Origin of the sequence: Runella zeae DSM 19591 (assembly GCF_000423565.1) — a bacterium.
Classification (GTDB): Bacteria; Bacteroidota; Bacteroidia; order Cytophagales; family Spirosomataceae; genus Runella; species Runella zeae.
In genome coordinates this window covers 57,672-173,014 of record NZ_AUIF01000011.1, presented here as the reverse complement: position 1 = coordinate 173,014, position 115,343 = coordinate 57,672, and the positions used below count along the sequence as shown (strand labels likewise).

The 115,343-nt window shown below is 42.5% G+C and carries 81 protein-coding genes (2 of these 81 cut by a window edge); 27 read left to right on the top strand and 54 right to left on the bottom strand.

The window, feature by feature from the left end:
- The 4 genes from G563_RS33690 to G563_RS0104255 form a co-directional block, all read left to right on the top strand.
- Positions 1-1,033: the 3' end of a carbohydrate-binding domain-containing protein gene (locus G563_RS33690; RefSeq protein ID WP_084650756.1), read on the top strand. Its footprint begins 1,583 nt before the window's first position; only the last 1,033 of its 2,616 coding nucleotides appear in the window; its start codon lies beyond the left edge, outside the window; it ends in the stop codon at positions 1,031-1,033.
- 112 nt (positions 1,034-1,145) lie between these two features.
- A complete protein-coding gene (locus tag G563_RS0104265) occupies positions 1,146-1,391 on the top strand; it encodes a DUF433 domain-containing protein (RefSeq protein ID WP_028664217.1) in 246 nt (81 codons plus the stop codon).
- Positions 1,388-1,732, top strand: a complete 345-nt coding sequence (locus tag G563_RS0104260) for a DUF5615 family PIN-like protein (protein ID WP_063828379.1) — start codon at positions 1,388-1,390, stop codon at positions 1,730-1,732. Before G563_RS0104265 ends, G563_RS0104260 begins: the two co-directional genes overlap by 4 nt.
- A 109-nt stretch (positions 1,733-1,841) precedes the next feature.
- Positions 1,842-2,075 (top strand): DUF433 domain-containing protein, encoded by a 234-nt coding sequence (locus G563_RS0104255; protein WP_028664215.1) that lies wholly within the window; start codon positions 1,842-1,844, stop codon positions 2,073-2,075.
- Here G563_RS0104255 and G563_RS0104250 read toward each other — a convergent pair.
- Positions 2,062-3,060: a helix-turn-helix transcriptional regulator gene (locus G563_RS0104250; RefSeq protein WP_028664214.1), complete on the bottom strand. Its 999-nt coding sequence runs from the start codon at positions 3,058-3,060 to the stop codon at positions 2,062-2,064. The genes G563_RS0104255 and G563_RS0104250 overlap by 14 nt on opposite strands.
- Before the next feature lie 105 nt (positions 3,061-3,165).
- Between G563_RS0104250 and G563_RS0104245 the strand changes: the two genes are divergently transcribed.
- From G563_RS0104245 to G563_RS0104210, 8 genes are all read left to right on the top strand, one after another.
- Entirely contained in the window at positions 3,166-4,521 is a 1,356-nt protein-coding gene (locus G563_RS0104245; protein ID WP_028664213.1) for an ATP-dependent DNA helicase, read from the top strand.
- Between the two features lie 171 nt (positions 4,522-4,692).
- Entirely contained in the window at positions 4,693-5,757 is a 1,065-nt protein-coding gene (locus G563_RS0104240) for a reverse transcriptase domain-containing protein (protein ID WP_051210753.1), read from the top strand.
- Positions 5,754-6,386, top strand: coding sequence for a hypothetical protein (locus G563_RS0104235; protein WP_028664211.1), 633 nt, complete (start codon positions 5,754-5,756; stop codon positions 6,384-6,386). The genes G563_RS0104240 and G563_RS0104235 overlap by 4 nt, the downstream gene beginning before the upstream one ends.
- A 34-nt stretch (positions 6,387-6,420) precedes the next feature.
- Positions 6,421-6,726: a nucleotidyltransferase family protein gene (locus G563_RS0104230; RefSeq protein WP_028664210.1), complete on the top strand. Its 306-nt coding sequence runs from the start codon at positions 6,421-6,423 to the stop codon at positions 6,724-6,726.
- On the top strand, positions 6,719-6,880 hold the full coding sequence (locus tag G563_RS37895) for a hypothetical protein (RefSeq protein WP_157585062.1): 162 nt from the start codon (positions 6,719-6,721) through the stop codon (positions 6,878-6,880). The genes G563_RS0104230 and G563_RS37895 overlap by 8 nt, the downstream gene beginning before the upstream one ends.
- A gap of 89 nt (positions 6,881-6,969) precedes the next feature.
- Entirely contained in the window at positions 6,970-7,191 is a 222-nt protein-coding gene (locus G563_RS0104220; protein ID WP_028664209.1) for a hypothetical protein, read from the top strand.
- Entirely contained in the window at positions 7,181-7,519 is a 339-nt protein-coding gene (locus G563_RS0104215; RefSeq protein WP_028664208.1) for a type II toxin-antitoxin system RelE/ParE family toxin, read from the top strand. Before G563_RS0104220 ends, G563_RS0104215 begins: the two co-directional genes overlap by 11 nt.
- A 14-nt stretch (positions 7,520-7,533) precedes the next feature.
- The gene (locus G563_RS0104210) at positions 7,534-7,887 is read left to right on the top strand and encodes a calcium-binding protein (RefSeq protein WP_028664207.1); all 354 of its coding nucleotides are present in this window, start codon (positions 7,534-7,536) and stop codon (positions 7,885-7,887) included.
- Here the strand turns inward: G563_RS0104210 and G563_RS36715 are convergent.
- Positions 7,884-8,420 (bottom strand): DUF6155 family protein, encoded by a 537-nt coding sequence (locus G563_RS36715; RefSeq protein ID WP_051210752.1) that lies wholly within the window; start codon positions 8,418-8,420, stop codon positions 7,884-7,886. The two genes, G563_RS0104210 and G563_RS36715, sit on opposite strands and share 4 nt — an antisense overlap.
- A gap of 300 nt (positions 8,421-8,720) precedes the next feature.
- Here G563_RS36715 and G563_RS33680 point away from each other — a divergent pair, with 300 nt between their 5' ends.
- A complete protein-coding gene (locus G563_RS33680; protein WP_169579711.1) occupies positions 8,721-10,697 on the top strand; it encodes a family 10 glycosylhydrolase in 1,977 nt (658 codons plus the stop codon).
- Between the two features lie 76 nt (positions 10,698-10,773).
- Positions 10,774-11,496, top strand: coding sequence for an SIMPL domain-containing protein (locus tag G563_RS0104195; RefSeq protein ID WP_028664206.1), 723 nt, complete (start codon positions 10,774-10,776; stop codon positions 11,494-11,496).
- A gap of 48 nt (positions 11,497-11,544) precedes the next feature.
- Here G563_RS0104195 and G563_RS0104190 read toward each other — a convergent pair whose 3' ends face one another.
- The gene (locus G563_RS0104190) at positions 11,545-12,762 is read right to left on the bottom strand and encodes an acyl-CoA dehydrogenase family protein (RefSeq protein ID WP_028664205.1); all 1,218 of its coding nucleotides are present in this window, start codon (positions 12,760-12,762) and stop codon (positions 11,545-11,547) included.
- A 216-nt stretch (positions 12,763-12,978) separates the two neighbouring features.
- Between G563_RS0104190 and G563_RS0104185 the strand changes: the two genes are divergently transcribed.
- On the top strand, positions 12,979-14,475 hold the full coding sequence (locus G563_RS0104185) for an ATP-binding cassette domain-containing protein (protein WP_037325860.1): 1,497 nt from the start codon (positions 12,979-12,981) through the stop codon (positions 14,473-14,475).
- Here the strand turns inward: G563_RS0104185 and G563_RS0104180 are convergent.
- From G563_RS0104180 to G563_RS0104165, 4 genes are all read right to left on the bottom strand, one after another.
- Entirely contained in the window at positions 14,472-15,392 is a 921-nt protein-coding gene (locus tag G563_RS0104180) for a DUF4249 domain-containing protein (RefSeq protein ID WP_028664203.1), read from the bottom strand. The genes G563_RS0104185 and G563_RS0104180 overlap by 4 nt on opposite strands.
- Positions 15,393-15,418: 26 nt before the next feature.
- Positions 15,419-17,773 carry a TonB-dependent receptor gene (locus tag G563_RS0104175; protein WP_028664202.1) on the bottom strand — a complete coding sequence of 785 codons (2,355 nt, stop codon included), beginning with the start codon at positions 17,771-17,773 and terminating at the stop codon, positions 15,419-15,421.
- Between the two features lie 316 nt (positions 17,774-18,089).
- Complete coding sequence (locus G563_RS33675) at positions 18,090-18,914, bottom strand: lipoprotein signal peptidase (protein ID WP_051210750.1); 825 nt, start codon at positions 18,912-18,914, stop codon at positions 18,090-18,092.
- Positions 18,915-18,923: 9 nt separating this feature from the next.
- Complete coding sequence (locus G563_RS0104165) at positions 18,924-20,132, bottom strand: proline dehydrogenase family protein (RefSeq protein ID WP_028664201.1); 1,209 nt, start codon at positions 20,130-20,132, stop codon at positions 18,924-18,926.
- Between the two features lie 125 nt (positions 20,133-20,257).
- Between G563_RS0104165 and G563_RS0104160 the strand changes: the two genes are divergently transcribed.
- On the top strand, positions 20,258-21,355 hold the full coding sequence (locus G563_RS0104160; protein WP_028664200.1) for a chorismate mutase: 1,098 nt from the start codon (positions 20,258-20,260) through the stop codon (positions 21,353-21,355).
- An 81-nt stretch (positions 21,356-21,436) separates the two neighbouring features.
- Here the strand turns inward: G563_RS0104160 and G563_RS0104155 are convergent, their stop codons facing one another.
- The 13 genes from G563_RS0104155 to G563_RS0104100 all read right to left on the bottom strand — a co-directional run bounded on the left by G563_RS0104155 (position 21,437) and on the right by G563_RS0104100 (position 36,390).
- A complete protein-coding gene (locus G563_RS0104155) occupies positions 21,437-22,642 on the bottom strand; it encodes a hypothetical protein (protein ID WP_028664199.1) in 1,206 nt (401 codons plus the stop codon).
- A gap of 149 nt (positions 22,643-22,791) precedes the next feature.
- Positions 22,792-23,670, bottom strand: a complete 879-nt coding sequence (locus G563_RS0104150) for a winged helix-turn-helix domain-containing protein (protein WP_051210749.1) — start codon at positions 23,668-23,670, stop codon at positions 22,792-22,794.
- Between the two features lie 138 nt (positions 23,671-23,808).
- On the bottom strand, positions 23,809-24,273 hold the full coding sequence (locus tag G563_RS0104145; protein ID WP_028664197.1) for a hypothetical protein: 465 nt from the start codon (positions 24,271-24,273) through the stop codon (positions 23,809-23,811).
- Positions 24,274-24,292: 19 nt separating this feature from the next.
- The gene (locus G563_RS0104140) at positions 24,293-24,706 is read right to left on the bottom strand and encodes a hypothetical protein (RefSeq protein WP_028664196.1); all 414 of its coding nucleotides are present in this window, start codon (positions 24,704-24,706) and stop codon (positions 24,293-24,295) included.
- Between the two features lie 97 nt (positions 24,707-24,803).
- Positions 24,804-27,215, bottom strand: coding sequence for an ABC transporter permease (locus G563_RS0104135; protein ID WP_028664195.1), 2,412 nt, complete (start codon positions 27,213-27,215; stop codon positions 24,804-24,806).
- 90 nt (positions 27,216-27,305) lie between these two features.
- Positions 27,306-27,527 carry a Kazal-type serine protease inhibitor family protein gene (locus G563_RS0104130; RefSeq protein ID WP_028664194.1) on the bottom strand — a complete coding sequence of 74 codons (222 nt, stop codon included), beginning with the start codon at positions 27,525-27,527 and terminating at the stop codon, positions 27,306-27,308.
- Positions 27,528-27,549: 22 nt separating this feature from the next.
- Positions 27,550-27,765 (bottom strand): Kazal-type serine protease inhibitor family protein, encoded by a 216-nt coding sequence (locus G563_RS37590; protein WP_084650754.1) that lies wholly within the window; start codon positions 27,763-27,765, stop codon positions 27,550-27,552.
- A 4-nt stretch (positions 27,766-27,769) separates the two neighbouring features.
- Positions 27,770-28,135, bottom strand: coding sequence for a hypothetical protein (locus G563_RS0104125; protein WP_028664193.1), 366 nt, complete (start codon positions 28,133-28,135; stop codon positions 27,770-27,772).
- 130 nt (positions 28,136-28,265) lie between these two features.
- Positions 28,266-30,674, bottom strand: coding sequence for an ABC transporter permease (locus G563_RS0104120; protein WP_028664192.1), 2,409 nt, complete (start codon positions 30,672-30,674; stop codon positions 28,266-28,268).
- A 77-nt stretch (positions 30,675-30,751) separates the two neighbouring features.
- Positions 30,752-31,051 carry a hypothetical protein gene (locus G563_RS0104115; RefSeq protein WP_028664191.1) on the bottom strand — a complete coding sequence of 100 codons (300 nt, stop codon included), beginning with the start codon at positions 31,049-31,051 and terminating at the stop codon, positions 30,752-30,754.
- A 4-nt stretch (positions 31,052-31,055) separates the two neighbouring features.
- Entirely contained in the window at positions 31,056-31,358 is a 303-nt protein-coding gene (locus tag G563_RS0104110) for a hypothetical protein (protein WP_028664190.1), read from the bottom strand.
- A gap of 152 nt (positions 31,359-31,510) precedes the next feature.
- On the bottom strand, positions 31,511-33,856 hold the full coding sequence (locus tag G563_RS0104105) for an ABC transporter permease (RefSeq protein WP_028664189.1): 2,346 nt from the start codon (positions 33,854-33,856) through the stop codon (positions 31,511-31,513).
- Between the two features lie 86 nt (positions 33,857-33,942).
- Entirely contained in the window at positions 33,943-36,390 is a 2,448-nt protein-coding gene (locus G563_RS0104100) for an ABC transporter permease (RefSeq protein ID WP_028664188.1), read from the bottom strand.
- A 602-nt stretch (positions 36,391-36,992) separates the two neighbouring features.
- Here G563_RS0104100 and G563_RS0104080 point away from each other — a divergent pair.
- Positions 36,993-40,463, top strand: coding sequence for a T9SS type A sorting domain-containing protein (locus tag G563_RS0104080; protein ID WP_028664186.1), 3,471 nt, complete (start codon positions 36,993-36,995; stop codon positions 40,461-40,463).
- Between the two features lie 101 nt (positions 40,464-40,564).
- Here G563_RS0104080 and G563_RS0104075 read toward each other — a convergent pair whose 3' ends face one another.
- Entirely contained in the window at positions 40,565-41,443 is an 879-nt protein-coding gene (locus G563_RS0104075; protein ID WP_028664185.1) for a metallophosphoesterase family protein, read from the bottom strand.
- Between the two features lie 167 nt (positions 41,444-41,610).
- Entirely contained in the window at positions 41,611-42,180 is a 570-nt protein-coding gene (locus G563_RS0104070) for a helix-turn-helix domain-containing protein (protein ID WP_028664184.1), read from the bottom strand.
- A 229-nt stretch (positions 42,181-42,409) separates the two neighbouring features.
- Between G563_RS0104070 and G563_RS0104060 the strand changes: the two genes are divergently transcribed.
- From G563_RS0104060 to G563_RS0104050, 3 genes are all read left to right on the top strand, one after another.
- Complete coding sequence (locus G563_RS0104060) at positions 42,410-44,527, top strand: M3 family metallopeptidase (protein WP_028664182.1); 2,118 nt, start codon at positions 42,410-42,412, stop codon at positions 44,525-44,527.
- Between the two features lie 609 nt (positions 44,528-45,136).
- The gene (locus G563_RS0104055; RefSeq protein ID WP_028664181.1) at positions 45,137-47,692 is read left to right on the top strand and encodes a TonB-dependent receptor; all 2,556 of its coding nucleotides are present in this window, start codon (positions 45,137-45,139) and stop codon (positions 47,690-47,692) included.
- Positions 47,693-47,742: 50 nt separating this feature from the next.
- The gene (locus G563_RS0104050; protein ID WP_229598443.1) at positions 47,743-48,459 is read left to right on the top strand and encodes an outer membrane lipoprotein-sorting protein; all 717 of its coding nucleotides are present in this window, start codon (positions 47,743-47,745) and stop codon (positions 48,457-48,459) included.
- A gap of 140 nt (positions 48,460-48,599) precedes the next feature.
- On the opposite strand, the gene G563_RS0104045 is transcribed toward G563_RS0104050, so the two are convergent.
- The 13 genes from G563_RS0104045 to G563_RS0103995 all read right to left on the bottom strand — a co-directional run bounded on the left by G563_RS0104045 (position 48,600) and on the right by G563_RS0103995 (position 66,629).
- Positions 48,600-48,980, bottom strand: coding sequence for a hypothetical protein (locus G563_RS0104045; RefSeq protein ID WP_028664179.1), 381 nt, complete (start codon positions 48,978-48,980; stop codon positions 48,600-48,602).
- 169 nt (positions 48,981-49,149) lie between these two features.
- A complete protein-coding gene (locus G563_RS0104040) occupies positions 49,150-50,772 on the bottom strand; it encodes a glycoside hydrolase family 140 protein (protein WP_229598442.1) in 1,623 nt (540 codons plus the stop codon).
- Positions 50,773-51,233: 461 nt separating this feature from the next.
- The gene (locus G563_RS37890; protein ID WP_157585060.1) at positions 51,234-51,428 is read right to left on the bottom strand and encodes a hypothetical protein; all 195 of its coding nucleotides are present in this window, start codon (positions 51,426-51,428) and stop codon (positions 51,234-51,236) included.
- Positions 51,429-51,478: 50 nt separating this feature from the next.
- Entirely contained in the window at positions 51,479-52,285 is an 807-nt protein-coding gene (locus G563_RS0104035) for a gasdermin (RefSeq protein ID WP_157585058.1), read from the bottom strand.
- A gap of 4 nt (positions 52,286-52,289) precedes the next feature.
- A complete protein-coding gene (locus G563_RS0104030) occupies positions 52,290-55,073 on the bottom strand; it encodes a Roc-COR-CHAT protease (protein ID WP_028664176.1) in 2,784 nt (927 codons plus the stop codon).
- Between the two features lie 87 nt (positions 55,074-55,160).
- Positions 55,161-55,895, bottom strand: a complete 735-nt coding sequence (locus tag G563_RS33670) for a formylglycine-generating enzyme family protein (RefSeq protein ID WP_051210748.1) — start codon at positions 55,893-55,895, stop codon at positions 55,161-55,163.
- 358 nt (positions 55,896-56,253) lie between these two features.
- Positions 56,254-56,988, bottom strand: a complete 735-nt coding sequence (locus G563_RS33665; protein ID WP_084650753.1) for a formylglycine-generating enzyme family protein — start codon at positions 56,986-56,988, stop codon at positions 56,254-56,256.
- Positions 56,989-57,142: 154 nt separating this feature from the next.
- The gene (locus G563_RS33660) at positions 57,143-57,790 is read right to left on the bottom strand and encodes a formylglycine-generating enzyme family protein (protein ID WP_229598441.1); all 648 of its coding nucleotides are present in this window, start codon (positions 57,788-57,790) and stop codon (positions 57,143-57,145) included.
- A gap of 550 nt (positions 57,791-58,340) precedes the next feature.
- Positions 58,341-60,431: an ABC transporter permease gene (locus G563_RS33655; protein ID WP_374754482.1), complete on the bottom strand. Its 2,091-nt coding sequence runs from the start codon at positions 60,429-60,431 to the stop codon at positions 58,341-58,343.
- On the bottom strand, positions 60,418-61,014 hold the full coding sequence (locus G563_RS38800) for a permease prefix domain 2-containing transporter (RefSeq protein WP_229598439.1): 597 nt from the start codon (positions 61,012-61,014) through the stop codon (positions 60,418-60,420). Before G563_RS38800 ends, G563_RS33655 begins: the two co-directional genes overlap by 14 nt.
- A 45-nt stretch (positions 61,015-61,059) precedes the next feature.
- The gene (locus G563_RS0104005; RefSeq protein WP_229598438.1) at positions 61,060-63,681 is read right to left on the bottom strand and encodes an ABC transporter permease; all 2,622 of its coding nucleotides are present in this window, start codon (positions 63,679-63,681) and stop codon (positions 61,060-61,062) included.
- A gap of 16 nt (positions 63,682-63,697) precedes the next feature.
- Entirely contained in the window at positions 63,698-66,289 is a 2,592-nt protein-coding gene (locus G563_RS0104000) for a permease prefix domain 2-containing transporter (protein WP_028664174.1), read from the bottom strand.
- Between the two features lies 1 nt (position 66,290).
- A complete protein-coding gene (locus G563_RS0103995; protein WP_028664173.1) occupies positions 66,291-66,629 on the bottom strand; it encodes a PadR family transcriptional regulator in 339 nt (112 codons plus the stop codon).
- Between the two features lie 277 nt (positions 66,630-66,906).
- Between G563_RS0103995 and G563_RS0103985 the strand changes: the two genes are divergently transcribed.
- Positions 66,907-67,752 (top strand): sugar phosphate isomerase/epimerase family protein, encoded by an 846-nt coding sequence (locus G563_RS0103985; protein ID WP_028664172.1) that lies wholly within the window; start codon positions 66,907-66,909, stop codon positions 67,750-67,752.
- A 54-nt stretch (positions 67,753-67,806) separates the two neighbouring features.
- On the opposite strand, the gene G563_RS0103980 is transcribed toward G563_RS0103985, so the two are convergent.
- The 4 genes from G563_RS0103980 to G563_RS0103965 all read right to left on the bottom strand — a co-directional run bounded on the left by G563_RS0103980 (position 67,807) and on the right by G563_RS0103965 (position 76,112).
- Entirely contained in the window at positions 67,807-70,485 is a 2,679-nt protein-coding gene (locus tag G563_RS0103980; RefSeq protein ID WP_028664171.1) for an ABC transporter permease, read from the bottom strand.
- Between the two features lie 100 nt (positions 70,486-70,585).
- Positions 70,586-73,198 carry a permease prefix domain 2-containing transporter gene (locus G563_RS0103975; RefSeq protein WP_051210745.1) on the bottom strand — a complete coding sequence of 871 codons (2,613 nt, stop codon included), beginning with the start codon at positions 73,196-73,198 and terminating at the stop codon, positions 70,586-70,588.
- Positions 73,199-73,200: 2 nt separating this feature from the next.
- Positions 73,201-73,533, bottom strand: a complete 333-nt coding sequence (locus G563_RS0103970) for a PadR family transcriptional regulator (protein ID WP_028664169.1) — start codon at positions 73,531-73,533, stop codon at positions 73,201-73,203.
- A 164-nt stretch (positions 73,534-73,697) separates the two neighbouring features.
- Entirely contained in the window at positions 73,698-76,112 is a 2,415-nt protein-coding gene (locus tag G563_RS0103965; RefSeq protein WP_229598437.1) for an ABC transporter permease, read from the bottom strand.
- A gap of 212 nt (positions 76,113-76,324) precedes the next feature.
- Here G563_RS0103965 and G563_RS0103960 point away from each other — a divergent pair, with 212 nt between their 5' ends.
- From G563_RS0103960 to G563_RS0103935, 6 genes are all read left to right on the top strand, one after another.
- Positions 76,325-76,993: a response regulator gene (locus G563_RS0103960; RefSeq protein WP_028664167.1), complete on the top strand. Its 669-nt coding sequence runs from the start codon at positions 76,325-76,327 to the stop codon at positions 76,991-76,993.
- Between the two features lie 15 nt (positions 76,994-77,008).
- Positions 77,009-78,364 carry a HAMP domain-containing sensor histidine kinase gene (locus tag G563_RS0103955; RefSeq protein ID WP_028664166.1) on the top strand — a complete coding sequence of 452 codons (1,356 nt, stop codon included), beginning with the start codon at positions 77,009-77,011 and terminating at the stop codon, positions 78,362-78,364.
- Between the two features lie 289 nt (positions 78,365-78,653).
- Positions 78,654-78,923, top strand: a complete 270-nt coding sequence (locus tag G563_RS0103950; protein WP_028664165.1) for a hypothetical protein — start codon at positions 78,654-78,656, stop codon at positions 78,921-78,923.
- Positions 78,924-79,112: 189 nt separating this feature from the next.
- Positions 79,113-80,195: an efflux RND transporter periplasmic adaptor subunit gene (locus tag G563_RS0103945; protein WP_028664164.1), complete on the top strand. Its 1,083-nt coding sequence runs from the start codon at positions 79,113-79,115 to the stop codon at positions 80,193-80,195.
- A 30-nt stretch (positions 80,196-80,225) separates the two neighbouring features.
- On the top strand, positions 80,226-83,390 hold the full coding sequence (locus G563_RS0103940; protein ID WP_028664163.1) for an efflux RND transporter permease subunit: 3,165 nt from the start codon (positions 80,226-80,228) through the stop codon (positions 83,388-83,390).
- Positions 83,390-84,823: a TolC family protein gene (locus G563_RS0103935; RefSeq protein WP_028664162.1), complete on the top strand. Its 1,434-nt coding sequence runs from the start codon at positions 83,390-83,392 to the stop codon at positions 84,821-84,823. Before G563_RS0103940 ends, G563_RS0103935 begins: the two co-directional genes overlap by 1 nt.
- Positions 84,824-84,901: 78 nt before the next feature.
- Here the strand turns inward: G563_RS0103935 and G563_RS0103930 are convergent, their stop codons facing one another.
- From G563_RS0103930 to G563_RS0103860, 15 genes are all read right to left on the bottom strand, one after another.
- On the bottom strand, positions 84,902-87,550 hold the full coding sequence (locus G563_RS0103930) for an ABC transporter permease (RefSeq protein ID WP_084650752.1): 2,649 nt from the start codon (positions 87,548-87,550) through the stop codon (positions 84,902-84,904).
- Positions 87,551-87,558: 8 nt separating this feature from the next.
- Entirely contained in the window at positions 87,559-90,189 is a 2,631-nt protein-coding gene (locus G563_RS0103925) for an ABC transporter permease (RefSeq protein WP_028664160.1), read from the bottom strand.
- Positions 90,190-90,196: 7 nt separating this feature from the next.
- Positions 90,197-92,863, bottom strand: coding sequence for an FtsX-like permease family protein (locus tag G563_RS0103920; RefSeq protein ID WP_028664159.1), 2,667 nt, complete (start codon positions 92,861-92,863; stop codon positions 90,197-90,199).
- A 3-nt stretch (positions 92,864-92,866) separates the two neighbouring features.
- Positions 92,867-93,196, bottom strand: coding sequence for a helix-turn-helix transcriptional regulator (locus tag G563_RS0103915; RefSeq protein WP_028523458.1), 330 nt, complete (start codon positions 93,194-93,196; stop codon positions 92,867-92,869).
- 467 nt (positions 93,197-93,663) lie between these two features.
- A complete protein-coding gene (locus tag G563_RS0103910; protein WP_084650751.1) occupies positions 93,664-96,348 on the bottom strand; it encodes an ABC transporter permease in 2,685 nt (894 codons plus the stop codon).
- 5 nt (positions 96,349-96,353) lie between these two features.
- A complete protein-coding gene (locus G563_RS0103905) occupies positions 96,354-96,707 on the bottom strand; it encodes a PadR family transcriptional regulator (RefSeq protein ID WP_028664157.1) in 354 nt (117 codons plus the stop codon).
- A 202-nt stretch (positions 96,708-96,909) separates the two neighbouring features.
- Positions 96,910-97,917: an alpha/beta hydrolase gene (locus G563_RS0103900; RefSeq protein WP_028664156.1), complete on the bottom strand. Its 1,008-nt coding sequence runs from the start codon at positions 97,915-97,917 to the stop codon at positions 96,910-96,912.
- A 72-nt stretch (positions 97,918-97,989) separates the two neighbouring features.
- Positions 97,990-100,596, bottom strand: a complete 2,607-nt coding sequence (locus G563_RS0103895; RefSeq protein ID WP_028664155.1) for an ABC transporter permease — start codon at positions 100,594-100,596, stop codon at positions 97,990-97,992.
- Positions 100,597-100,793: 197 nt separating this feature from the next.
- Complete coding sequence (locus G563_RS0103890) at positions 100,794-103,478, bottom strand: ABC transporter permease (RefSeq protein WP_051210744.1); 2,685 nt, start codon at positions 103,476-103,478, stop codon at positions 100,794-100,796.
- Positions 103,479-103,490: 12 nt separating this feature from the next.
- Positions 103,491-103,826, bottom strand: coding sequence for a PadR family transcriptional regulator (locus G563_RS0103885; protein ID WP_028664153.1), 336 nt, complete (start codon positions 103,824-103,826; stop codon positions 103,491-103,493).
- A gap of 539 nt (positions 103,827-104,365) precedes the next feature.
- Positions 104,366-106,744, bottom strand: a complete 2,379-nt coding sequence (locus G563_RS0103880) for an ABC transporter permease (protein ID WP_028664152.1) — start codon at positions 106,742-106,744, stop codon at positions 104,366-104,368.
- A gap of 431 nt (positions 106,745-107,175) precedes the next feature.
- Positions 107,176-109,830, bottom strand: coding sequence for an ABC transporter permease (locus G563_RS0103875; protein ID WP_028664151.1), 2,655 nt, complete (start codon positions 109,828-109,830; stop codon positions 107,176-107,178).
- A complete protein-coding gene (locus tag G563_RS0103870; RefSeq protein WP_028664150.1) occupies positions 109,827-110,165 on the bottom strand; it encodes a PadR family transcriptional regulator in 339 nt (112 codons plus the stop codon). Before G563_RS0103870 ends, G563_RS0103875 begins: the two co-directional genes overlap by 4 nt.
- Positions 110,166-110,522: 357 nt before the next feature.
- Positions 110,523-113,159: an ABC transporter permease gene (locus G563_RS0103865; protein WP_028664149.1), complete on the bottom strand. Its 2,637-nt coding sequence runs from the start codon at positions 113,157-113,159 to the stop codon at positions 110,523-110,525.
- Positions 113,160-113,279: 120 nt separating this feature from the next.
- Positions 113,280-115,343, bottom strand: the 3' portion of a protein-coding gene (locus G563_RS0103860; RefSeq protein ID WP_084650750.1) for an ABC transporter permease. 603 nt of this gene lie beyond the right edge of the window; only the last 2,064 of its 2,667 coding nucleotides appear in the window; the start codon falls outside the window, past its right edge; it ends in the stop codon at positions 113,280-113,282.

The following is a 115,343-nucleotide window of genomic DNA, read 5'->3' as shown; positions in this document are numbered from 1 at the left end:
CACAACTTCTGGTGCCGCTTTTTATGATACTTCCGATTCGGATATTGCAGCACCAGCAGGGATTAATTGTGACAAAAACTTAGCAATCAAAGGCGGCACGCTGACGGTTACTAGCACAGGTTCGGGAGCTAAGGGGATTTCGGTAGATGGCACTGCTACTATTAGTGGTGGCACAACAAATATTTCTGCTACAGGTACAAAATTCACCTACAATACAGCAAATACTAGCGAGGCAAAAGGATTTAAAAGTGATGGTGCTTTCTCAATCACCAATGGAGAGCTGACCATCGCCGCTACTGATGATGGTATCAAGTCAGAAACGTCAATTACAATAAATGAAGGCAGTACCGTCACCATCACAAAATCGACCGAAGGGATAGAAGCACCGACGATTACCTTTGCGGGAGGAATAACTAATGTTACCTCTTCTAATGATGGAGTTAATGCTAGTATGGGAACCACCACTGGCGGTACAGAATCAAACGACGGCAGTAACATCTACATAAAAGGTGGAATCTTGATTGTGGCAGGAAGCGACGGAATCGACAGTAACGGAAACATTACCATTACAGGTGGAACTACAATCGTAGGTGGACCAACTAGCCAACCCGAAGAGGGAATAGATGTAAATGGAAACTTTCTGGTGAATGGTGGAATCTTGATTTCGGGTGGTTCGAATGCCCGAATGACCAAAGCCATGAGTACAAACTCCACCCAAGTAAGTATGTATATCACCGCAAGTGCGCAAGTGGCGGCAAGTTCGGTATTGCATATTGAAGATGCTTCTGGCAAAGAAATGGTAACTTTTAAGCCCAAAAATGGCAATTACTACTTCCATTTCTCTAATCCGAGCTTACAGAAAAACGTCCAATACAAAATCTATTATGGTGGTACCTACACAGGAGGAAGTTTTGTAGGTGGTTCGTCAGGATGGGGATTGTACACGGGAGGAACTTACTCTACTTCGGGAGCTACGCTCAAGTCAACCACCACGACGTCGAGTTCGGCTACGGTAAATACCATTTCGTTTTAATTACTATTCCCCTTTTACTTCATACCAAGCCGAGGCTCTGAAAAGGGTCTCGGCTTGGTATGGTTACTAGATTTAATAAAAATGCTTAAATTTGAAAAAACAAAAAATATCCATGACAACTTACATTACTGAGCGCATCGCTCTTAATCCTGATATATGTAATGGACGACCTATCATTCGCGGAATGCGCATTACGGTGCAGACTGTCTTAGAGTTTTTGTTTGCAGGAACTACTCCCGAGGAACTTCTCCATCAATATCCTATGCTTGAGCTTGAAGACATTAATGCCTGTCAACAATTTGCATTGCAACTCATGGAAAAACACTATGTCATTCACGAAATCAAAAACGTAGCATGATGCCTAAATACTTGATTGATGTGAATTTACCATATTTCTTTGCGCTATGGAATACCCAAGATTACATTCACCAAAATGATATTTTAAATACAGCACCAGATACGGAAATTTGGAACTACGCAAAAGAGAAAGAAATGACTATTGTGTCTAAAGATACGGACTTTTCAAACCGAATGCTTCTAGCTCAACCTCCACCACGAGTTATTCATGTTAAAATCGGCAATGCTTCATTAAAAGAATTTCATACTATTATTACCAGTATTTGGCCAACTGTACTTGAAATGAGTGAGAAATATAAACTTGTCACAATACTTAGGGATAAAATAGAGGCAATAGAATAGTATATTTCAAATTACTTCATACCACGCCGAGGCTCTGAGAAGGGTCTCGGCTTATTTTTAATGTGTACAACGAGAAAAGCGTATATTTGAAAAGAAAAATGGAAAGGCTATGATAAATATTCAAGAACGGATCAGTTTCAATCCCGAAATTCGGTTTGGCAAGCCCTGCATCAAAGGTACTCGCATTGCTGTTTGGGACATTTTGGGCTGGTTAGCTAGTGGAATGACTCACGAAGAAATCATTGAAGATTTCCCACAACTTACCCAAGATGACATTTTAGCTTCATTAGCTTTTGCTGCTAATCGCGAAGAAAACACAAAGATTCTGATTAGTGTCGCATGAAACTTTTTAAATTACTCTCATACAAAGCCAAAGCGAGGCGCAGTGTTTTGGCTATTTTTTTTCGCAAAGTTGGAGGTTCTAATACTTCGATTCCAAATCCGTATTGTAGAATTATGTGTTCAAGTTCAGTATTAGGTACGACTTGAAGTATCAATTCTGTTCCATCTTCTTTTGTTTCTTTTTGAGAGTGATGAATCGGTTTACTTCTCAGGTATTCAACACTTTCTATGGCAACTTTCAAGCGTATGGTTTCTACTTTTTCTTGATTTACAGTAACACCCAACACATTTTCAAAATAGGTTTTGGGGTCAAATGATTCTGTTTGAATAAAAGGCAAACCACTAATCTGAACGTCTTCGATAGTTTCTAAGGCAATATTCACAATTTTTGTACCAAATAAGCCAATAAGCCACCAACGATTATTGTATTCTTTCAACAAATAAGGGCTAATATCTCCAATTATCTTTTTCTTAGTACGAAGTGAAAAATAAGACACCTGTATAGTCTGTTGCTTATCAATTGCTTCATAGAGAGGTTTGAGCCATAAATTTCCATTTTTTGAAACAGGCTTTTGAAAATCAATTAGCATTCTGTTGGTTTGGTTTTCAAAACTAAAACGAGTCTCAAACTGGTTGAGCATTACCTCAATTTCTTCCCAAAACGGTAAATCACCCCACTCTTTGAAAGTACCAATCATTTTTGCGAGGTCTTTAACTTCATTGAGTAACAATGATTTTTTGAAATGTGAATAGTTCAAGCCTTTGTAACCCCACAACCATTCACGGCCAATCTTACGTGATTCTAGTTCTCCATGACTTTCGGTAATCAAATAAGCCAAATCATATTTTAACGTTCGCTCACTTATGTGAATATCAGCTTCATTTGAGAGTTTTTGTAATAGTTCGTTTACTTTCCACTTTTGACCTTTTTGGAAAAATTTATCTAATTCCATCAGCCGTCTTAGTTGTTCTTTGGTAGCGGGCATTTTTACTTTTTTTCAAAAATACATAAAAAACTTCAAGTATGCAAAACAATTGCATATATTGAAACATACCTTTGCAATGGCTTCTAACCAAAAGCCGCTCAAATTATGCTAAATACTCCTTCGCTTTCTCTCAACGATCAACAGGCTAACATCTTCGCTCGAATCACGGAAACTATTACAAATCATAATTCAAATGTGAATCTGCACATTTTAAAAGGTTCGGCGGGAACTGGTAAGACATTTCTTACTCGGCAGTTTATGAAGTTTATAAGGGAGCAAGGTGTAAATATTGTTCAGATTGCCCCAACTGGTAAAGCCGCTAAAAATTTGGCATTGGGTTCAATGCTTCCAGCTAAAACGATTCACTCGGCAATTTACAAACTCGAACAGTTGAAAAATGGACTGGGCGTGAAGTTTTTACCGAAGCTCAATCAGGAATCAGCTTTTACGGTTTATCTTATTGACGAATCTTCTATGATAAGTGACAAAGTAACTGCAAGTGAGCGTTTTCAGCAATCAGGAGCTTTACTCTGTGATTTAGTGGACTTTGTGAAACGAGGAAATCCGAAGAATAAGTTTTTATTTGTAGGCGACCCTTGCCAATTACCTCCTGTCAACGGAAACAAATCCGAGAGTTTTTCTCCAGCGTTAACACTTGATTATATGGTTGAGAAGTTCAGTTTTACAGGTAATGAGTACTTTTTGAGTGAACCCATGCGTGCCAAAGGCGATTCATACATCATGGACAATGCGACTTATATGCGTGATTGTATTTTGTCTAAAAATCAGCCAGATAACCGAAAGTTGAAGGTGAATTTCACTGGTAAAGCATGGGATACAGCTTGTTTTTTTGAAAGATTATACGACCCCCAAAATGCAGAGAAAGTTATTTTGATAGCGAACTCAAATGACGACGTAAATTACTGGAATCGTGCTATTCGGAAACAATTTGGTTATGAACAAGACCGCTTGCAAGTAGGTGACCAAGTGATTGTCAATGTAACTTGGCAAGGTAATGGGCGGACTATTTATAACGGTGAAATGGGCTATGTAAGAGCTATTGGCAAAACCGAAAAATATGCAGATTTACATTTTGCCGACGTGCAATTAGAATTTCAAGGTGCTGATAATAAACCGTTTGTCATCGAAACCAAGACCTTGCTTTCGACATTGAATACCGAAAGGGGATTTAAAGGTTTTCTTGAAAATGAAGCAGTAACTCACTTTCATGCTGAAATGCATAAACATACGTATGGAAAAATAGAAAGCAGTGCCTATTACAATTCTATCCAGCTGCGTTTTGGGTACGCCCTCACATGCCACAAAGCACAAGGTAGTGAATGGGACAATGTGATTATCCACCGAGCCCCGCTTTTCGGCGAATACCAAGTTACAGACCTTCGTTGGCGATATACTGCTCTCACTCGTGCCAGGCAGGAGTTATACACATGGGCGGCTTGATACTGTTTTTTGTGTAGTTTTGTAACTATGCACCTGCGGCAAAATCTTGATGGGTATGGCGTTACGCCATGCTTTATTGCGTTATAGCTCACTATTTGAGACTAAAACGCTGCTGATGATTGTTTTTTTATTTTTTTGATGATACCCGCAGGTGCTTTTTATCTTTCATAAATGGAATTTACTAGCGATGAAATACAGACTATTAAAACCGCCTTGCAAAGCGGCAAAAACCTCGCTGATTTAACCGATTTGCTTAATTTGGTGAGTGATTGGATTGCTCAAAAATTAGTTTTAGAATACAAACCGTTTTCCATTAAACAGGTCTATCATTATTATTACAACTTAGAAAGCAAGTATAAAGAACACCGAATTTCAAAAAAATCAGGAGGAGAACGGGTTATTCATGCTCCCGAAGAAACATTAAAGCGCATCCAAAGACGTCTGAATGTAATATTAAGTCATTTGTATAAGCCTACCGAAGCAGCACATGGTTTTGTGATGAACCGAAGCATTGTATCGAACGCACAACCGCACTTGGGCAAGAAAAATGTTTTTAATTTAGACCTGCAAGACTTTTTTCCTACTATTCATTTTGGACGAATCAAAGCGGTTTTGCAATTGCCTGAATACGGTCTTACATCCGAATTTGCGCATATTGTAGCCAATTTTTGCTGTTTTCAGGGTAAATTACCCCAAGGATCGCCAGTATCACCTATTTTAACTAATATTGTTTGTCGAAGAATGGACTACCGAATTAGTGGTTTAGCGGCCAAACATGGTTTTACTTATACCCGCTATGCCGATGACATCACGCTCAGTTTTGACGAACTAAGCAAGGAGGCAAAACAAAAAATGGGTTTGGGACTTGGCAAAATTTTAAAAGAAGAAGGCTTTAAAGTAAACAGCAAGAAAACTCGTTTGCTAAAACCCAACCAACGCCAAGAGGTAACAGGCGTAGTAGTGAATGAAAAACTAAATGTAAATCGCGAGTACGTCCGTACTATTAGAGCAATTTTACATAACTGGCAAAAACATGGATTAGAAGTTACCCAAGCCAAGTTTTTAAATCATTATCCCGAAGAAAAAGGATTTAAACGAAATAAAACGATTCCTGATTTGAGGAAGGTATTGTTGGGTAAAATTCAATTTTTGAGAATGGTACGGGGGGGAAGTGATGAGGCTTTTAAAGAGTATCTGATAATTTTCGATAAACTGGCAAAAAATAATCTAAAATGAACTCAAGCGATTTACTTTCATATTTGACTTCCCAAGATGAATATCATTCTTTTCTTGAAAAAATACTTTCAAGAGCAGGAAACCTTTACCAAGGGGTAGCTGGCATTTCAAGTCCTTTGATTGAAAATTATATTGAAATGGAGAAATCTTGTTGGAAAGAAGACTATACAGTTGCATCATTCTATTATATCAAGCAATTAGAAGAAATAGTTATTTATGGTCTGAATCAGGTAACGCTACCTGTCATAAATTCCCAACTGAAACAACAATCCAATGGTCAATGGCAGCTAACACCTTTGGGAAATCAAATTTTTAACTACCTCAATAATCGTAATGATAAATTGAAAGAAAAGCTCTGTAATGGCGCAGACATTACTCTTTCGGATATTATTTGGTCAGATAAATTAAATCTTTTCAAACATTATTTCAATTCAGATAATACTGATTTTGAGACAGATAGGGTTTTATATTACAAAAGAAATCATCACGGCCATGCAAATCCGTATATTGATGCAAGTAAAGAAAGTCTATTCAAGCAAAAATTTCCTACTTGCTTCCATTTCATGATTATAACACAGATTAATCTTAAAAAATATTCATCTGCATTAAATATGCCGCAGAATAGATAAATATCTAATCATATCTTCGCTAAAATTCAAGTCTATGCACCCCCTCCTCACCAACCACCTCCCCGCTATCAGGCAAGTTTTTCAAGAAAACAGCGTCAAAAAGGCGTATGCTTTTGGCACGGTATGTACGGATGCGTTTGGGGAAGATAGCGATGTGGATATTTTGATAGATTTTGACGAGAATCTTGACCCAATTACTTATGGCGAGAATTACTTCAAGATTGTGACAGCTATTGAGACCATTTTGGGTAGAACGGTAGATTTGGTAACGGCCCGTACGCTCCGAAACCCCTATTTCATAAAAGTAATGAACAAAACCCAAACACTGATTTATGAGTGAGGAGATAGACAAATACCTCTCCCACACCAATCGCCAAGGCGATATCGTTTATATCAAAGCAACACCTACCGCCAAGGGTGGTACGCGGTACTACATTACCAAAGACCCAAAAACGAAGAATTTGTCAGCACATAGGCAATCCTACGTATTTTGATTTAGCTCCCAAAGGTTGGGAGGAGTAAAACACTCAGGAGAAATTTAGAAGAAATCCCATTATCTTTGTTTAGCCAAAACAGACAAACCATGAGCACTGCACAAATTATTTATGAACAATACAAAGTTCTTCCCAAACGTGTTAGAGAAGAGCTCAAAGCACTGATTATCAACGAAGACAACCAAGAGCAGCCCCTTACGCTTATGCAGGAGATTGAGGAAGGGTTGAAAGAAGTGAAGCTTATGAAGGAAGGCAAAATTCCTACTCGCACTTTTGCAGACTTAAAAAAAGAAATACACGATGCCCAATGAAGTTAAAATCACCTCCTATTTTGCATCTCGGTACAAACGGCTTATCAAAAAGTTTTCATCACTGGAAAATGATGTTGATATTTTGATTGAAGAACTACTCGAAAACCCAACCCTTGGCACATCGTTAGGTAATGGATTATACAAAATTAGATTAAAAAGTAAAAGCAAAGGAAAAGGTAAGAGCGGTGGTTTTCGGGTCATTACTTATTTGCTTAGTAAAGTCGAAAACGGAACGGATATTCACTTAATCACAATGTTCGACAAATCGGAAGAAAGCAGTATCAAAAAAGAGACGCTAACTAAAATCATCAAACAATTGTTTGAATAAGAAACTATCTACTCATGCTTACCCCCGAAGAAATCCGACAAAAAATTGATTACGAAATCATCGTAGATGCCTACAACGAGTACGAAATGAGCTCGGGATGGTACTGCACTTTTGACGAAACACTCATTTTTCCATTTTATGCTACTGCCCAACTCAAAAAGAAAAGCGGCGATGTAGAAGTAAAACGGGTAAAAATCGTCGGTTTGCACAGCGATGCAGAAGGTTTTACCGACACTGATTTCCAACTCAAAATAGAGCAAGGAAATTATCTTGTCCCGATTGAATACTCCAAACTCAGCAACATAGAAGCCGACGACGAAACCCTCGAAATGTTCCAGATTTGGGACTTTTGGGTCAATGAGTACTAATTTTCCCCCTTCAATTCCTCATACACACTCTCCAAATCCATAATATACCAGTAGTCGAGGTTATCGAACTGAAAAAGGGCTTCTATTCTCTGCTGGAAATAGTTTAAATAGCCGTTCGCCTGAATGAGCTTCATTGCCTTTTTAAACATCGTCGTTGAGGCATTGTAGTTGGCAGTGGCGGCTCCACCAAATTCATTGGCATGTTCGGTAGTGAGTTCTACCCTATACAGTAACAGGTCAATAACATCGTAAGGAAAAGCGGCTACTTTCTCAAATTCTGACACCAATGTCTTGATTTCGGCATTGCTTGGATCTTTGGGGTTGCCAGAAGGTGTCCAAAATTGTCGATATACTTTCTTTTTATAAGTGTCCAACATCGCCTGCCGCTCCGCTTCACTCATCAAATCTTGGTTATAGTAATCCTTCACTTGTGGTAGTTTTTGGTACAATTTCAAGATTTCTGCGCGAAGTGCCTCCTCATTCATCTCGGCAAGATACTTTTTGAGTTCGGTGGTTTTGTTTTTTTGAGCCATGGAACATTGCGTTTAAAATATCTAAGCCAAAAATAATACTACCCATTCAAAATTCTTCTAACATTTCGCTGTTTTTGTGCTTTAGATGATGTTTTCAGGTTTTTTGCGAATACTAACATACACACTGTTTTATAGAAAATTAGCCTCTCAGAAAAGTTGTTCAAAGAGGTTTGTTATCAACTACGTATTATATTTTAGAAGATGGACGTTACTTTTGTACGATTTTTGCTAAAGAATAAGGGTTACTCGTTTCTTAGAAAATCTGAGGAAAGGTGCAGTATGAACGTTGAACCGATGCCGTTGAAAAAGATTTTACTTCTGTTTTTGGTAAGTTTTTCTTTATGGGCGCAGCCTAAAAGAGAATTTAGAGGGGTATGGATTGCCAATGTTGGGAATGTAGATTGGCCCTCGGCCAAAGGGCTTCCAGCTGCTCAGCAGCAGCAAGAACTGCGTGACTTGTTGGATATGATTCAGCGACGAGGCCTCAATGCCGTTTTTTTTCAGATTCGCAACGCCTGCGACGCCGTCTATGAAAGCAAGCTAGAGCCGTGGTCGGAGTGGCTCACGGGGCAGCAAGGACGTTCTCCAGGCTATGACCCACTTGCATTTGCCATTCAAGAATGTCGTAAGCGTAACATCGAAATCCACGCTTGGATGAACCCCTACCGTGCAGTTACGGACATTAGGAGAGCGTCAATTGCGCCCAATCACGTCGCAAAAACCCGCCCTGATGTATTGTTGTCGTATGGGCCGTTACGTATCCTTGACCCAGGGCGCCCAGAAGTGCGGTCGTTTGTGACGAAAGTCGTGATGGATGTGGTACGTCGCTATGACATAGATGGTATTCACTTTGATGATTATTTTTATCCATATCCTCAAGCAGGTCTCAAACTCAAAGATGATGCTACGTTTGAAGAATACAATCGTGGTTTTACTGATAAGGCGGATTGGCGTCGTGACAATATCAACTTGCTCATCAAAACCGTGGCTGACAGTATTCAGCAGGTCAAGCCATGGGTGAAGTTTGGAGTGTCTCCCTTTGGAATCTGGCGTAATCGCACTAGCTCAGCCGAGGGGTCTAATTCTCGCGGTTTTGAAGCATATTCGGGCAATTTCTCCGATTCTCGCAAGTGGATTCAAGAAGGATGGGTAGATTATATTGCACCTCAAGTATACTGGAGTATGGGCAACAACTCCGCCAACTATACCCATATCGTACCTTGGTGGAACGATAACGTTTCAGATCAACACTTGTACATTGGTCAAGGAGTGTATAAAGTCAATACAGATGCCAATTGGCGCCGCCCCCAAGAAGTATCCAACCAAATCAAATACAATCGGACATTTCAGAATGTGCACGGTAGTATTTTGTTTAGTGCCAAAATCCTTCGCAACAACCCCAATCGGTTTTGTGATGCCTTGTGCGAAGATGTGTACCAAGCACCTGCGCTTGTGCCAACTATGCCTTGGAAAAATACGGCTCCTCCTCCTAAACCAGAAGAAGTAGCCACTTCCCTCAATGACAATAATACCGTGACAGTGCAGTGGTCTTATCCCTATAATACCAACTCCGAACGCGATAAAGCGCGCTATTTTGTGATTTATCGTAGTGCTAATCAGGCCTCCATTGACCTCCGAACAGCACAGGCGATTAGGACCATTGTGGTGAGAGAAGAAGGAAAAACATCATTTAGTTTTGTTGATAAAAATGTCAAACCCCACACTAAGTATAATTATACCGTAAGTGCGTTTAATCGCCTTCACAACGAAAGCCCGCCTACAGAGGTAGTTAGTATTATGACAGGGCAGCGGGAAGTAGAGATAGAAGAAGAACCACAAAAACCAATTCTTCCCATAGCCACTCAACTGCAAGTACCTACTGAAACCGAAGCACCTATGGAGTCGGTAACGGCCGCAGCTATGGATGAAGATGAGACCACAGAAGAGCCCGAAGAACTTGTAACTACTGATGAAAAAGAAACCGTTGCTGCGGCTTCCCAAGAAAGTGAAACTCAAGATGAGTTTTTGCAAATATTTCCCAATCCGTTTAGTCAACAAATAGGTATTCGGTATCGTTTACCCGCCGCCGCAGAAGTGTCTCTTTATGTGTACGATACCCGAGGAACACGCGTGGGGGCGTTGGTTGTCAACCAACCACAACAAGCGGGCACTTATTCCGTAAAATTCAATGGACAGTTTTTAAGTGATGGCGTATATTATGCACGTCTGATGGCCGGTGAAACCCAAAAAACGGCGAAGATTATTTTGAAGCGTTAGGAATCATTAACAAAAGAAAGGCACGATTTGTACTGACTTTTTCGTTGAAAACGCACAAACAAATTCTATAATTACCATGAAACGATTCGTATTAAGTGCTTTATTGATTGCGTATAGCACTTCTATTTTTGCTCAAACTACTACAGCCGTGGAAAAAGAACCTATCAAAAAAATTGAAGTAACTGGCACCGCCGAACTCGAAATCGTACCTGATGAGCTTTATTTTACGATTTCGCTGAAAGAGTATTTTAAAGACGAAAAAAATCAGAAAGATAAAGTAGCACTAGAAGTGCTTGAGAAGCAGCTTATAGATGCCGTCAAAAGTGCGGGTCTTCCCAAAGAAAACCTTTCGGTGAGTGGAGTGACGGGCTATCGTGAATGGACGGGTAAAAAGAAACCTCAACATTTTTTGGCAGCAAAACAATTCCAACTCAAGCTCTCAAATGCTAATAATATCAACGACTTGATGACCAAAGTAGATGACCGTGGAGTAGAGTATGTGAACATGAGCCGTGTGGAGCATTCAAAGAAAGAGGAGTTTCGCAAACAAGTGAAAATCAATGCACTCAAAGCTGCCAAAGAAAAAGCGGGCTATTTGCTAGAATCTATTGGTGAAAAACTGGGCGAAGTCCTTGAAATTCATGAAGTAGAAGAAGGCAGTGTATATCCGATGTACAAACAAGCCCAATACAACGTACGCCTAATGGCTGCTGACGCCGCTCCTGAAGGTGGTGACGCACTTGAATATCAAAAAATCAAGTACAGCTATCGGATGAATGCTACTTTCAGAATCAAATAAATAATGTTAAAAAGAAGCCCAAGTATCCCTGAAATACTTGGGCTTCTTTTATCCTTTTCGGCGTACGTCTAAGCCATAATTTTTGAGAATACTTCTGGCAAGAGCTGACTTATGTACTTCGTCGGCACCGTCGTAGATACGAGCAGCGCGCTCGTGGGCGTACCAATACGAAAGCAAAATATCGCTTGTCATTCCCAAACCTCCGTGGGTTTGAATAGCACGGTCAATAACTCGGAGCATCATATTGGCCGTAAAAAACTTAATCATTGAAATTTCGTCCCGTACCGATGCAGCCCCTGACAAATCGATATTGTGTGCCGTACGCAAAACAAGGAGTCGGGCTGCGTCAATTTCGGCACGGCTTTCGGCAATAAACCCTTGGATAAATTGGGTATCACCTAGCATTTTGCCTTCTTCGAGTTCGCGTTTGGCAGCATAGCGGCACATCAAATCAAAACTTCGCTCCGCTATTCCAATAAAACGCATACAGTGGTGAATCCGACCGGGTCCCAAACGCTCTTGTGCCAATAAAAAACCACTTCCTTCGGTGCCGATGAGATTGTTTTGAGGGACTCTTACATTTTCATAAAGCATTTCGGCATGACTTGCCCAGCTATCTCCTGCATGACCCATGATTGGAATATTTCTGACGAGGGTTACGCCAGGGGTATCCATAGGCACCAAAATCTGACTAGCTCGTTTGTGAGGGGCAGCGTCAGGGTTGGTGACGGCCATCACTACGGCAAAAGCCGCCCCGTCTGCCGAACTCGTAAACCACTTATGACCATTGATGACATAATCACTCCCTTCTTTGACCGCCGTAGTCCCCATACGGGTAGGATTCGAACCCGCAAATTCGGGTTCTGTCATGCTAAAACAACTCCTTATTTCGCCTTCCATGAGAGGTTTGAGATAACGTTCTTTTAGGGGCTGGGGAGCGTACTTATGCATCAATTCGGTATTGCCGATGTCAGGCGCTTGGGTATTAAACACAAAATGTCCGAAAGGAGAACTTGCTAAGACTTCGCTGATTTGCCCAAATTCGCAAAGGGTAAGTTCAAGGCCACCCTCTTCTTTGGGCAAGTGAAGCCCCCATAAACCTGCTTTTTTGACCAATTGCCGTTTTTGTTGAAGAATAGGCTCTACCTCCGAAAAATGATGGGTCAAAAAATGAGGTGTTTCTAAGGGATAAAGCTCGTTTTCGATAAAAGCTTTGATTTGGGGCAACAGTTTCAGAGTGCGTTCCGTCGCAAAAATTGGTTCCATAGATAAGGCAAGGGTTTATTATGCGTGCCGAATATTTTTCCAAATATAAAAAATAAAATAGTTGGAAAAAGGAAGAAAAGTAGGTCAAATGAATTCCTTAGCTTTTAATCTACTGAAGGCAAAATTTACGTAAAAATGCTACTGGAAATCTGAGTTAGCGAGATATAATCAAGTATTTGGTCTAATTTTACGCCCTCAATTTCAAGGTTGTTACTGATGTTTATTTCTCTTCAAAATGCTTTTGTACGTCGCTACGATACAGTGGTGCTTTCAGAATTAGAGCTGACTTTAAAGGCGGGTGAGCAATGGGCTATTGTAGGCCCTAATGGCAGTGGTAAGTCTTCGTTAATTGAAGTTTTGGCCGGAAAATGGCCCGTTTGGCGAGGTAAAGTTACGCATGATTATGGGGCTGTTTTGTTGTCGAAAGTAGCTGAGTTGGTGCCGTCTGATTATTCCTTTAATCGAATTGTAAAATCAGCAGCTCAGTATTATCAGCAACGTTTTCATAGCTATGAAGCAGCAATAGCCCCATCAGTAAGAGAGGTACTTACCAACCAACTCAAACCCGTAGGTACGGTCGATGACCAGTCTGTCGTATTAGCACCTTCAGAAATAAGTGAAGTAGAATTGCTCCGCTTGACGGAGTTACTTTCTATAAATCATTTATTAGAACGCCCTTTTGTGACGCTTTCTAATGGCGAAACTCGCCGAATGATGCTTTGTAGGTCGTTGCTAAAAATGCCCAAAATCCTGCTTTTAGATAATCCGTTTGCGGGGCTTGATGTGCACTCTAGAGATGTATTGCGAAGTGCTTTACAACAACTCAAGGAAGCGGGGGTATTGGTGATTTTTGTAACATCCACATCCGAAATCCCCGACAGTGTAACGCATATTTTGGAATTAGAGCATGGTAAAATAAAATCCCAGAAGCTGCACAACCAAAACCATGAATCTTCTGAAAAACAAGAGATTAAAGCCACAGAAACCAGACTCCCTCAACTTCAAAGCAGCTCAACTCTAAATCTTCAAAGTTTAGCTTTCGAATATGCCGTAAACCTCCGAAATATCAACGTGACCTATGGCTCCCAAAAAGTACTAGACCATGTAAACTGGAAGGTGAAAAAAGGCGAGAAATGGGCTTTGGTAGGGCCTAACGGTTCGGGCAAATCTACTTTGCTCAGTATCCTCACCGCCGACAATCCCCAGCGTTTTGCCAATGATTATGATTTGTTTGACCAAAAGCGTGGCGGCGCCTCTATGTGGGATGTCAAAAGTAAAATTGGGCATGTTTCGCCGGAGTTGCACCTTTATTTTCCCCAAGAAACGACGGTTTTTAAAACCATTGCTTCAGGTTTTTTTGATGCGACGGGCATTTATTTCCGTAAACTGACCGAGCAACAAATCCAACAAACCCACCTCGTGGCGGAGTGGCTACAAGTGGCAGATTTGTTGGAAAAGCTTTTTAAAAATCTTTCTAAAGGTCAACAGCGATTGGTGTTGTTGGCGAGAGCACTGGTCAAAAATCCCCCCCTTCTTATTTTAGATGAGCCTTGTCAGGGTTTAGATTTTGCCACAGTAGAACACTTCAAAACCGTAGTAGATACTATTTGTGCTTCTACTGAGCGTACATTGATTTACGTATCCCATTATCCTCACGAAATTCCAAGCTGTGTGACCCAAACCTTAAGATTGGCCGAAGGGAAGGTGGTTTAATAAATATTAGGACGTGCTTGTTTGGCATCGACTACCGTCTGAAAAGAACTTACGCCCGCCGCCCCAAAAAAACCTAAGGCTTTACGGCCATTCGGATTTGAATTTTTGATGTTACTGAAAATATTGGAAGGTGGTGTCGCAAACAGTCCGCCGTTGGTAGATTCTATCCTGATTTGATTAATAAAATAATACCCTTCAAGCGTTAAGCTATGAAGCTCTACTTTGATAGTGTCTTTCTCTACCAAAAACTCATCAAAAGGAACAATAGATTGGCGGATAGGTAAGACAAAAATCAATCCGTCGCTATTGCCACCAGGGCTAAAGCCCGCATCGTAGGCGGTCGAAATCTGACTTGCTTTATTGAAATACTTCCCATTTTTGAATGACTTTACCCAATAGCAATCACCTGATCCTACGGGGTCACGGGCAAAAAATTCAGGCTTATATCCTTCTTGGGGCTTGCCATCGGAAGGCGCTACGGGAAGTTTATCAAAAAAATAAGTCAAAGAATCAATCTTCGGAACCCGGTTCAACTTGCTTACTGCGGTATATTCTTCATTACCAAACTTGACATTGAGGGTATATGTCCTGCCTATGTGGCCCAAAGTATCGGTGGGAGTACTTGGTTTCCATACATAAACGCCATTGTTTTTTGCGTCTTTAAAATTAAAAACTTTCCCATTGTCATCAGTGACTACCACCGTGGCATTCAAAATGGGTTTAGCTGGGCTATTGTCGAAATAAGGCGCCGATTCTGTCAAGCGAATACTGTGTTCGATGGCTCGATTCGTAATCCATCCGTCTACGACTAATTGTGGGTCACCCGATTTGATATCTAAATCTATCACATCTTCACAGCTTGTGAGGCTCCCCGCAGCAAGTATTAAAATAAAGAGAGAGGCGAGTCTGTTTTTCATGGCTTTTTATATGGATGAAATCTTCCTTAAAATTTGAAATTATAAGTAACAGCGGGTACTACACTTCCAATAATTGAATACCGCACGGCTTCGGTTTGAAGGTTATTATCTTCATTTTGACGAAGGTAGGTCGAAAAAGGATTGCGACGGTTGTACACATTGTATACACTAAAAACCCACTCGCCCTGTCCTTTTCCAAAAAGTTTCTTTTTGGATTTGAGAGTAGCACCTATATCGAGGCGATGGTATGAGGGAATACGGGCGGCATTGCGCGAATCGTTGACATTGTGAGGAAGTGCCCACTCGCCCCATTCAAAGCGGTTGGTAGGGAATGTAGCGGGGGTACCTGTATTAAAAGCAAAATTTGTAGAGAAACTCCAGCGGTCGTTGAGTTGATATAGACCTACGACTGATAGGTTGTGGGTTTTGTCAAAACGTGCTGGAAACCAGTCGTTTCTGTTGATACCTTCTATTTTACGTTCAGTGCGAGCCAAAGTATAGCTAAGCCAGCCAGTCAGTTTACCCCGATTTTTCTTTATATAAAATTCGGTTCCATAAGCGCGTCCATTGCCAAATAATAAATCCCCTTCGAGATAGCGATTCAGTAAAAGGTCCGAATTGCGAACATAATCTATTTGATTTTGGAGGTCTTTATAGTAAATCTCTAATGAGGCCTCATACATATTGTCCTGTAAGTTTTGAAACCAACCTAATGCCACTTGGTCAGCAATTTGGGGTTTGATGATTTTTGAACTTAAGGTCCATACATCAAGCGGAGAACTTGCAGCAGTATTGGAGAGCAGATGTAAATATTGGGCAGTACGGTTGTAACTTACTTTGATAGAAGCCGCTGGTGAAACTTCGATTTTGGCCGAAAAGCGAGGCTCCCAATTTCCATAAGTATTGATAACTCCTGTTTCATATTTGTTTTCAGAAATCGGAATTTTGCGTTCGCCTTTTTCTACTTCTAAAAACTCAAAACTAGTGCCAGGGCCTAGATTACGAAAATAGGAATAACGAATGCCGTACTGGAAAGAGAGCCAATTGTTGATTTTTTGTTCGTTGCCAATATAAAGCGCAGATTCGTCGGCATAGCGAGTGTCTAGGGTTATTGTACGTTCTTCTCCACTTGAAAGAGCAAGGGCTGTGCCTGGCCTAGAGGTATAGTTGATATACTGTCCTCCAAAAGTGATTGTATTGTTGGGGGTTAGATAATACGTAAAATCAGGTTTAATACTCCATGTTTGGATATTGGAATTCCATTTGAATTTGTCACCAGAAGTGTTTGTATTATTGCGATCTGACTCCAATCCATAGTCATAGTTAGAATAAAAAGTCGTAGCGTTGAGAAAGAGCTTGTCATTAAAAAGGTGATTCCAACGAGCTGTAGCTGTTTGATTACCCCAATCAAACCCAAAGTCTGCTCCAAATACATCACGTCCAAAATAGCCCGATGCATAAATCGTATTTTTATCATTGATTCGGTAATTGGCTTTGGCGGTGAGATCATAGAAATAAAAACGAGAGTTTTTTAAATCTCCGCTCAAAAAGGGTTTTGCCAATACATCTATATAAGACCGACGGCCAGCTACTATAAAAGACCCTTTGCCTTTGGCAAAAGGCTGTTCATAGCTTAACCTTGAAAAAATAGTACCTATTCCGCCGTTTATTTCTCGCGTTTTAGCGTTTCCTTCTTTGAGCCGTACATCCAAAATAGAGGAGGTCCGGCCTCCATATTGGGCTGGGATTCCACCTTTTATGAGTTTTACATCTTTAATGGCGTCAGGATTGAAAACGGAAAAGAAACCAAATAAATGAGAAGAATTAAAAACCGGAGCTTCGTCGAGCAGTACTAGGTTTTGGTCGATGTTGCCTCCCCTGACATTGAAACCACTTGCCCCTTCTCCTACGCTTGTCACACCAGGCAACAATTGGATGCTTCTTACAATGTCTACCTCGCCAAGCAAAGCGGGCATTTGTCGGATCGTTTTCATCTCTACTTTATTAACCGACATCTCTATACTCTTTACATTTTCATCTTCTTTCGTGGTTTTTACAACTACTTCTTGAAGTTTGAGACTTTCATCTTTGAGCTCGATATTGAGTTTTAAATCGTTTTTCAAGTCAATTTTCTTTTCTACCTTCTCGTATCCTAAGTAGTTGAATATCAGTGTGTAGCTTCCTGAAGGTAGGGATAGCGCATAATATCCATAATCATTGGCAACGGTACCATTTCCAATTTCACGGACATATACCGATACTCCAATAAGGCTCTCTCCGTTGGTAGCATCCTTGATGTAGCCACTTATGGTCTTTTTGTCTTGGCTGTAAGCTAAAAAAGTGGTAGAGAAAATTCCAAAAAGGAATAATAAATGTTTCATAGCTGTATGATAGAAGTTCAGATAGTTCTATTTTATGACAATTTAGTGTGAGGATTCCCCTATAAGGAAAAAAACTAGTTTGTATTTTTTCTATATAAAAACGATACAAACCTACCTTTTTGTTTCAAAAAATAAGATAAAATTGGGATGAAGTGCCATAAAACTAGCGTAAACGGGAAGAAATAGGTAATGATTTTGAAGATAAAGTAGCCATCATGCCCAAGGTCGAATACTCAAAAAGCAGTACATTAACTATACAAAAAAAACTGTATTATTGTTTAGAAATAATACAGTTTTTGAAAAGTATATATAAAATTTATTTGGTTGTGTCGTCAGTGGGTGGTGTTGGAGTCGTTGAAGCCAGGGTGCTGTTTTCTTCTAAATGAGGTGCTTCTTCTGATTTTGAAACTGCTGAAACAACGCCTGCCTCGTTGGTTTCGGGTGCGTGGTCTTGTGTTGATGAAGAGGGAAGGTGATCGGAAGTTTCTTCAACAGAAGCCTCTTCAGTAGCAGTAATAGTTTTTTCTGAAGGAGTTTCTTCTTCCTCTTCATCCAATTTGGGGAAGAAAGTGCCTTGAAAAACCAAGATAATACATACCCCTACAAAAATGCAAGCATCAGCAAAATTGAAGATAGGTGTAGTATAATACTGTCCGCCCCATACAGGAACCCACTCTGGCACAAAACCTTCCCAAAAGTCTACAAATACCATATCGATTACTTGTCCGTGAAACCAAGGAGTAGGCGAGCCATAAGGAGCATTGCCAATAAGGACGCCATAAAAAATACTATCTACAAGGTTGCCGATAGCACCTGCCAAAATCATAGACATTGCCCAAAGAAGACCACTAGAAGCCCCCTTTTGAGCGAGTTTAATCATGTACCATGCAATAAAGACCATGGCTCCTAGTCGAAAAACCGTCAGGAAAAGTTTGCCATATTCGTGGTCGATTTGCATTCCAAATGCCATGCCAGGATTGGTGACATAATACAACTTGAGCCAATCGCCAATAATACGGATTTGACCCGCAAAGCCCGGTGACATATAATGATGAACGAGCAGTTTGGAGGCTTGGTCTAATCCGATGAGTAGGAGAGCAAATAAAAAATACTTGAGAGGATTCTTCTGGGATTGAGTCATGACTTTTGGTTAATGGACAACTTTCTGTTGGTAGCGACGTTGTACCTCGCGTTTGATGAGCAAAAATTCTCTACTACTCTGCCCTGCAATGGATTTATTCTCTGCTGCACGGCGAAACAGATAGGGCATGACCGCTTCCACTGGTCCATAAGGGACGTATTTTGCTACATTATATCCAGCGTGAGCGAGATTGTAGGAGATATTGTCGCTCATGCCAAGGAGTTGGGCAAACCATACGTGTGGGTCGTTGTGTGGAATATTAAGTTTATCCATCAATTCTACACAATACAAGCAGCTATACTCATTGTGAGTACCAAGGCAAATAGAAACAGTGTCACGATTTTCAAGAGAAAAAAGAATAGCCTTGTTGTAGTCAGCGTCGGTATCAGCTTTGGTAGCATTGATTGGGTCTTGGTATTCATTTTCGTGAGCGCGGAAGCGTTCTTTCTCAATATAAGCCCCTCTGACTAGTTTTGCTCCTAAAAAATACCCATTTGATTTAGCTTCACGAGCGGCTTTCTGAAAGTTTTCTAGCATATCGTGGCGATACATCTGGAAAGTATTGTAGACAATGGGCTTTTCGAGATTATATTTTTCCATTGCCTTATAAGTCAAGTCGTCAATAACCCCCTGTATCCAACTTTCTTCGGCATCTATGAAGATTTTAACGTTTAAGTCATGGGCTTTTTTGCAAAGAGAATCAACCCTTGCTTTGAGGCGATCGTAAGCCGCTTCTTCTTCGGAGCTAAGTGGCTGACCAGATTGGATTTTTTCAAGAAGCTCAGTGGAACCAATGCCCGTCACTTTAAAAACAGAAAAAGGGATAGCGTCTGATTGACTGGCTTTTTGGATTGTTAGAAGAATTTCGCTAGTGGTTTTATCAAAACTCTTTTCATTGTCTTCTCCTTCAACAGAGTAGTCTAAAATAGTGCCAATTTTGGATTTAGCCAAATTTTGTATGGTTTTTTCGCACTCCTTTATATTTTCACCTCCACAAAATTGGCCGAAGAGAGTTGATTTTATAAGATTTTTAATAGGAAGTCGTAATAAAAGAGCAAGTTTTATAAAAAAAGTTCCTAATTTTACAAGCCAAGTTCGATTCATCAAAGCAAATAGCCAAAAGGTTTTTTTGAGCTGAAAATTTGACTTAGAAGAAAAGGCTACCGAAGTGTCTTCAAATGAAACACCCTTTTGGGGAGAAGCAACACTTATAGACATAGTTTTTAGTTGTGTTTGTTGTTATGACAATAAAACAAATGCAAAATTACAAAAGTTGTGCTTAGCATTCAAATTGTTAATATCAGATTGTTGTACTTAATTAATTCTTTTAATTTTTCTCTATTATGAGTGCCACCTTGGAAGTTTTACCGATGAGCACGTGGGTTGATACGGGAGGTAAACCGCTCGTCATTGCCGGCCCATGTAGTGCCGAAACCGAAGAGCAAGTTTGGGAAACCGTAACCCAAATCAAAGCTCAAGGGTATGCAAACGTTATTCGTGCAGGCGTATGGAAACCTCGCACGCGCCCCGGAAGTTTTGAAGGTATGGGAGAGGCTGCTTTGCCTTGGCTTGCTGCTGTAAAAAAAGAAACAGGTTTGCCTGTGGCTGTTGAAGTAGCTACCCCTCAACATATAGAACTAGCTCTCAAATATGGAATAGACATTCTGTGGATAGGAGCTCGTACCACCGTTAATCCTTTCAATGTTCAAGATTTAGCGGATGCGTTGCAAGGTGTGGATGTGCCTGTTTTGATCAAAAACCCTGTCAATCCAGACTTAGCTCTTTGGATTGGAGCTTTTGAGCGTATCAATCGCGCTGGAATCAAAAAGTTGGGAGCGATTCACCGTGGGTTTTCTAATGCCCAAGAAACCAAGTATCGTAACTCGCCCATGTGGAATATCGCTATCGAATTGAAAACGATGTTTCCTGAGTTGCCTATCATTGGTGATCCAAGCCACATGGCCGGAAAACGCGCTTACTTGTTTGAAATAGCGCAACGTGCTTTAGACTTGAACTACGACGGGCTTATTATTGAATCGCACCGCGACCCAGACAAAGCATGGTCAGATGCTGCGCAACAGTTGACTCCAGCTGCTTTAGGCGAAATGCTTCATGAACTTCACGTTCGTAAAGCTGAATACGGTACTGATTACCAAGGCAATTTGGAAAACCTCCGTGGCAAGCTTGACAATCTGGATCGTGAGTTGCTTGAAATTTTGAGCCACCGTATGTCGTTGGTTGAGCAACTTGGAGAATACAAGCGTGACAACAACGTAGCTGTTTTACAAATGGATCGTTGGCGTCAACTTCGCAAAAATCGGGCGGATTTAGGAAAACAATTGAACCTTTATCCTGATTTTGTGGAAGAATTGTTTGAACTGATTCACATGGCTTCTATTCGTAAACAAACAGAAGTGATGAACTCTGCTCCTGCTGTTTAGGAAGTCGATAAAAACATAATCAATAAAAAAGCCACCTATCGTAAGAAGGTGGCTTTTTTATTGATTATGCTCCTTGGGGAATTAGTGGTCTTCACTACTTTCATGCCCGAGGAGCGTGAGGCGGTAAGGGGTTGAGGAGACTTTAATCGTTTTTTTGTTGGTAAGATTGGCAATTTCAATTTGTAGAAGCTCGCCTGTTTTAGGTTGAGTGATGTACAAATACTTATCAGTTGCTTCCAACTGAGGTTTTTGTACTTCATCTTTCTGGATGGCCGGCATAACATTACCTGTTTTTAGCAAGGTGTTGTTGCTCAAATTAAAAATCTGTACTTCGCCGCTATGCAGCAGTACTACAAGACGATTGCCGGCATAATCCACCTTGCATTGCATGATGTCGGTACTTTGTACAATGGGAGTTACCGTATTTGCGACAACGTCAATCAAATAGGCTCCTTTGGCGGCAGTATATCCAATGAATTTTTGTGATTTGGTAGCTTCTAAAATTGTACCAAACCAAGCTGTTCCAAAATCTGAAGGATGTGCAATGAGGCGCTGCTCGCCAGATTGAGTTACTACCAAAATTCCGCTAGCCGAACCAAATACTGATACATTGCCGTCACTAGCATTGCCGTGGATTCCCTTCGTTTGGACGGTAGATTTGTGAATTTCCTGTCCTGAAGCATTGATGATACGTACTCTTTCGGGTAAAACGCCAGCTACAGAACCATCTTTTTCGGTAACAGCATAGTTACCATTGTTAAATTTCGTCATTGCTCCATGGTGTGCCGTTTTACTAGCATTAATGATTTTGAGCTTGGCTCCCGTGGTATGGAAGTCTGTTTCCTTGCCCACACTCAAAGTGCCATCGCCGTCATTAAAGAGCAAGACTTCATCACTTTTGCTTTTAAAATGAGTAGGTGCTAAACTTTCGCCTGTCATAGCAGCCCATTTAGGAGTTCCTTTTACATCAATGTGGTCTCCGTGGTACTCAAGACCCGAATCAAAAAATTGAACAAGATTGTTTTCCCGATGTACTACACTCGCATAACGTCCAGACTCAGTTACGTAAAGTGAAGCTTTAGGAAATGCCGTCTCAAATTTTTGGGTTTCGCCCGTTCGAGGAGTTACTATAAAGACTTCTTTTGATACTTCATCATTGACTACTACCCGCAAATGTTTGTATTCCAAAGGATCATCAGAAGGATCTACTTCACTGGTTTTGTTACAGCTTATGATAAGTGTACTTGCTAAAGCGACTGTTAGATAATGGAAGAAATGTTTTTTCATGGATACGTTTATTTGTGCAACATTGTTGCAAATATAAGACAAGAAAGTTTATTTATGCAACAATGTTGCGAATTTGTGGGTCAAAAAAACATCATGACCTACCCACCTATCTGTTTTGAGAAGAGTGTATCGTTGAAACCAAAAGATTGTCAGGTAGTTTCGAATCGGTAGCCTACGCCGTGTACCGCCGCAATTTTGAGAGAGGAATCTTCTTGGAGCAATTTTCGCAAACGCGATACAAAGACATCAATACTACGGCCTACTATGATGCCTTCGTCTTCCCATACTGATTTGAGAATAAAATCCCGCTCTAAGACTTGGTTGGGGTGAGTCACAAATAAATGAAGTAGTTTGGCTTCTCGATAAGTGAGATTGTGTTTAATGCCATTAGTATAGATTACTTGATTTTCAAAATCAAAAGTGGATTGACCTACATTGATAAGCTCAGAGGTGAGAGAAGGAGCAATAGGAGAGAGAGAGGGCTGTATAGGTTGTCTTTTTCGCCAAATCATATAAGTGCCGCCTAGCATGATGAGTCCTAAGCCCACTGTCCACCACGTCGTAAGGGGTGTGGCTGCCTTAGACGCAGAATTTTCAAAAATTATTTGGACATAAAAGCATCCTTTGTCTTGGGTGCGCCCGCCACAAGGGACTTCGTGGTTTTGGGTATAGTCTAGGTAGTTATAACCTAATTGAAGCTCTTTTGTGTCACAATCTCGCACTACTACATCGTAGTTGAGCGAGATTTGATGCAACTTGAGAGATTCTTGTAAAATAGACGGCAATTGATTGTAATTGAAGGCATTATTGAGTTGTAAAACAAAAGTGTTGGGACTTGTTTTTTTTACAACGGGAATTTTGGAGATAGAATCGCCACTAGCCAACAACAGATAATGACCCGTACGCCGTAGGGCAAGATTTACTTTTTCGTCGAGCCGAGCTGGATTGTTTGGAGTGTTCCAAATTGAGGCTCCAAACAGTAGGCTTAGCCCTACAAAAGAAGCTACTATTACCAATTTATACATCATCGTTTTATGGCCATCAAAGTCTGATTCTGTGTTAAATATAGCTAAAAGTAAATGAGCAAAATTAGTTTAGACTTTCCAAGTTTTATAATCAGTAAATTTATAAACTTGGAAAGTCAATTTGCGCCTTGGTACTTAGCCTTAACAACCGTCTCCGGTTTTGTTTTTCCAGAAAAGTGGTCTAAAAATATCATTAACAAAATACCGCGTGAGTTTAATCGTATGTTTAGGAGGATGGTTTTTGTGGATTGGCTCAATGATAAGTTCATCTCCAAACCTAGCTAAATCTAGAATGTGGGCTATTTCGACCTCATGTACTTCACGAGTGGTAGAAGATAAGCCCGCATTCAGATATTCATGGCCGCGTTTGAGATAAATCCGAAAGGGAATTTTCGTGGAGGATTCTAAAGCATAGGGATTGCCTTTGATGAGCGATAGTTTGCCTTTGCTTATCACCGAAAAATGGGCATAATCGAGGGGCTTTCCATTCAAAACAAGCGAGCTTACAAAAGGCTTATTGTCGTTTGAATCCTCAGTAAAACCAAAAACACTAGGGGCGATTGTCACTAACAGCGCAACGACCCACGCATACAGGGATAATTTCATAAGATAGAGAGACGTGTATTTAGTGAACCAAAATTTCATTGTGAGGCAGCGCATATTTAGTACTTGTTGTGAGAAGTACAATACGGTCACCTTTGCGGCAGAACTTCATCACATTTTGAATGTCGAGCGAACGATAAATTTCCTTTGAAAAGGTAGTTAAGGTATGGGTGTCTTTATCGCGGATTGCTACCATAAATTCGACAGGGGCAGTTTGATGCCATTGCTTATTTTTGTAGGTAGCCTCAGCCACGGTAAGGGTACCTTTGGCAGTTTGCGAAAGTATACACTTACCAGTGGGGGTGTATGCGTTAACGACTAGTTTGTTGTCTAAAAAAGCCGCCGAACAGCTGTTAAAATGATTTTGGCCTTGACACCAAATGGTGGTCAGACTAGCGAGAAAAATTCCCCCGATGATTGCTTTGATTGTTTTCATTGTGTTGGTTGATTTTTGTTCGAAACAAAAATAGATTGCCCTTCCCAAACACAAGAAAATACCCTGTAAAAGAATGTAAACGAAATGTAAAAGTTTGTTATTCTGACCGTAAGGCCTCGGTAGGGTTGGTTAAAGTACTTTTAAAAGTTTGAAGAATTACCAAAAAAACAATCAAAATTCCCAAAGCAAACGTAATGCCTATCAACGAAACCCAGCCAATATCGATACGATAGGCGTAGTTTTGGAGCCATTGATTCATGACAATAAAAACCAAAGGCAAAGACACTAACGAGGCAATACCAATGACGATTAAAAATTCTTTTAAAAACAACATTACCAAACTGATGCTTGAGGCTCCCAATACTTTACGAATGCCGAGTTCTTTGGTTCGGCGTGCTACACTCAGCGATACCATACCAATGACCCCCAACAACACAATCACAATTGCGAGTGTAGTGGCGAGTTGGGCTGCTTTTTTTAGCCTTATTTCTGTCTGATATAAGTTTTGAAGCATATCATCCAAAAAACTAAACTCAAAAGGCGCTCCGGGCAATAATTCATTCCACTTTTTTTCGATGTTAGCAATAGACTTATTGAGGGCTTTCGACCTGATTTTGAATGAAAAATAGCGGTAATTGTTGAGTGTATTGAGATGAATAAATACAAGAGGGACGATATTGTCACGCATTGATTGAAAATGGAAATCGTCGCTTACGCCTATTACTGTAAATACCTGCGCAAATCCCTGTAACCTGACTCGCTGCCCTACGGCTGCTTCGGGCGAGGCAAAATTCAAGGCTTTGGTTGCTTTGGCATTCAGTACAATTTGGTCAGAGGGGTTGGAAGAATCTACAGGACGGAAAAAAGAACCGCTGAGTATCAGAATTTGGTAAGTACGTGCAAAGTGGGCGTCTGTTTGTAAAATAGGGACAAAAGCGGCTTGGGTAGAATCTTGCCCTGCCCGAAAAAGACCTGTCTGAAAGCCTGCTTTCCCATTAGGAATCTCATAAGACAAAGTTGCCTCCTGTACATCTGGTAAGCGAGTGAGTTCTTTGCGAATGGTTTGCATTTTTTCAACTCCCGCAGCGGACCAATCGCGTGGAGTAGCCGCCCATATAATAGACTCTTTTGAGTAGCCCAAGTCTTTGTCGAAAAAATAACTGACTTGTTGAGAAATAATAATCGCTGCCCCAAATACAAACAAAGCAATGGAAAATTGAGTACTCATCAGTGAGTATCTAAAGAGGTGCTTTTCTTTGACGGTTTTTAGTTTTCCCTTGATAGAATCTATCGAAGGAAGAGAAGAAAGTACAAAAGCAGGATAGGCTCCGGCTATCAGCCCCACTATGAGTCCAAGGATTAGGGCGCTTATCACAAAGAAAGGCAGGGCACTGAAAATAGAACGCACTTCTTTGCCCACAATTTCACCAAAAATAGGTCGTGTAAGCTGGTATAAAAACAAAGAAAAAAAAGCACTAAAAAGCGCGATAAGCGTAGATTCGGTCAAAAATTGACTAATTACTTGCTTTTTTTTGCTACCTAACACTTTCCGAACGCCGATTTCTTTCAGACGGGTCGACGAACTTCCTATGGAAATATTTACAAAATTGACAATGGCCATAAATACAATAAAGGCCGCTATAAGGCTCAGGGTAAGCAATGTCTTGCAAATAAGGCCATTGTTGCTATCAAGGTAGACCGTCTTTAGAGGTTTGAGGGTGACTTCTAAATTGGCTTTTATCACAGGCGATGCATGGCTCTCAATAAGTTGAGCAATGGGCTTATGAAGTTGAGCGGGTTTTACTCCTTTTTTTAGTTCTATGTAGTTGACGATGTAGGCATTGTCCCAAGTGGTAATAGAAGCATCACGCCCAAAATACGCCAAACTGCTCATTGCTAGAAGGAGGGGTATTTCGGTGCTTACAAATTGAGTCACGGAGTTGTAAGGAATAGGAGCCAACACGCCGGTTATTATGAAATCTTTTCGTTCTCTTGAAAAAGATTCAATTTGAATGCTTTGCCCTACTACATCGGTTTTGCCAAAATATTTCAAGGCTGTTTTTTCCGAAAGAATGACCGAAAAAGGCTGATTAAGAGCGGTACGAGCATCGCCATCGAGGAGAGGCAGCCCGTACATAGTGAGCAGGGTAGAATCGCCAATTTGTATATCTTCTCTGAAGTGTTTGTTGCCTTTGGAAACCGTAGTCGATACACCATCAAAACGATAAAAGTTTTCGACCAAACTCGGATATTGCTCTTTGAGGGTTTTGGCTAGAGGGGCTATGGTCGTAATTTCCATGCCCATGTTGGGCTGCTTCCACTTGCTTTGTAGCACATACTGATTGTCGATATTTTTCAAATCAGTATTTATCTGCGACTCATCCCAGATAAAAGTGCCAATCAATAGCGCGAAAGTAAGCCCAACAGACAGGCCAAGGATATTGATAAGGGTAAATACCTTATTTTTAAGGAGGTTGCGCCAACCAATTTTGAAGTAGTTTTGAAGCATGGTTTTGTGCGTTTAAAATGGCCTTGCAAGGTACGCACAAAACCCATGTTGGGTTTGTTAAAAAAGCTTAAATGTTTGATGTTGAGCTTTTTAGTTTGCTTTACATTCTCCCTTCGACACCACTCTAATACCTACGTTGGCTGCCTCACAAGCATTGCCGTAGGTTTTGCCATTGCACCCGCATACGGGGTCGTAGAGTGCATAACATGCCCTGTCTGGATTAGGCTTTTCTACGCAGTCGTTTTCAATGGTTTCTTCTTTGGTACAGCCTATTAAAACGGCAAGAAACATCACAACAAATAATGATTTCATAGCTTTATTATTGAAAAAATTGTTATTTACCTTTACATTCACCTTGAGACACTACTCTGATTCCAACAATCCTAGCTGCACAAGCGTTTCCGTAAGTTTTGCCGTTGCATCCGCACACAGGTGCATATTCAAAGGTGCACCCAACATCGGAAACTGGTTTTTCTATACAATCACTAGGGATTTCTTTTTCGCATCCCAAAAAAGCACTCAGCAAAATCACTACTAACAAAGATTTCATAGGACTATTTTAGAGATTTGATTTGGAGAACATCGATTTCATCAAATTCGCTAGTTTTACCCCACCCACATTGTACAGATTGTTTTTGACCTGTCAATCGATAAGTTATTTCTACATCTACCATATATACTCCATGAGTGGTTTCCGCAGTTTGAATGAGGGTATTGACTTTCTCTTTAGAAGCATTGTTGGGCAAAAGTTGGATGGTTTCTTTGTCCGATTCAATCGAGAAATGCCACCCACAGCCATCCACTGGCAAAGCATTTACCAACTTAGCTTTAGAAGTTTTGGTGTCTTCAGGATTTACCTTCGAATCACAAGCCGCAGAGGCAAAGACAAGAAAAAGACTTAAAAAGATAATCGGTTTCATCGTTTTAAAAAAGGTTAACGTTTGTATGGGTAAGACGCAAGTAATTCTCGAAAAGTTGGAATCAAACAAAAATCCCCTAGAAAATTCGCAGATTTTCTAGGGGACTTTGGGCATTTATTTACGAATAAAACTACTCTGAGCGCAAAGAAGAAGTAGGGTTGGTGAGAGCTGCTTTGATAGCCTGAAAGCTTATGGTAACGATTGCGATTCCTACTGCCAGCAGAGCCGTTACCACAAACACCCACCATTGGATAGAAGTGCGATACGCAAAATCGGTAAGCCATTTATCCATAATCCACCATGCTATTGGAGAGGCTATAACAATAGCGACTCCCACCATTTTGAGGAAATCAGCAGACAAAAGAGCCGTAATGCTGAAAACCGAAGCTCCAAGTACTTTGCGAACCCCAATTTCTTTGGTGCGTTGGGAGATAACCATGATGGCTATTGCAAACAAGCCCAAACAAGAAAGAATGATGGCTAAGGTAGCCGCGCTAAAAAATATTTTTGAGAGGCGTTCTTCGCGTTGATATTGTTTGTTGACGTTTTCATCCAAAAACGATCCCTGAAATTCGGATTTGGGAGCAAGCTCGGCGTAGGTTTTTTTGAGCAATGCAATCGTCTCATCGACGTGGTCGGGTGCGATTTTTACAAAAATATAATTGATAGAAAACCCATTCATAAAAAAAGAAACGGCTTCTATCTGTCGGTGCAGGGATTCAAAATGAAAATCTTGAACTACTCCAATCACTTTGTGTTTTTCGTCGGTATTGAGAATCACCCCCAAAGGATTTTTTACACCCAGTTGTTTTGCCATCGCTTCATTGATAATCACTGAGTAAGCGGTGTCGGCTGCGTAGGCTTCCGAAAACTCCCGCCCTTGTAAAAGTTTAAGGTCGAGGGTTTTGGCATAGTCATAATCAGCGGTGCGCATATTGGTTTTTAGGCTTTTTCCATTTTGCTCAAAGCCTAAGACCGATTTTGAAAAAGATCCGTCAAGTCCTCGTCCAAGGTTTACATCTGAGCCTGTCATGCTCAAGATACGAGGCTGATTAGCAAGGCGATTTCTGAGATGTTTCAGAAGACGCTTGCCCGATACTTCATGACCAATAGGAATACTATATACTTGGGTAGTATTAAAACCGAGTGGTTTGGAGCGTAAATAATTGATTTGAGTCCAGACAATCAGGGTACACGAAATCAATAGCACCGACATGGTAAACTGAAAAATGATAAGTGCATTGCGAATTCCGCCTGAACTGCCACTGACTTTTACTTTTCCTTTGAGAACTTCTACCGTATTAAAACGTGTCACTGCCCAAGCAGGGTAGCCTCCTGCTACTAAGGTCACAAGTGCGAAGCAAATAAAAATGCTTAGTAACAAAGACGGTGTTTGGAGCAGGTTCAAAGATAAACTAGAGCGAAAAATAGCATTGTAATGAGGAAGCAATACATACGATAAAAATAACCCCAGGCTAAAGGCGGCTATACATATCAAAAAAGCTTCACCCCAAAACTGCCCCACAATTTGCCCTTTGAAAGCCCCTAAAGCTTTGCGCATTCCTACTTCTTTGGCACGGGTGAAAGACTTTGCTATCGATAAGTTGATGAAGTTGATCGCCGCAATAAGCAATATAATCACGCCCACAATCAGTAGGGTATAAGGATAGACTTTGCTAATAGCCTGATTGCCAATGCGGCTGTCGAAGTGGCTCTCTGAAAGCCCTATGATGCGAGTACTCATGAAATCACCTTGGGCGTCGGCTTTAGCACCTTCTTTTTTGAGTTGCTCGATATTGCTTTTGTAGTATTTGGCCGTAAAAGCTTTTAAGCGTTTGTTAAAAGTAGCAGGGCTTGTGTGGTCGTCTAATTTCAAGTAGAGCGCATGTTGGTCAGCATCCCAGCGGTCTTTATTGTCAGTAAATTCGCCTGCAGTTTCGATTCTCACCAACATTTCATTCTGAATACTGGTATTTTCTGGCCCTTTTTCGATGATACCGCTTACGATATAGGGAACCTCTTTGTCGCCGTGGCTGATGTTGAGGGTTTTGCCTATAGGGTCTTGTTCTCCAAAAATATTTTTAGCAATATCTTCTCTCAATATCACATTGCTCAAATCATTGAGCGCGGTTTGGGGGTTGCCCTTGAGGAGCTTATACCCAAAAACTTGCAGATAATCAGGGTCAGTAAAAATGATACCTTGATTGATGAGCTTATCGTTTTTGTGAATTTGAGCTGCCCCTGACATTACGCGAGCTGCCAAGTTTACTTCGGGGTATTCGGCCTTCATCGCCCCACGCATAGGCAAAGGCATAGAGTTTCCATACTCTTCACCTTGTGGCGAATTTACTCTATGATATACCCGATATACAGCGCCGTTTTGTTCGTGGAAATTATCATAAGTCAATAGCAGGTAAGCACTCAAAAACAATAAAATACTGACACCAAAAGCGACCGAAAGACCAATGAGATTGATAAACAAATAGGTTTTGTTTTTCCACAAGTTTCGGAAGGCTATTTTGAGATAATTGCGTATCATGGATGTTAAGTTAATAGTTTATCGATTAACCATTGTTTGGTTATGTTGTCTCTAAAGCAATGCTGATTGTGAGAATATTAGGTCAGTTTGCCCGTAAGGATTTGCCTTTGTTTGATAAGGTCTTCTTTTTTTACAAACGTAATAGGCACAAACTCATCTGTAGGAGAACCAATATAATATAACGTCCAATCGTGGTCGTATTGGGATAAAATATGGCGCAAACAATCGGCGCGATCTACGCTCGGAAGGCCACAGTCGTCCCAATAAAACAACTCTACTCTATAGTGAAGCGCTTGCTTTTGGCCATTGATAGTGACTTCGATTTCGATGTCTTGCTTGCCTAGTTGGGTCGGAATCGGAATAGCGATATGTGCCATGTTCTTAAAGGTTTAGAAGCGAATAAAGAAAAGGAGATATCAAGACGTTTTCTTTTTTTCGGATAAAAGTAATAGGGATAAATTGCTCCGTGGGTGAACCTATGTAATACAAGAGCCAATTTTGGTCATAAGTAGCAAGGATATGACGCAAACATTCGGCGCGGTTGACGGTAGGAATCCCGCAGTCATTCCAATAAAACAACTCCACTCTATAATGTAGCATTTGTTTTTGGCCGTTGATAGAGACCTCGATTTCGATGTCTTGTCTACCTAACTGAGACGGAATCGGAATCGCAATGTGTGCCATACTTTTGTGTTTTTTATCCTTTTATCAAACTGCAAACATAAACCTCCTCAAACCTCATACCAACCAATAGGGGTTTTGATAATCAGGTAGTTGTGTGTACGATGTGTTGACTCATTGTCCGAATATGGACACATTTTGTTCGACGACGGACATTATTCGGATTTTAGCGATTTTACGGGATTCATCAGCGCGGCTTTTACCACCTGAAAACTTACTGTAAAGAGAGCGATAGAAAAAGTGAGAATCGCCGAAATCCCAAAAATCCAGTATGGAATCGTGATTCGGTAGGCAAAATCTTCTAGCCACTTACTCATTACATAAAAACTAAGAGGAGTAGCAATAATAATAGCTATGCAAATAAGCTTTAAAAAGTCTTGGGTCAACAAAGCCGTAATATTACCTACCGAAGCTCCTAAAACTTTTCGGATGCCCACTTCTTTGGTACGGAGCTCAGTGGTGAATGTTACCAAACTGAATAATCCTAAGCAAGAAACCAAAATCGTCAGAAAAGCAAAGGCATTGAATAGTTTCATCATCAGAGCCTCTTTTTGGTATTGTAGATTGAGGGTGGCGTCTAAAAACGAATACTCGAAAGGAAATTCAGGATAGTGATTTTGCCAAAGAGACTTAACCACCGATAGATGTTCTGGCTTTATTTTAAGCATGAGGCTGTTGGGTGCCATGTGACTATACACCAAAACAAGCGGCTCGACGGCATTGTGGAGAGAGTAGTAATGGAAATTTTTTATAACACCTACTACTTTGCCGTCGTGCATAAAACCTTTTATCGATTGGCCCAGAGGCTGTTTCCAGCCACTCATTTTTACGAAGGCTTCATTTACGATAAAGGCTTCTTTTTTATCGGTACTAATATCTTCAGAAAGATTACGCCCTGCTACTAGCCTCATACCCAACAACGGAACAAAACGTGGGTCAACAAAGCTATACTTTGTCATGACTTCCCTTGCTTTGCCCTCTACCTTGAAAGAAGTACTTCCCAAAGCGTCGGGCTGTAGCCCTGTGCCAACTGTAAGATCGCTAACCTCGCTGCGCTGCCGTAAAGCAGCAGCCAAAACGTGCCCTTTAGCCCGCGAAGATGAATCGCTCGGCAGTGATACCACAAGCACTTGGTTTTTGTCAAATCCTAAATGATGTTTTTGGAGAAAATTCATTTGCGCATAAATAATCAATACCCCCGCAATCATACTTGCAGTAAGAGTAAACTGAAAAGTAGTAATGAATCTCCGAAATCCTAATGCCCGCCCTGATTGAGTAAAAGCCCCTTTCAGTACCTGAGTGGGATTGAAATCTGATAAAACTAATGCAGGATACCCACCGCCTAGCAAAGTCGTGAAAGCCAATGTAGAGATTGCCCAAAGCACCGTTTCATTGAGTGATAATTGCAAGCGAATGTCGAGCAACTGATTGATTCCTGGAATGCAACTCTCTAGCATTACGATTCCGATAATGACCGCAAAAAAGCTCAAAAGCAACGCTTCAAACAAAAACTGAAGGATAATCTGACTACGCCTTGCGCCGTTGGTTTTGCGAACACCTACTTCTTTGGCTCTTTCGGCGGCGCGGGCAGTGAGCAAACTTATGTAATTGAGCAGGGCAATGGTCAGTACAAATAGTGCTAGAAACAAGAATAAGTAGCCGTATTGTTTATTGCCTTTGGGGGTATCTTCTAATTTTCCTTGACTATAATGAACATCGGCAAACATTTCAGCATGAAAAACCAAGGAATACCCCTCAGCTCCCATTTTTTTAAACTCTGGACTGATTTTTTGTTCGCTAAGTTTGTTGAGTTGTTGCTCCAGTGAGCGTAGAGTAGGGGTAGTTTTAAAAAGGGCAAATGTAAATACTGATAAGTCTTCTTCTATCCATGTTTTGGTATTGGCAAAATTGTGTGATACTAAAGCGTTGATTTTTAGGTCAGTATTGGAAGGCAAGTCTTCAATGATACCCGTTACGGTGTGAGGGATTTGGTTGATATAAACAATTTGTCCAAAGACATTGGTTTGACCGCCGTATTTTTTGGCAAATGATTCTGTCACAATCATCGTATTGGGATGAGCCAATGCCGCTTTACTATTTCCTTCCTTGAAACGATAAGAAAATACCTCAAAAACAGTAGGGTCGGTATAATACACATGGTCTTCATTGAAGATTTTGTCGCCATACTTGACCGTGGCAGCTATGGATTGGAGACGAGTCGCTTTCTGAATCGCGGGGTAATCTCGATTTAAGGCATCGGTCAATAATACTGGACTTAACGCAATCTGCATCGGTTCTTCTGGCGTTTTAAGCTCAGAAGTGATGCGGACAATACGCTCTGCTCCTTTGAAAAAGCTATCATAAGTAAACTCATGCTTTGCGTACAGCGACATCAGAATAAAAGCCGTTAGTCCTACTGCTAATCCGATGATATTCAGACTGCTGTACATCTTTTGACGCCAAAGATTTCGTAGGGCGATTTTAAGATAATTTCGCAACATAGGTTTTGAATTGATTAACGGTAGAGACGTTGCATGTGTAGAGACGTTGCATGCGTGGAGACGTTGCATGCAACGTCTCTACCAAATTATTCTGTTTTTAGGGATTTGACGGGATTCATCAAGGCCGCCTTGATACTATGGAAACTAATGGTAGTCAAGGCAATGACAATCACCATCAAGCCTGCAACTACATACACCCACCACTGAACTTCTACTCGATAGGCAAATTCTGAAAGCCATTTTTCTAAAAAATAATGGGCAATAGGACTCGCTAACAACATCGAAAAAAGAATAAGCCGGATAAAGTCGGCCGAAAGAAGTGTAACCACACTAGTCACATTGGCCCCTAATACTTTGCGAATACCTATCTCTTTGGTACGGCGCTGCACTACGAAAGCAATCATTCCGAATAGCCCAAAGCATGACAGGAAAATAGCAACTCCTGCAAATACGCCTATAAGCACTCCAAAGCGTACTTCTTCGGCATACGTATCGCCAATAGACTCGTCTAAAAAGCGATGTTCAAATACTTTTTCAGGGAAAAATTCACGCCATGTTTTTTCAATAAAATCAATGGTATTGACAGGGTCAATGCCCGACATTTTAATGCCAAATTCGGAAAAAGCTCCCGTATTTACTTCCATAATCAATGGAGTGAGGGCGTTGCGTAGATTCTCAGTATGAAAATCAGTGATAACCCCTACTACTCGTCCTTTTTTACCTCCTCGCTGTATGGTTTTTCCAATCGCATTGGCTGCCGTTCCCAACTGCAAGGTTTTGATAGCTTGTTGATTGATGATGAAGCCTTCAATATGGTCGGTGCCATAAGATTTATCAAAGTCTCGTCCCGCTACTAGATTAAGACCGAAGGTTTTGGCAAAATCATAATCTACCGAAATCACAGGCAACATCAACCCATCCTCAATCTTGATTTTGTCGGTTGCAATAGGGTAACGTACATTTCCGCGTCCAGGTAAATTAGAAGCCAAAGTTACGGCTTTGATATGCGGATTTTGGAGGAGTTTTTCTTCAAAAGCATTGGTTCGATTCCGGAGTTGTTGGTCGCCAGGAGAAAAAAGGTTGTTCATGTTTTGGCTAAAAAGAGGTACTCTCAGCACCATATTGCGGTTGAAGCCAAGGGGGCGATTTTTCATGTACTGAATCTGCCATAGTACCACTCCTGCTCCTGCAAGGAGGGCAATCGTCACTGTAAATTGCAAAGTAATGAGGCCTTTAGTGAGCCAATTGCCTCCTTGCCCTTTGCCAGCGGCGGTACCTCTAAAAATATCAGTTGCTTTAAAGCGAGAAGCAAATAGCGCGGGATAAATGCCAGCAAGTAAACAAGCTCCCACAAACACCCCAAGGAACAGTCCGAACATTTCGAGGTTTTCGTTCCACGAAAATTGGGGACGTCTTCCAAAAAATACGGCCATTTTGTCTAATAATAGAGAAGTCGAGAGCAAAGCAATAATAAAAGCTGGAAGCCCCAAAACGAAGGTTTCGGCTAAAAGCTGCCTGATGATTTGTTGAGATTGTGAGCCAAGGGCTTTTCTGACGCCTATTTCTTTGACCCGACTCAACTGGGAAGCAGTACTGAGATTCACAAAATTGACGATAGCAATGGTCAAGATTAGCAGACCTATAAGGGCAAATATGCGTAAGAAATCGGCATTGGCAGGAGGCATAAACTCGTCTTGAGCGGTAGATTGTAGATGAATATCCCTCACTGGAAATAGTGAAAGGTTTTGCTTTTCGCGCATTTCTTTCAGGCCATATTTCATCACAAAACGCTTGAAGCGAGCATTGACAGTAGAAGGCTGAGTGCCGTTTTTGAGTAAAACATAAGTAGAAGCATACGAAGCGAGGGTGTTGGTTTCGAGCGCTTCTAGGATATTGGCGCGAGCAAATTCGGGTTCTACATCGGGAATGTTGCGAAAAGGAACCAAAAAGTCAAACCTTAGGTGAGCGTTTTCGGGTAGTGCCCGTACGATACCCCTGACCGTAAAAGGACCACGATTGGCTAATAGCAGCTGCTTACCTATACAATCTTGGGTTCCGAAAAAACGTGAGGCTGTTTTTTCGGTCAAAACAATAGAAAAGGGAGTCCGTAAAGCGTGGTCGGGGTTTCCGGCGAGCGTTTCAAATCTGAAAACTTCTAGGGCGGTGGAGTCAGCAAAAAAAACTTCTGGAGATTCAAATTCAAGGTTTTTTGCTTGGTTTTTGACACTCAAGCTTCGAGTATACATACGAGCCACTTTTTCTATTTCAGGAAAATAACTTTGAAGAAGAGGCCCAAAGGGAGCCGGTGCTCGTGAAAGTGTAAAAGCCGAACCCGTAAAATTAAGCTCATAATTCATCCGGTAGAGCCTATTTGCCGTAGGATAATGCTGGTCATAAGAATGCTCGAAACGATACCAAATAAACGTAAGAAAGCAGAAAGTAAGACCTACCGCTAATCCTGCAAAATTGACAAAAGAGAAAAGCTTATTTTTAAGAATTTGTCTTAAAGCAACATTGAAATAATTTCGTAGCATGAGGTTTAGGAAGAGGATTGTGACAATGATAAACTTAAACGACTATCTTAACATAGTGCTGCTATGGCAAAGCGCTCGCAAAATAGAACGTAATGCAAACGAAAACAATTTAACTCCCAAATTATGTACCACATTGTTAGAGGGTTGATTTTTAGATGTTTGTGTTTGTTGGTGCTAATGAAAATGTCCGTAAACGGACACCAAAAGGATTGATTACGGACAGTGAAGCGAAATTTTTTGCCCAAAACGTAGAAATTGTATTCGGCAGATTATCCAATCGCTTTTTTCTAAAAATGGTTCTTTTATTCACTTGATAATAGGGCAAAAATTGTAAATGCTACATTTCCCAAAAGAGTGATCAAAGCATAAAGCCAGAATCTTCTATTCACGGGGTTTGAATAATAAAAATGGGAATTTTTGGGAGAAAATATTTGATTTTGACACAATACACGAAGCCCTGACACAATACACGAAGTTTTTGGCACAATACGCGAAGCCTTTTTGGGATATACTTCCGACTTTTGAAGGCACTGTTTGTTCCGTTTTAAACTCTTTCTCTGCACCCCTCCAAGTTTAGATTTTTTCCTAATCACTTTATTCCAATGATAGCAAATTTACAACAAAGCTATATGATTGCTTTTTTTTTAATTGGTAGCGTTCTGTTTGGGGCTACAACCTCAGTTGTACAAAGCCCTGCGCCTTACATCTTGAGTGCAAACCCCTATTCTACTGATATTTATACGGTGCCGATCGGTGGACCATACCGAACCAAAATAGCTGCCAAAAGCGCTCAGGAAGGTATAACTGTAGGCAGAGCTGGCGCTGTAATGATTAGTGCACCGGGTGGCAAGGGGAGTTTGCTGGGAGGAGGTGCCGGAAATGGCAAAGGGAGTAGCGGGCAAGTGGTGATTGAATATGTGGGGAGGGCAACCCCAAATCTTAGTATCAATCTTACCAGCACATGGGAAGGCAATGCTGGAAATACTATTTATACTTTTAGTGTTACTCTTAGTGAACCTGCACCAGCAGGTGGGGTGTCTTTCGATATTGCTACGGCTGATAATACAGCCACCACAGCGGATAATGATTATACGGCAAAATCATTGACAAGTCAGACGATTCCAGAAGGTAACTCTACGTATACCTTTACGGTGTCTGTTAATGGTGATTTGAAATTTGAACCAGATGAATCTTTTTTTGTCAATATTACCAATGTAACGGGGGCAAACGTTAGGGACGCCCAAGGTATTGGAATAATAGCGAATGATGATGCGGATTGCTCAAGTAGTACTGTCACCACTGGTACTACCTTTTGTAACGAAGGTGGCATTACAATCAATGATAATGGGGTGGCTATGCCTTATCCCTCCTGCATTTCTGTATCGGGCCTAATGGGTACGATTGAGAAAGTAACGATTACGCTGAAAAACTTAACGCACACCGCACCTGATGCCATTGACTTACTGCTGTACTCTCCGACCGGTCAAAAATATGTTTTTATGTCTGATGTTGGCGGTACGAATGCCGTCACAGGCCTTGATTTGATTCTCGACTCAAGTGCAGCAAGTGTATTACCAGACAACACGACATTGGTCAGTGGAACTTTCAGACCGGCCGATTTTGAGGCAAGTGCCGATGTTTTCCCTGCCCCTGCTCCAGCGGGACCTTATTACTCCGCGAGCACCACATCTTTGGGAACACTTCTTAATAATAGTAATCCAAATGGCACTTGGTATTTGTACGCAGTAGATGATGCCGCTACTAATACAGGAAGCATTGGAGGCTGGTGTTTGAACTTTACTATGAGTTGTACTCCTCCCAACATCACTGCTCCCACCGTCACCCAACCAACTTGCGCCGTGCCCACGGGGACTATTGTAGTCAACGCCACAGGAACTGGTGCGTTAGAATACAGCATCAACAACGGCACCGATTGGCAAGTGGGCAGCACTTTTAGCGGTCTTTCTGCTGGTGATTACAACATTAAGGTGCGTACTCAGGGCAGCCCAAGTTGCGAGACAAGCTACGGAAACAACCCCGTCCTACTCACTTCGCCTCCCAATGTTACTGCAGGTACACTCTCGTCAAATGTAGAAAGCATCTGTCAGGGGGGAAGTGTGGACATGAGGCAGGTAGGACAAACAGGTACCAGCGCTTTTTTTATTTTTCAAAATAATATAGCAATCGTCTCTTATGCCTCCATAGAGGAAGTAGAAGCTTTTTTTGCCACTGCTGCTCCCAATCAGTATTGTGTTTATACCATAGCATATTTAGAGTTAAATAATGGCTGTGGCAATGTCGCTGGCTTCACGCTGTCACAAATCATTGATGCCTGTCTTGATGAGCAATGTTATGACATCAGCGAGCCAGTGTGTATTACAGTTGCAGCCAATAACACAGTTGGTGCAGCATCTTCAACGCCCACTGTGTGTATCAATACAAGCTTAACATCTATCACTCACACTACAACGGGTGCAACGGGCATAGGCACAGCTACAGGTTTGCCTTCTGGGGTTTCGGCTGCTTGGGCGGCGAACATGCTTACGATTAGTGGCACACCGACAGAAGTGGGAATATTTACCTATTCGATTCCCTTGACAGGTGGTTGTGGAAATGTTAACGCCACGGGGATGATTACAGTGAACCCATTGCCCACAGCAACTATTTCAGGCGGAGGCACTGTTTGTCAGAATGCAACTTCGCGGTCTATTACCTTTACAGGGGCTGCTGGCACAGCTCCCTACACATTTACATACAAAGTCAATAATGGAACCGACCAGACCGTAACAACAACTAATGGTAATAGCGTGGATGTAAATCAAAGTACAAACAACAGAGGCGGTTATATATATACTGTAGTGAGTGTTAAAGATGGTAGCTTGACTCAGTGCAGCCAAACCCAAGGTGGCACAGCAACAATCACGGTAAATGCACAGCCCGTAGCACCAAGTTTGAATACAAAGACGCCTAATGTCTCAACGATATGTATAGGTACCGTAGTCAGTGCTGCATTTACAGCTGGTAGTGGTGGTGTGGGCTGTAGCGATGATTTTATAGTGATTATCGACGAGGGTAGTCCAGTGGCTTATACCGCAGGTACTTTGGTAGGAAGCACTGCCACAAGTTCGGTCGTCATCAAAGGTCGTCGAGCCAATTGTACATCAGATGCCTCATGTAACGGTACCGATTATGTGACCTTGGCAGAGTGGGGCGTAATTACTTCTTTGGCGAACTTTACATTGAGTAGTCCTACTGCTTTGTGCTTGAGTGGTGGTGGTAATGTTCCTAATGCGACCTTATCATTATCTGGGTCTCAGTTGGGAGTAATCTATCAATTGTATAAAAATGGTAGTCCAGTGGGCAATTCCTTATTGGGTACGGGAAGTAAGTTATCGTTTGTGGTGCCCATGTCAGTGGGGAGTTACACGGTAGTAGGTAGGATATACTGTAACAACGTAAGTGGTACGATTTCGGGTACGGTAGTAATTGGCAGTCAGCCGACAGCCTATTCTGTAAGTGGGGGCGGAAGTTATTGCAGTGGAGGGGTAGGGGTTGCTGTTGGCCTGAGTGCTTCACAGGTGGGTGTCAATTATCAGTTACGTCGGAGCAATGTCAATATGGGGAGTGTGGTATCTGGAACGGGCTATGCCCTTAGCTTCGGCAATCAGACGGCAGCGGGTACTTACACGGTTGTGGGTATAGAAGCCTTGTCGGGATGTAGCCGCACGATGAGTGGTTCCAAGACGGTGACGTTGAGCAACTGTGCAGGGCGAGAAGGACTCCAGGAAGTATCAAATGCGGAGGTCTTGCTAGGGGTTGACTGGGTGAGTCTATATCCAAATCCGGTCATCAAGGAGCGAGCTGAGTTGATGATTCAAGGTCAAAGTGGCAAGGAGGTTGAATGGCGTTTGATGAGTGCAGGGGGGCAAGAATTGAGAAGTCATAAAATGAAGATGAAGGAGTCTGTGGAGCGGGTAGGAATTTCGTTGCAGGGTATGAGTGCGGGAGCCTACTTGATACAAGTGATAGTCGACGACAAAAGAGCCACTTTGAAAGTGGTAAAAAGTGAATAAAAACGATACTCAACGTTATGAAAATACTCACCTAAAAGTTGTCTCAAACTGGGAAATAAGCTTTTGGGTGAGTATAGACCAAATGGTAAAGAAATGCGAAATCAGTGATGATGTTCAAAATACTGGTTTTCTACCCTGCCATCTTCGTATAATTTAAGAATAGCGTAGCCGGGTGGCGTCTCTTGATAATAATAAGGTTGGGCAGATTTGGCGTCGCCTTTATCCCACCAAAACCCGCTCATGGCACCATTGCAGTAGTAATGTACGTTGTTGTAAGTACAGCTATCTAACAAATGCTGATGCCCACTTAGGCAGACTCTTACTTTATCTTTGTGTTCATAAAAGAGTTTTTTGAGGATTGCGTGATCTTTGTGTTGTCCACCTTCCCATGCTGAAGTGACCGTCAAAATAGGATAATGTGACATCAGCAACACATAGTGACCTGTAGGTACAGCCTGTAGTTGTTGTCGTAGCCATTGCATTTGTTCTTCATCAAGTGATATGCCCGCATTATTGCCATCCAACACCATAAAATGCCAATTCTTTTTGACGAAGCTATAATAACGATAAGGCATCCCTACTCTTTTGGCGGCGTATTTTACCCCATACATTTCGTCCTCTTTGGAAGGTGCAGCCCACCAAGGATCGTGGTTTCCGATGCAGCTATGTAGCTCATAATCACTCAGGTGCTTGATACATTCATCCCAAGTAGCCCATTGTTCTAAAACTCTTTCTCGGGTAATATCTTTATAATCAGCCGCATGAATAGAATCACCTGTATTAAGGAAAAAGTCAACTTTTTTGGCTTTGATTTCATCTAAGCATTTTATGAAACGGGCGGGTACATTGCTATCGGGTCTAATATGAACATCCGTAATGTGCGCAATCGTCAAGGCGGGTTTTTTGGCCAAAGAATGACTCATCAGAGGCGTAGTGGCGGCAGTAAGAGAGAGGCTTTTTACGAAATTTCTTCTTTTCATGGATAAATTTTTAGTTTTCTGGGCCAGAAGACTCATAATTGGGTACAAATATCCATTATTTGTTAATTTATTTTAAACAAATGTTTACAAAAATTATAATGACCATATTTAGACTTCAACGTAATTCCGCTTTAAATAGCTTGACTTTGGCGAGAGAAGAAAAACTACTAATGTTGGGTAAAGAAATAGATAACCAGCATTTTACAGGGGTGTTCGGAGTTGTTTTTTGGCACGTGTAAAAGCCGCCCGTCAAAAAATACGGAGTCACCTTCTTTCAAAGTGAAAACTTGGCCATTGATTAGATAATCGGTTTCGCCATTGATGATATAAATATATTCGTAGGCATCGGTCGTAACTTCTTCTCGAAAACAATGTGGGGCAAGTTCCAATAAAACAAAATCTACAGTGCTTGCGGGGAGATTGCGCATAATGACCCTCTGATAATTAAAGCCCTGTGCGTCTTCTTTTTCAAAAGGGATATAATCCTCCTTACGCTGGACAAGGATAGTGGGCTCTAAAAGATTCAATCCTTTAAAAAACTCGCTTACTTCTACCTCAAGAGATTGGATGATACTAAACATGACGGGAAGAGAAGGAATACTCCGCCCATTTTCGATTTGGGATACTAGCCCTTTACTTACCCCCGATTTGTCGGCTAGTTCTTGCAAAGTAAGGCGTTTTTCGATACGATTTTGTTTGATTCTTCGTCCGACTTCCAATATTAATAATCCATCCATAGGTTCTCTAAAAACGAGGTAGCAGCAATTGATTCACAAAAAGCGAGGCGAAAGATACAAATAATGCGCTGCTGTGTCGTAAGGACTATACTGTTTTTTGGTTCTATGGGTGTTAGAGAATTCTTGCCTAAATGCTCTTTTATAAATGCCGCAATAGCCTGAATTGTAAATTTGGTAGAGTGCTACTACCTTTGGCCTAACATTTAAAAACTTCATTAACATTTGTACAATGAAAAAAACAATTCATATTACACTACTTGGAGTGTTTCTAACCTTTTGTGTTTCAATGGTTATAATGGCGCAAAACCCTTTTTTTAAAGCTTACACCACTCCTTTTGGAGTTCCGCCTTTTGCAGATATTAAAGCTGAGCATTTTGAGCCAGCTTTTACGGAAGGAATGAAACAGCAAGCCGCCGAAATTGCGGCAATTACTGCTCAAAAATCAAAGCCAACTTTTGCGAATACCATTGTGGCTTTAGAAAACAGTGGTGATTTGTTGGATCGTGTTGGAACTGTGTTTTTTAATTACAACAGTGCCAATACCAACGAAACCTTGCAGAAAATTGCACAAATATTGTCACCCAAAATTTCCAAACATCGTGACGATATTCAGTTGAACAAAGTGCTGTTTGAACGAGTAAAGGCCGTTTATGACCAACGTGCTCAGTTGAAATTGACAGAAGAGCAGATAAAATTGCTCGAAAAAACCTACAAAGGATTTGTGAGAAGTGGCGCGGCATTGGCGGCTGAAAAACAAGAACGCTTGCGCAAAATCAACGAGGAGGTATCATTGTTGACCTTGAAATTTGGTCAAAACCTCTTGGCCGAAAACAACAATTATACCCTCATTGTTGACAAAAAAGAAGACCTAAGCGGTCTGCCTTCATCGCTGATTGCGGCGGCAGCTGATGACGCCAAAAAACGCAAAATGGAAGGCAAATGGGTTTTTACTTTACAAAACCCCAGTATCATGCCTTTTCTACAATATGCCGACAACCGTTCGTTGCGTGAGCAAATCTTCAAGGCATATCTTGAAAGAGGCAATCATAACGACGCGTTTGACAACAAAAACATTATGTCTAAAATCGTCGCTTTGCGTGCAGAAAAGGCGGCTTTGTTGGGCTACGAAAATCACGCTGCCTATGTTCTTGAAGAAAGCATGGCCAAAACGCCCGCCAAAGTACAAGAATTGTTGAATCAACTTTGGACGGCTACGGTACCTGTGACCCAGCAAGAGGCAGCAGAGCTACAAGCATTGATGGACAAAGAAGGCAAAAACGAAAAACTAGAAAGCTGGGATTGGAGATATTATGCGGAAAAACTGCGCAAACAGAAATATGACCTCGATGAGGAGGAACTTCGCCCTTATTTTTCATTGGACAATGTCCGTCAGGGTATCTTTACACTCTGTAAAAAACTTTATGGTTTGAGCTTTGAGCCTCGTACTGATATTCCGGTGTATCACGAAGAAGCAACAGCCTATGAAGTAAAAGAAGCCAATGGGCAGCACCTAGGGGTGATGTACATGGATTTTCATCCGCGTGCCAGTAAGCGCGGAGGAGCGTGGATGACAAGCTATCGGGAGCAAAAAATGGAAAATGGCAAACGAGTAGCTCCTGTTGTATCGATTGTTTGTAATTTTTCCCGTCCAGCCGGCAATGCCCCTGCTTTATTAAGCTTAGATGAAACCCGTACCTTTTTCCATGAATTTGGTCATGCGTTGCATGGATTACTGTCCAATGTGAATTATGGAAGTCTAGCGGGTACCTCTGTACCGCGTGATTTTGTGGAGTTACCCTCGCAAATCATGGAAAACTGGTCAACAGAGCCTGAAATGCTAAAGCTATATGCCAAACATTATCAAACAGGTGAAGTGATTCCTGACGCATTGATTGAAAAAATGAAAAAAAGCAGCCTTTTCAATCAGGGTTTTGCGACGAGTGAGTATTTAGCAGCGTCGTTGTTGGATATGAGCTATCATACCCTGAAACCTGGTCAAACACCCACCGACGTACTTGCTTTTGAAAAAGCATCAATGGACAAAATAGGCTTGATTTCGCAGATTCCGCCTCGTTATCGTACTACTTACTTCCAGCACATTTTTGCAGGAGGGTATTCGGCAGGGTACTATAGTTATATTTGGTCGGCGGTATTGGATGCCGACGCCTTTGAGGTATTTAAGGAAAAAGGACTTTTTGACCAAAATTCGGCCCAATCTTTCCGTAAAAATGTACTGGAGCGTGGCGGCACCGACGAGCCTATGACTCTCTATCGAAAGTTTAGAGGTGCCGAGCCTGATATTAAGCCTCTTTTGCGCCGTAGAGGATTGCTCAAAGAGGTGAATTAAGTAGATTCCCCACCACTATGAATCATCATAAATTTAGATGATTCTTCAAAAACCTTCTGATTTGTATTTGAGTAGGCCTAAACTCTCAAGTATAAACAGAGGTTTTTTTTGTTTATTTAGGTAGTTATTGTAGCTATCTTTTTATCAACGTCCTTTGATTTTCTTTCGAGTTAATGTTTGACTTCTCCGAAGTCATTTTTTGTAGGCTTATAAGCTACAAACGTTGCGCCTCTCTGAGGCAGAATACAAGACTACTGTGGTGGAAGAATAGCTTCGCAGAAGCTCCACCTTTGTAGCATGAGATTTTTAGCTTCACACCCAAGACTTCGGAGAAGTCAAATCTTAACTGATATAGCTTTTGGTGACAAATTGTGAACTTTTGCATCAATGTAGTATATCTTAATATGTTAGTTCTTGCGCTCTTCTATCTGCTGTGTGACTTCTGTTTGTGAATAGAAAAAATAAAACCATAAACATATAAGTTTAGTAAAGTTCCTTAAATTCTATCATCCAAAAACCCATCTCCATCCGTCAGATTAGGGAGTTTATCCTATTTCTCTTTCAGACTGCTTGATGACTCGACAACTTTGTGTTGTTAAAATCAAGACCATGAAAAAAACTTTACTTCTCGCCATTACATTCTTCACGATTGGTTCAGTCTCCGCGCAATTTCCAGTTGGTGGAGCACCAGCCTCAAAACCTATCCCGGGTACAGCCACTGACCAAACGCCCAAAGGAAATTCAAAAATTACAGGATTTGTGATTGATTCGGCTGCCACCAAAGCCGTCGAGTTTGCCAGTGTAGCCCTTTACAATAAAACTACCGGAAAAGCGGTGGATGGTACCGTGGCGGATGAAAAAGGGAAGTTTGTACTCAACAAAATCATGGCAGGAGAATACAAACTGCTGATTTCGTTTTTGGGTTATCAAAACAAAACCGTCGATAATATCTCTTTGGCAAAAGGACAAGACCTTGAGTTAGGAGTTATTAAACTTACCCCTAATGTGCATACGCTCAATGAAGTAGTGGTAACGGGGCAAGCCGCACTTATCGAAGAAAAAGTAGATAGACTTGTTTACAATGCCGAAAAAGATATTGCATCCAAAGGTGGAGATGCTACCGATGTGCTTCGTAAAGTACCTTTGCTTACCGTAGATTTGGACGGAAATGTGTCGCTACGTGGGAGCCAGAATATTCGAGTGTTGATCAACAACAAACCAAGCACTATCATAGCTAGCAGCGTAGCCGATGCTTTGAAGCAAATTCCTGCTGACCAAATCAAAACAGTAGAGGTAATCACCAGCCCTTCGGCCAAATATGACGCTGAAGGCTCAGGAGGAATTATCAATATCATTACCAAAAAGAACAGTCTCCAAGGGCTTAATCTAAATGTAGATGCAGGCGTTGGAAACCGTGGGTCGTCTTTGTCGCTCAATGGGAGCTATCGTAAAGGAAAAGCTGGATTTACTTTAGGCGGTTTTGGACGTGCCAATTACAATATGATTACTAAAACAAGTCTTGAACAAACTAGCACCGCCAACAATATCACGACTACCACTCAACAAACAGGCGACGGTAGCAGCAGAATGCTTTTTGGACAATACAATTTGGGATTTGACTATGATTTGGCAAAAAACCAAAGCCTCACCGCTGGGGTTCGTTATGGGGTTCGGAATTTTATCAACCAACAAGACCTTATTACGCGACTCATTACAAATGGGGCAACAATGGCTACCTCTAGCCGTGACGTGGAAGCTAAAAACCTTTCAGGAACGGTAGACATTAATGTGGATTATTTGCATACTTACAAAAAGCCTCAGCAAGAGTGGAGTATCTCAACCCTCTACAGCCGTAACGACCTCACTAATAATTTTGATGCTAACTTACTGAATGGAGAAGGGGCGTTGACAAGTCGGCAGCGTAACCTCAACGGCAATGTCAATCAGGAATTTACGTTACAAACTGATTACCAAACTCCTATCAAGAAAAACCAAATGATTGAGTTTGGGGCCAAAGGGATTTTTAGAGAGGTCAATAGCAACTACCGTTATTTGAGAGCAGGAGCTACGGGAGACTATACGTTAGAAGCAAGTCAGCCATCGGGCGAATTGCTCTATCACCAAAATATTGCAGCGGGTTATAGTTCTTATACTTATACTACCAAAAAACGCTACACTTTCAAAGGTGGGTTGAGATATGAGCATACCTTTATTGATGCCAGTACCCGCGAAAACGGCGTATTAGGAATTGCCAACTATGGTGTATTGGTACCGAGTATCAACGCCTCCAAAACCTTTAAAGGAACGACTTTTAAGCTTGGCTACAATCGCCGTATTCAGCGGCCGGGTCTTCAGCAGCTAAACCCTAACTTCAATGCCGCCAACCCTCAAAATATCACGATTGGTAATCCTACCCTTCGCCCGGAGTTGACCAATAACTTTGAGTTAGGACTTAGCCGAACCATCAAGAAAGCATTCGTAAACGCTACGTTTTTTGGACGTATTACCAACAACGCCATCACCCAAGTACGTCAGCCTTCTGATACACTCGCTGGTGCTATCGTGACAACCTACGAAAACATTGGTCGTCAACATGCCTATGGAGCTAATATATTTACCAACATCGCGGTTACTTCCAAAATCAACATCGGTATTTTCTCCAATATTTTCTATAGCAGACTTACGGGGCAAGCTTTGGGTGAAAATGGTGTTTCACAAGAATTTACCAACTCGGGTATGAACGTGAGTGGTGGGATGTTTTCGCAAGCTACTTTCAAAAATGGCTGGGGAGCGCAAGCCTTTGGATTTTTGCAAGGCAATCAAGTACAGTTACAAGGAATGCAAGGCGGATTTGCCTTTTATACAGTCGGAATCAAGAAAGATTTCAAAAACAAAAAAGGAAGCCTTGGGTTGGCGGGAGAAAACTTCTTTAACCGTCGATTCAACATTCATAGCAAACTTACCTCACCACAATTTAGCCAAATCAGTGATGTGTTTCTTTACAACCGAGGTGTACGTCTAACATTCACTTACAAAATTGGAAAAATGACCACCGACGCCCCGAAAAAGAAAGCACGCTCGGTCAATAATGATGACGTAAAATCTGAAAACAGTGGACAAGGTGGAACCGGCGCTCCAACAGGAGGTGCACCACAACGCAACTAAATCTTCTTGATAATCAATCACTAAAAAAATATAATAACCATAACTAAAACATGATGAAAACTAACAAATTTTTGGCCGCAGCTTTTGTTGCTTTTGTATCAGTAGGCGCTTATGCCCAAACTGTAGATGAGATTGTGGATAAACACGTAGCTGCTTTGGGTGGCGCCGATAAACTAAAAGGCGTGAATACGCTGATTATTGAAAGGACACTTTCGGTACAGAGTATGGAAATTCCCAATAAAACCACTATGGTAGTGGGTAAGGTGCTGAGATCTGAATCGACTGTTATGGGAAACTCTATGATCCAAGTATCGGATATTAACTCGGGCTGGATGATTCGTCCTGCTATGATGGGAGGTACAGGCGAGCCAGAAGATATGCCTGCCGAAATGGTAAAACAACAAGCTAGCCAACTTGATCCCTTTGGTGCTTTGGTTAACTACAAAGAAAAAGGAAACACCATTGAGCTTGTTGGCACAGAAAAGTTGAATAAAAAAGACGTATATCATTTAAAAGTCACTAGTAAAGATGGTCAAAGCCACGATGAATATGTAGATGCCACCACTTTTTTGGTGAGTAAAATAATCGTGGTAGCTCAGGGACAAAATGCAGAAGTTGAATTTTCGGACTACAAAGATGTAGAAGGAGTAAAGTACCCTCATACGCTCGAAATGAGCAATCAAATGGGGAATTTGGCTTTTACTACCAACAAAATCGCAGTTAATACTCCCATAGATGAGGCGGTTTTTAAGAAGCCTACTAAATAATTATTCCTCTTTTTTCATACAAAAACAGCTCCTCGAAGGAGCTGTTTTTGTGTTTATTTGCTTTCGTGGCTTGTAGCATTTATGAATAAGGCTTGCTAAGTTTTTAATAGTAACAACTTAAACTTAGCAAGGCTATTTTTCTATCCTCTGCGGTAGGGATTACGGTCAAATTTGCGTGAGTGTTGATAAGCTACCAAACGTTCGCGCTGTGCAGGAGTCAAGACTGACCAAATATCTTTTTGTTTTTCATTTTGCAGGCGCTCTATGTCACGACTGCCAAGGCGGCGTCCTTTCAAGAGACGGTCATATTGATTTTCGATTCTCTTGATTTCGTTTTCTTGTTTGCGGCTCAGTTTGACAATGTTGTCCAAATGATTGATGCTAAGTTCTTCAAGCTTGTTATCAAGACGAGGGTTGTTGATCTGAGGTGCCGAATGAACTGGATAAGAACTGCGCTGAGCGTTGACATTGGCGATGCTCAAAATGGCTAAAGTGGCGATGGCTAAGATGGTCTTTTTCATGGTTGCTGTTGTTTTAAAATGTGTCGTAATTAATTGGTTTACGATGGTTAGAGGCCGATTTTATCACAACGTTTAAAGCACCAATAAGCCCAATCTACCAATCGAAGCTTAGCATCGATGACTAGCAAAAACAGACCGATGAATGAACGAAAAAGATTTTTAACAGCACCTATTTCTTTTTTAAGATTAATATCAAATCGCTGTTTTGGGGAGAGGATACTTCAAGAATTCCCGCTTTAGAGGTAATTTGGGCTTCCAAAAATTGATCATTTACGGGGTCGTACCATTGCCCTTGGTAGGAAAGGTGACTTGGATTATACAAACGAAGGGTGGTTTGGGTAGGCACATAGGCCATCACTGTTTGGCGGTCATCTGAGCGTAGTACCGAAATATATCCCGCAGCTTGGGCTGGCTGATTAGCTACCAACTCAGGAGCAGGCTTTAGTTGCCACCAATCATATTTTTGCATAAAATTCCCAAGTTGCCCGATTTGAATACTCCCCGCAAACTTGATACTCTCCTCCCACGAACGAAGCGAAGCAGGCTGTGCATGATTTAGAATTTTTTCACCCGTTCGAATCCACGGCCAAATCCCATTTGCTCCATAAGCAATACCCGCAACAGGGGTGGAGAATACACTCCAATAGCTGGCGTTTCGTACTTGTTTGCTTTGTACGGAAGGCTGAATATCCTCATAACACGGTTCCAGATTAATAAAAACTTTAGGCGGTAATGTGCTCCAGTCAGTAGCAACAGGCCCTTTTGTAATCCACCGAATGGTATTGTCAGAGCTGTTGTGGCCTGTCTGATAGCCTATTATGTCGAGCCAATCTTCACTGGCATATTCTTTTCCTATCCAAGATTGACCTTGTGAATGCAATGCAACTACTCCCGGGTGTTCAGCCCCAAACACTCCTCGTCCAATCGTCTTCCAGCGTTGTTCGTATTCGCCAATGTACTTACCATCACCTCCCAAAATCCAAATTACCTGATTTCCGCCATAACGAGCGACCATATAATTGGCGAGCAAAATAGCCTCTGCTTCGGGCAAATAATAGCCAGGACTCAATTCTCTCCCCGTCGATACTGGCAATGCCCACAGCAAGACGGGGGCGGCCACTAAGCCATACCGATTGATTTCGTCTATTTTTTTGTCCAGGTGCTGGAAAAAGGTAAGGTTTATCGTGATGCGTCCACTGCCTTCAAAAGCAATGTTCCCTTCGCTATTTTTATCGCCACCGCGCCACTGAGTGGTCGTAAACTGAATGACATTGTAGTGATTTTTGGCGCGGTCTTTTAAGTAGGTTTCCCATTCTTGCGGCGTGGATTTGAGCGTTCCGTTCCAAGCCGTACAAGCTGTATAAAAGAAAGGACTCCCATCAGCATGAGTAAGATAATAAGAGCCTTTGGGGTGAACTATATTTCCTTTGGTATAAATGTCATGCTGATTTTGGTGGCTTACGCACTCAAAAGTACCTTTGATGGCATGGAGGCCGCTGTTGAGGGTATCGGAGCAAAAAGACACAAAAGACCATTGCCCGATTTCGTCAGGCATAAACCGCACGCGCCACGTTTTTTGCCCATCCCAAAAGCCATTCACCGTTTTTAATCTTCCAGAAGGAGATTGAAATTGCACTTTAAAACGGGCTAGGTTATAGAGTGGATTTTCGTAAGTTTTAGTGCTTTCAAATGTCTTTTCATACTTCATCCAAAGCCCCGTTTGGGCCATTGAAGGAAAATTAATAAAACCGATTAGAGCGATAAGCCATAAAATGCTACGCGATTTATTCATATTTTTAAAGAAAAGAGTGTTTTCTTTAAAAGCACTTAACGCCTTATTTTTCTTGGGGTTTAGGCTTATTTTTTCTTTTCGGAGAATACCTTGAAAAGTACAGGGAGTGGCCAAAAAAACGTTGAGTTTAACGCCCGTGCCCAGTTCGGATTACTTTTTTGACTTTCTCTGGCAACGTACCAAAGCAATATGATTCCTGAAATAATTAAGGCAGCTGTCATTTTGTTTGTGGATTTTGTTTAATCAAATATAGTTCTTTGATATTAAACACTTGTCCACAATTTTACCATTGGTAAATATCTGATTATGAGTGGACTGAATCAAATCTCATTGAGGCTAACGATTTTTTCGCTTCAACTGCAAATAATCCAAAAAGTAAATCACTTTTACCGAAATGTTGTTGTTTTGGGTGGCTTAGAGGGTGACATTGAGTCTCCAGTTTTGGACGTTCGCTTAAGGTGTTAAGAAATATTCAAAACAATTGAGCTTGTCATGATAAGAATGATTCGGATATAATCGTTCATGCCAACGCCCCGTTTGGGCTTGAAGTAGGAAGAGTGAGTATTGATAATGACGAGTTTAAGGGGGGATGAAGATGTCTTTTCGTTGTCTGAAATATCTACTAAAAGGCGACGGCCATCTGTTTTTATCGGCAAAAAACTAGGTTATCCCGACAATTGGGGTTAAGGATGAGAAAGAAGGTGGTTTAAGTAACTTCAATAAATCCTGCATCCTGTATTTCGGTAAAAAGATTTAATGCCATATTTTCTCCTAAAACTCGGTTAAAGTCTTGTTTTTTATCAATTGTAAGAATACCATTATCGCTAAAAAAAAGTCGAACTAATTTGACCCCAAAGACAATCCCTTCATCAGGAGTTTCAAATACCAACCTATCATAGGTTGAACCCTCTATCTTTGATTCTAATTTTGCATCAACAGGTAAATTCTTGATTTTACTCACATCAACTCCTAACTCGCCTTTGTTCTTTCTCTCAAATTGCATTCGCATTTTCTTAGCTCTTAGTAAAGACGTAGCCACAAAGAAATTCCCTTTTTTTATTTCTTCTTTATAAATTTCCCTCAACTCATTTTGATTGTCATTAAGCCAATTTCTTAAGCTTATTTCATCCGCATCCGTAGTTATAATTTCTTCTATATGAAAAATAACGGAACTACTGTTTTCAAAAGCTAAGTCAAAACTTGGTGCTGAATCTTGAAAATAGCTTTCCAGTATCTTAGCGGCAACGGCTGAAGACAAACTATTCGTTTTTCGTAAATCTATATCTATGCCTTGCCCATCACTTAAGCCAATTGCGCCATGAATCTTATCAGAAAATAGCGACTTTATAAAACCACTTGTTGGTTGTGCTTCCGATTGAATCCATATTCTTTTAAAAGCATTTTTAATAGTATGCTCATAAATATGCAAAGGTCTGATAGACGTCTTAGGATAGGCGACAAGGCTATATCCTTTATCCTTCAATGCTACTACAAACGGGTCATTACATTCCATGATTTTAAGTGGTTTTTTTGAAAATTTTGAATACTTTACTATAATCATAAAACTCTCCATCATCGAGTTTTGCTCTATATTTATCTTGATTTAGCTCATAACAAGTCTCTTCGAATACTGATTCTATTTGCAGGGGAGAGTTTTTTAAAAGATCGTAAAACTTTTCTGAAAAATCAATCGCGGCTTTTGAACTTATATCAATAGTAGTTCCTATGGCATATTTTGTAAGTCCTCCATCTACAATCTTTTTAGCAGTAGTTTCTGAATTACACGCTATTAATACAATCAGCTTTTTTACTTGTTTCGTTTTTTCAAGTTGTTTGCATAAGTAATCTGATTGGACAGGATTAGATTGGTCTGTATGCTTATCGTGAACAAAAAATAACTGGTCAGGAATCCCATGAACCGTTATATGGACGATGTCTTTCCCTACTGTATTTGAACCAATTTCATTGTATTTTGTCTCTAAATTGTTATAAAACTCAAATGCATCACTTATAGTATTTTCAATTCTTTGTTTTTGAACGGAGGCTCCTATAGGGTTTTTGTTTTCAGGATCCGCTGTTAGAAATATGATGCTTAATTTAGCTTTGCCTAGTAGAGGTGTTGGTTTTTGTGATATGTACTCCTTTACGGGACTTGATAAGCCAAACATAAATTTAAAAATATTCGTACTATCCAATTCACATAAATCTTCGATATCCGGTTTTGCTTTCCATTTGTTATTATAAAAACAATACACCTCAAAATCCAACTGCATGAGTTTGGTGGTTTTGAGTTCTTCATTTAACTCCTGTAAAGTTTTCTGTATCTCTTGCCAAAGCGGATGTTGCCCTTTTTTATCTTTCAATCGAATATAGATACTATGTTCTTTCCAGCGTTCAGTGACTTCGGCATATGTATTAGTAGCGCCATCTTGAAGCACTACTCCTTTTTTCCAGCGCAGTTCATTATAAATCTTATCGTGTAGTTTAACCATGAATTTATGCAGGGTACCAGCCGGTAAAAATGATACATACTTGAGTTTTATCTCACAATCAAAGGATGAAAGGTGTTCTGGGTACTTGGGCTGGTTTTCGGTAAATAAGGCAGGTACAATAAAACTTTCTTCTTCTTTATAACAAAAATGATAGGAAATCAGTAGTTGCAGGAGTTTCTCACGCTCGCTCTCACTGTATTCCTCCCAGATTTTGGGTAAAAATGAGGGTTTAAGCGTAGCAATATCGTCATAAAACTCAAAATCAATCACTTTACAAATGGCATCTTTGACCCAAATAGGATTCAGAACGATCCAATCTTTAAGCTTTTCATTGTCTCCAAAATAGATGACCGCACCGATGCGATCCAGCACCGTCAACCATGCCCTGATTTCATCCTCACTCAGTCCCCTTTCTGTGCAGATCGTTATAAACTCTTCTTTGCTGATGTAATTAGTACCTTGGTTTTTGAGTTCGTTCAAATCTTCCTTGACTCCAAGCCATTCCGAGTTGTATTGCACCGTGAAGATATCTTCGCTTATTTTGGAAATACTCTTTACAATCAGCTTGGGAAGTGCCGTAAATTGCTCCTTATCCACGCAACTTATTTTGATGAAAGCGCCTACATTCCCAAATTTATGTTTAACTTCTTCCTCATTGATAGGCTTCTCGCCCATATCGTTTTTGTTTTGAACATAAATGACTGGACTGTGTTGACCACTGTCGTTGTTGTAGGCATTGGCCATCGCCAACCAATATTCATATCCTACATATAATTCATTATAATCTGCTGTATCGTCGTATGCAGTGACGTAGAGGTACAGCGACTTTCGACTGCAAAAAAGCTGCTGAATTTCCCGATATTTGCCCTGCCCGCCAAAATCCCAAATGTTAAACGTAAAGGACGTTGATGCTGGCAAACCCGTTTGGGCACTTGACAAGTTTGCAATCGTATAAGGAACAATGTCCAAACCGGGCGTTCTGTCTTTTTTGTCGGGCAGTGGAGCATTGATATCTAGCAGTTTGAGTCGAATGGAGGTTTTGCCGACTTCTCCATTGCCTATCAGTATCATTTTGGCCTCATGTAGGTATTCGCGAATGATATTCCCCTTGTTGAGTGACGTTAGATAGCCTTTCATGGTATCCCAACAATTAAGGTCTCTATCCCATATTTCACGGTCAATTCTGAGCAATTGATTTCCTTGTAAGTATAATGTTTCCATCGTTTCTATCTCGCTCAAAAACGGCGCTAACTCAGTCAGTTGATTTTTGGCTAAATGAAGCGTATTGAGCAAACGCATAGAGCGATTGAAGGTGATTTTTTGCAAGACATTGTTTGTTGCATATATATACTTTAATGCGCGAAACCCGCTATGAAAACTTAGTCCTTTCAATTGATTTTCGCTCACATCTAGCAACACCAAGGCCGGACAATCTCCCTCAAAAACCAACTCTGTTAGGCCATTTTTTTGCAAATAAACCTGCTGCAATGACCGAAAACCCTTCGGAATTGTTATGTCCTTAATGGCGCAATTGTTTAAATACAAATGCGTAAGGTGGGGCAAAGGTACTTCAAAAACAACCTCTTTGAGTGATTCGCTGCCACTGAGGTAGAGGTACTCCAGCGCCTGTGCCTCTGTACCCAACACCAGTTTTTTGAGTGAACTATTGCCGATACTCAAGGCCGTGACTTGGCCTGCGGCGTTGAGGGCATAGCTATTGTCATAGCCTTTTACCAAACGGACAGCACTGATAGGGCCATCGTCAACTTGTTGCGTAAGGGTTTTGGTGAGGTTGTTTAACGTAGACATAAAAGTGTTTAGGCAAAATTTATAGTCGACCCGCGAAGCGGGTGGTTATCGCTTCATTTCGCTCTTCTTTTTGCTCACGGGATTTTCCTACTGAACTGAAGAAGAAAGAACCAACCGAAAGCCGAGGTTAAAGTAGCGGTACTCGGGCGGGTCGAAGTAGCGGATCGTGGAGCGGTAGCGCAGCGCGCTGTGGTCCCAACTGCCGCCGCGAATCACGCGGTCCGTACCTGTAGCAGAGCCACTAGGATTATCTACAGCACGGCCTGTTGCGGGGCTATAGGCCGCATACCAATCACTGCACCATTCACACAAATTGCCGGACATATCGTACAAACCCAATAAATTTGGCGTTTTCAATCCGATATCCTTGGTTTCTCGGTAGCTATTCCCAAAATACCAACCTACTTCTTCTAATTTGTTACTGCCTGCGTAGATAAAAGGGTACTTCTCCCCATACACCCCACCTCGTGCGGCATATTCCCATTCGGCTTCGGTGGGCAAGCGATAAGAGCGTTTTGTTAATGCATTAAGCCTTGGCAAAAACCTTGTTACGATGGTGGGATAATCTACGATTTCTATGGGACGGTTATCCCCCTTAAAATAAGCAGGGTTAACCCAATCGGGACCACTCATAACCACATTCCACAGTCGTTGTGTTACGGGAAATTGCCCCATCCAGAAGCTATTGACCTGCACTGTATGTACAGGCTTTTCATTATCATAAGCCTCTTTATCGTTACTCCCCATTTCAAATACGCCCCCTTCTACATATATCATAGTAAATGTCATGGGGGTTTGTTCAAATTCAGAAAAGGGTTGCATAGAGAATAACGTTAAAGTCTACTTAAAAATAGCAGCAGAGCTTTCGGTCTGGGCTACTCACACTGCTGCTGGGGTTCTGAGGCACTCAGAACGTTTTTGTCCCCAAAGAGGAACCGGACAAACATCTGTTCAGTGGTTGTCGTCCGACAATCCCGTGAGCTGAAGAAGAAAGAACCAACCGAAAGCCGAGGTTATTGTTGCGGTTCGTTCCCTATGATGTTTGACCTAAACCCTTTGGCTGTATGGTGGTACGCCTCGTCCAAATATCGCATTTTTTTTATAAATCGTTGCTTACTTCGTTGGGTTAGTTTTGGCAAAGTTTGCCAATTCGCTCTTCTTTTTTGCTCACGGGATTTTTCTACTGAACTGAAGAAGAAAGAACCAACCGAAAGCCGAGGTTATTGAGGTGAATCTCGGGCGCGTGGCCGTTGCGGAACGTGGAGCGGCAGTACTGCGCGTAGCCGTGCCAGCCGCCACCGCGAACCACGTGAGACATACCCATAGCAGTGCCTGTAGGATTAACGGCTATGCTTTTATTAGGATCGGGATAAGAACCGTACCAATCACTACACCACTCCCACACATTGCCGCTCATGTCGTATAATCCCAATAAATTAGGCGTTTTCAATCCGACATCCTTGGTTTCTTGGTAGCTATTCTCATCATACCAACCTACTTCTTCTAATTTATTGCTGCCCGCGTATTCAAAAGGATATTGCCACCCATATACCCCACCTCGTGCGGCATATTGCCACTCAGCTTCAGTAGGCAAGCGGTACGTTGTATTGGCAGGGCGGCTTGCGTTGGTTAAAGCATTCAATCGAGGCAAAAATTCAGCAACGATGTCTTGCCACGATACTTTCTCCACGGGTTTATTGGCTCCTTTAAAATGCGAAGGTTCTGTTTTTGGGGTGTCTTTCATCACATAGGCCCACAAAGCTTGCGTAACAAGGTATTCTCCTATCCAAAAATCACTCAATCGTACGCGGTAGTTATCGGTCATTTTAAAAGGATCTCGGTGGAGATTGCCTTCTACCGCAATCATGGTAAAGGAAAGAGAGGTGTCGGAGAAGGTTTGTAGATGGTTTTCCATGCGGATAGGATAAATAACAACTAATATACTGCTTGTCTCGTGATTTTTAGATCCGTATGGCGCCCTTTATTATCGCTACGGGAAGGGGTTTTGGCGGAGTCGTTTTTTGTAAAAGGCGGTAATAAGCCAACCTTTGCTCAACTGGATTTTTCCCCTACTGAATCGGAGGAACAGAAAGAACCAACCGACATCCCACATTATTGCTGCGATTCTCAGGCGTGTCGTTGCTACGGACTGCTGAGCGGCATCCGATTGCTGGATAGTTCCAACACCCACCCCGAACCACACGATACCAACCGTTGGTAGGGCCTGTAGGGTTGAGTGTGATATCTTTACCTAGGTCTGGATAAGTATCATACCAATCACTACACCATTCCCAAACATTCCCACTCATATCATAGATGCCCAAGCGATTAGGTTTTTTCAGACCTACCGTTTGCGTTTGTCCATGGCTATTTTCAAGGTACCAGCCCACTTCTTCCAAATGATTACTTCCTGCGTAGGCAGTTGGATTTTGCCACTCATATCTCCCACCTCGTGCGGCGTATTCCCACTCGGCTTCCGTAGGCAAACGGTAATAGGTGCCCTCAGGCCGATTATTCTTTGTTTTATCATTAAGTCTTGGCAAAAACAATCGGTCAATATCTCTCCATGAAACTTGCTCTACAGGCTGACTAGCTCCTTTAAAATAGGAAGGGTCGGCTAGGTCGGTATCGCTCATTACATAGGCCCACAAAGCTTGTGTTACGGGATACTCGCCTATCCAAAAATCGCTCAATCCAACCCGATATGTCTTACTCATTTTAAAGGGCTTATCTTTCCTATTCCTCCCAATTGCTACCATATTGAAAGAAACAGTGCTATCGACGAAGGTTTGTAGATGGTTTTCCATAAGCACAGCAAAAGATGTCCTAAAGTAAAAAAATTTAGGCAAAATCAGGTATAAAAAGAGGTGTGTTTCGCTAGGGAACCACCACAAAAAAACAGAAGCATTTGTTTGCTTCTGCCGTTGTGTAGGTGTTTGGTCGCTGTCACAGGAGTGACCCAAAAATTTATGGCTTATTCTTTTTCAACTGCAAATAATCCAAAAAGTAAATCACTTTTACCGAGATGTTGTTGTTTTGGCATCCTATTGTTGTCTCATAGTAGTTACAAAATACTCAAATCCGTGGAGCTTGTTGTTGTTAGTTCTTTGGCAATAGCTATCAAGGCTGCATTCGTCGCACGTTGGAGGTATAGACGTTGCGTTGCATGTGGTATAGACATTGCATGCTGTATAGACGTTGCATGTGGTAGAGACGTTGCATGCAACGTCTCTACCACATGCAATGTCTATACGCGGGGTGGGGTATTTATTCTGTTTTCAATGATTTGATGGGATTGACCATGGCGGCCCTGATAGCTTGATAGCTGACGGTTAAGAGCGCGATACTGACGGCCAAGATGGCCGTAACCACAAAAATCCACCACGACACCTCAGTTCGGTAGCTGTACTGCTGCAACCAACCATTCGCAAAATAGTAGGCGACAGGCGATGCAATAAAGAAGGAAATAACCACCAACGTGATAAATTCTTTCGATAATAGTCCCCAAAGATTAGGAACAGAAGCACCGAGCACTTTACGAATCCCGATTTCTTTGGTGCGCTGCTCGGCCACAAAACTTGCCAACCCAAATAGCCCCAAACAAGAAATAAAAATGGCCAAAATCGCAAAGAGTCCTGAGAGTGTTTTAAGCCGTTGTTCGTTTTCAAACTGATTGGCGTATTCTTGGTCTATGAATTGATAATCAAATGGATAATTAGCATTGTATTTTTTGAAAATTTGCTCGGCTTTGGCCAGATTGTCGGCCGTCGAATGAGCAGGATTCAATTTGATGTGCATTGTGTTAAACCATGCCCCAGGACCTTCAATCACCGTAGGAGGGATGGCTTCGTAGGGGGAACCCGTTAGGTAATCTTTTACGACTCCGACTACCTTCCACGTTGTCTTTTTGGACTTACTAAACAAAAGCTGACCTATCGGGTTTTTGAACCCCATCAGTTTGACAGCCGTTTCGTTCAAAAGCACCGAAAAGCTGTCGGTAGGGTACTTGTTAATATCAATGTCTCGTCCTTCGACCAACTGTAGTCCTGCTGTTTTTACAAAGTCAGCATCGGCACTAAACAACGTAAGAGCCGTATTGGTGTCCTTAGGAGCTTCACCTGCCCATCGCAATCCCCATGTCTTAGAGCCGCTTTCCGTGAGTGGGTTCATTGTTTTGGTGACGGAGCTGGCACTGCCCGAATAGAGCAATTCTTGTTTGAGGAGTGAATAGTTTTTGCCAATATCACCCACAAAATTGACGTGGATTAAGTTGTTTTTTGAATACCCAACGGCCCTATCTTGCGCGTGTTGTATCTGATTCCGTACCACCATCGTAGAAATGATGAGTAAAATAGCAAAGGTAAACTGGGTTACTACCAGTACTTTGCGGGGAGAAAGCGCGGCTTGCGTTTGTTTGAATTGCTTTTTGAAAATCCCAATCGGATTAAAAGACGACAGGTAGAAGGCAGGATAACTTCCCGCCAGCAGACTGGTGAACAGCAAAAATGCCATTGTCCAGAGCCAATAAGATACATTGGCATACGGAATGACGAGTTGAGTATTGATGAGTGTATTGAACGATGGAAGAGTCAACTGCACAATTAGCAGTGCAAGGAGGCCAGCACTGCCTGCTGTCATCAATGCTTCCATCATAAACTGCCCTACAAGCAAGCCTTTCCCAGCGCCTGCTGCTTTTCTGATGCCTACTTCTTTGGCGCGTTTTTCGGAACGAGCCGTGCTGAGGTTCATAAAATTGATACAAGCAATCAACAAAATAAAAACCCCAATTAACCCAAACATTCGAACCATGTCGATGCGTCCGCCGACCGATTTTCCATTTTTAAACTCGTCGTACAAATGCCATTTATGCAGCGGAAAAGTAAAGTGGGTCCACACATCATTGCGCCCTGAGTAGCGACGCGTCACGTCTTTGATTTTTGCGTCAAAGGCTGCCACATTGGTCGTAGGTTTTAAGAGCAAATACGTTGGGGTATTATTACTGAGCCAGCTTTCATTGATAGACCCGTCGCCGCGTTTTTTTAGGTAATCCCAAGGCAGTAAATATTCAAAATGAAAGTCGGTATTGGAAGGTAAATCCTTTAAGACACCTGTCACCGTAAAGTTATCGGTGGCATCGATTTGAATGGTCTTGTTTAAGGCATTTTCGTCCCCAAAGAGCTTTTTAGCCAATTTTTCGGTAATGACAATGGAGTTAGGATCAACTAACTGCTTCATTTCTCCACCTTGCGTTAGGGGAAAGCTAAATAGTTGAAGAAAATCGGGGTCCACTATATTGCCTTCAATCCCCGTGAGGCTTTTATCGTTGGCCTTCATCAAAAAATTGTTAACGCTTCTCACGCGGGTAAAGGCTTCCACTTCGGGGTATTCTTTTTTTAGGGTTGGCCCCAGTGGTTGCGACGTGACAGGGATGGCATTCCACGTTGTCGGTTAAACCATATACTTGGTAAATGCGGTCTTTATGCGAGTGAAAAGCATCAAAACTTAGCTCATTTTGTAACCACAATGTAATGAGGCAGGTACTCGCCATTCCGATGGCTAAGCCAGTAATGTTGATGACGGAAACGCTCTTTCCAGCAATCAAATTTCGCCATGCGATTTTAAAATAGTTTCGTAACATCGTTGGACTGTATAAATAGGTTTTGGGATAATGAGCCCGTTTGCCCTTGGCAAAGGGACGTAACAGTTTCAGGGTATTCAAGGTATATTTCCAATTGGCTTTTTGTACGCCAACGGTTTGCACCCAATAGTTGTATAATTCCAATAAGTCGCCCTCCACTTCTTCCGAAGTATTGGGGTCGGCCCACCAACGCAGCAAGGTAGTGGCCCAGCGGGGAGGGGTATGTTGCATAAATACAGGTAGATGGTGGAGACGTTGTTGTGTGCTGTAGAGACGTTGTTGTATGCTGTAGAGACGTTGCATGCTGTAGAGACGTTGCATGCAACGTCTCTACGCGGGGTGGGGTATTTATTCCGATTTCAATGATTTGACAGGATTGATGATTGCGGCTTTAATGGCTTGATAGCTGACGGTTAAGAGCGCGATACTGACGGCCAAGATGGCCGTAACCACAAAAATCCACCACGAAATTTCGGTACGATAGTCAAATTTTTGCATCCAATTGTTCATCGCATACCACATTATTGGGCCAGCGATGCCACAAGCAATCATGACCAAAATCACAAATTCTCTCGACAATAGCCCCCATAAGTTGGAGATTGAAGCGCCCAATACTTTCCGAATCCCAATTTCCTTTGTGCGTTGTTCGGCCACAAAACTGGCTAACCCAAATAGCCCTAGGCAAGAAATGAAAATGGCCAAAATGGTAAAAGAGGTAGCAAGCTTGCCGATGCGAACTTCATCAGTGAATTTTTTGGCGTATTCTTCATCAATAAACTGGTACTCAAACGGTGCGGCAGGATTGTGCTTTCGGAAAACCGCTTCGATTTTGGGTAAGGCATCGCTGGTATTGGTCGTCGCATTGATTTTGATATTAATGACACTGGCATCGTTGTAATCCAACACAAAACTGGTACGAAAAACGGGTTGGTACGGCGACTGCATCACCAAGTCTTTGACCACCCCGATGACGTGAAACTCCTTATTGTCGATTTTTACGATTTCACCCACGGGTTTTTTCAATCCCATAAATTTTACAGCCGTTTCGTTGAGAATCATTGCACTAGAATCAGTAGGGAAATCTCGTGAGAAATCACGGCCTTCTTTTAACTCCCACCCAATGGTTTTTCCGAAATCGTGTGTAGCAGATACCGCCGCAAAATTGCCTTGAATGCCTGTATCTTTGCCTTTCCAGCTGTAGCCATTATTAATCGCCCAAACGCTCGTGATTGGACTCGAAGATTTGGAGACTTCAGCAATTGCCCCTGTTTTTAATAAATCATTGCGAACTACTTCGTATTTGTTGGTCAAATCAGGGGTTGAAATAGGCACAAAGAGAAGTTTGTCAATGGCATAGCCTGCGGGGCGTTTTTTGGCAAAATCTATTTGTTGAAAAACCACCATCGTTCCAATAATCAACGCTACTGACACTGTAAACTGAAGGATTACCAGTACTTTGCGCGGCACAGAGGCAAAACGCCCTACTCGGAATGTACCTTTTAACACTTGTACGGGCCGAAACGACGACAAGTAAAAGGCTGGATAACTTCCTGCGATGATACCCGTAAGGACCGTAAAGCCAATTCCTGAGAGCCAAAACAAGGGTTCGCGCCACAATACCGTTATTTTTTTATCGGCCATTTCGTTAAATATGGGTAAAACAAGCTGTACCAACACAATAGCCAATCCAAAGGAAAGAATAGTTACTAATAACGACTCACTCAAAAACTGATTGATTAATTGCCCGCGTACTGAACCAACTGCTTTTCGTACTCCCACTTCTTTGGCCCGCTTTTCAGAACGGGCAGTGCTTAGGTTCATAAAATTGATGCAAGCTAGCAGCAGCACAAACCCGCCAATAATGCCAAACAACCACACAAATTCGATGCGCCCACCGATGTTGATTCCGTTTTTGAACTCTGCATACAAATGCCATTTACTCATAGGTTGCAAAAACACTACGGGCTTAAAGGCCCGTTCTTCCGGACGTACTTTGTGGAGTTTAACATCTTTGATTTTGGCCGAAACTTGGTCAATATCAGCGTGGTCGGCCAACATGGCGTAGGTCTGGGTAAAATTGCTGCGCCAGGGGTTGGTCATCTCTTTGATCCAAGGCTGACTGCTAAGGTACAACGACCAAGGCAAGAGGAATGTCAAATCTTTGAAGTCGGAGTTGTACGGCAGGTCTTTGTAAACGCCCGTTACTTTAACGTCGTTTTTGTTATCTATCTTCATTACTTTGCCCATCGGGTCTTCGCTGCCGAAATAAGCTTTTGCTACTGATTCCGACAAAAGAATGGAGTTGACGTCATTAAGCCCAGCCCGAGAACCTTTCAGCATTTGGAGACTCAGCATCTCGGTGATGCCGGGCTCAAAATAATTACCCATTTTAGTGAGCTTTTTATCTCCATAGGCCAAAATATGACCGTTTGTCCACGACGACATCACGATGTGTTTAAAATCATGAGGGTACTTATTTCGGATTTCGTCCCCCATCAAATAAGGATTCGCAGTTTGGGTATTGACTTGGCCGTCAAACGTTTGATGTTGCATCACTTGAACGATGCGGTCGTAGTTTTCAAATTGTTTGTTGTATGATAATTCATCATATAGCCACAAACTGATAAGTATTGCTACAGCCATCCCCGTAGCCAATCCTGTGACATTAATAAAGGAGTATCCTGTGTATTTGAGAAGATTGCGGAAAGCGACTTTAAAATAATTTTGTAGCATGGTTGGACTGTATAAATAAGTTTTGGGATAATGAGCCCGTTTGTTTTTGGCAAAGGGACGTAACAGCTTCAGGGTATTCAAGGTATATTTCCAGTTGGCTTTTTGTACGCCAACGGTTTGTACCCAATGGGTGTATAATTCCAATAAGTCACCCTCCACTTCTTCCGAAGTATTGGGGTCAGCCCACCAACGCAGCAAGGTAGTGGCCCAGCGGGGAGGATGCTTTCTTTTCATCATTGCAGAGGCTTTTGGATTACTCGACTTTAAGGGTTTTCGCAGGATTAGCCTGCACGGCCTTCCATGAAAAGTACCCTATGATTGCTAACGAAATCCCTAAAACAAACAACAGAAGAAAGGCCATTGTCAAATGACTTACCCCGTTGTGGAAAACAAGATAGCTATTCATGTACAAGCCCACAGCTACTCCCAATGGTATAGCAATGACCGCTGCAATGGTGAGGAGCTTAATAAAGTCGGTTATCAACACCCTCAGAACCTCCTCTGTCGTAGCACCCAGTACTTTCCGAATCCCAATTTCTTTGGTTCGTTTTTCTAAGCTGTAGGTAAGAATACCAATAAGCCCCAGAATGGCAACCACAAAAATGACAATGCTTTGCATCCCCGCAAACTGCATGTCTTCGTAAGGGTAATACCGCTCGTACATGTCGCTATCTAGCCATGATGCATTCATTTCTACGTACGGGTTGTGTTTTTTCCAAAGTGCTGCCAAGGTAGCTTCGAGGGCGGCTCGGTCGCCGGTAGGGGTTGTTTTTAGGCACATCAACTTGAACGAGGAAGGCTGATATTGAAAAACGAGTGGTTCGATTTTGTGCTCGTAGTCATAGTGGCAAAAATTGGCTGCTACCCCCACTATCGTCGCTGAGAGGGTATCATTCAAAACGACGAGTTTCCCGATCGCCTCTTGGTCTGTGCCCAAACGTAGCTGTTCGACGGCCTTCTGATTTACTACAAGCAGGGGTAATGCGACCTCTGATTGACTTTCGGGGAGGTTCTTGCCCGCAATCATTTTAAGCCCCATGTTTTCGATAAAATGGTGGTCAGCAGCGTAGAAAAATGCGGGTGTTGAAGGCTCATTTTTAGTCGATTTAATGCCAATATAGGGAGGGGTATTGCCAAAATTAAGCGAGGTGTATCCAATCTTTTGCACCTCCTTGATTGCACCCACTTCTGCCGCAAAACGCTTATTGGGGTTTCCTGTCAAATGGATACTTAAAATATCTTCTCGTTGGTAATTGGTATTGTCATTGGCCATGTATTCTATTTGATGATACATGTGCCCGATGAAAAAGATATATACCAGAGCAATCGTAAACTGTGTGATAATCATCGACTTACGGAAACCTATTTTGCCAAAACTAGCGGGTGAGACCGCTCCTTTCAGGACTTTGACAGGCTGATACGACGACAGTACGAGGCTTGGAGAGATGCCTGCGGCTATTCCCAGTATGAAATTGAACCCCACAAAGAGCAAGATAAGGTACTCCCAGTGGTCAATTTCCCAGGTAAGCCAAGACACATGAATCGTCTGTTTGATAAGCCATAATAGAAATAAACCAATGCCAAGTGCTACGTACGAAATTACGACCGATTCGGTCAAAAACTGAAAAATGATTTGGGACTTAGTGGCTCCTGCCACTTTTCTTACCCCTACCTCGCGGCTTCGGTTCATCGAACGAGCCAAAGTGAGGTTGATGTAGTTCAAGGCCGCGAGAACAAGAATAATTAGCTGAAACCCAAAATTGATATAAATGCTTCTGATGTCTTGGACGTAGGGGTCATTTTTTAGCTCCTCATCGGCAGGAGAAATTTCGGACAGTGGCTGCGCTTTGAACGACAATTGTTTGCCCACTGTCGGGTCGAGCAATTTATTGATTTCGGACGAAGTAGTGGCTAATTGTCTGTTGAATGCCGCGAGGGTTTTTCCTTTCGATAACTTCACAAACGTATGAGCCTCCAAATTGGCCCACTCGTTTGTTTTGGCTAGGGCATTTGCCCGTCCTGCTAAGGATATCAGGACATCGGCTCTAAACTGCGTTTTTTGCTGATTATACGGCTGTAAGACTCCTACTATTTTGAAATTACCATAGGTAGGATGTTCCAAAATACGGCCAATGGGGTTGGTGTCTTTGAAAAACCACTCAGCGGTTTCATGGGTTAGTACCATCGTATTGGCTTCCGTCGGGTAACTGCCCTTGGCTAAGGGGAAATTAAAGAGTTGAAAAAAGGAGACATCGGTATAAGCCGCACGTATATTTTTGGTTTTAATACCACTGCTCAGTACCCACTTCGAATCACGGATAAGGGTGGTTGTGCGTTCGACGCCTGTCCATTTTTCTTTAACATAGTTACCCAATAACGTAGGACTAGAGGCCCAATGTGTTGTTTCTCCGTCGGCCTGTTTTTCGTCAGTGATGATTCGGGTGATTTGGTCGCTCTCCCGATGAAAATTATCGTATTCATAATAGGCGACAATCTGAATCAATGCCATAAGTGCCGATGGAAGCGCCAAGCTCAATCCTATAATGTTGATAAAAGAAAATAGCCTATATTTCAGTACGTTTCGGAAAGCGACTTTAAAATAATTTTGTAACATAGTCGGACTGTATAAATAGGTTTTGGGATAATGCGCCCGTTTGTCTTTGGCAAAAGGGCGTAACAGTTTCAGGGTATTCAAGGTATATTTCCAATTGGCTTTGCGCTGGCCAACAGTTCGCACCCAATAGGTATATAATTCCAACAAATCACCCTCTACCTCTTCCGAAGTATTGGGGTCGGCCCACCAACGTAGCAAGATAGTGGCCCAGCGGGGAGGATGTTGTTTCATGTTACCCACCCATTAACTGCAAGGTTTGAGGCGGTAATGCTCCCCATAGCTCTTCGCGTACTTGCTTTACTTCCACCAACGCTTTTCTACCCGTAGCGGTAACTGTAAAAAAACGTTTGCGGCGTCCACCTCGCTCGGCCGTTGCGCCGCCCATTTGAGAGGTTAAAAAACCTTTCTCTTCCAGCCGTTGAAGGGTGGTATGCACCGTGCTAAACCCCACTGAGCGCCCCGTTTTTTGTTCCAGTTCTTGCGTGATAGACACGCCGTAGGCTTCTTCGCCCAAAATGGCCACCGTCAGTAAAACGATTTCTTCAAATTCTCCCAAAAAGGTTCGTTTCATTGGATTAATTTATTTCCTCCGATAATGTCGATAAAATACCATGCCAAAAACAAAAAGCTTCTTTTGAGGGCTTTTTTGGGCTTTTTCAATCGCAACGATTGTCCGCTTTTGGACAGTAATCGTACCAAAGTGGACAGAGGAAAATAGATCAGGAGGCGAAGTGATAGAAATTTTTAAGACAGTGTAAAGTAAGGTCTCTTCTTCTTTACTTGTTGCGAGGATAGGTAAAGTTAGAATTCAGTTTCCTTTTGAGTAAAAAACAAAATCACTGGTTATTATGAAATCCTTTACAAAATATCTTTTATCATGCTTGGTGCTTGCGGTGGTATCGTCGTATGCGCAAAAAACACCCGAAGACAAGGCGGGGTGGAAACTAGGCTCTCAGGCTTATTCTTTTCGCTTATTTACCTTTGCTGAGGCACTTCACAAAATCGACAGTTGTGGCCTAAAATACGTAGAAGCTTTTCCGGGGCAGACCATCGGCGGCGGTTTGGAAGGAAAAATGGATTTTAAAATGGATGCAGCTACGCGCCAAGCAGTCAAAAAATTGGTAAAAGACAAAGGGCTCACCATTGTAGCTTATGGCGTAGTAACTCCCAAAAGCGACGAAGACTGGACTGCTCTTTTTGAGTTTGCCAAAGACATGGGTGTTATCAATATCAATTCAGAGCCTTCGGCGGCTCAGGTGCCATTGGTACGTAAATTAGCCGAACAATATAAAATTACGGTGGCGCTTCACAATCACCCCAAACCTTCACGTTATTGGCACCCTGATACCGTCTTGGCAGCGATTGGTGGTAGCAAATACATGGCTTCTTGCGCTGATATTGGTCACTGGGTTCGTTCGGGTCTTGACCCTGTTGCCTGTCTCAAACAACTAGAAGGGCATGTCAGAGGGATGCACTTTAAAGATGTAAAGAAAGACACTCCTGATGGTAGATATCACGATGTGATTTGGGGAACAGGCGACTGTAAAGTAGATCAAGTGATTGCAGAAATGAAACGTCAGAAATTTAAAGGTCCCATCTCGGTCGAATATGAATATCACTGGGAAAACAATGGTCCCGAAATTGCAGAGAGTGTAAAGAATTTTAGAGAAATCTATAGCCGTAAGGCCCAGTAGTTGAGATTTGTAAAAAAGCGGGAGAATGAGCACGTGCTCATTCTCCCGCTTTTTTTATTCACTTTTTAAACTTTTCACTGGATTCATTAACGCCGCTTTAATGGCTTGAAAACTAACGGTTAGGAGTGTGATACAGACGGCCAAGATGGCCGTAACCACAAAAGTCCACCACGAAATCTCGGTTCGGTAGGTATATTTTTGGAGCCATTCGTTCATAAAATAGTGAGCAATCGGCATGGCGATAAAACAGGAAATGATAACCAATACCACAAAATCTTTGGAGAGCATTTGCCATAAACCGGCCACAGACGCGCCCAACACTTTGCGAATGCCGATTTCTTTGGTGCGTTGTTCTGCCACAAACAATGCCAATCCGAACAAGCCCAGACACGAAATGAAAATCGCCAGCACCGCAAACAACCTTGACAGTTTTCCGACCCGTTCTTCGGCGCTGAACTTGGCGTTGTACTCGTCATCGACAAATTTGTAATCAAATGGTGCGGCAGGAATGAGTTTTTTAAAGACCGCTTCGATTTTAGGAAGCGCCGTCGCCGCACTGACTGCTGGATTGATCTTGATATTCAGCCAGTTAGCGCCGCCGGCTATCAGAAAGACCGTAGGCTTCACTTGTTCAAACGGCGACTCCATGACCATGTCTTTTACAACGCCTATGATTTGGAACGGTTTTTCTACGTCATTGGTCATAAATTTGCTTTTCCAATGGACGGTCTCTCCGAGAGCAGCACTGGGTGTATTCTTAGGAAAACCCATCAACCGAGCGGCGGTCTCATTGATAATAAAACCCACTGAGTCGGAAGCAAAAGCTTTGGAAAAGTTCCGACCCGCTACAAACTCCCAACCTACCGTTTGGGCATATTCGGGAGAGATGGAAAGCGTGGCAAAATTTTCATTTTCTAACGCTAAGCCTTTCCGACTGAAACCGGTATTGGCGCTCCATACGCCGGTGATCGGGCTTTGCGATTCGGCCATCTCCAGCACGACCCCTGTTTTTTTCAATTCACTGCGCAACACCTCCGTTTTTCCGTAAAAATCGTTCGATTTCATTTGAACCATCAATAACCGATCACGAGAATAACCGATAGGGCGGTTTTTGGCAAATTTTACCTGTTGATAGATAACAACGGTGCAAATAACCAGCGTAACGGAAACGGTAAATTGTAAAACTACCAATACTTTACGGGGCAAAGAAGCGATTCGTCCCCATTGACCGGCCGCCCCTTTCAATACTTTGACAGGTTGAAAAGAAGTCAAATAAAATGCTGGGTAGCTGCCGGCCAGCAGCCCGGTCAGAAGAATAAAGCCTAAACTGAACAGCCAAAAATATAGATTGGTCAACGGCAGTGCCATTTGCTTGTCGGCCAGTTCATTGAAGCCGGGCAATGCCAACAGCACCATTGCTTGGGCAACCACAAAAGCGATAATAACGACCAGAAACGATTCGCCGAAAAACTGTCCAACCAATTGCGCCCTCAACGAGCCGATTGCTTTGCGAATGCCTACTTCTTTGGCGCGTTTTTCACTGCGAGCTGTACTCAAATTCATGAAATTGATACAGGCCAATAGCAACACGAAAAAGCCGATCATGCCCACCAGCCAAACATATTGAACGGGGCCGTTATCGACCAAACCGTTTTTAAAACTGGCGTATAAATGCCAATCCTTCATCGGATGAAGCCACATTTGCGGGTGAGTGGCTGCTTCCTCTTTCATGTCATCCAACTGCTTGATGACATTAAACTCTGAATCTTTAATCGCAGCTGTCACCTTTTCAAAGGTCGCTTCAGGTTTGATTTCCACGTACATGATAAGCGCGTGATTGTCCCACTTCTTTTCTTTCATGAATGGATTGGTAGCCACAAAATAATCCCAGGAAGCCACGAATTGTACTCCGTAAAACACAGAGTTCTGTGGAAAATCCTCGTAAATACCCGTTACTTTTACGTTCAGATCAGTGTTGATTTTGAGCGGCTTATTCATGGGATCGGTATCGCCGAATAATGCCTTGGCTATGGAAGTCGAAAGTAAAATGGATTGTGGGTCGGTCAGACCTTCCCAAGTGCCTTTCTGCATTTCAAAAGTGAATAATTCTGGAGCTTGGGTTTCCATGAATTGTCCATTGCCAGAAAGTTTCGTTTCACCGGCCGTCAAGATGAATTCATCTTTATATGTCGACGCAATGATGTTTTTAAAACTTTCGCCGTAATTGGTTTTCAGTTCATTAATGAAAGGATAAGGCACAGATTTACTCGTTTTTATTTCTCCGTTCATTACCTGATTTTGTACTACCTGCGCAATTCGGGGATAATTTTTATGATACGTGTTGAAACTTAACTCGTCCCAAACCCATAAACCAATGAGCATAGCCACGGCCATTCCCGTAGCCAATCCGAAGATATTGATGAAGGAGTAACCTTTGTGTTTCAACTGGTTACGAAAGGCGATTTTGAAATAGTTCTGTAACATGGTCGGGTTGTATAAGTAGGTTGTTGGATAGGTGCCATAACGACGGACCGTTGGTTTGCGTTTGATATAGCGGGCTTGGAAAAATCCCAAGACATCGCGCCAATATCGCCAGCGAGCGCGGTGCACTCCCACGCGCACGACTTGGTACTCAAACTCTTCGTGCAGATCTCCCTGTACTTCTTCCAGTAGATGGGGCGCACAGAAAAACTGCAAAAAGCGGTCGGCGAGGCGGGGTGGTTTGGAGTGCATAGGGTGATTATTTTGTTGTACTGTAGAGACGTTGCATGCGGTGGAGACGTTGTATGCGGTAGAGACGTTGCATGCAACGTCTCTACGCGTGAACGTGGTATTATTCGGATTTCAACGATTTCACGGGATTGACCAAGGCGGCTTTGGTCGCTTCGTAAATTACCGTCAGGGTAGCGACAAGCAGCGTGATGGCAATGGTTACTACGAAAATCCAAGGCTGAATCGTGATATGGAACTTAAAATCTTGCAACCACTGATTCATAAACCACCACGCAATGGGAGCTGCGATTAAGAATGAAACGATAATCAAACGGACAAACTCTTTTCCAAAAATCCATAAAATCTGGGCAATATTACTGCCCAATACTTTCCGAATCCCAATTTCTTTGGTTTTCTGCGTTGCCATGAAAGAGATAAGGCCGTACAATCCCAAACATCCAATAAATACTGCAATGAGCGAAAAGAGTTGAATGAGTTTTAGCATAAGTGCCTCAGTTTCATAAAACGACGCAATGTGTTCGTCCAAAAAAGTATATTCATAGATTTGTTCAGGATGCATCTTAGTCCATATTTTTTCAATCGCAGCCATAGTAGTAGGTACGTTGGCAGTGCTAATTTTAATGGCATAGTTGTTATAAAAATCGCTTGCTGACGGAATACACACGGCGTTGATGTCTTCGTGAAACGAATGGTCGTGGAAATCTTTGACCACACCCACAATCGGCCCCGTCATGTTTCCATTGACGCGGAGGTTTTTTCCGAGCAAATCTGAAGGCGACGCTAGGTTCAATTTTTTGGCAAACGTTTCGTTGACCAAAAATTCTTTTACGGTATCTGAGGGATATAGATTTCGGCCTGCTACTAGTTTTAGATCAAATGTTGGGAGATAATCGTTGTCGGCAGCCCTTACTGATGTCCTAAACGCCTCCTCTTCTGAGTGATTGTCGTAGCGAGGGGCCGTTTGCCAGTAGCTGTTGGAGGCAGGAGCAGAATAGCACAATGACACCTTTTCTACGCCAGCCAAGTGTTGGAGTTGCGCCTTGACGGTCTTGGCTTGCTGAGGCGTGGAGGCAATGGGAATTAGCATAATAGCGTCTTTGTTAAACCCTAAATCTGCTTTTTGGGCATAATAAATCTGGCGTGCAATCACTATCATGCCGATGATTAATACCTGCGAAATCGAAAACTGAACAATAATCAAGGCGCGGCGTGTATTGAAGCCCCCGATGTTTTGCTGAGAAAGCTTGCCTTTGAGTGCTACAATGGGCTGAAAACCCGCAAGAATTAATCCTGGATACGAGCCAGCAAAAAAAGTAACAATCAATATCAACGCAGGGATAAAAGCTACCAATCGCCAGTCGGTCAGCAAATTGAGCGATATTTCGGTCGCAAACCACTGATTCACATACGGTAAAGCAAGGACTGCTAATCCTAAAGCAATGCCTCCAGCGATGGCTGCAATGAGACCCGTTTGGGCAATAAATTGCCAAAATAACTGTCCGCGAAGGCTCCCCAACACTTTCCTTACTCCCACTTCTTTGGAACGATTGAGGGCTTGGGCCGTGGCCAAATTGATAAAATTAACGCAGGCCGTAATGATTAAAAAAAGCCCAATCAACGACAATATCCATAAAGTTTGCTTGTTCATAGCGCCTCCGTATTGGGCGTTAAAATGCACATCGTTAAGAAGTTGTAGCTTATAGTGATGTACGTTTTTGCTGGTAGGCCTAAACTTCTTAACGTAGGCAGGAAACACTTTTTCAACTTCTGAAGGCAAAACGCGAGGGCGGAGACGAACAAAACATTGCATTGCACTATGGATGCCTCCCCAAGCGTCGTCGCTGCCAAGCCAGTCGTTGTAGGATTTGAGGGTGGGGTAAGAAATAAAAATTTCAGTTTTCTGATCCGAATTAGAGGGAAGGTTTTTCAAGATGCCCGTTACTCGAATGTCAAGCTTATTGTCTACCCTAAAAATTTGATTGATAGGATTGGTATTGCCAAAGTATTTCTGCGCGATTCGCTCGGTGATAATGCCCGTATTAGGCTCACGTAGGGCGTTTTGGAAGTTACCTACCGACAATGGGAAATTGAAAATATCAAAGTATTCGGTCTCCGTAAACGCGACACCTTGGGATTCTTTGAACTTGTTGAGTCCTTTTTTTCCTTTTATTGTGATAGGCATGTCGTCGAATGTACATATTCGGCCTACTTTTTCGGCAAAAGTATAATCATTTCTAAATGCTTTTCCCAGGGGACTTGGTACTGCCGCTACGTATGAGATATTATCGCGGTGCTGCTCAGTGACGATGCGATATATACGGTCGGAATGCGCATGAAAATTGTCAAAACTCAGGTGGTATTTGACCAAAAGAAAAATAAGAAGTCCGCAAGTCATGCCAAGAGATAACCCCAAAATATTGATGGAAGTATATACTTTGTTTCGTTGGAGGCTTCTGAGTGCGATTTTGAAATAGTTGCGTATCATAATTGGGCTGAATAAATAGGTTTGAGGGTATTGAGAAGGTTTTCGTTTGATATAGCGTGGTTGAAAAAAGCCCAGCACATCGCGCCAATAGCGCCATCTCGCACGCCGTACACCTACGCGCTCAACTTGGTACTCAAACTCTTCGTGCAAGTCTCCCTGCACTTCCTCCAACAGGTGAGGCGCACAAAAAAATTGCAAAAAGCGGTCGGCGAGGCGAGGTGGTTTCATACTCAGACAGATAATTTAAGTGGATTGGCTAAACGACTCCAAAAACTCGCTCTTACTTCTTGGATTTCATGTAGAGTTCGCTGTCCGAAAGCTGTCACCGAAAAAAGCCTTTTACGGCGCCCACCGCGTTCGGCGGTTGGTTCCCCCATCTCTGATTTTACCATGCCTTTTTCTTCCAACCGTTGTAAGGCAGAGTGAACTTGATTGAGGCGCACGTCACGCCCTGTTTGATGAAGGATTTCGTGAGTTATGGCTACACCATAAGCCTGTCCTTCCATGACTGCTACAGCCAGTAAAACAATTTCTTCAAATTCTCCCAGATAAACTCGTTTCATCGGATTGTATTATATCTATTTTTGCTGATAAAATAACTTGCCAAATTATTAGTAAATGATTATTGTGTTGATTATTAGCGTTTTATGAAAAGTTATAAGTGAACAAATCTGTCCATAATCGGACAGGTTTGTTCACTTATGGACAAACTGTGTAGACCGATAATTTATTCTACTTTCAATGCTTCAACGGGGTCAGACAAGGCGGCTTTGGTGCTACGAAAACTAAGGGTAAGGAAGGCAATTACTAACGTCAGGAGTCCTGCCGAGGTAGGGATGAGCCAATCTACTTCGATATGATACACAAAATCAGCCAACCATTGATTCATAAGGTACCAAGCCGCAGGAGTGGCTAGCACGATCGCCACTAGGATGGGTTTTAAGAAGTCGAAAGAAAGAAGTCGTACAATGCTTGTCACCGAAGCACCGAGTACTTTCCGTACCCCAATTTCTTTGGTGCGTCGAGCCACCATAAACAAAACGAGTCCGTACAAGCCCAAACACCCAATTAAAATGGCAATTGTCGAAAAAACACTCGCCAATCGAACCGTCAATTGTTCGGTTTCGTAAAATTTTGCCAGTTGTTCGTCGAGATATTCGTAGCTAAACACCTCATTGGGATAGACTTTTTGCCAAATTTGGTGCACGTGGTCGAGTGTTTTTGAGGGCGAAGCTGACGCGATTCGTATGCCTACTTTTCGATAACGAGCAGTTTGGGTAGAAATCACACAAGGCTCAATTTGCTCATGTAATGAGCGTAGATGAAAATCTCTAACCACTCCCACTACGGGCGCTGCAACGGGCGACAAGTACGTTTCAATTTTATGGCCTAATATATCATTAGGGTCTTTGATGTTCAACTTTTTGAGTAAGGTTTCATTGACCACATATTCTCGAATGGTATCCGAGGGCGCAACATTTCTGCCCGCTACGAGTTTTAAACCGTACGTTTTTAGAAAATCGGCATCGCCGAGTCGTTCTCGTATCGGAAAAGCTTCCCACTGTGCGCGATTGTCGAATTTGAACGAACCTCCATTCATAACCGAGGCCGAAGGCGGCCTATACGCCGCACTCACCGCCTGTATTTCGGGGTATTGAAGCAAAGAGTTTTTAAATGCCGTGAGTGCCGTTGGGGAAGGGTCAGGCAGGTTTACAACTAAAATATTGTCTTTTTCAAAACCCAAATCCGACTGCTCCACGTATTTCATTTGCCTCGTCACCACCAGCGTTCCGATGATTAGAGCTTGGCAAATGGCAAATTGAACCACAATCATCGACTGCCGCAGCGAAAAACCTCCTCTTTTTGGCAAAACTCCTTTTCCTTTTAATGCCTGCCAAGGGCTAAAGCCTGACATCGAAAACGCTGGGTATCCTCCTGCTAATGCGATGATAACAATCAAAAGCAGTAGTAAAAACAGCGCTGAAGAGGTATTGAAGGTAAATGAAAGATGTAAGCCCAACCATTGGTTAAACATAGGCAATAGCAAAAAAATCAATATCAATGCTAATCCCGTAGCGCCTACGACAATCAGCGTTGTTTCCAATAAAAACTGGCACATTACTTGCCATTGGGTACTTCCCAAGGTTTTACGAACCCCTATTTCTTTGACCCGACTCAACGACTGCGCCGTGGCTAAGTTAATAAAATTGAGGCAGGCAATCAGAATCAAAAACGCAGCAATCCACCCCAGCGACCATAACAATGAGCGCTGAATCAACGTACCACCCATTCGTTTTACGTCAAAATGCACATCGGCCAAAGGTTGAATGTGAAACTGAAAAACCGAGGCATCTTTACCATAGTGTTTTTGAGCAAGCGCAGGAAAAGCCGCTGCCACCTGAGCTGCCGAACTTGGGGTTTTGAGCGTAAGATAAACGCGGTCGGTAGAGCTGAGCGACCACCAATCATTCAAGTTTTGGTCGGGAATTAGATGGGGAAGGGTTTTCATCGAAAGAAACAACTGCACATCGTTGTTGGTGGTACGAGGTGGGTCGGCTACAATCCCAGTGACTTTTACTTTTGTCAAATGATTCAAATCCAAAACTTTACCGATAGGGTCTTCGTTACCGAAATATTTTTTCGCCCATGACTCAGTGAGCACTACCGTATTGGGTTCGCGAAGAGATGTTTTGGGGTTTCCTTTAAGCCACTGATAATCAAAAATTTCAAACCATTCTGATTCTATGAAAGCAGCCGTATTTAGTTCTAAAAAACGTTGAGAAGTTCCATTTACAATGGTTGGAATGCTGACAGTCAGCTCACGCAATGTTTTCAATGAAGCTGCTTGCTCTACTTGGGAAAATCCTTCGCGGAGTGTCTTTGCCATGGGTAGGGGCGCTTCGGGGTAGGTTTCGACGGAGCCATCTTCTAAATGTAAATCCACCACAATCCGAAAAATACGGTCAAACTTTTGGTGATGCCGGTCGGTGCTAAGATGATAACTTATAAAAAGAAAAATCAGCAGCCCACTCGTCATCCCTACTGCGAGCCCTAGGGTATTGATAAGGGTATAAGCTTTTTTAGACCAGAGGTTCCGGAAGGCAATTTTAAAGTAGTTTTTGAGCATGTCTATAAGATTCATAATCAATGGAATGACAAGTTACGATACATCTAGGTAATGCTACTGTTAAAAGATGTTAAGGGAAAATATCATCTATAATTGGGAGTAAAAGCACTTATATTGGGTGGAGTATTGGCAAATTCATACTGTACTTTTTTATAATTTTGGATAAAACATGGAAAATATGTTTGAAACAATACTAACTTGAATCCTCATCAACCCAAGTTATATACATGAAAATCTTGTTAGTGGAAGATGAAGAACGATTAGCGTCGTTTATTCGAAAAGGTATATCAGCTGAAGGCTATGAAGTAACCGTGGCTTTTGATGGGCGCACCGGCCTCTCATTGTTTCGGAAAGATATTTATGATATTATTATATTAGATGTAAATCTCCCTCAGCTCAATGGATTCGAACTTTGTCGGCTTATTAGATTAGAAAATGAGGAAGTGCCTGTTTTGATGCTAACAGCTTTGGATAGTATGGCCGACAAATCGGACGGGTTCAACGCGGGGGCAGATGATTATTTGGCCAAACCTTTTGAGTTTCAGGAATTGCTGTTGAGACTTAGAGCACTTACAAGAAGAAATGGATTCAAGCAAAAGCAAATTCTTCGATTGGCGGATTTAGAATTGAATTTGGACACCAAAACCGTAACGAGAGCAGGCAAACGAATTGATCTCACTACACGAGAGTATTCTCTGATGGAGTATTTGATGCTCAACAAAGGCAAAACCATTTCGCGAGTGGATATTAGCGAGCGGGTATGGAGTCTCAATTTTGATAGCAATACCAACGTGATTGATGTGTATATCAGTTATTTAAGAAAAAAAATCGATAAAGATTTTTCTCCAAAATTACTGCACACGATTGTGGGGATGGGTTATGTGCTTCGCGAATAATTGACCTTCTTTTTTATGCTTATCCGAAATCGCCTTACTATCATTTTTACCCTTCTTGCTACGGCTATTCAAGTGATGCTGTCGTTGTTGGTGGGGTATTTTTATTCCTTGTATCGACAAGAAGAGTTCTATAGTAGGCTAGAAGGTAAAGCGCGAATGGCAGGACGATTGCTGATTTCGAAGCGGCATTTGCACGATGATTTTTTCAAAAATATGGTAAAGACTGACTTGCTAACTATTGTAGAAGAGCAAATTAGTATTTATGATAGTGAACGCCGTCTGATTTTTACCAATCGTAATTTAAAGGAGACGGAATATTACAAAGAAAAAATAAACAATCTTTCCTCGACTTCTTTGTCTGAATTCAAAACGGGTCGTTTAGAGTCAATTTTAATGCCCTACCGCGACCAAGAACAGTTGTTTTATATTTTTTCTTCGGGTTATGACAGCATCGGATTGGCCAAATTGGCTACCTTACAAGAAATCTTGCTATTGGCAAACTTGCTAGGATTTGCTTTGATTGTCTTGGCGGGGTGGTATTTTTCAGGAAGAGTATTGAAGCCTATCTCTCAGATTGTGGATGAAGTGGAGCAAATATCCGCCGTGGATCTTCATAAGCGCGTGCATGAAGGAAATCGTCGTGATGAAATTGCGCAGCTTGCTATGACATTCAATCGAATGTTATTTCGACTTGAAGATGCATTTGTGTCGCAAAGAAGTTTTGTAGCTCATGCTTCCCATGAGCTTCGGACGCCCCTCACCAATACCTTGGGTACTTTAGAGACCTCGCTACGGTATGACCAAAACCCAGCCGATTGGCGTGAAAGCATGGAAATCGCCATTGAAGAGTTAAAAAAAGTAATTTCGTTAACCAATGGTTTGTTGAGTTTGGCCAAAGTTAGCGACGGTACCGTGGCCTTGGTAAATGTTCAAGTGGATGATTGTCTGCTGAATGCGATTGAGCAGGTGCAGGCCAAATATCCACAGCGAAAACTTCCGCTGCAATTTTTGACCAATGAGGAGCCTTATTTTACCATAAAAGGGAATGCGGCCTTACTGACTACAGCTTTCTTAAACATCCTGGATAATGCTTGTAAATACTCTACGCAGGAGGTGTCAGTAAAATTGGAATCAACAAAAGCTCAAATGGTGTTGACAATTGCCGACCAAGGTCGAGGAATTGATGAAATGGATATCGCTCATATCTTCAATCCTCTTTATCGGGGAAACAACGTAGAAGGCGTACCAGGTTATGGGGTGGGCTTAGCGGTTACTCAAAAAATCATAGAGCTACATCAGGGGGTGCTAAAAATCAATTCTCACCTCAATCAAGGCACGACAGTGCGTATTTATTTGCCACTTTTAGTTTGATTTCTCACCTGCTTTTAATCTTCTCTTAATGGGGGTAGGGTTTATATTTTTCTACAATAAATTGGTTCTTAAGGTTATAAAATAGTATATTCTGAAGATGTTTTTTTTAGAGTAATTGATTTGTGGGTTTTCGATGGCTCAAATCAAGCTTTAAGAGCCTTTTTGGAGTTCTGATTTCTCCAATGATTTATGTCATTTTAGGTATTTTTCTAATGTTTTCTAATTTTCTTCTCATATCATTTTAATGTTCGGGTGCTTGGTTTGTGTCGAAGCAATACAGAAACAAACCATGCCACGCCGAAATTTTCCCTCGATTTTGCTCTATAGTTTCGGATTAGCTTTAGCTAGTTCGTTGGTTTTTAATGGCTTTTTGCTTTATCAACAGTACCGACAGCACCGCCCTGATGAATACGAGCGGGAGGTGGCTGACAATGTAATGTTTCGGCAACAATTATTGGAATGCACTCAAGACAATCGCCAAAAAGATAGTTTGATCAGAAAGCTAGAGCAATTTTCTAAGGCTCCGCCACCGCACACCCGCGCCAAAGCACTAAAGTGATATTCAGCCTAATCATAAAACTCCTTATTTATCCCACCATGACCATGTCACCTTCATTTTGTCTACTAGAGATGTTCCAAGTCGATACTTGACGCCCTATTCTGAAGCGGATATTTTTTAATAATCCCACTCGGTGATACACTTTATATAACCATTCTCACAACAATTTCTCGTTAAATAAAAATTAGTATGAAGACGACTCTCATGCTTACGGGCTTGTTTTGCCTATTGTGGTGCACAGCCTGCTCCGAAAAAGAGGAAGAAAAAGAAGAAGTAACCAAGTATCTAGTTACGGCTCCCCTCAAAAAAGACACTACGATTACGAAAGAGTATGTGTGTCAAATCCGTTCTATCCGTCACATCGAATTACGCGCCCAGCAACGAGGCTACATCCAAGGGATTTTTGTGGATGAAGGGCAGATGGTGAAACAAGGGCAGTTGATGTTTCAAATCATGCCCCAACTCTACGAAGCTGAAGTACAAAAAGCCGAAGCCGAAGCCAAATTTGCCAGTATAGAATACAAAAACACCAAACGCTTGGCTGATAGCAACATCGTAGCTCCTAATGAGTTGGCGATGGTCAATGCCAAATGGGACAAGGCCAAAGCCGAGTTGGCATTGGCGCAGGTTCATTTAGGGTTTACTAAAATCAAAGCTCCTTTTTCGGGGATTATGGACCATTTTCAGGTACGTTCGGGTAGCTTAGTAGATGAGGGAGATTTGCTTACTACCTTATCAGACAACAGCAAAATGTGGGTTTATTTCAATGTACCCGAAGCGGAGTATCTTGATTTTAAGACAAAAACCCAAAACAGCAACATGTCGAAGGTCAACTTGGTGATGGCCAACCATGAGACATTTGGTCATCCGGGCATTGTCGAAACCATAGAAGCTGATTTTAATAATGAAACGGGCAACATCGCTTTCCGGGCTACTTTTCCTAATCCCAAAGGCTTGCTGCGTCATGGAGAGACGGGCAATATTCAGATGGTAGTGCCTCTCAAAAATGCCATTATCATTCCACAAAAAGCCACTTTCGAAGTTCTTGAGAAAAAGTACGTTTATGTAGTGGGCAAAGACAATGTCGTAAGATCACGCGAAATCAATATCGCCGCTGAAATGCCTGATTTATACATTGTAAAAGATGGTTTGGCCGCCGACGAACGCATTTTACTTGAAGGTATCCGTAAAGTACACGACAACGAGAAAATTCACTTTGATTACCAAGATCCGCACAAAGTGTTGGCCAATCTTAAAGTGTACACCGAGTAATAGCTGTTCTCCCCAAAACATCGCACAAATATGTTTAGTAAATTCATACATCGGCCAGTACTTGCTATCGTCATCTCGCTGGTCATCATTTTTATGGGGATATTGGCTATCACTAGCTTACCCATCTCGCAGTTTCCCGAAATTTCCCCTCCAATGGTCATCGTACGGGCTTCTTATCCTGGAGCCAGTGCCAAGGTACTTACCGAGTCGGTGCTGATTCCGATGGAACAGGCCATCAACGGGGTACCGGGTATGAAGTACATGACCTCTGACGCCACAAGTGCAGGGGAAGCCAACATCCAGATTGTTTTTAACCTCGGTACCGACCCCGACCAAGCCGTTGTCAATGTCAATACCCGTATTGCGCAGGTGCTCAACCGTTTGCCCATTTTGGTACAGCGCGAAGGGGTTATCGTAAACCGTATTGTTCCCAACATGTTGATGTACGTCAACTTGTACAGCAAAGACCCCAAAGCCAACATGAAGTTTCTCTTCAACTTTGCGGGGGTAAACATGTTACCTGAACTTCAGCGGATTACGGGGATTGGACAAGCCAGTATCTTGGGTAGCCGCCAGTATGCGATGCGGATTTGGCTCAAACCCGACCGCATGAGGGCCTACAATATCTCTGCCGACGAGGTCATGGAGGCACTCAACGACCAAAGCGTGATTGGGTCGCCTGGGCGGATTGGCCGAAGCGACGGAAAACGCGCCGAGGCATTGGAGTACGTATTGACTTACCAAGGGCGTTTCAACGACGTGGAGCAATACAAAAATGTGATTGTGAAGGCAAACCCTGACGGTGAAATTCTGAAACTGAAAGACATTGCTGAGGTCGAGCTAGGAAGCGAATATTACGACATTTATTCCAACCTCAATGGCTATCCATCGGCGGCGATTATGCTCAAACAAACCTACGGAAGTAACGCCAGCGATGTTATCAAGAGCGTAAAAGCCAAACTGGACGAAATGAAGAAAACGTCGTTTCCTCCAGGAATGGACTACGAAATTAGCTACGACGTTTCGCACTTCTTGGATGCCTCCATCGAAAACGTCATTCACACCCTGCGCGATGCCTTTATTTTGGTAGCCTTGGTAGTGTTTATCTTCCTTGGCGACTGGCGCTCGACGCTCATCCCTACGCTGGCGGTACCTGTTTCGCTGATTGGGGCGTTCATTTTCATGCAGTTGTTTGGGCTAACCATCAACATGATTACGCTCTTTGCGTTGGTACTTGCGATTGGTATTGTGGTGGATGACGCCATTGTGGTCGTTGAGGCCGTCCATGCCAAAATGGAAGAAGAACCTCACCTCACGCCTTACAAAGCCGTCAAAAAAGTACTTCGCGAAATCAGCGGTGCTGTTATTGCCATTACGTTGTTGATGACCGCCGTGTTTGTGCCTGTGGCCTTTATGACAGGCCCCGTGGGGATTTTCTACCGTCAGTTTTCCATCACAATGGCTACGTCTATTGTTATCTCGGGGCTGGTCGCACTTACCCTAACTCCTGTACTTTGTGCCATGATTTTGAAAAATCACCACGGCCACAAACGCAAGAAAACCATCATCGACCGCTTCATTGATGCCTTCAACCGAGGTTTTGAAAAACTAACGGGTCGGTACGTGGGACTTTTGCGCCTTATTGTCAACCGCCGCGTGGTGACTTGGGGAATCTTGTTGGCTTTTGGCGTCGGAATTTTTGGAATTACGGCCAAACTCCCTTCGGGTTTTATTCCGAGTGAAGACCAAGGGATGATTTACGCCATCGTACAAACGCCTCCAGGCTCGACCTTGGAACGCACCAACGACATTACCCGCAAACTCCAAGCGATTGCCGAAAAAGTAGAGGGCATTCAGTCGGTTTCGGCCCTTGCGGGTTACGAAGTACTTACCGAAGGACGGGGTTCAAACGCAGGTACGTGTTTGATTAACCTTAAACCTTGGGACGAACGTAAACACACCGTCAACGAGATTATTTATGAATTAGAAGAAAGGGCCAAAGTTATCCCAGGGGCAACCATCGAATTTTTTGACCCACCAGCCGTACCAGGGTACGGAGCTGCGGGTGGTTTCGCGCTACAATTGTTGGACAAAACCAACACGGGAGACTACAAACAACTCGAAAAAGTCAGCTCTGATTTTATGAGTGAACTCAAAAAACGGAAAGAACTGACGGGTTTATTCACCTTTTACAGTGCCAATTACCCCCAATACGAACTCGAAATCGACAATAAATTGGCCATGCAAAAGGGTGTTTCGATTGGCAACGCCATGAATACGCTCTCAATTCTGATTGGGAGTACGTACGAACTCGGTTTTATTAAGTTCCAGCGTTTCTTTAAGGTGTTTGTGCAAGCTTCGCCCGAATACCGCCGACTTCCCGATGACATCATGAACTTGTACGTCAAGAACAAATACGATGAAATGGTGCCTTTCTCGGCCTTTATGCGCATCAAAAAATCGCAGGGAGCCAACGAAATCAACCGCTACAACATGTACACCAATGCGGCTTTCCGTGGGGCGCCTGCCAAAGGGTACAGTAGTGGCGAAGCCATCAAAGTGATTCAAGAAGTAGCCAAGAAAACCCTCCCAAGAGGCTATGACATCGACTGGGGTGGGTTGTCGAAAGACGAAGTAATGCGCGGCAACGAGGCACTTTATATTTTCTTAGTGGTATTGGCCTTTGTCTATTTCGTGTTAGCTGCTCAATACGAGAGCTTTATTCTGCCGTTGGCGGTGGTGTTCTCGCTGCCTGCGGGGGTCTTCGGTTCTTTCTTACTAATCAAAGTGATGGGTTTGGCCAACGACATTTATGCCCAAGTCGGGTTAGTCATGTTGGTCGGGTTACTGGGGAAAAACGCCGTTTTGATTGTGGAGTTTGCCGTTCAAAAACACAAAGAAGGCTTTACTGTCTTAAACGCGGCCATCGAAGGTGCCAAGGTACGTTTCCGTCCTATCCTAATGACATCTTTTGCCTTCATCGCGGGGTTGATTCCGCTCGTACTTGCTACAGGGGCAGGAGCCATTGGCAACCGTACCATTGGTTCATCGGCTCTAGGAGGAATGCTTTTCGGAACTGTATTCGGAGTCATTATCGTCCCAGGGCTGTACTTTATTTTCGGAAAAATCGCCGAAGGTCGTCAGTTGATTAAAGGTGAAAAAGAGAATCCGTTAACCGAAGAAATTGAGCACTAATGTTTAAGAAAATCATCACACTCGGTCTTGGAGTCGTGGGGTTAACGCTAGCCATTTCGGGCTGTAAAACCCCTGCGTTGGTCACCAAAACCGAAAGTAATACGTTACCTGCGAGTTTCAATAACTCGCAGGACTCGACCAACAGCGTCAAAGTTCGGTGGAAGGAATTTTTTACCGATCCTCACCTCACCGCTCTGATTGACACAGCCTTGATGAACAATCAAGAGCTGAACATTACAATGCAAGAAATCGAAATTTCGCGCAACGAAATCATGGCTCGCCAAGGGGAATACAAACCTTTTGTGGGTATTCGGGGCAGTGCCGGCGTAGATAAGGTAGGACGTTATACCAACATCGGAGCCAGCGAAGCTACTACCGACATCAAGCCTGGCCGAGAAACACCCGAACCATTACCCAATTTTTTGGGCGGCCTGTTTGCTACTTGGGAAATCGATATTTGGCACAAACTCCGCAATGCCAAAGATGCCGCTCTGCGTCGGTATTTGGCGAGTGTTGAGGGCAAAAACTTCATGGTGACTAACTTAATTGCCGAAATTGCCACTTCGTACTATGAGTTGTTGGCACTGGATAATCAATTGGCAATCATTCACCAAAACATTGATATTCAGAATAATGCCCTTCGCATTGTGCGACTTCAAAAGGAAGCAACCAAAGTGACCGAATTGGCCGTACGGCGGTTTGAAGCTCAGGTATTGAACACCCAAAGTTTACAATACAACATCCAACAACGAATCATCGAAACCGAGAATCGCATCAATTTTTTGGTAGGTCGGTACCCGCAACCTGTGGCGCGTAGTTCACAAGATTTTAGCAATTTAGTTCCAGCAACCATTCATACTGGCTTACCTTCACAGTTGCTAGCCAATCGCCCCGATATTCGTCAGGCAGAGCAAGAGTTGGCCGCCAACAAACTAGACGTACAGGTTGCCAAAGCCCGTTTTTACCCTTCTCTTGGTATTTCGGCAGGTTTGGGTTATCAGGCTTTCAATCCTTTGTATTTGTTAAAAACACCCCAATCCCTTATTCTTTCGTTGGCGGGGGATTTGACGGCACCGTTAGTCAACAAAAATGCCATCAAGGCATCTTATTTCAATGCCAATGCCAAGCAGATTCAGGCAGTGTACAATTACGAACGAACGTTGTTGAATGCCTACATCGAAGTAGCCAACCAAATGGCTAAAATCGGTAATTTGGAAAAAACGTACGACACCAAATCCAAGGAAGTTCAAGCCCTTACGCAGTCGATTACGATTTCTAATAACCTATTTAGTTCGGCACGAGCCGATTACATGGAGGTGTTGTTAACACAACGGGATGCCATAGAATCGAGGTTCGACCTTGTCGAAACCAAGATGCAACAGATGAATGCCGTTGTGAATATTTATCGTGCCTTAGGTGGGGGTTGGAATTAAGGGATGCTATTCGCCGCCGTTGTAGAGACGTTGCATGCAACGTCTCTACGCATGCAACGTCTCCACAACCAATAACATTTATTCTGATTTTAGACTTTTTATGGGATTCATCAACGCCGCTTTAATGGCTTGATAGCTGACTGTTAGGAGTGCGATACTGACGGCCAGGATGGCCGTAACCACAAAAACCCACCACGAAATCTCGATATGATAGGTGTATTTTTGAAGCCATTGGCTCATAAAATAATACGCCATAGGCGAGGCAATAAACAGCGAAAAAACAACCAATATCACAAAATCTTTGGACAGTAAGCTCCACAAATTGGCGACGGTTGCCCCCATTACTTTACGTACGCCAATTTCTTTGGTACGCTGCTCGGTCACAAACGACGCCAACCCAAACAAACCCAAACAACTGATGAATATCGCTAAAATGGCAAAAATGGAAGCTATTTTGCCCAAACGCTCTTCGTTGGCAAATTTTTTGGCGTATTCTTCATCCACAAATTTATAATCAAACGGCACCGCAGGATTGTACTTTTGAAATACCTCCGCTATTTTGCCAACGGCGGTAGAAGTGGCCATTGTTTGATTTAGTTTGATGTTAATCGTGTATTGGTTGTTGTAATCCAGCAAAAACACCGTAGGCAATATCGGCTCAAAGGGCGAACCCATCACAATGTCTTTGATGACACCAATCACCTCGTAGTTTTTCCCGTTCCACTTTACCGTTTCATTGATGGGGTTTTTCAAGCCCATGTACTTTACGGCCGTCTCATTGATGACAATAGCCGAAGAGTCTGTTGAAAATTTTTTGGAAAAATCGCGTCCTTCCCGAAACCGCCACCCTACGATTTTACTGTAATCATGCGTCACTCGGAAAGTCGCAAAATTATCTTCAAAGTCTGGGGCTTTACCTTTCCATTCAAACCCACTTTGATTTTCCCACACATCCGTAATCGGAGAAGAAGAGATTGCCAAATTAGTCGCTGCACCCGACTGAAGTAACTCATTTTTAATCACTTCGTAGTTTTGGTAAAGGTCGGGTGTAATCATATAGACGGCCATTAGCCCTTCTTTATCATAACCCACGTTTCGGTTTTTTGCGTGCTGGATTTGGAGATAAATGATACTCGTACCTATGATAAGTGCAATGGAAACGGTAAACTGCGTCACGACTAATATTTTTCGTGGAATATTGACGAGACGTACCATCCGCCACCGCGACGATAAGTAGCTGGGAACTGAGTTAACTCCTTTTAGCACTTTGATTGGCTGGAAGGAAGATAAATAAAGGGCGGGGTAGCTTCCTGCAAGTAGGCCCGTAAAAACACTAAACCCAAGGATAGAAAGCCAAAAAATAGGATTTGACCATAAAATCGCTATTTCTTTATCGGCCAACTCATTGAAAAATGGCAGTGCAAGCTGTACGAGCACTAATGAAAATACAAGGGCAATAAAAACAACCAATAGCGATTCGCCAAAAAACTGGATAATCAACTGCTCGCGAAGAGAGCCTACGGATTTTCGGATACCGACTTCTTTGGCCCGTTTTTCGGAACGTGCCGTACTCAAATTCATAAAGTTGATGCAGGCCAACAACAGCACAAACACACCTATAATGCCATACAACCAAATCAGTTCGAGTTGCTCACTCATGACAGGTTGGCGGTTGGTAAATTTGGAATACAAACGCCATTGGCTCATCGGATGGACAAACAATTCGGGATTGTACGCGATGCGTTTTGCATCCAAATGCTTTCGTTTTATGTCTTTAATTTTGGCCGAAACACTCCTAAAATCAACTTGAGGAGCAAGCTGTACATAAATCTTGTATGAATTATCGTTCCAATCGTTTTCTTGCTCTTTCATAAAACTCATAAAAGAAGCCAGTAAATCCCACGGCCCGATAAAGGTCAGGTCTTGGAATTCCGAATTTTTTGGCAAATCCTTATACACACCCGCCACTTTCGCTTCCATCCGATTTTTTATCTTTACGGTTTTATCCAACGGATTTTCATCACCAAAAAGTTTTTTGGCGAGTGATTCAGAAAGTAAAACCGAATGAGGATCTTTGAGGGCGGCACGGGTACCATACACCATGTCCAATCCAAACAGTTCGGGGGCATCAGGCTGCATAAAACTACCTGATTGAAAGAACTTTTTATCCCCCGATAGTATCGCATACTTCTGCGTGGAGGTAGTCATGGCGATATATTTAAAATCAGAACCATACGAAGCGCGCAGCTCGGCGGCCAACGGAATGGGGTTTGTCATGTACGTTCCTTGGCCATTATGCACCATTATTCGCCCAATGCGGTCGTAGTTTTTGAAGTTTTTATTAAAACTTAGCTCATCCCACACCCAAAGCCCGATCAGCATCGCCACGGCCATGCCCGTCGCCAAACCGAAGATGTTGATAAACGAATAACCTTTGTGTTTCAACAGGTTACGAAAAGCGATTTTGAAATAATTGCGTATCATAGCGGGACTGTAGGTGCAAGAGGTTGAATATTTAGAATCGGCGCGAAAACGACGTTTCAGAAAATAGGGGCGACAAAAGCGTAACACTTCAAAGAAATACATCCAACGGGCTTGTTGTGCTCCATGCTCCTCGGATTGAAAGGCAAACTGCTCATGCAAATCCCCCAGTAGCTCTTCGTAAAGCTCCGAGGGAAGAAAGCCCTTGACCAAGGAGTCAAGCCAAGCGGGTGGTTTGTTTTGCATTAGCTCGTTTATTCTGATTTTAAGCTCTTTACAGGATTCATCAGGGCCGCTTTGATGGCTTGAAAACTCACGGTTAGGAGTGCGATACCGACGGCCAAGATGGCCGTAACCACAAAAATCCACCACGAAATCTCGGTGCGGTATTCGTATTTGTGCAGCCAACCGTTGAGGGAATACCACGCAATCGGCGTAGAAATAAGGCAAGAAATAATCACCAAAACGACAAAATCCTTGGACAATAAGCCCCAAAGATTGGGAACAGTAGCCCCCAATACTTTGCGGATGCCGATTTCTTTGGTACGTTGCTCAGCCACAAACGACGCCAACCCAAACAAGCCCAGGCAGGAAATAAAAATAGCCAATGCCGCAAAAATCCCCGCTAATTGACCAATGCGGGTTTCGGTCGCAAATTTCCGCTCGTATTCTTGGTCCGAAAATTTATAGTCAAACGGACTGGCAGGATTAAATTTTTGAAATACAGCTTCTATCCTTTTGAGCGATTCGGTGGCACTTAGTGCTGGATCCAACTTGATATTGATAATCCCCGCCCAATTATAGTCCATCATAAAAACAGTCTGATAAACGGGTTCAAAAGGAGAACCCATGACCATATCCTTCACAACGCCCACAATTTGAAAAGGCTTTCCATTCCACTTCATAATTTTACCTACTGGGTTCTTTAATCCCATGTAACGCACGGCGGTTTCGTTAAGAACTATGCCCGATGAGTCAGTCGAGAATTTTCGAGAAAAATCCCTCCCTTGTACAAATTGCCACCCGACTGTTTTTCCAAAATCGTGCGTTACCGCAATGGTTCCAAAACTATCCTTAAAGTTGGGGTCTTTGCCTTCCCAGTCAAAGCCGCCATTTTGTGAATTTAGGTTTGTAGCTGGCGTAGAAGAGGTGGACATTTCGACAGCTCCTCCACTTTTTAAAAGGGCATCTCGCAACGCATTATAGTTTTGGTACAACTCTGGGGTATTCATTGTCACCGTAATCAAACCGTTGCGGTCGTATCCAATCGGGCGATTTTTGGCATGTTGGATTTGGCGAAGTACGATTGTTGTGCCAATAATAAGCGTAACGGATACTGTAAACTGTATTACTACGAGTACTTTACGAGGAACGGCAGCAAAACGCCCTGCCCTGAATGTACCTTTTAGCACTTTTACTGGTTGGAAAGAAGATAAATACAACGAAGGATAACTGCCTGCAATCAAGCCCGTCAGGATGCTAAAACTAACTCCCATTAGCCAAAAAATGGGATTTGTCCACAACAAAGACAGTTGTTTATCGGCTACTTCATTGAAAATCGGAAGGAGTAGAATCACTAACAATAAAGAGATTACAAAAGCACAAGCCACTACCAGCAGCGATTCGCTGAAAAACTGACTGATGAGCTGCGAACGTACCGAACCAACGGCCTTGCGAATGCCTACTTCTTTGGCCCGCTTTTCGGAACGGGCGGTACTCAAATTCATAAAGTTGATACAGGCCAGCAACAACACAAAACCACCAATGATACCAAACAACCAAACGTACTGAATACGGCCCTCTGGCTTTCCTGTTTTGTCCCAGCCCGTGTATAAGTGCCACTTACTCATTGGGTGAAGGAACACTTCATTTTTAAAGGAAACTACTTCTGGCACATGCTTCATTTTAATGCCTTTGATTTTTTGTGTAACGGCGTCAAAATCAGCAGTAGGCGAAAGCTGCACCAACATTTCCCAAGAATTATTGTTCCATTCTACATTGTCCTGTGCCCGCTTCACCCACGACTCCGACGATACGTACAAATCCCACGGAGCAATAAAAGTCATATCTTTGAAATTGCTATTGTAGGGCAGGTCTTCGTAAACGCCCGTTACCTTTACGTTCAATTTATTGTCAATTTTCATCAGCTTACCAACAGGTTCTTCGTCGCCAAACAAAGCCTTTGCGACCGACTCTGACAGTAAAATCGAAGACGGGTCTTTCAATCCTGCTCGCGTGCCTTTGAGCATATTGAGCGACAGCATATCGGGAGCATTGGGACTTAAATAATTGCCCTGTTTCGTAAACTTTTTATCTCCGTATGCCAAAATATGCTCATACGTCCATGAAGACATCACGACATGTTTAAAATCCGCAGCATACATCGTACGGAGTTCGTTGCCCAAGGGAAGCGGCATATGAGCCCCTGCGCCAAAATCTCCGTTAAAAACGCCCCGTTGCATCACTTGCGCAATATGGTCGTAATTTTTAAAGGACTTGTTGTAGGACAACTCATCCCACACCCAAAGTCCAATCAGCATCGCAACGGCCATGCCCGTCGCCAAACCAAAGATGTTGATAAACGAATAACCTTTGTATTTCAACAGGTTACGGAAAGCGATTTTGAAATAATTGCGTATCATAGCGGGGCTGTATGTGTAAGAGGTTGAATACTTGGATTGAGCATGGAAACGACGTTTCAGAAAATAAGGACGACAAAAGCGTAACACTTCAAAGAAATACATCCAACGGGCTTTTTGCACTCCAAGCTCTTCGGCTTGAAAGGCAAACTGCTCGTGCAAATCTCCCAATAGCTCTTCGTAAAGCTCCGGAGGGAGAAAGCCCTTGACCAAGGAGTCAAGCCATTTGGGGGGGTGGTGGGCCATGGCTCTTTTATTCTGATTTTAAGCTCTTTACGGGGTTCATTAAAGCAGCTTTGATGGCTTGAAAGCTGACCGTTATGAGTGTGATACCGACGGCCAAGATGGCCGTAACCACAAAAACCCACCACGAAATCTCAATGTGATACTTATAGTTTATGAGCCAATTGTTTAAGTAATAATAGGCTATCGGCGAAGCAATGACGCATGAAAGCAGTACCAATACCACAAAGTCTTTTGACAACATTTGCCAAAGGTTTGCTACACTGGCCCCAAGCACCTTGCGGATACCAATTTCTTTGGTCCGTTGTTCGGCGACAAAACTCGCCATACCAAAAAGCCCCAAACAAGAAATAAAAATGGCAAGTACAGCGAAAATGGCAGCCAGTTTGCCTATACGCTGCTCGGAGCTAAATTTTTTACCGTATTCATCGTCCACAAAATTGTATTGAAAAGGAGCCGACGGTACCAGTTTTTTCTGAATCGCTTCAATTTTTGTCAAAGCCTCACTAGCAGATAAATTTGGATTGATTTTAAGTTGTAGCTGCCCCAGATTATTCAGGTTTTTCTCTAACCAATAAAACCCGATTTTTACAGGTTCATAAGGCGAATTAGCTACCAAATCACTCACTACGCCTATGATTTGTCGGCTTTGACCCGATTCTTCATGGGTAATAAATTCGCCAATCGGATTTTTGAAACCTAAATAGTTGGCCGCCGATTCGTTGATGATGACAGCCGCCGAATCTGTCGCATACGCTTTTGAAAAATCTCGTCCTTGTTTTACTTTCCAACCAATAGTTTTACCAAAATCTTCATTGATCCAGCTTACTGAAAACGAAGACTCTGATTCTGGATTCTTACCTTTCCAGCGAAATCCCCCCCAATTATCCCAGATAGCTGTAACAGGCATACCAGAAAAAGCCACATCACTTACGGCACCGCTCGCAAGCAATTCAGCTCGAAGTACTTCTTTTTTGTTTAAGAAATTAGGATCGTCCATGGAGATACGTAACAGACTGGAACGATCATAGCCTACAGGACGATTTTGTGCATGTTTAATTTGTTGAAATACGATAACGGTGCCAATAATCAAAATGACGGAAACCGTAAACTGAACTACTACTAATACTTTTCGGGGAATAGCGGCGTATTTGCCCAATCTTATGGTGCCTTTTAATACTTTTATCGGCTGGAAAGACGAAAGATAAAAAGAAGGGTAAATGCCTGACAATAAAGCTGTTGTTAATAGGAAAGAAAAGCTTGCCAACCAGAAATATATATTTCCCAAAGGTAGCTCAATCGTTTTATTAGCTAAATCGTTGAAAGGAGCAAGCAAAATAAAAACAAGCAGTATCGAAAGTATAAAAGCCAGGAAAACCACTAAAAATGATTCGCTCATAAATTGGTTGATCAATTGTATTTTTTGAGAACCGATGGCTTTGCGAATACCCACTTCTTTGGCTCTTTTTTCGCTCCTGGCAGTGGATAAATTCATGAAATTGATACATGCAAGGAGCAAAACAAAAATGCCGACAATACCAAAAAGCCAAACAAATTGAATGCGACCGGTGGTTGGAAATCCGTTTTTAAATTCGGAATAGAGATACCATTGACTCATCGGGTAAAGCCATATAGTAGCTTTGTATTTTTTAGCATCAGATTTCATTTCATCAGGTGAATCCTTTAAATACAAATCCCGTATCGTAGCGTTGGCTTGTTCTAAGGTTACATTGTCAGCCAATTGAACCACAAGCCGTAGTGAAGCATTACCCCAGTTGTCTGTATTAGCTCTGTATCCTTCATTATGAGCTCTAAGGTTTTCGAAATTGCCCATAAATCCGACATCTCCAAAGGTTGAGTTTTTAGGAAAATCAGCGTAAATCCCTGTGATTTTACCATCTATTTTATTATTCAGCTTAATGACCTGATTGATAGCATTCTGATTCCCAAAAAGAGCTTCCGCAGTAGATTCAGAAATGATAATTGACTGAATATCATTTAAACTTTCTTTGCTGCCGACAAGCATTTTCAATGAAAACATGTCAATGGCTCCATTTTCAAGAAATTGCCCTGTTTTCGTGATTGTTTTTTCACCGGCTTTGACAGAATAGCCTCCCGCCCAAGGGAATAGCGACACATGCTTAAAGAGGTGAGCATATTTGGTTTTCAGGATTTTTGAAATCGGCTGAGGTAAACTACTGCTACTTCTGGTTTCTTGTGATAATGGCTCCGTAATACGATTACGAACTAAGGCGATTTTATCATAATTTTTAAATGAATGGTCGAAATTGACTTCCTCCCAAACCCATAGTCCAATCAACATAGCCACTGACATTCCTACTGCCAGTCCACCAACGTTGATAAAACCATACATTTTGTTTTTAAAGAGATTTCTCCAAGCGATTTTGAAATAATTGCGTATCATAGTGGGGCTGTATGTATAAGAGGTTGTTGAATACTTGGATTGAGTACGAAAACGTCGTTTTAGAAAATAGGGGCGACAAAAGCGCAACACTTCAAAGAAATACATCCAACGGGCTTTCTGCGCTCCAAACTCCTCGGCTTGAAAGGCAAACTGCTCGTGTAAATCTCCTAATAGCTCTTCGTAAAGCTCCGGAGGGAGAAGCCAACCCAAAAATCGGTCGGCCCAGCGGGGTGGATTGGGTTGTTTTTCCATCAATCAAGAAAATGAAGGGTTTGGAATCGCATCCCAAAGCTCGTTGCGCACTTGTCGCATTTCGGCCAAGGTACGTTTGCCCAAGGCCGTGATGCGAAAAAAGCGTTTGCGCCGTCCGCCACGCTCGGAAGTAGCTCCTCCCAATTCAGAAACAACAAAGCCTTTTTCCTCCAAGCGATACAACGCAATGTGGACGCCGCTCAGACTGATGAGGCGGTTGTTCATGCGCTGTTTTAATTCCGCCGCAATCGTGACGCCGTAAGCCGTGCCTTCCAGCACAGCAACGGTGAGTAAAACCAATTCTTCAAATTCACCTAAGTAAGAGCGCCCCATGGGTATGTTAGCGTGTTTTAGTATTTCATTATTATTTGCTAAACAAATAACCATGCCACAACAAAAGAGGCTGTCTCAAAAGTCTAGTAGTACCAAATTATCTTCGGCATATATTCAACCTCTCCCCCTAAATCCCCCTCTCCAGAAAGGAGAGGGGGATTTTTAAAGCCCTTCTCCTAGCAGGAGAAGGGTTGGGATGAGGTTAAAACCAAAGAATATTTTGTGCCCTGTTACTTTTGAGACAGCCCCTTTTGAAAAGTAGGTGTCCGAAATCGTACAGAAATTGTCCGCTGGTGACCAAAGACTTTCCAAGTTTGGATGTTATCGTTTCTGAAACTTGGAAAGTGTATCAGTCGACGAAAAAAGACATTCCAAGTTTTTGAAACTTGGAATGTCTGGCGCGGGAAACAAAGACTTTCCAAGTTTGTATTACGATAACGTTTAAACTTGGAATGTCTATCACCTCATTACTCCGCCCTTAAACTCTTCACGGGATTTACCAATGCGGCTTTGATAGCCAAATAGCTGACTGTCAAGATCGCTACGACCGTAGATAGCACCCCAGCCAACACAAAAACCCACCAAGGAAGGTCGATTCGGTAAGCAAAATCGTGAAGCCATTCGTTCATGGTATAAGCAGCAATGGGCGATGCAATGAGGGTAGCAATGATGATTAATTTGAGGTAATCGGTCAATAACAAGGTCACGATGCTTGTCACGGATGAACCCAATACCTTACGAACCCCAATTTCTTTGGTGCGCTGATGGGTCGTGAAGGCGGCCAACCCAAACAATCCCAAACAGGCAATCAACACCGCTAACCCCGCAAAAACACCAAACAACTGGCTAATATGCTGTTCGGATTGGTACATCGTAGCAAATCGCTCATTGAGGAACGAATACGAAAATGGATTATCGGTGGCTGTTTTCCATTGTTGCTCTATTTTTTGGAGAAGAGTCGGAATATCGTTGGTTTGGATGCGTAACGCGAGTTGATTGTTGTCTTTTCCGTAAAAAATAACCAAAGGAGCGATGTGCTGGTGCATCGATTCAAAATGAAAATCTTTGACCACGCCCACCACCGTATAAGTATGTTTACTACCCTCTGAGCCGTCGCCTACGGTAGAAATTTGCTGGCCAATCGGATTTTTGAAGCCATAGGTTCGAACGGCGGCTTCGTTGAGCAAAACCGAAGAATTTTCGGTGGAAAAAGCCTTGGAAAAATTACGTCCCTTCGCCAAACCAATCCCCAAAGTAGGCAAGTAATCTTCGTCGATATAATACCCTTTTGTGCGGTGCGTGCCCGTGCCTGCTCCGTCCCGAACCTGAATTCCATCAACGCTTTGACTGGTATGACCTGCGGGTAGAAAACCTGCCGAAGCGACCTTGACTACCGACGATAATTGGGCTAAGTCGGCTTTAAATGCGTCCGTTTTGGCACCCAACACGTGTGTGTCGTGCAAGATCAGGACTTGTTCTTTGTCAAAGCCAACCTTTTTGCTTTGAATGAATTGTAATTGCCGATTTGCCACAATGGTTGCGATAATCATCCCAATCGACACGACAAACTGCGTGGTTACCAGTGCGTTTCGCAACCAGCCACTTCGTGCGCCAATCTGTAACCGACCCTTCAACACCGTAATGGGCTTGAAAGAAGCAAGAACAAACGCAGGATAACTGCCCGCCAACAGTCCAATCACCAAGCTCGCAACTAATGTACTCACGAGTAGGCGTGCATTGAAAATATCGTGAATGGAAAACTGTTTTCCTGCCAGTGCATTGAAGCTGGGCAGCAACAAAATGACCAACCCAAAGGCCAAAATGAGGGCTAAAAAAGTAAGCAACGTCGATTCGGTCAAAAATTGACTCACCAACTGCGTTTGGATGGAACCCAATACTTTGCGTATGCCGACTTCTTTGGAACGCCCCGCCGAGCTTGCGGTGGATAAATTGGTAAAATTGATGCAGGCCAGCAACAGGATGAACAAGGCAATCGCCGAAAAAATATAGACATACTTCACGTCGCTGTTGGCTTCCAATTCATCCCCCAAATCAGAATGTAAGTGAATATCGGTGACAGGTTGAAACTTAAACCCAAATCGGTTGCCTTTTTTCTGAAATGCGGTAAAATCCATGCCAAAAAAGTCCTTAATCTCAGGAGCAATATATTTAGCAACAAACCCACGGCTAACGGCTTCCACTTGCTGAAGTGAGTACCCTTCCCGAAGTCTGAGGTACGTATAAGCACCGCTGGCCAGCCATTTGCTTCCCGTTTTGACGGACGCAAACGACCCAAACATGTTGTATTGAAAATGGGTGTTGGAGGGAACATCTTCACAAACACCCGTCACCCGAAAAAGCCCTAAATTTCCCAGCGAAAGCGATTGACCAATCGGGTCTTTTGCCCCAAAATATTTATGAGCAATTGTTTTTGTAAGTATCAGCGTATTGGGCTCAACAAGTGCCGTTTTGGGATTTCCTTTGACCATTGGAATGGTGAAAACGGAAAAAAAGTTGGAATCAACAAAGGCAATTTTTTCTTCTTTTATGATGTCCTGACCGTGTTTTACCAGAAACGTTCCTTCTTTACGCAGTTGAGTAACGATTTCTACGCCAGATGATTCACGCAGGAGGGCTTCCCCTGCGGGACCGCTTGAGTAAGCCAAATCAATATCCTTATCGTCCATTCGGGCGTGCATGGTCATTCGATAGATACGCTCGGCGTGCGCATGGTAGCTGTCGTAGCTCAATTCGTGCAACACATACAGTACAATCAGCAGACAAGAAGCAAGCCCTACCGATAAACCGACGATGTTGATGGCCGTAAATGCCTTTTGCCGCCACAAGTTGCGGAAAGCGATGGTTAAATAATTGGATAGCATGACTGTAAAAAAGGGAGTAGTGGATGATGGGTTGGAATAACTGGATTTGGCTGTTTGTCGTCTGGTAAAAAAGGGAGTAAGGCAGTTTAAAACAGCCCATACGTATTCGCGTCGGGCGCGAGCGATGCCCACTTTTACTGCTCGCTTATGAAAGTTTTCGTGCAAATCGCCTTGGATATACTCCAATAAATGCGGTGCGACAAACCATTCCAGGAGTTGGTCAGCCCAACGAGGAGGTTGATCTGGCTGAGAGTTGGTTGACTTTTTCATGGTGATTAAAACGGATTGGATGACAAACCCATGAGTTTTAGTTTGGTTTGGGGAATCGACTGCCAAAGTCGGGTGCGGGTTTGCTGGATGTCCAGCAATACTTCCCCTCCTGCGGCAGTAAGCGTAAACAGGCGCTTACGCCTTCCTCCTCGTTCTGCCGTTGCCCCTCCCACCGAGGACGACAAAAAGCCTTTTTCTTCCAAGCGATAGAGCGTAGTGTGTACCGCGCTGATGGTAAAGTCGCGACCCGTTTGCCGCTGGAGTTCCTCCATGACAGGCACGCCATAGACATCTTCATCGCAAGCGGCGACCACCAGTAGTACCAGTTCTTCGAGTTCTCCCAGTATCGTTTTTTTCATAAATGGTAGAGCAAATGATTAGATACAATTTTTTAAATGAAATAACCATGCCATAACAAAAGTAACCCTAGAGGAGCTGTTTTTGGAAAATCAGTGTCCGAAATCGTACATAAATTGTCCGCTGTAGAACGGAGACTTTCCAAGTTTGAACACTGCCATATCAGCAACTTGGAATGTTTATTGCCTTAGTTTTATTCTGATTTTATTTTTCAACGTCAGTCCAATGAATGAATTCTTCAAATACCTTAGGCCAGAGTTTTATTTTTTTTGAGTTTATTTCTTTTTCATACGAATGGTTACAGCCTATACAAACGTTAAAGGTCAGATTGTTTTTCCTGTTTTGCATAAATTGTATGGGAATCAAATAGGCGGTTTCAATAGGAGTGCTTTCATCTTCTGTGGCAAAATAGGCATAAATCGGAATATCCAACTTCAACAAATATTCTATGGGTGCTTTTTCAAAGGAAGACCAACGCTTGTTTGTGTACCCCATTTGGTCCGTATCTGTCAAATTTGGTTTTTTTATCACTGAGCTATACCAATAAATAATTTCCATAATATTTTGATGAGCAAGGGAATCTGATTGTTTGCCAGTTAGTGATTCGATTCTGTTAAATAGTGAAAATTCATAAAAATTATTCAAAACATTTCCTGACCAAAATCCTAGGTGGGTGATGCTTTTATTTTTTAACGCTAATGGTGCCGCAATAGTAGCTCCTTCCGAATGTCCATAAACGATTATTTTTTCTGGCTTTGCTAAATGCCTTTTAATAATGTCTTTAATCGAAAGATCAATTTGTCTTATTCGGTATTCGAGATAGTTTTTCTCATGGTATTCCTTGGGTACTGCGAGCTTGCTTCTATCGAAAATACCCGCCAATGCAGGTTTGGGAATTATTGCATAGGTATAGGTTGAGTCAAGTAGCTTATAATCATCCCCAAACCACCTCGAAAGGCTATATTCACCTTTATTAAGAGAATAAGTAAAAATTGGGTTTGGATCGGTACCCTGAATATATACCACCAGTTTTGTTGGTTTCTTTTGATAATTCTTTAAATAATAGATGATAGTATCCTTCTTATCAAAGACTTGTCCTTGTACAAAATCATATTTTTTTAAAGCCGCGTCAATGCTTGGAATTGGCTTGATTTCTTGGGCTTGGATAGCTGAAACAACCAATAAAAATAAGTGAAGAAAGAATGTTTTCATGGCTATGAGTTTATGGGAAGATGATAAACTCAACTTAAAAGTTGCATGAAATGCCATTCTTTCTTGTTGTTTTTACTCGCTCCGCAAACTCTTCACGGGATTTATCAAAGCCGCCTTAATCGCTTGATAGCTAACCGTTAGCAACGCAATTACAATAGAGCCCAGAGCGGCGACCGCAAATATCCACCAAGATAATTCGGTGCGGTACTCATAATGCTGTAGCCAATTGTTGAGAAAATAGTAAGAAATGGGCACCGCAATAAAGCAAGCAATCAAAACCAATAGAGCAAAATCTTTTGAAAGCATTTGCCAAAGCCCAGCCACACTAGCACCCAGCACTTTTCGAATGCCGATTTCTTTGGTGCGTTGCTCGGCAATAAACGAAGCCAGTCCAAACAGACCTAAACATGAAATCAGTACGGCTAAAAGCGCAAAGAAGGCTGCCAATTTGCCGATTCGTTCTTCATCACTAAACTTCCGACCATAGACTTCATCCACAAAACTGTATTCAAACGGTGCTTCGGGGTTGTATTTTTTAAATATGCCAGCCACTTTGTCAAGGGCCTTGCTCGTCCCCAATTGAGGGGAGAGTTTGAAGCTAATCGTATTGACTGCATTGTAGTTAATAGTGTAAAAAGCAGCGTTTACAGGCTCAAAAGGAGATTGTCGAATCATGTTTTTAATGACTCCGATTACCTTGTATTCCTTACCACTTCGGACGATTTCGCCGATGGGTCTTTTGAAACCCATTAACTTCAATGCCGCTTCGTTGATGATCATAGCCGAAGAATCCGTGGAGAACTTTCTTGAAAAATCACGCCCCTCTATCACTTTCCACCCTACTGTGTTACCAAAATCGTGTGTAACTTGATTAGCCATGAACAAAGGTTGGGTATTCGGCGTTTTTCCTTTCCAAGAAATATTGGTGGTTCCGCCATACTGATTTGTAATAGAACCCCCTGACTCTGCAAATTCGACTACAGCCCCCGTATTAAGCAAATCGTTTCGCAAGGCGTCATAGTGTCCGTATAATTCGGGCGTATTCATATTTACTTCAACCAGCAGGCCACGCTCATAGCCCGAAGGGCGGTCTTTAGCGTGCTGAATCTGCCGAAAAACCGTGATGATGCCAATGACCAACGTAACGGAAACGGTAAATTGAAAAACGACCAATGCTTTACGAGGAACCGACGCAAAACGGGTAGCCTTAAATGTTCCTTTTAATACCCTAATCGGCTGAAAGGAAGATAAATAAAGCGCAGGATAGCTACCCGCAATCAGCCCTGTAAGCAAGCTAAAACCTAGCCCAAATAGCCAAAACCAAGGGTTGTTCCATAAGATAGAAACTCTTTTATCTGCGATTTCATTGAAAAAGGGAAGAGCGAGTTGAGTAAAAATCAACGCTATTAAAAACGCCATGAGGGTAATGACAAACGACTCGCTCAAAAATTGAAAAATCAACTGACCACGTACCGATCCGACCGACTTGCGAATGCCTACCTCTTTGGCTCGTTTTTCGGAGCGAGCGGTGCTTAGGTTCATAAAATTAATACAGGCCAATAGCAAAACAAACACCCCAATGGCTCCAAAAAGCCAAACAAAATAGACAATGCCACCCGCGTTTTTTCCGTCTTTAAAGTCGGTGTATAAATGCCATTGATTCATCGGATGTAAGAAAAAGGCAGGTTTGTAGCCGGGTGGGTCTTTGCGTTTCATGCGAATATCCTTGATTTTGGCCGACACCGCCTCCGCACTTGACCCTTCTTTCAACTGCGCAAACACTTGAAAAGAATTTTCATCCCATTCGTCTAGTATTCGTTTGGCATATCCATCATTGGCCACAAACAACTCCCAAGGTGCCAGAAAGAGTACGTCGCGAAAAGCACTGCTGTAGGGCAAATCTTCATATACTCCCGTCACTTTTACGTCAGTTTTGTTACCCATTCTAATGATTTTATTCAGCGGATTTTCGGTGCCGAAAAAAGCTTTGGCCACCGATTCGGAAAGGAAAATGGTGTTAATTTCTTTCAATCCGTCAGAGCTACCCGCCAACATTTTGAAAGACATCATATCTACAAAAACAGGCTGTACATAATTGCCGCTTTTGGTTAGTTTCTTTTCTCCGGCCGCCAAAATTACGTCGCGGGTATAGGTAGAAAGGCTGGTCGCTTGAAAATCGGGGTACTTACTACGTAGTTCTTCTGCCATTGGAATGGGGACAGAGTTATACGAAGAAATCGTGCCATCGAAATTCACAAATTGCCACACTTGGGCAATGCGGTCGTAGTTTTTGTGGTATTTATTAAACGATAGTTCGTCCCATACCCACAGGCCAATCAGCATCGCCACAGCCATGCCCGTAGCGAGTCCAAAAATATTGATGAATGAGTAACCTTTGTATTTCAGGAGGTTACGAAAAGCGATTTTGAAATAATTGCGTAGCATATAGAGGCTGAATAAATAGGTTTGAGGGTATTGAGAGTGTTTACGTTTAATGTTGGAAAGGCGTATATAAGTTAGGGCATCGCGCCAATAGCGCTGCCGGGCCTTACCTTCTCCGAGCCGCTTAATGCGCAAAGCGTAGCGTTCGTGCAAATCGCCTAGAATCTCCTCGCGCAGGTGCGGAGCAAGAAGACAATTTAGCCATTTGTCAATCCAAACAGGTGGTTTATGTTTCATAGGGATTGGTTTGGTAGAGACGTTGCATGCAACGTCTGTACGTCAGTCTGTACATCATAGCAACGTCTGTACGTCAGTCTGTACATCATAGCAACGTCTGTACGTCAGTCTGTACATCATAGCAACGTCTGTACATCATGGCAACGTCTGTACGTCATGGCAACGTCTGTACGTTATGGCAACGTCTCTACGCAGATTTATTCCGTCTTCAGTGATTTCACAGGATTCACTAAGGCTGCTTTGATAGCCTGATAGCTAATAGTCAGCAATGCGATAAGCATGGCCGACACTCCTGCCACTACAAACACCCACCACTCGACGGAGATGTGGTACGCAAACTCTTCCAGCCACTGATGGGTTGCCCACCAAGCCAGCGGAAACGCAATGCCGTTGGCAATTAAGACCAACTTCATAAAATCTTTGGAAAGCAATGTCGTGAGGCTAAATACACTAGCTCCTAGTACTTTACGAACGCCAATCTCCTTCACACGTTGTTCGGCTGTGTAGGTAGCCAAGCCAAATAGCCCTAAGCAGGCGATAAAAATAGTGGCTAGTGCTGCCCAAATCAGCATGGTTTCGCGGCGGTGGTCGTCAGCGTAAAAACGAGCTAGTTGTTCATCCAAAAAATGATATTCCAACAAATGAGCAGGGTCTATTTTTATCAAGGCTTCGTTTATTTTAGCCAAGGTATGTGGAACGTCACTTCCCGTAATTCTTGACGTAAAATAGTCAATCGAATGCACGGGGTTATTTTGATAGGCCAATACCATCGGTGCTATTTTTTCACGAAGTGACTGAAAATGAAAGTCTTTCACAATTCCTATTACGCGTGCGCGGAACGTTTGTTTGTTGTTAAGCGGACTGTAACTTCCTCCCATTGAGCGTTCGGGAATCTCCACCAATTGCCCCGCAGCCTCCTTAATTTTTAGCATTTTAGCTGCCGTTTCATTCAACAAAATAGAAGTAGAATCGTCTGTACCCACAAAATTGCGCCCATTCACGACCTTTACTTCAAACGTATTGGCAAAGTGCTCATCGACGCCCAACAAATACGAAATTGAATGTTCGTCGGTGTTGCCTTCTGTACGAATTTTAACGGTAGGGATGTTTTTCCATTCGCCTGGTACTCGCGTTGTTACCGATACATTTTTGATCGTAGCTATCTTACTGATTTCATTTTTAATCGTTTGTGCATTTTTGCGTACATCTCCCGAATTAATATCCACTACCAATAACAATTCCTTCGTAAATCCTAAATCTTTGTTGCTGACGTACTTAATCTGTTGAAACAGCACAATCGTGCCAATAATCATCACGACTGAAATCGTAAACTGAAAAACGACCAACCCTTTCCGCAACGACAAGTCTCCTTGGTTTTGGAGTTTGAGGGTTTTTAACAACGCAAGCGGGCTAAAACGTGACAGCAAAAATGCTGGATAACTCCCCGAAATCAAGCCTGTTAGCACGACAGCAACGGTCGTGTACAGCCAAATTCGGTAATCGGAATGGAAGCCAAGCGAAAGCTGCTTTTCGGTAAAAGCATTGAAAGACGGCAAAAGAAGATTGACAAACCCAATCGATAACACGAACGAAAGTAATGTTACGAGCAACGATTCAAACAAAAACTGGTTGATTAAATGACTTCGAAACGCGCCGTTGGCTTTGCGAACGCCAATTTCTTTGGAGCGATTGGTGGCCCGTGCGGTTGTCAGGTTCATATAATTGATGCAAGCAATCAACAGCACAAAAAGAGCAACGATCCCAAAAATTTTGATGTACAAAATGCTACCTTTACCTGAGCCTACGTTGTTAGAACCCCTAGCGATGTGGTCTGAATGCAGACGCATATCCGTGAGCGGTTGCAAGGAATAATCGACCGTTGTTCCTGTTTCAAATTTGTAATTGGCATGAACCAAGGCATTCATTTTTGCTCCGACGGTCTGAGGTTGAACGTTTTCTTTCAACAAAGCATAGACCGTATAATCGTGCGAAGACCAATCGGACGCATTCGATTGCTGAAACTCAACATCGTCATTGAAAGTACTTTCTGACAATAAAGACTCAAAATTAAAACTTGAATTGCTGGGATGATTTTTAATAACTGCCGTGATTTTGAGGGGTTTTTCCGTAAAGTCAAACCGAAGTATTTTTCCGACAACCTCGGTGTTATTAAATAGTTTTTGAGCAATCTTTTCAGTAATTACAATCGAATTTGGCTCTTTTAGAGCTGTTTGTTTTTCTCCTGCAATTGCTTCAAAATCAAATACCTTCATAAAATTCTCATCTGCCAAATTGATGGTCAAGTGAAATTTATCTTTGGTTTCAGGGTTTGACAAATTATCCCGGCCAAAACTTGTCATACGCGCCGTTGTCTCAATTTCTGGAATACTTTTCTTTGATTCTTCGGCCAATTTATAGCTTACGGCCGCAATCGTAAGGTCGTCGGTTTTGGTCTTTTTGTGTTCGATAACTCGATAAATATGAGAAGCCTTACTGTGCTGTTGGTCAAAGGTTAATTCATCAAACAAGTACAAACCAATGATGAGAAAACACGTAATTCCGAAAGTCAGGCCAGCCACGTTCAAGGCCGTGTACAATTTGTGGCGAGTAAGGGTACGAAAGGCGATTTTAAAGTAGTTGCGTAGCATAGTTGGGCTGTATGTATAGGTTGTTGGATACGGATTAGGTTGACGTTTTATGTTTGACCATCGAACATACGTCAGGGCATCGCGCCAATAGCGCCGTCGGGCTTTGCCTTCTCCGAGCCGTTTGACCCGCAGGGCATATCGTTCGTGTAAATCGCCCAAAATTTCCTCCTGCAAATGCGGAGCAATGAGCCAAGTTAGTAGCTTATTAAGCCATTTCGGCGGATTGGCTTTCATGGGCAGAACGTTTTAAGTCCAGGTTAGTTTGGTGAGGGGAATGATGCGACTCCAAAGTCCTTCACGAACCCGTCGTACCTCGTTCAATACACGTCCTCCCAATGCGGTCACGGAAAAAATGCGTTTGCGGCGTCCACCTCGCTCGGCGGTGGCTTCGCCCAAGTGAGAGGTAACGTAACCTTTTTGCTCCAGACGTTGCAGAGCAGCGTGTACAGCCCCTGTGCTTACAGTTTGGCCTGTTTCTAATTCCAATTCTTCGGCGATAGACACCGAGTAAGCATTGGGAGCAAGAACAGCTACGGTTAACAAAACTACTTCTTCAAATTCCCCTAAATCGCTTCTTCGCATGAGTGGTCAAAGGTATTTTAAAGTTTAGTGCTGAGTTCTTCCAAGTCTTGGGGACTTAGAAGAACTATTTTAAGTCTATTTTTAAGACAATTGTTATTTTATCTATTTCTGTATGTAAAATACCTTGCCAATTTTCAAGAAAAGCTACCTCGAAAGGGGAAGAGTGCCAAATTATCTTCGGTCAGTGCGCTCCTTCCACCCTAAATCCTCCCTCTGTTTTCTGCTTAGGGGAACTTGTAAAGGGGGCTGTCCAAAAAGTCTGGTATCACCAAATTATCTTCGGCATCTGCTCAACCTCACCCCCTAAATCCCCCTCTCCTTTCAGTAGAGGGGGACTTTTGAAGCCCTTCTCCTGCTAGGAGAAGGGTTGGGATGAGGTTAAAGCCAAAAATATTTTGTGACCTGTTACTTTTTAGACAGCCTCCTAGGATGAGGTTAAAACAAAAGATAATTTGGTACTCCTCTACTTCTGAAACAGCTCATCTGTCTATCTTGAAGTGTCCAAAAACGGACACATGTTGTACACAATTGGACGCTATTTAGTCAGTTTTTAGGCTTTCTACGGGATTGTTGAGGGCAGCTCTGAGGGCTTGAAAACTAACCGAAACCAAAGCGATAATGAGAGCGAAAATAGCCACAAATATCAAATACCACCATTGGAGTTGGGTACGATAAGCAAAAGTTTCTAAGAGTTTTTGGCCTAACCAATAAGAAATAGGCAAGCTGATACCCAAGGCTATACCTACAAGTTGGAGAAATTGGCCTGAAAGCATAGCCACAATATTGGTGACACTCGCTCCCAATGCTTTACGAATACCGATTTCTTTGGTGCGCTGTTTGGCCACGAGCGAAATCAATCCAAATATGCCGGCACAAGCAATCAAAATAGCAAGCAACGTGACAAAGCTTATCATCTGCCAAATACTATCAATTGGCCGGTACGTTTTGGCAAGTTCGTCACTAAGATAAAAATGAGACAAAGGGCGGCGGCTAGGTATATTTTTAAATCGCGCTTCTACTGTTTTAATGAGTGTGCTTGCTTTGGCTGGGTCTTTCAAACGTATGGTTAAAAAATTGCTAAGTTTTTGTTTGCCTGCATACCAATGGAGCAGCGGCTCTATGGATTCTTTCAGATTTTGATAATGGAAATTTTTGGTGACTCCTATGACCGTATAAATGGTAGGGTCATTTTGTTGGCGCAATTGTTTGCCTACGGCGGTTTTCCAGCCAAAGGCCCTCATGGCCGCTTCATTAATAATGATATTATGATTGGCTGAGTCTGCGGAATTATCTAAAAAACTACGTCCTTCAATGAAAGGGATTTGGTAGGTTTCAAAGTAATTTTCAAAGGTACTTGCATGAAGTATACGTACGCTTTGATTGGGATTTTTTGCTGGATAATACTCATTGAAATTGTACCAATATTTTACAGGGGTAAGCGTAGAAGTACAAAACGACTCTACATTTGGATTTTGTCGTAGCTCATCCAATACCACCCTTCCCGCCGAAAGCGCTGTAGACGAATTGCGGTAATCGAGGTTGGTATTAAAAACCAAAACGTTGTTTTTATCATAACCTAGGGCGGTGGTTTTCATAAAATTGATTTGTTGGCGCAGGCCCAACGTGCCTACAATCAACATCACCGCCAATACAAACTGCAACACAATCAGGCTGTTTTGTCGAAAACGCCCACGTTGAGGATTGCTGGAGATCTTACCCTTAACAGCTTCGGTAGTCTTCAATTGCATGAGGTAGTAAGCAGGATAAGTACCCGCTACGAAAGTCACCAAGAGCGAAATGGAGAGTATAATTACAATCGTAGGATAGTCGTGTTCTAAAGAAATGTCGAGTTGCATGTGCCCTTCTCGAAGTTGATTGAAAGAAGGAATCAAATAATACTTGGCAAAAAATCCTGAAAACCACAAAGAGAGTAACATAACAATGCCCGCTTCTAACCAAAATTGCTTTAGAATCACACTTCTAGTAGCCCCAATGACTTGTTTTACTGCTACTTCCTTCAATCTCGGCAAGGCCGAAGCCATGTTGAGATTGATTAGGTTGATACTAATAATCAACAGCAGAAAAACAGCAATGGCAATAGCTCCATAAATAAGCCCTTTAAATGTAGGGTTTTGATTATGAATAAAATGTTTGAATTTGCTTAGATGTAAGGAGTTGTCACGAGATTCGGGTACAAAGTGATTCTTTACGATGTGGGGGAGTTTGGCTTCTAATGCTTTGGGGTCAGTACCTTTTTTGAGTAAGACAAATACCGGTGAAAATATATTGAACCAATTGGCTCGTTTTTTAAAATCAGGAAGCGAAAATAGTAGGTGGGTAGGAAGTACAACTTCAAACTGCTGGGAAGAGTTGGAGGGAATAGGCTCTAACACACCCGACACTTTAAACTGTAAAGTATCATCAAGGGTGACGGTTTTGCCGAGAGGGTTTATATTACCAAATAAATTCTGGGCGATTTTTTCGCTTATTACGATTGAATGATGGCCTTTGAGTGCTGTGGTAGGAGTGCCATATTTTAGTGGGAAACTAAAAATTTGGAAAAAAGTGGAATCTACAAAAACGGTGCTTTCTTGGAGGTCTTTAGTCCCATAATGAATCCAGGGTAAATACCAAGTTTGGATGTGGGTACCTGCTTCTATCTCAGGATAATTTTTTTGCAATTGTTCTAAAATAGGGTAAACTGTTTTTTCATGTTTTTGGTCGTTAATTTCAGTTTGGATATAATAAATTCGGTCACTATGAGCATGAAACTCATCAAAAGTGAGACATTTTTGGGCAAAAAGGATTAAAATGACCACACATGCCATCCCTACCGACATCCCAAAAATATTGATAAGCGAAAAAAGACGATTTTTCCACAAATTGCGAAGGGCAATTTTGAAGTAATTTTGTATCATAACGCTTAGCTTAGTTGTTGGTTAATCTTAGATAGACCTGTCGATTTTTGGATGAACAACTTCTCAACTGAATCCGTAATTCGAACCAATGACAGAAAATCGATGAGTACACTACTTAGTTTTGGTAACAATGTACACAGCTCCTCCTAAAGGAGTCAGCGACGTAAAAAGGTATATTAGGTATTTCGACCTTTTTGGTGAACAAATAGCTTGCCAGTAGAATAAAGTGTTGATATTGTGGTGTTTATCTCTTAAAAAGACTGATAGGATGTCCGAAATCGTACATGTTTTGTACATTTTCGTACACTTTGAATAGGTTTTTTTAAAATAAGAGTTATTCTCCGAAAGGAATATCAAGGGTATTACAAAGGCTTTACTCCTGATTTTCAACCCTTACACTTGAAAAAATCAGGGGTAAGCCTTATGTTTCTTTACTCTGTTTTCAGCGACTTTACTGGATTGCCTAAGGCGGCTTTGATGGATTGAAAACTAACGGTGAAAAAGGCGATTAGAATCGACAATGCCGCCGCAATCACAAACGTCCAAACGCTGATGTCGATGCGGTAAGGATAATTTTCGAGCCATTCTTTGATGGCATAGTAAGCTATAGGAAAAGCAAAGACAAACGACAAACTCACCAATTTTAGAAAATCAGCCGAAAGCAACGTCGTGATGCTCGCTACCGACGCGCCTAGTACTTTACGGATACCGATTTCTTTGGTACGCCGTTCGGCTGAGAGCGTGGCCAAACCAAACAGGCCAATACATGAAATAAAAATGGTCAAAATCGCCCCAAAGAGCATGATTTGCTTCCATTTGGCTTCGGCTTCGTAGCGTTTTTCGTTTTCTTCGTCCATAAACTTGTACTCGTACGGATTTGTCGGAAAGAGTTTTTTATACGTTTTAGCAAGGTGGCTTAAGCTCGCCGTTTCGCTTCCTTCTTTGATTTTGATGAACACCTTTCCGTACTGATTCCCTGGCTTCATCGTAAACAGCTGCGGCTTTATTTCGGAGTTAAGTGACTCAAAGTGAAAGTCTTTCACCACGCCAATTATCTTGTATTTTTCGCCTTCATTGTACCAAAAATCCACGATTTGGCCCAACGGGTTTGTCCAACCTGCTTTTTTTACAAAGGTCTCATTAACCAATATCGACGACGTAGAATCAGAGTTAAACTCGGCCGAAAAGTTTCGTCCTTTGAGAATCGGAATCTGTAACAAAGGAAAGTAAGCTGCGTCTACCGTTTCGTACGCAAAATTTATTTCGGTTTGGCCATTTACTTTGGCAATCGTGTACCAGTTTCCGCCATTTTTGGGCGCGACGTCTAGTATATTCTGATTTTTCAATAGCTCATCCTTCAACACCTTTGCTTCATTGCGACTCAATCCCGATTTACCAACGGTCACAACGCCTTTGTCGTTATATCCTAAGTCTTTGCTGGTCAAATAGTTGAATTGGGAATAAATCGTAAGCGTGGCAATAATTAAAAAAGACGCCAACGAAAACTGCAACACCACCAAGCTCTTTTGAAGATAGTTTTTGCCCGAAAGGTTGAAGCGGCTATAAAGTGTTTGGACAGGATTGTAGTTGGATAAAACCAACGCAGGATAAAAGCCCGCCAGAAGACCTGTGGCCAAAAACAAAGCGATATAACCCGCCACTAATTTAGCATCAAACAAATACGAAAATGCCAATGCTTTATTAGCAAGCTCATTGAAAGTCGGTAGCACCATTTGTACCAACAACAAGGCAAATCCAAACGCCAAAAAGCACAGAATAAACGATTCCCCCAAAAATTGCATCACCAACTGCCCCCGGCCTCCTCCAACGACCTTGCGTACCCCAATTTCTTTAGCCCGTTTGAGTGAGCGTGCCACGGTTAAGTTCACGAAGTTGATGCACGCAATGAGCAAAATAAACAGCGCAATCCCCGAGAGGATGTACGAAAACATCGGATTACTGCCGTCCACCAAGCCATTTTGAGCAGGTTGGTCTTTGTTTAGGTGCATGTCGGTAAACGATTGCAGCATGTATTCCATTTTGCTCTGAGGCCCAAACCGCTTTACTTCTTCTTCCATCGCTTGTTTGGCATCTTTTTGAAAAACGCGATTCATCGTGGCCGCTACTTTTTTGAGGTTGGAATTAGGCTCAAGCACGACAAAGGTATTTTGGAAAAAGTTGAACCAATTACTTTCATTGGCCATATCTTCTTTGCTTACTACATAGGGAAAAAGAAAGTCAAACTTAATCGAAGAGTTTTGGGGGCATTTTTTGGCAATACCTGTAACGGTATAGGGCTCAAATTCGTTAGACTCCCCGTACGAATTTCTTACTAACAGGGTTTTTCCTAAAGCGTTGGTGGTTCCAAACTGTTTTTCGGCCATTTCTTCCGAAAGCACCACTGACTTCGGTTCCTTTAAGGCCGTGGCGGGATTACCACTTACGAGCGGAAAGGAAAAAACGGAAAAGAAACTACTATCAGCCCAAAAAGATTCAAAACTTTTGATCTCTGTTCCTGTTTTGATGTCGTTTCGGTCGCTTTTATAACGCACAAATGATTTAATTTCGGGAACACCCGCTGCAAACTTTGGCCCTTGTAAGTACCCCGTATGGGTATTGTACGATTGAAAAACCCCCGCAGGCGTAAACTGTTTGCTCGTAATGCGATAGATGTGGGGGTTGTTGGAATGAAACTGATCAAAACTGACCTCGTCTTTGGTATAGAGCATAATCAGCATGGCCGCCGCCAAACCAATACTCAACCCAATGACATTGATCACTGAATACACCTTGTTGTGTGCCAAGGTACGAAAGGCGATTTTGAAATAATTGCGTAACATAGATGGCTGAATTAAAAAAGGGTTATTATAAGCTTGTTTTTTCTCGCGACGACGGACAAAGGGAGGCAATACCGATGCGACATTAAGCAAATAACGCCACGTGGCTTGGCGTTTGCCTGCATGCTCGTACCAGTAGGCGTATAATTCATCCAAATCACCTTCTACTTCTTCGAGGGTATCTTCGGGGTGAAACCACCTCAAGACGCGGTTAGCCCACCTAGGCGGATGAAATTCAGTGGTTTTCATAGGCTGTTCAATTGCAATTTAGTCGGTGGTAGGAGTTGCCAAAGTTGTTGGCGCAGTTGTTGGATTTCCTGCAAAGCACGATTTCCCAGCGCCGTTACGTGAAAAAGGCGTTTCCGCCGCCCGCCGCGTTCATTGGTTGCGCCACCGAGTTCGGAGCTGACAAAGCCTTTTTCTTCCAATCGAATGAGTGTATTGTGAACCGTACCAAACGTCACCACCCGCCCCGTGTGCTCTTCCAACGCCTGACTGACCGTGACGCCATACGCCTCTCCATCGAGAATGGCTACCATCAGCAAAACGACTTCCTCAAATTCTCCCAGATAAGTCCGACGCATGGGCGTAATGATTAGTTTATATTTTATCGTACAAATGTGTGCCAGAAATGCAAATGGCCTTTTTTGGGCTATAAACGCTGTTTTTAAGGAAGTGTATGAAAAAAAAAATGTCCGCAAACGGACAAACGTTGTCCTGCGGTGGACAGAGAAAATGGATTGTAGAGACGTTGCATTGCAACGTCTCCACCGCATTGCAACGTCTCCACCGCATTGCAACGTCTCCACCGCGTTGCAACGTCTCCACCGCATTGCAACGTCTCCACCGCATTGCAACGTCTCCACCGCATTGCAACGTCTCCACCGCAACATACAATAGATAAGATACGTTGCATGCAACGTATCTACGGGACAATGAATTTATTCCGATTTCAACGATTTGACAGGATTTGCTAACGCTGCCCGAATGGATTGATAACTTACCGTAAGTAGCGTGATAGCCAACGCCCCCAAGATAGCAGCCACAAAAATCCACCACGGAATCTCAGTATGGTATTTATAGTCTTGCAGCCAATCACTCAAGAAATAGTAGGCAATCGGCATCGCAATCAGGCAAGAAATAACCACCAACACAACAAAGTCTTTGGAAAGCATTCCCCACAGGTTGAATACCGAAGCGCCAAGCACTTTGCGAACACCTATTTCTTTGGTACGCTGTTCGGCTACAAACGACGCTAACCCAAACAGCCCTAAACACGAAATAAATACGGCTAACAACGCAAAAATGGCAGCTAGTTTGCCAATTCGCTCCTCTGATTGGAATTTTTTGCCAAACTCTTGATCGACAAATTTATAGTCGAACGGAGCCGCTGGAAGGTGTTTTTTGAACGTGGCTTCAATCATTGCCACCGACTCAGACGCACTGCGCATGGGATTGAGCTTCATGGTCATCCAATTTACATTTTCGTAGTTCATCATATAAATGGTTTGCTTCACTGGCTCATACGGTGACTCCATGAGCATATCTTTGATCACCCCTACAATGGTAAAATACTCAGCATCTTTGCCTTGCCCCCATTGCACTACCTTTCCAACTGGATTTTTAATTCCCATAAACTTCACCGCTGCTTCATTGATAACAATCGCCGCCGTGTCCGTTGAGAAATCTCTGGAAAAATCGCGGCCTTCTTTGAACTGCCAACCGACTGTTTTACCAAAATCATGCGTAACCCAAATCGTCGCAAACTCGGGTTGGAGGCTAGGGTCTTGTCCTTCCCAATGGAAGCCACCGTTGTTTGACCAAACCCCCGTCAGTGGGCTTGACGACTCAGCCATTTCGACAATCGCTCCTTTGTTTTTCAGCTCCGTACGAAGCAAATCATACTTCCCGTAAAAATCGGGAGACATCATTTGCATCATAATCAGGCCGTCGTTGTTATAACCCATGGGGCGGTCTTTGGTATGTTGGATTTGGCGATACACAATCAAAGTTCCGATAGTCAACGTGATAGATACCGTAAATTGCACTACAACCAACACTTGTCGAGGAATAGAGGCAAAACGACCTGCTTTAAACGTTCCCTTTAGCACTTTAACGGGCTGAAAAGAAGACAAATACAAGGCGGGATAACTACCTGCCAATATTCCCGTGAGGAAGATAAAACCAATGCTTACTAGCCAAAACATAGGCTCAGTCCACGGAAAGATCATTTTTTTATCGGTAACTTCGTTGAACAATGGCAGTACGATCAACGCTAACACCACCGCACCCACAAACGCAAGGATAACTACTAAAAACGACTCGCTGAAAAACTGATTGATTAACTGCGCTCGAATGGAGCCGACCGCTTTACGAATACCTACTTCTTTGGCCCGTTTTTCGGAGCGTGCGGTGCTCAGGTTCATAAAATTGATACAGGCTAGCAACAGCACAAACAGCCCAACAATGGCAAACAGCCACACGTATTGAATAAAACCACCCGTTTTTACCCCTTCTTCCCAGTTAGAACGTAAGTGCCAATCGCTCATGGGATGTAGAAAAATCTCTGCCTTAAATTTCTTTTCTTCCGCACTTACTTTGTCCAACTTCGTGTTTTTGATTTTAGCGCTTAGCTTGTCCATATCAGCGTGGTCAGCAATTTGGGCAAAAAGCTGAAAGGAATTGTTATCCCACTGACCATCCTCCAAAGCCCGCTGCACCCACTTTTGCGACGAAACATACAACTTCCAAGGAGCAATAAATTTCAGATCATTAGCGGAGGTGTTAAAAGGCAAATCTTCATATACACCTGTTACTTTTACGTCCAGTTTATTGTCAATCCGCATGACTTTACCCATGGGATTTTCACTGCCAAAAAGAGATTGGGCAGTCGATTCAGAAAGTAAAACGGAGTTAAGCTCTTTGAGACCGTCATAATTGCCCTTGAGCATTTTCAACGAAAGCATTCTGGGCATATCCACATCCATGTAGTTGCCAGAGCGCGTGATTTTGGTTTCGCCGTACGTCAAAATACGATCCCCTCCCCACGTAGCCATGGCCAAATGCTTAAAATCACTCCCGTATTTTGCCCTTAATTCCGCTTCCAAAGGCATAGGGATAGACCTTTCTGTACCCTTTCGGCCGTTGAACGTCTGGTGCTGCATTACTTGCGCTAGCTTATCGTAGTGCTGATGATACTTGTCGTACGAAAGCTCATCGTAAATCCAAAGACCAATCATCATGGCCACGGCCATACCAACGGCCAGTCCACCAATGTTGATGACAGAATACCCCGTATTTTTAACGAGGTTTCGAAAAGCAATTTTGAAATAATTTCGTAACATAGAAGGACGGTATAAAAAGGTGAATGGATAAGGGTTTGGTTTACGTTTCAAAGCAAACGGTCGGATAAAACTCAGCACGTTCAACGCATACTGCCTCCGCGCTATTTTTACCCCAAAAAGCCCAACCTGCCGCTGAAAACGTTCATACAGGTCTCCCTGCACTTCCTCCAGCAGGTGAGGTGCACAAAACAATTCAAGCAGGTGGTCAGCCCAGCGAGGCGGATGATTTTGCATATAATAATTGTATTGTAAATGGAATTGTAGAGACGTTGCATGCGGTGGAGACGTTGCATGCGGTGGAGACGTTGCATGCTGTGGAGACGTTGCATGCAACGTCTCTACGCGACAATGAAATTATTCCGATTTCAACGTAGTCACAGGGTTTATCAGGGCAGCTTTCAAGGTCTGATAGCTGACCGTAAATAAGGAAATGGCAACAATCGCTATGCCCGCAACGGCAAAACTTCCCCAACCAATCTCCGTACGATACACGAAACTTTCTAACCACTTGTTCATGGCATAATACGACAACGGCGACGCAATCAGGAGTGCCACCACCACAGGCTTCAAAAATTCTTTGGATAGCAACGTTGTGATACTCAACACACTTGCTCCGAGTACTTTCCGAACTCCGATTTCTTTGGTACGCTGCTCGGCCGTAAACATAGCCAACCCAAAAAGCCCCAAACAGCTGATGAGAATAGCAATGAAGGTGAATGAATTGATAATCTTGCGCAGTGTTTTTTCTTCTACGTACTGTTTTTGAATCTCTTCATCCAAAAACGAGTACTGTAATGGAAAGCCAGGGATAAGTTTTTTCCAGGTTTGCTCAACATTGGCCATTAACCCATCGTAGTTGTCAGATTGAACTTCCAAAACCATGTACTCTGGCTGAGCGTTGTAGTGCATCATTACGGGTTTGATTTCCTCTTTCAAAGAGTTGTTGATGTAATCTTTGTAAACGCCAATGACTCTAAATGCATCAACGTTGTCGACAGCGCCCGTGAATACTTCAGTACCCACGGCCGTCGTCAAGGTCAAGTTTAAATCTCTTACGCTTTTCTCGCTCAAAATCACTTGGTTGTTGGTATCGGCTGGTGTGAAGTTTCGACCTGCAATGAGTTTGATTCCAAGCGTCTTCAAAAACCCTTCATCCACTACGTTGTTTTTGATTAACACGCCTTTGTCCATACTTCCTCCCGATTTAAAGACCAACATATCTTGTAAAAAACTTTGAGAAGGATAGTAACGAACGCCTCCGATGTTTTTAATCTGATGCTGATTCAACAACTCATTTTTCAAGGCCGTAAACTGCCCTTGGGCATTTTCGTTGGAAAGCGAGATGACTATTTTTTGTTTTTGATTAAAACCGAGGTCTTTGTTTTGCATAAAATCTAACTGCTTAGAAATCACCAACACGCCGATAATGAGCACAATAGCAATCGAAAACTGAAAGACCACTAAGCCTTTGCGAAGAACAACCGAGGTGGGATTAAACTTAAACGTGCCTTTCAGAACGCTAACAGGCTTGAAACTTGATAAATAAATGGCTGGATAAATCCCCGCTAATAGCCCCGTCAATAATGCCACCGATACGGTGATCACCAAAATATCGACATTTTGCGTAACATTCAGCTCTAACGCACTGTCGGTAAGCGAATTGAGAAAAGGCAACAGAAGCTGAACAATTGGTAGAGCCAAGAAAATGGAAATGAAGGCAATGAGCATCGACTCTCCCAAAAACTGCCCAATCAGCACCGATCTAAACGCGCCGACGGCTTTTCTAACCCCTACTTCTTTGGCACGACGCACCGAACGTGCCGTCGTAAGATTGACAAAATTGATGCAGGCAATGAGCTGAATAAAAGCGGCAATCGTCAATAAAATGTACAAAAAGGAAATATCTGAGACCTTACCTGCTTGGTTGGTAACGCCTTTTGAATATAGGTGAATGTCGGTTATTTTTTCTAGAAATACCTTTTTTTGCATCCCTAATTCGGCGATTCTTTTCCCACCATAGCGTTGCAAAAGAGCGGCTATTTTGGTATTGACACTTTCGGGGCTTACGTGAGGTTTGAGTTTTACGTAAGAATAAATAAAGTTGTTGCCCCCCCATTCGGTATTGTTTCGGGCAAACTCCCCCAGCCCACCGCTATTGAGGCTCACCAAGAAGCTTGGCTTCAGGTGTGATTTTCCAAAATTATCGTCATAAACCCCCGTTACGGTATAGATCGTGGTATTGATATTACTACCTACTTTAATGCGCTTGTTAATCGCTTTTTCGTCCCCAAACATTTTTTTGGCAAGCGTTTTTGAAAGTACTGCCGTGTAGGGCGCATCCAACGAATGCTCTGGCGAACCTTCCGTGAAACGGTAGGTAAAGACATTGAAAAAAGTAGAATCAACCAAAAAACCTTT

Bases quoted from the DNA above. Each gene is read 5' to 3' on its own strand.
- G563_RS0104265 (WP_028664217.1), top strand. From the start codon at position 1,146: ATGACAACTTACATTACTGAGCGCATCGCTCTTAATCCTGATATATGT.
- G563_RS0104260 (WP_063828379.1), top strand. From the start codon at position 1,388: ATGATGCCTAAATACTTGATTGATGTGAATTTACCATATTTCTTTGCG.
- G563_RS0104255 (WP_028664215.1), top strand. From the start codon at position 1,842: ATGATAAATATTCAAGAACGGATCAGTTTCAATCCCGAAATTCGGTTT.
- G563_RS0104250 (WP_028664214.1), bottom strand. From the start codon at position 3,060: ATGCCCGCTACCAAAGAACAACTAAGACGGCTGATGGAATTAGATAAA.
- G563_RS0104245 (WP_028664213.1), top strand. From the start codon at position 3,166: ATGCTAAATACTCCTTCGCTTTCTCTCAACGATCAACAGGCTAACATC.
- G563_RS0104240 (WP_051210753.1), top strand. From the start codon at position 4,693: ATGGAATTTACTAGCGATGAAATACAGACTATTAAAACCGCCTTGCAA.
- G563_RS0104235 (WP_028664211.1), top strand. From the start codon at position 5,754: ATGAACTCAAGCGATTTACTTTCATATTTGACTTCCCAAGATGAATAT.
- G563_RS0104230 (WP_028664210.1), top strand. From the start codon at position 6,421: ATGCACCCCCTCCTCACCAACCACCTCCCCGCTATCAGGCAAGTTTTT.
- G563_RS37895 (WP_157585062.1), top strand. From the start codon at position 6,719: ATGAGTGAGGAGATAGACAAATACCTCTCCCACACCAATCGCCAAGGC.
- G563_RS0104220 (WP_028664209.1), top strand. From the start codon at position 6,970: ATGAGCACTGCACAAATTATTTATGAACAATACAAAGTTCTTCCCAAA.
- G563_RS0104215 (WP_028664208.1), top strand. From the start codon at position 7,181: ATGCCCAATGAAGTTAAAATCACCTCCTATTTTGCATCTCGGTACAAA.
- G563_RS0104210 (WP_028664207.1), top strand. From the start codon at position 7,534: ATGCTTACCCCCGAAGAAATCCGACAAAAAATTGATTACGAAATCATC.
- G563_RS36715 (WP_051210752.1), bottom strand. From the start codon at position 8,420: ATGGCTCAAAAAAACAAAACCACCGAACTCAAAAAGTATCTTGCCGAG.
- G563_RS0104195 (WP_028664206.1), top strand. From the start codon at position 10,774: ATGAAACGATTCGTATTAAGTGCTTTATTGATTGCGTATAGCACTTCT.
- G563_RS0104190 (WP_028664205.1), bottom strand. From the start codon at position 12,762: ATGGAACCAATTTTTGCGACGGAACGCACTCTGAAACTGTTGCCCCAA.
- G563_RS0104185 (WP_037325860.1), top strand. From the start codon at position 12,979: ATGTTTATTTCTCTTCAAAATGCTTTTGTACGTCGCTACGATACAGTG.
- G563_RS0104180 (WP_028664203.1), bottom strand. From the start codon at position 15,392: ATGAAAAACAGACTCGCCTCTCTCTTTATTTTAATACTTGCTGCGGGG.
- G563_RS0104175 (WP_028664202.1), bottom strand. From the start codon at position 17,773: ATGAAACATTTATTATTCCTTTTTGGAATTTTCTCTACCACTTTTTTA.
- G563_RS33675 (WP_051210750.1), bottom strand. From the start codon at position 18,914: ATGACTCAATCCCAGAAGAATCCTCTCAAGTATTTTTTATTTGCTCTC.
- G563_RS0104165 (WP_028664201.1), bottom strand. From the start codon at position 20,132: ATGTCTATAAGTGTTGCTTCTCCCCAAAAGGGTGTTTCATTTGAAGAC.
- G563_RS0104160 (WP_028664200.1), top strand. From the start codon at position 20,258: ATGAGTGCCACCTTGGAAGTTTTACCGATGAGCACGTGGGTTGATACG.
- G563_RS0104155 (WP_028664199.1), bottom strand. From the start codon at position 22,642: ATGAAAAAACATTTCTTCCATTATCTAACAGTCGCTTTAGCAAGTACA.
- G563_RS0104150 (WP_051210749.1), bottom strand. From the start codon at position 23,670: ATGATGTATAAATTGGTAATAGTAGCTTCTTTTGTAGGGCTAAGCCTA.
- G563_RS0104145 (WP_028664197.1), bottom strand. From the start codon at position 24,273: ATGAAATTATCCCTGTATGCGTGGGTCGTTGCGCTGTTAGTGACAATC.
- G563_RS0104140 (WP_028664196.1), bottom strand. From the start codon at position 24,706: ATGAAAACAATCAAAGCAATCATCGGGGGAATTTTTCTCGCTAGTCTG.
- G563_RS0104135 (WP_028664195.1), bottom strand. From the start codon at position 27,215: ATGCTTCAAAACTACTTCAAAATTGGTTGGCGCAACCTCCTTAAAAAT.
- G563_RS0104130 (WP_028664194.1), bottom strand. From the start codon at position 27,527: ATGAAATCATTATTTGTTGTGATGTTTCTTGCCGTTTTAATAGGCTGT.
- G563_RS37590 (WP_084650754.1), bottom strand. From the start codon at position 27,765: ATGAAATCTTTGTTAGTAGTGATTTTGCTGAGTGCTTTTTTGGGATGC.
- G563_RS0104125 (WP_028664193.1), bottom strand. From the start codon at position 28,135: ATGAAACCGATTATCTTTTTAAGTCTTTTTCTTGTCTTTGCCTCTGCG.
- G563_RS0104120 (WP_028664192.1), bottom strand. From the start codon at position 30,674: ATGATACGCAATTATCTCAAAATAGCCTTCCGAAACTTGTGGAAAAAC.
- G563_RS0104115 (WP_028664191.1), bottom strand. From the start codon at position 31,051: ATGGCACATATCGCTATTCCGATTCCGACCCAACTAGGCAAGCAAGAC.
- G563_RS0104110 (WP_028664190.1), bottom strand. From the start codon at position 31,358: ATGGCACACATTGCGATTCCGATTCCGTCTCAGTTAGGTAGACAAGAC.
- G563_RS0104105 (WP_028664189.1), bottom strand. From the start codon at position 33,856: ATGTTGCGAAATTATCTTAAAATCGCCCTACGAAATCTTTGGCGTCAA.
- G563_RS0104100 (WP_028664188.1), bottom strand. From the start codon at position 36,390: ATGCTACGAAATTATTTCAATGTTGCTTTAAGACAAATTCTTAAAAAT.
- G563_RS0104080 (WP_028664186.1), top strand. From the start codon at position 36,993: ATGATAGCAAATTTACAACAAAGCTATATGATTGCTTTTTTTTTAATT.
- G563_RS0104075 (WP_028664185.1), bottom strand. From the start codon at position 41,443: ATGAAAAGAAGAAATTTCGTAAAAAGCCTCTCTCTTACTGCCGCCACT.
- G563_RS0104070 (WP_028664184.1), bottom strand. From the start codon at position 42,180: ATGGATGGATTATTAATATTGGAAGTCGGACGAAGAATCAAACAAAAT.
- G563_RS0104060 (WP_028664182.1), top strand. From the start codon at position 42,410: ATGAAAAAAACAATTCATATTACACTACTTGGAGTGTTTCTAACCTTT.
- G563_RS0104055 (WP_028664181.1), top strand. From the start codon at position 45,137: ATGAAAAAAACTTTACTTCTCGCCATTACATTCTTCACGATTGGTTCA.
- G563_RS0104050 (WP_229598443.1), top strand. From the start codon at position 47,743: ATGATGAAAACTAACAAATTTTTGGCCGCAGCTTTTGTTGCTTTTGTA.
- G563_RS0104045 (WP_028664179.1), bottom strand. From the start codon at position 48,980: ATGAAAAAGACCATCTTAGCCATCGCCACTTTAGCCATTTTGAGCATC.
- G563_RS0104040 (WP_229598442.1), bottom strand. From the start codon at position 50,772: ATGAATAAATCGCGTAGCATTTTATGGCTTATCGCTCTAATCGGTTTT.
- G563_RS0104035 (WP_157585058.1), bottom strand. From the start codon at position 52,285: ATGGAATGTAATGACCCGTTTGTAGTAGCATTGAAGGATAAAGGATAT.
- G563_RS0104030 (WP_028664176.1), bottom strand. From the start codon at position 55,073: ATGTCTACGTTAAACAACCTCACCAAAACCCTTACGCAACAAGTTGAC.
- G563_RS33670 (WP_051210748.1), bottom strand. From the start codon at position 55,895: ATGCAACCCTTTTCTGAATTTGAACAAACCCCCATGACATTTACTATG.
- G563_RS33665 (WP_084650753.1), bottom strand. From the start codon at position 56,988: ATGGAAAACCATCTACAAACCTTCTCCGACACCTCTCTTTCCTTTACC.
- G563_RS33660 (WP_229598441.1), bottom strand. From the start codon at position 57,790: ATGAGTAAGACATATCGGGTTGGATTGAGCGATTTTTGGATAGGCGAG.
- G563_RS38800 (WP_229598439.1), bottom strand. From the start codon at position 61,014: ATGCAACGTCTCTACAGCATACAACAACGTCTCTACAGCACACAACAA.
- G563_RS0104005 (WP_229598438.1), bottom strand. From the start codon at position 63,681: ATGATGAAAAGAAAGCATCCTCCCCGCTGGGCCACTACCTTGCTGCGT.
- G563_RS0104000 (WP_028664174.1), bottom strand. From the start codon at position 66,289: ATGAAACAACATCCTCCCCGCTGGGCCACTATCTTGCTACGTTGGTGG.
- G563_RS0103995 (WP_028664173.1), bottom strand. From the start codon at position 66,629: ATGAAACGAACCTTTTTGGGAGAATTTGAAGAAATCGTTTTACTGACG.
- G563_RS0103985 (WP_028664172.1), top strand. From the start codon at position 66,907: ATGAAATCCTTTACAAAATATCTTTTATCATGCTTGGTGCTTGCGGTG.
- G563_RS0103980 (WP_028664171.1), bottom strand. From the start codon at position 70,485: ATGCACTCCAAACCACCCCGCCTCGCCGACCGCTTTTTGCAGTTTTTC.
- G563_RS0103975 (WP_051210745.1), bottom strand. From the start codon at position 73,198: ATGAAACCACCTCGCCTCGCCGACCGCTTTTTGCAATTTTTTTGTGCG.
- G563_RS0103970 (WP_028664169.1), bottom strand. From the start codon at position 73,533: ATGAAACGAGTTTATCTGGGAGAATTTGAAGAAATTGTTTTACTGGCT.
- G563_RS0103965 (WP_229598437.1), bottom strand. From the start codon at position 76,112: ATGAATCTTATAGACATGCTCAAAAACTACTTTAAAATTGCCTTCCGG.
- G563_RS0103960 (WP_028664167.1), top strand. From the start codon at position 76,325: ATGAAAATCTTGTTAGTGGAAGATGAAGAACGATTAGCGTCGTTTATT.
- G563_RS0103955 (WP_028664166.1), top strand. From the start codon at position 77,009: ATGCTTATCCGAAATCGCCTTACTATCATTTTTACCCTTCTTGCTACG.
- G563_RS0103950 (WP_028664165.1), top strand. From the start codon at position 78,654: ATGCCACGCCGAAATTTTCCCTCGATTTTGCTCTATAGTTTCGGATTA.
- G563_RS0103945 (WP_028664164.1), top strand. From the start codon at position 79,113: ATGAAGACGACTCTCATGCTTACGGGCTTGTTTTGCCTATTGTGGTGC.
- G563_RS0103940 (WP_028664163.1), top strand. From the start codon at position 80,226: ATGTTTAGTAAATTCATACATCGGCCAGTACTTGCTATCGTCATCTCG.
- G563_RS0103935 (WP_028664162.1), top strand. From the start codon at position 83,390: ATGTTTAAGAAAATCATCACACTCGGTCTTGGAGTCGTGGGGTTAACG.
- G563_RS0103930 (WP_084650752.1), bottom strand. From the start codon at position 87,550: ATGCAAAACAAACCACCCGCTTGGCTTGACTCCTTGGTCAAGGGCTTT.
- G563_RS0103925 (WP_028664160.1), bottom strand. From the start codon at position 90,189: ATGGCCCACCACCCCCCCAAATGGCTTGACTCCTTGGTCAAGGGCTTT.
- G563_RS0103920 (WP_028664159.1), bottom strand. From the start codon at position 92,863: ATGGAAAAACAACCCAATCCACCCCGCTGGGCCGACCGATTTTTGGGT.
- G563_RS0103915 (WP_028523458.1), bottom strand. From the start codon at position 93,196: ATGGGGCGCTCTTACTTAGGTGAATTTGAAGAATTGGTTTTACTCACC.
- G563_RS0103910 (WP_084650751.1), bottom strand. From the start codon at position 96,348: ATGAAAAAGTCAACCAACTCTCAGCCAGATCAACCTCCTCGTTGGGCT.
- G563_RS0103905 (WP_028664157.1), bottom strand. From the start codon at position 96,707: ATGAAAAAAACGATACTGGGAGAACTCGAAGAACTGGTACTACTGGTG.
- G563_RS0103900 (WP_028664156.1), bottom strand. From the start codon at position 97,917: ATGAAAACATTCTTTCTTCACTTATTTTTATTGGTTGTTTCAGCTATC.
- G563_RS0103895 (WP_028664155.1), bottom strand. From the start codon at position 100,596: ATGAAACATAAACCACCTGTTTGGATTGACAAATGGCTAAATTGTCTT.
- G563_RS0103890 (WP_051210744.1), bottom strand. From the start codon at position 103,478: ATGAAAGCCAATCCGCCGAAATGGCTTAATAAGCTACTAACTTGGCTC.
- G563_RS0103885 (WP_028664153.1), bottom strand. From the start codon at position 103,826: ATGCGAAGAAGCGATTTAGGGGAATTTGAAGAAGTAGTTTTGTTAACC.
- G563_RS0103880 (WP_028664152.1), bottom strand. From the start codon at position 106,744: ATGATACAAAATTACTTCAAAATTGCCCTTCGCAATTTGTGGAAAAAT.
- G563_RS0103875 (WP_028664151.1), bottom strand. From the start codon at position 109,830: ATGAAAACCACTGAATTTCATCCGCCTAGGTGGGCTAACCGCGTCTTG.
- G563_RS0103870 (WP_028664150.1), bottom strand. From the start codon at position 110,165: ATGCGTCGGACTTATCTGGGAGAATTTGAGGAAGTCGTTTTGCTGATG.
- G563_RS0103865 (WP_028664149.1), bottom strand. From the start codon at position 113,159: ATGCAAAATCATCCGCCTCGCTGGGCTGACCACCTGCTTGAATTGTTT.